Source organism: Escherichia sp. GZ89 (assembly GCF_019366485.1).
Taxonomy (GTDB): domain Bacteria; phylum Pseudomonadota; class Gammaproteobacteria; order Enterobacterales; family Enterobacteriaceae; genus Escherichia; species Escherichia fergusonii.
Genome location: NZ_JAEOHX010000007.1, coordinates 115,344 through 230,686, shown reverse-complemented (window position 1 = coordinate 230,686; position 115,343 = coordinate 115,344). Strand labels below are relative to the sequence as shown.

Sequence of the window (115,343 nt, the reverse complement as noted above, 5' to 3'; positions counted from 1 at the left end):
TTCCGGGTCACGACCAGCGCGACTACGAGTTTGCCTCTAAATACGGCCTGAACATTAAGCCGGTTATCCTGGCAGCTGACGGCTCTGAGCCAGATCTTTCTCAGCAAGCCCTGACCGAAAAAGGCGTGCTGTTCAACTCTGGCGAGTTCAACGGCCTTGATCATGAAGCAGCCTTCAACGCCATCGCCGATAAACTGACTGCGATGGGTGTTGGCGAGCGTAAAGTGAACTACCGCCTGCGCGACTGGGGTGTTTCCCGTCAACGTTACTGGGGCGCGCCAATTCCGATGGTGACGCTGGAAGACGGTACTGTAATGCCTACCCCGGACGACCAGCTGCCGGTGATCCTGCCAGAAGATGTGGTGATGGACGGCATTACCAGCCCAATCAAAGCTGATCCTGAGTGGGCGAAAACCACCGTTAACGGTATGCCTGCGCTGCGTGAAACCGATACTTTCGACACCTTTATGGAGTCCTCCTGGTACTATGCGCGCTACACTTGCCCTGAGTACAAAGAAGGTATGCTGGATTCCGAAGCGGCCAACTACTGGCTGCCGGTGGATATCTACATTGGTGGTATCGAACACGCCATTATGCACCTGCTCTACTTCCGCTTCTTCCATAAACTGATGCGTGATGCAGGCATGGTGAACTCTGACGAACCAGCAAAACAGTTGCTGTGTCAGGGTATGGTGCTGGCGGATGCCTTCTACTATGTTGGCGAAAACGGCGAGCGTAACTGGGTTTCCCCAGTTGATGCTATCGTTGAACGTGACGAGAAAGGCCGTATCGTGAAAGCGAAAGACGCGGCAGGCCATGAACTGGTTTATACCGGCATGAGCAAAATGTCCAAGTCGAAGAACAACGGTATCGACCCACAGGTGATGGTTGAACGTTACGGCGCGGACACCGTTCGTCTGTTTATGATGTTTGCTTCTCCGGCGGATATGACTCTCGAATGGCAGGAGTCTGGCGTGGAAGGGGCTAACCGCTTCCTGAAACGTGTCTGGAAACTGGTTTACGAGCACACTGCAAAAGGTGATGTTGCAGCACTGAACGTCGACGCGTTGACTGAAGATCAGAAAGCACTGCGTCGCGATGTTCATAAAACTATCGCTAAAGTGACCGATGATATCGGCCGTCGTCAGACCTTCAACACCGCGATTGCGGCAATTATGGAGCTGATGAACAAACTGGCGAAAGCACCGACCGATGGCGAGCAGGATCGCGCCCTGATGCAGGAAGCACTGCTGGCGGTAGTCCGTATGCTTAACCCGTTCACCCCGCACATCTGCTTCACGCTGTGGCAGGAGCTGAAAGGCGAAGGCGATATCGACAACGCGCCGTGGCCGGTTGCAGACGAGAAAGCGATGGTAGAAGATTCCACTCTGGTGGTGGTGCAGGTTAACGGTAAAGTCCGTGCCAAAATCACTGTTCCGGTGGACGCAACGGAAGAACAGGTTCGCGAACGTGCTGGCCAGGAACATCTGGTAGCAAAATATCTTGATGGCGTTACCGTGCGTAAAGTGATTTACGTACCGGGTAAACTCCTCAATCTGGTCGTTGGCTAAGCGCGGGAGGAAGCGTGCGATATCTGGCAACATTGTTGTTATCTCTGGCGGTGTTAATCACCGCCGGGTGTGGCTGGCATCTGCGTGATACTACGCAGGTTCCTTCCACTATGAAGGTCATGATCCTGGACTCTGGCGACCCGAACGGGCCGTTAAGTCGTGCGGTACGTAACCAGTTACGTCTGAACGGTGTCGAGTTGCTTAATAAAGAAACCACTCGTAAGGACGTTCCATCCCTGCGTTTGGGTAAAGTGAGCATCGCGAAAGATACCGCATCGGTATTCCGTAACGGTCAAACAGCAGAGTATCAGATGATCATGACGGTCAATGCGACCGTGTTGATCCCCGGCCGTGACATCTACCCGATTAGCGCCAAGGTCTTCCGTTCGTTCTTTGATAACCCGCAAATGGCGTTAGCGAAAGATAACGAACAAGACATGATCGTAAAAGAGATGTACGACCGTGCTGCCGAACAGCTGATTCGTAAGCTGCCAAGCATCCGTGCTGCGGATATTCGTTCCGATGAAGAACAGACGTCGACCACAACGGATACCCCGGCAACACCTGCACGCGTCTCCACCACGCTGGGTAACTGATGATTCGGTTGTACCCAGAACAACTCCGCGCGCAGCTCAATGAAGGGCTGCGCGCGGCGTATCTTTTACTTGGTAACGATCCTCTGTTATTGCAGGAAAGCCAGGACGCTATTCGTCAGGTCGCTGCGGCACAAGGATTCGAAGAACACCACACTTTTTCCATTGATCCCAACACTGACTGGAATGCGGTCTTTTCGTTATGCCAGGCCATGAGTCTGTTTGCCAGTCGACAAACGCTATTGCTGTTGTTACCAGAAAACGGACCGAATGCGGCGATCAATGAACAACTTCTCACACTCACCGGACTTCTGCATGACGACCTGCTGTTGATCGTCCGCGGTAATAAATTAAGCAAAGCGCAAGAAAATGCCGCCTGGTTTACTGCTCTTGCGAATCGCAGCGTGCAGGTGACCTGTCAGACGCCGGAGCAGGCTCAGCTTCCCCGCTGGGTTGCTGCGCGTGCAAAACAGCTCAACTTAGAACTGGATGACGCTGCAAATCAGGTGCTCTGCTACTGTTATGAAGGTAACCTGCTGGCGCTGGCCCAGGCTCTGGAGCGTTTATCGCTGCTCTGGCCGGACGGCAAACTGACCTTGCCGCGCGTTGAACAGGCGGTGAATGATGCCGCGCATTTCACCCCTTTTCATTGGGTTGATGCTTTGTTGATGGGCAAAAGTAAGCGCGCGCTGCATATTCTTCAGCAACTGCGTCTGGAAGGTAGCGAGCCGGTTATTTTGTTGCGCACATTACAACGAGAACTGTTGTTACTGGTTAACCTGAAACGCCAGTCTGCCCATACGCCACTGCGTGCGTTGTTTGATAAACATCGCGTTTGGCAGAACCGCCGGGGCATGATGGGCGAGGCGTTAAATCGCCTGAGTCAGGCACAGTTACGCCAGGCTGTTCAATTACTTACACGGACAGAAATTACTCTCAAACAAGATTATGGTCAGTCAGTATGGGCAGAGCTGGAAGGACTTTCTTTGCTGCTTTGTCATAAAGCGCTGGCTGATGTATTCATTGATGGTTAAAAAATGAAATCTTTACAGGCGTTGTTTGGTGGCACCTTCGATCCGGTGCATTATGGTCATCTTATTCCCGTAGAAACGCTGGCAAATTTGATTGCCCTATCACGGGTGATTATCATGCCCAACAATGTCCCCCCGCATCGCCCACAACCTGAAGCAACTTCTGTGCAGCGTAAAGAGATGCTCGCTCTGGCGATTTCTGACAAGCCTCTTTTTACCCTGGACGAGCGGGAATTGTTACGCAATACCCCTTCGTACACTGCTGAAACACTCAAAGCGTGGCGCGAAGAACAAGGTGCGGATGCTCCACTGGCGTTCATCATTGGTCAGGATTCTCTGCTAACACTTCCAACATGGCATGATTACGAGAGCATTCTCGACAACGCTCATTTAATTGTCTGCCGCCGTCCTGGGTACTCTATGGAAATGGCCTCACCAAAATACCAACAATGGCTGGAGCGGCATATGACCTATAACCCGGAAAATTTGCACTCATCACCGGCAGGCAAAATTTATCTTGCTGAAACTCCATGGCTTAATATCTCTGCATCACTTATTCGTGAGAGGCTGATGAAAGGAGAATCCTGCGAAGATTTAGTGCCAGAATCAGTGCTGGAGTACATTAATCAGCACGGCCTCTATCGGTAAATTTCTCTTTTTTACCAGGCGGAACATTTCCGCCATTGACACCCCCATGCAGCCTGATATTCTCCGCAGCCAGACTTTTTCCGCTATGCAGAGCGTTGTAGAAATTGTTTTACAAAAATGGCGATGCATTCTATGGCGCGGGGTGGGATGATAGCCCACTTTCGACAGCCGATTCGGCGACAATTGTCCCGAAATCGCCTCTGGTTCAGGTATACTGACAGACCATTTTAGCTATTGTTAATCACCCAGGGGGAAAACTTGCAGGGTAAAGCACTCCAGGATTTTGTTATCGACAAAATTGATGATCTTAAAGGTCAGGACATCATCACCTTAGACGTTCAGGGTAAATCCAGCATCACCGATTGCATGATTATCTGCACTGGCACCTCCAGTCGCCATGTGATGTCAATTGCTGACCACGTAGTACAAGAGTCTCGCGCCGCAGGTTTGCTGCCGCTTGGTGTTGAAGGTGAAAACAGCGCAGACTGGATTGTCGTTGACCTCGGTGATGTGATTGTCCATGTGATGCAGGAAGAGAGTCGCCGCCTGTATGAACTGGAAAAACTCTGGAGCTAATGCGTGAAGCTGCAACTTGTCGCTGTTGGTACAAAAATGCCCGCCTGGGTTGAGACGGGGTTTACCGAGTACCTGCGGCGTTTTCCTAAAGATATGCCTTTTGAGCTGGTAGAAATTCCAGCGGGCAAGCGCGGCAAGAACGCAGATATCAAGCGCATTCTCGAGAAAGAAGGTGAGCAGATGCTGGCTGCCGCAGGCAAAAATCGGATTGTTACATTGGATATCCCAGGGAAGCCCTGGGATACGCCGCAACTGGCAGCCGAACTGGAACGCTGGAAGTTGGACGGACGCGATGTCAGTCTGTTAATTGGCGGGCCAGAGGGATTATCTCCCGCTTGTAAAGCAGCTGCAGAACAAAGCTGGTCACTCTCTGCATTAACGCTCCCACATCCGTTGGTACGTGTGTTGGTTGCAGAGAGTCTGTATCGGGCGTGGAGCATCACCACTAATCACCCTTATCACCGAGAGTGATCATAGAGCCTTGAGTAGAAAACGCTGCGGATGAAACTACAGAACTCTTTTCGCGACTATACGGCAGAGTCCGCCCTCTTTGTACGTCGGGCGCTGGTCGCTTTTTTAGGCATATTGCTGCTGACTGGCGTGCTGATTGCCAACTTATATAATCTGCAAATCGTCCGTTTTACTGACTATCAAACTCGTTCCAACGAAAACCGTATAAAGCTGGTGCCCATTGCCCCCAGTCGCGGCATTATCTACGACCGCAATGGCATTCCTCTCGCACTCAACCGCACCATTTACCAGATTGAAATGATGCCGGAGAAAGTCGAGAACGTGCAGCAAACGCTGGATGCCTTGCGTAGTGTCGTTGATCTGACTGATGACGATATCGCCGCATTTAGAAAAGAGCGTGCTCGTTCCCACCGCTTTACATCAATTCCGGTTAAAACCAACCTGACCGAAGTTCAGGTGGCGAGATTTGCGGTGAATCAGTACCGTTTTCCTGGGGTGGAAGTTAAAGGCTATAAACGCCGCTACTATCCCTATGGTTCGGCGTTAACCCATGTCATCGGTTATGTGGCAAAAATTAACGATAAAGACGTCGAACGGTTAAATAATGACAACAAACTGGCTAATTATGCCGCGACACACGATATCGGCAAGCTCGGCATTGAACGTTATTACGAAGACGTATTACATGGTCAGACAGGTTATGAAGAGGTCGAAGTTAATAACCGAGGCCGGGTAATTCGTCAGCTTAAAGAAGTACCGCCACAGGCTGGTCATGATATTTACCTGACGCTTGATCTGAAACTGCAACAGTATATTGAGACGTTACTGGCAGGAAGCCGTGCTGCGGTGGTCGTTACGGATCCCCGCACCGGTGGGGTTCTGGCTCTGGTCTCAACACCGAGCTACGACCCTAACCTGTTTGTCGATGGTATCTCCAGCAAAGAGTATTCCGCTTTGTTGAACGATCCTAATACCCCGTTGGTTAACCGTGCCACGCAAGGCGTTTATCCACCAGCGTCTACGGTTAAACCGTATGTTGCTGTTTCTGCCTTAAGTGCAGGGGTAATCACCCGCAACACCAGTTTGTTCGACCCAGGCTGGTGGCAGCTACCAGGTTCTGAAAAACGCTACCGCGACTGGAAAAAATGGGGGCATGGTCATCTTAACGTCACCAAATCACTGGAAGAGTCAGCGGATACCTTCTTCTACCAGGTCGCCTACGACATGGGTATTGACCGCCTTTCCGAATGGATGACCAAATTTGGTTACGGTGAGTATACAGGTATCGACCTTGCAGAAGAGCGTTCCGGTAATATGCCGACGCGCGAATGGAAACAAAAACGCTTTAAAAAACCGTGGTATCAGGGCGATACCATTCCTGTAGGCATCGGTCAGGGTTACTGGACAGCAACACCTATTCAGATGAGTAAGGCGCTGATGATCCTGATTAATGATGGCATTGTGAAGGTTCCACACCTGTTAATGAGCACTGCTGAAAATGGTAAAAAAGTGCCCTGGGTGCAACCACATGAACCACCAGTGGGTGATATTCACTCTGGTTACTGGGAACTGGCGAAAGACGGTATGTATGGTGTGGCTAACCGTGCCAATGGCACAGCACATAAATACTTTGCCAGTGCGCCATATAAAATTGCCGCAAAATCCGGTACGGCCCAGGTCTTTGGCCTGAAAGCAAATGAAACCTATAACGCACATAAAATTGCTGAGCGACTACGCGACCATAAATTGATGACCGCATTCGCACCGTACAATAACCCACAAGTCGCGGTTGCCATGATTCTGGAAAACGGCGGTGCTGGTCCGGCGGTTGGTACACTAATGCGACAAATTCTTGATCACATTATGCTCGGTGATAACAACACCGTTCTGCCTGCGGAGAATCCGGCAGTGGCAGCGGCGGAGGATCAATGACCATGACGGATAATCCGAATAAAAAAACATTCTGGGATAAAGTCCATCTTGATCCCACAATGTTGCTCATTTTACTGGCCTTATTGGTATACAGCGCACTGGTTATCTGGAGCGCCAGCGGCCAGGATATCGGCATGATGGAACGTAAAATCGGCCAGATTGCGATCGGGCTGGTGATTATGGTCGTGATGGCACAAATTCCACCGCGCGTCTATGAAGGCTGGGCCCCCTATCTCTATATCATCTGTATTATTTTGCTGGTGGCAGTAGATGCCTTTGGCGCAATTTCTAAAGGTGCCCAGCGCTGGCTGGATCTTGGTATCGTTCGTTTTCAGCCATCGGAGATTGCTAAAATTGCTGTACCGTTGATGGTAGCGCGTTTTATTAACCGTGATGTCTGTCCTCCCTCCTTGAAAAATACAGCTATCGCGCTGGTACTTATTTTTATGCCAACGTTGCTGGTAGCTGCGCAACCGGACCTGGGAACGTCAATCCTCGTCGCCCTTTCTGGTCTGTTTGTGCTTTTCCTTTCCGGCCTGAGTTGGCGGTTGATTGGTGTTGCTATCGTGCTGGTCGCGGCATTTATTCCGATTTTGTGGTTCTTCCTGATGCATGATTATCAGCGACAGCGTGTAATGATGCTGCTCGACCCGGAATCCGATCCATTGGGTGCTGGTTATCACATTATTCAGTCTAAAATTGCTATTGGCTCAGGCGGATTACGCGGGAAGGGCTGGCTGCACGGCACTCAGTCACAGCTTGAATTTTTACCCGAACGCCACACTGACTTTATCTTCGCGGTACTGGCTGAAGAGTTAGGATTAGTGGGGATTTTAATTCTGCTTGCGCTCTATATTCTACTGATTATGCGCGGATTATGGATTGCTGCCAGAGCACAGACTACTTTTGGTCGTGTAATGGCAGGTGGTTTAATGTTGATATTGTTCGTTTATGTCTTCGTAAATATTGGTATGGTGAGCGGTATTCTGCCAGTTGTTGGCGTACCGCTACCGCTGGTCAGTTATGGAGGCTCAGCACTCATCGTGCTGATGGCCGGGTTCGGGATTGTTATGTCGATCCATACCCACCGAAAAATGTTGTCGAAAAGCGTATAAGGGGTGCGCAATGCGTAAGGAGTGGCTCGGGATATGCATCGCGGCAGGAATGCTCGCGGCGTGTACAAACGATGATGGTCAGCAACAGACGACAGTACCGCAACCAGCGGTATGTAATGGCCCGATCGTTGAAATCAGCGGAGCGGAACCTCGTTTCGAATCACCAATTGCGACGGCTAACCAGGATTATCAGCGCGACGGTAAGAGCTATAAAATCGTTCAGGACCCTTCACGCTTTAGTCAGGCCGGTCTGGCGGCAATATACGATACAGAATCAGGTAGCAATCTGACCGCTTCCGGCGAAATGTTTGATCCGACACAACTCACTGCCGCACATCCCACGTTGCCGATTCCCAGCTACGCGCGAATCACTAACCTGGCAAATGGTCGCATGATTGTAGTGCGAATTAATGATCGTGGGCCTTTTGGCAGTGATCGCGTCATTGCACTTTCGCGTGCAGCGGCAGATCGACTCAATACTTCGAACAACACTAAAGTCCGTGTTGATCCTATTATTGTGGCGCAGGATGGTTCAATGTCTGGCCCGGGTATGGCCTGTACCACTGTTGCAAAACAAACCTATGTCCTGCCTCCCCGCCCGGATTTAAGTGGGGGAATGAGCAGCACTACAACGCCTGACTCAGTACAACCGCAAGGTGATGTCCTGCCGATTAGCAACTCTACGTTGCAAAGTGATAATTCACTCGGAGCACCTGTTACCAGCAGTGGTTTTCTTGGTGCTCCCACAACGTTAGCACCGGGTGTACTGGAAGGCAGCGAACCAACACCAACTCCTGCACCACAACCCGTTAACACTACGCCAACGTCTACCCCGGCGATGATCACCCCGCAGGCCGCGACTCCCGCTGCCAGCAGTGGTTTTATGGTGCAGGTTGGTGCAGTCAGCGACCAGTCCCGTGCGCAACAATACCAGCAACAGTTAGCGCAGAAATTTGGCGTGCCGGGGCGAGTAACACAAAATGGCGCGGTATGGCGCATTCAGTTAGGACCATTTGCTAACAGAACAGAAGCCAGCGCACTGCAGCAGCGACTGCAATCCGAAGCTCAATTACAGTCCTTTATCACCGTTGCGCAATAGCGTAAATCTGGCATCTGAACTGTCAATTTCTGTAAACGACGTTAACAAAGTCACGCGGAAAGTCAGATGCCGGGCGGTATAGCGTTTGCTATAGTAGGGCACTTTTTATTAATTCCACCACGGATGTCGTAGTTCTGACCATGAAGACCACTTTCTCCGCTCGTTTTATGCAGCGCCTCGCGCTCACCACCGCGCTGTGTACAGCCGCTATTTCCGGCGCGCACGCTGATGACCTGAATATCAAAACAATGATCCCAGGCGCACCACAAATCGATGCCGAAGCCTGGATCCTGATCGACTATAACTCTGGCAAAGTTCTGGCAGAACAGAACGCCGATACACGCCGCGATCCCGCCAGTCTGACTAAAATGATGACCAGCTATGTCATCGGTCAGGCAATGAAAGCCGGTAAGTTTAAAGAAACTGACCTGGTGACTATCGGCAATGATGCCTGGGCAACGGGTAACCCGGTATTTAAAGGTTCTTCATTGATGTTCCTGAAGCCTGGAATGCAAGTGCCTGTGTCGCAATTAATCCGCGGTATTAACCTACAATCAGGTAACGATGCCTGTGTGGCAATGGCAGACTACGCGGCGGGCAGTCAGGATGCGTTCGTTGGCTTGATGAACAGTTATGTGAACGCTCTGGGGCTGAAAAATACCCACTTCGAAACCGTACACGGCCTCGATGCTGAAGGTCAGTACAGTTCAGCACGTGATATGGCGCTGATCGGTCAGGCATTAATTCGTGATGTTCCCAACGAATACGCAATTTATAAAGAAAAAGAGTTCACCTTTAACGGTATTCGCCAGTTGAACCGTAACGGCCTGCTGTGGGATAACAGCCTGAATGTGGATGGTATCAAGACAGGCCACACGAATCAGGCCGGATATAACCTTGTAGCATCCGCAACCGAAGGTCAGATGCGCTTAATCTCTGCGGTAATGGGCGGTCGTACATTTAAAGGCCGTGAGGCAGAAAGCAAAAAGTTGCTGACATGGGGCTTTCGTTTCTTTGAAACAGTTAACCCGCTCAAAGTCGGCAAAGAGTTTGCGTCTGAACCGGTATGGTTTGGCGATAATGATCGCGCATCATTAGGTGTTGATAAAGATGTGTATTTGACTATCCCTCGTGGCCGTCTGAAAGACCTGAAAGCCAGTTATGTGTTGAATACGCCAGAGTTGCACGCACCATTGCAGAAAAACCAGGTTGTCGGCACCATCAACTTCCAGCTTGACGGTAAAACAATCGAACAACGTCCGCTGGTTGTTCTGCAGGAAATCCCGGAAGGTAACTTTTTCGGCAAGATCATTGATTACATTAAGTTAATGTTCCATCACTGGTTTGGTTAAAAATCGAACACTTGAAAGTGTGATTTCCGCCCCCATATACTAAGCATCAGTAAAACTCCCGCTCAGGCGGGAGTTGCTATTTAATTACGTTACGCCGGAGCTGACATGAAAACCAAACTTAACGAACTGCTTGAATTCCCTACTCCTTTTACCTACAAAGTAATGGGGCAGGCGTTACCTGAGCTGGTTGATCAGGTGGTTGAAGTGGTACAGCGCCATGCGCCAGGTGACTATACCCCAACGGTAAAACCAAGCAGCAAAGGCAACTACCACTCGGTATCTATCACCATCAACGCCACTCATATCGAGCAGGTTGAAACACTGTATGAAGAGCTGGGCAAAATCGATATTGTCCGCATGGTTCTGTAATTCGCATCTCCGTTACCCGGCCCCTGGTCGGGTAACTCCCCTCTCCTCGCTGTGATATACTTTTTCCCCTCTTTTACTCATTCTCCACGGAGATGCCGTTTTGTATCAGGATAAAATTCTCGTCCGCCAGCTCGGCCTACAGCCCTATGAGCCGGTTTCCCAGGCAATGCATGAATTCACCGATACCCGCGATGAAAACACACCTGACGAAATTTGGCTGGTTGAGCATTACCCTGTTTTTACTCAGGGTCAGGCCGGAAAAGCAGAGCATGTGTTAATGCCGGGCGATATTCCAGTGATTCAAAGCGATCGGGGTGGCCAGGTAACCTACCATGGCCCTGGACAGCAGGTGATGTATGTGCTGCTTAACCTGAAACGTCGCAAACTGGGCGTGCGTGAACTGGTGACTTTACTTGAGCAAACTGTGGTTAATACTCTTGCAGAACTTGGAATTGACGCTCACCCACGTGCTGATGCTCCGGGCGTCTATGTAGGAGAAAAGAAAATTTGTTCGTTGGGATTACGGATTCGCCGCGGCTGCTCATTTCACGGGTTAGCATTAAACGTCAATATGGACCTCGAGCCTTTCCAGCGGATTAATCCATGTGGCTATGCCGGCATGGAGATGGCAAAAGTTGCGCAATGGCAAAGTGAGGCGACCACCGATACGATTTCCCCACGCTTGTTGGCAAACATTTTAGCGTTGCTGAATAATCCATCTTACGAGTACGTTACTTTTTCTCAACAGTAAGCACTGCTGAAATGGCACAAAACAACAACTATTTTACATTTTAGCGACCAGTCAGGCTGCTTTAAAGGCAGTTTCAATGATATACTGCCAGTCGTTAATTCAAAATTAGTTGATAATTACAACAATCGTTTGAATTAAAACGTTTTCCCTCGATATTCGCAACTGGAACACGCACGCTATGAGTAAACCCATTGTGATGGAACGCGGTGTTAAATACCGCGATGCCGATAAGATGGCCCTTATCCCGGTTAAAAACGTGGTAACAGAGCGCGAAGCCCTGCTACGTAAGCCGGAATGGATGAAAATCAAACTTCCAGCGGACTCCACCCGTATCCAGGGCATCAAAGCCGCAATGCGCAAAAATGGCCTGCATTCTGTCTGCGAGGAAGCTTCCTGCCCCAACCTGGCGGAATGTTTCAATCACGGAACAGCAACATTTATGATCCTCGGTGCGATTTGTACGCGCCGCTGCCCTTTCTGCGACGTAGCACATGGTCGCCCGGTTGCTCCTGATGCCAATGAACCTGTGAAACTGGCACAAACCATCGCAGATATGGCTCTACGCTATGTCGTGATTACTTCCGTGGATCGTGATGATCTGCGTGACGGCGGTGCGCAACACTTTGCCGATTGCATTACTGCTATCCGCGAAAAAAGCCCATCAATTAAAATTGAAACGCTGGTGCCTGACTTCCGTGGTCGCATGGATCGTGCGCTGGATATCCTCACCGCAACACCACCAGACGTATTCAACCATAACCTGGAGAACGTACCACGTATCTACCGCCAGGTTCGTCCAGGGGCTGACTATAACTGGTCACTGAAGCTGCTGGAGCGCTTTAAAGAAGCACATCCTGAGATCCCAACCAAGTCTGGCTTGATGGTAGGTCTGGGTGAAACGAATGAAGAAATCATTGAAGTGATGCGTGACCTGCGTCGGCATGGTGTAACCATGTTGACTCTGGGGCAATATTTACAGCCAAGCCGTCATCACTTGCCGGTTCAGCGTTACGTTAGCCCGGACGAATTTGAAGAGATGAAAGCTGAAGCACTGGCGATGGGCTTCACCCATGCTGCTTGTGGGCCTTTTGTGCGATCTTCTTACCATGCAGATTTGCAGGCTAAAGGTATTGAAGTGAAGTAATTCTGATCAGGTTACCGCCTAACAATTACTTACATTTAGTGATCAAAAAAACCCGCATTTCATCGCGGGTTTTTTATTTGCAGATTTATTAAGGGAGCTTCCTGCTCAACCTTTTACTCTTTATGAGTTAATTTTTCTGCCGGAAGATCGCCGTTTGCGTCTTTCTTCGCACCCGCGTCTTCATCATTCATCGCTTTCTTGAAACCTTTAATGGCAGCACCGAGGTCACCGCCCAGTGTGCGTAGCTTCTTCGTACCAAACAACAGGACGACCAGTGCTGCAACAACCAGCAACTTGGTAATACTAATCTCACCCATAGATACCTTCTTCACTTAAACCAGGCGACAAATCACGCCTATAAACCCTGAGAATATTAACGGTCATTCGACGCGCGCACACAATAGCAATCTGTAACAAGGTGAATCAAGCATTGTTTAAAAAAACATCACAACAATTGCGGTGGCGCAAATCGGCGGTTGGCTAAAACGGGCAATTGTGCCCTGACCTGGCGAACGCGCTCAGCGGATATATCAGCAATAATCAATGCAGGTATTTCTGCTGCGGCTGCAAGCGTAACGCCAAAAGGATCAATAATACGGCTTTGCCCAATATTGCGTGTTCCACACTCCCCCGCAGCGACCATGTAACAGGTAGTATCCAGCGCCCGTGCCGCCAGCAGTGTGGACCAGTGATGTTCTTTCAGCGCACCACGCACCCAGGCTGCCGGCAGGACCAATATTTCTGCTCCTTGCAACGCATGGGCCAACGCCAGTTCAGGAAAGCGTAAATCGTAGCACGTCATCAGCCCAACCTTCATCCCGTCAACATCCAGTAATGGTGGTAGTGATTTTCCTGCATCAACATTGCGTGATTCCTGGATGGCAAAAGCATCATAGAGATGCAACTTGGCATACCGGGCAATAATTTTTCCTCTTTGCAGCGCGACCAGCATATTGAACGCCCTGCCAGGAACTGAAGGCACATGTATCGCCAGCACAGTAGTCATCGTGTTACGTTTGCTCTCGCGTAGTAACCGTGCAAGAAAATCCCCTTCAACAGGTTGAGCGGACTTCACCGCCAAATCTGGATCAAGATCATCCCGAGCCAACAACGCCTCCGGCAAAACTAGCAGAGAGACATCGCTTTCGGCGGCCTGCTCCATCAACGATACACATGTTTCTGCGTTCCTTTCCCATACGGGTGAAACGGCAAACTGCCCTGCGGCAACCAGCATAATCCCTCCTGCCTGATTTATCAGACTCGCCAAAGATGAATAAACGGCGTTAAACTCATCAGTTATACAAATCAAATAGCAGGATTTTGCAGTGTTACAACTTCTTTTAGCAGTTTTTATTGGCGGTGGAACAGGTAGCGTGGCGAGATGGATGTTGAGTATGCGCTTTAACCCCCTGCATCAGGCAATTCCATTAGGAACACTGGCGGCAAATTTACTTGGCGCATTCATCATCGGAATGGGCTTTGCCTGGTTCAGTCGCATGACAAATATCGATCCAGTTTGGAAGGTGCTGATCACTACGGGTTTTTGCGGTGGCCTGACAACATTCTCTACATTTTCTGCAGAGGTCGTGTTTTTGTTGCAGGAAGGGCGCTTTGGTTGGGCGATGTTAAATGTGCTGGTCAATCTGCTGGGATCGTTTGCCATGACCGCCCTGGCATTCTGGATTTTTTCTGCATCGACCGCGAATTAAAGACAAAAAAAAACCCGCTTCAGAAGCGGGTTTTGAAATCTTGCTGACGTTCGCTTACAGCGCGATTACGTTTGCAGCGGAAGGGCCTTTGGCACCGTTAGTGATTTCGAACTCTACGCGCTGACCTTCAGCCAGAGTTTTAAAACCATTAGTCTGGATTGCAGAGAAGTGTACGAACACGTCTTTGCTGCCATCTTCCGGAGTAATGAAACCGAATCCTTTGGATTCATTAAACCACTTAACGTTACCTTTAATCTTAGACATCAAAATTACCTTTACATGAAAAATAGACACAAATGCTGTGTCGGTTACCAGTACACCAATTGTGGTACGGTTTGTCCAGTCTAACTTTACTAAAAAGTGATAAATGTCGCGTTATTTTTCAGTAAAATCAGTTTATTTATTGTTTTTTAAGACTTTTTTATCTTATTCATGTCGTATATCGGACTTCAGAACTGAAAACGCATCCACGCAAAGTACACATTACCGTTGTTGTAGGTTCCGGGAATATACGTCATCTGAAAAGTGGCAGGGCCATAGCCTATTGACGCCAAAGGTAACAACACAGGGAGTGGAATGTAGTTCCAGTTATCCCGCATCGTCACACCTGCGGTAAAGCCCAATCCAACATGGACATTGTCATCTGAAAACGGACGCCATGTGCTTTCCCAGCCATAACCGCCAATAGGTTCCCATTCATTCCATGAATCTTTAAAGACCATCATGTACAAGCCATGCCAGTTACCTTTTTCGTCCCAACGCGATTGTCCATAGCCACCACCCCAAGGACGTTCGTTATAACGATCCGTTTTTTCTTTATCGTAAGCAAAACGTGCATGCCAGGTGATCGCTGGAATGTATAAATCGTAATGTTCAGGTTGTTGCCAGGTTTCCGCTACGTTGTTACCTAACGTTTGCCACCAGCCAGAATGACTTCCGGCAATAACTTGATGAACAAGAGATAATTGTGTTGCAATTACAATTATCAGATAAGTCAGATATTTTTTTGCAATTATCAAGATCGTTATTACCATGAATAAGCTCAGGAATTAATTTGTAATAATCACCCTGAACAAAGTGTTCAAATAAAACAGCAAATACCAATAAGAATATTCAACTTTTATATTATGATGGATATAACAGGATATTTCTGCTGATACCACCTGGAAAAGCATATCTTTTTCCTGGTCACTTCTCCAGCTAAGAATACTCTCACCCGCCACTATTTACGTGCAATAAAACAAAAAACCATCATTTTCATATCAATTAAGCAACAAAGACGAAGAACATTAAATCCGCCATTAAGAATATTTAATTGACTTAGGCAGCACATAAAACCTCAAATGAAAACACATCTAATTTTCTGAAAATTGATTTTAATCAGCAAGCTCCTGTCGTTTATTAGGCATATTCCCCTTTCAATTAAGATTTTTTACTTTTCAAATTTTTGGTGACTTGAACACAGGGGAAACAATGTTAACTTTTATCGAACTCCTGATTGGGGTAATCGTTATAGTGGGTGTTGCCCGCTACATTATTAAGGGGTATTCCGCCACTGGCGTACTCTTTGTCGGCGGTCTGGCGTTATTGATTATTAGCGCTTTGATGGGCCACAAAGTACTGCCGTCCAGCGCCACCAGTACTGGTTACTCAGCGACTGATATCGTTGAATATATTAAGATATTACTGATGAGTCGTGGCGGCGACCTTGGCATGATGATTATGATGTTGTGCGGATTTGCTGCGTACATGACTCATATTGGTGCCAATGATATGGTTGTAAAGCTGGCTTCCAAACCATTGCAGTATATTAACTCGCCTTATTTGCTGATGATTGCAGCTTATTTTGTCGCTTGCCTGATGTCTCTTGCGGTTTCCTCTGCGACAGGGCTTGGTGTGTTGTTAATGGCGACCTTATTCCCGGTAATGGTTAACGTTGGTATCAGTCGTGGTGCGGCGGCCGCTATATGTGCCTCTCCTGCGGCAATCATTCTTTCTCCAACTTCTGGCGATGTGGTTCTGGCAGCAGAAGCCGCAGAAATGCCATTAATTGATTTTGCCTTTAAAACAACGCTGCCCATTTCTATAGCGGCAATCATTGGTATGGCGATTGCCCACTTTTTCTGGCAGCGCTATCTCGATAAGAAAGAACATATCTCCCATGAGATGCTGGACGTCAACGAAATCACCACTACGGCTCCGGCGTTTTACGCCATTCTGCCGTTTACCCCGATCATCGGTGTTCTGATTTTTGACGGCAAATGGGGGCCACAGCTGCACATCATTACCATTCTGGTTATTTGTATGTTGTTAGCTGCCGTACTGGAATTTGTTCGTGGTTTTGATACCCAGAAAGTCTTCTCCGGGCTGGAAGTGGCATATCGCGGCATGGCAGATGCGTTTGCCAGTGTAGTAATGTTGTTGGTTGCTGCCGGGGTTTTTGCTCAAGGGTTGAGCACAATCGGCTTTATCCAGAGCTTGATTTCCATTGCCACCTCATTTGGCTCGGCAAGCATTATTCTGATGCTGGTTCTGGTAATTTTAACCATGCTGGCAGCGATGACCACCGGATCGGGTAATGCGCCGTTCTATGCTTTTGTTGAGATGATCCCCAAACTGGCCCATTCATCAGGAATCAATCCGGCTTATTTATCGATTCCTATGCTACAGGCATCCAACCTGGGACGTACCATCTCACCGGTTTCTGGCGTGGTTGTTGCAGTGGCAGGGATGGCAAAAATCTCCCCCTTCGAAGTAGTAAAACGCACTTCTGTACCGGTACTGGTGGGGTTATTGATTGTGATAATCGCCACTGAGATCCTGGTTCCTGGAGCTGCAGCCTAAAAATGCGTCGCCGGAGGCCTCTCCGGCGCGCTCCTTCTTAACCATGGTAAATACGCTGCGGTCCATGAATGAAAAAATGATTAGCCATACTGGCTGGTCGATTCTGAGGATGTTGAACTGATTTTCTGACCACTGTTGAATAAAGTATCAGGCTCGCCGGGTAAACACGCCCGACGAGCTTTTTTATGGTTACAATAGATAATATTCAGCATTTGTATATGTTTCGGATTGATCATGAAATTACTCAGATATTCCTGCACATTATTGGCTATCTCACTGCTTCCCTTCACCTCTGCTCGTGCTGACGAACTACAGCCTAAGCAGTATGCTGATTTCGATCGCTATGTTCTGGCACTCTCCTGGCAAACAGGCTTTTGTCAAAGCCAGCATGACCGTGGGCGCAAAGAACCTGTCGAATGTCGTTTGCAAAAAGAAACCGAAGATAAATCCGCTTTCCTGACTGTTCACGGGCTTTGGCCTGGCTTGCCAAAATCAGTATCGGCACGCGGAGTTGATGAGCGACGCTGGATGCGCTATGGCTGTGCCACTCGCCCTATTCCAAATTTTCCTGAAGTACGTGCCAGCCGGAAGTGTTCCTCTCCTGAAACCGGATTATCTCTGGAAACAGCAGCCAGACTTAGCGAAGTGATGCCCGGAGCAGGCGGGCGTTCATGCCTGGAACGCTATGAATACGCCAAACATGGGGCCTGTTTTGGCTTCGATCCGGATGCTTACTTCGAGACTATGGTACGCCTGAATAAAGAATTCAAAAGCAGTGCTGTTGGCGAGTTCCTTGTTGAAAATTACGGTAAAACCGTTTCGCGCAGTGATTTTGACGCTGCTATTGCCAAAAGCTGGGGAAGTGAAAACGTCAAAGCGATAAAATTAAGCTGTCAGGGCAAACCGGCTTATCTGACAGAGATTCAAATCTCCCTGCGCGCCAACCAAATCAACGCCCCATTATCTGCCAGTTCCCTCCAACCGCAGCCACACCCGGGGAATTGCGGTAATCAATTTATCATTGATAAAGTGGGTTATTGACGTGTTGGCAGGGGATTCCAACAAAGCATTCACCTTATGGATGTATGGGATTTGCCTTAATGTGACCTGAATCACTTCAAAGAGTGTTAAACTCTCAGTATCATCATACGAGTTAAACCCTCGCCGCCTGACGGTGAGGGTTTTCTTTTGGGTGTATTTACCTGCGGCATTCGCAGCACTGATGACATGGAGTAACAAATGTCCAGACCAACAATTATCATTAACGACCTTGATGCAGAACGCATCGATATGCTGCTGGAACAACCTGCATACGCTGGCCTGCCCATTGCCGATGCGTTAAATGCGGAACTTGACCGCGCACAGATGTGCTCGCCTGAAACCATGCCAAATGATGTGGTGACCATGAATAGTCGGGTTAAATTCCGTAATCTGAGCGATGGCGAAGTCCGTGTGCGCACGCTGGTTTATCCGGCCAAAATGACTGACAGCAACACACAACTTTCCGTAATGGCTCCTGTGGGAGCAGCCCTCCTGGGACTCCGTGTTGGTGACACCATCCACTGGGAACTGCCGGGCGGCACCTCCACGCACCTTGAAGTGCTGGAACTGGAATACCAGCCAGAAGCTGCTGGCGACTACCTGCTTTAATTCCATTCTGTACAAGCGCCAGCGCGCTTTGCCCAGAGGATGCATCTGCATCCTCTTTGCGGTCAAATATCAACCATATTTATCATTCTTGTCTGCTTTACAGCGCACTACTCTGTACAAAGTCATTGATGAGCGGAAGCAGCCATGGGTGAAGTGCTGGGTATTACTGCTTTTTTTATTTTAGTTGCAGCGATCATCGTTGCGGCAGTGTTATACCTTGAGCAACACTGGTAGTAATGGGCTGAACACATCTCCTCCGTTTATACATCACAAAGATTAAAATCCATCATACAAATGATAGATTCAAAACCAATAATATGGTGTTATGTATTCATGCAATAACAAGGAGAGAATGCTTATGTACAAAACAATCATTATGCCAGTTGATGTTTTTGAAATGGAGTTAAGTGACAAAGCTGTACGTCACGCTGAATTTCTCGCCCAGGATGACGGCGTAATTCATTTACTTCATGTATTACCGGGCGCTGCAAGCCTTAGTCTGCACCGTTTTGCTGCTGATGTGCGACGTTTTGAAGAGCATCTGCAACATGAAGCTGAAGAACGTCTGCAAACGATGGTAAGCCACTTCACCATCGATCCTTCCCGCATTAAACAACATGTCCGTTTTGGTAGCGTGCGAGATGAAGTCAACGAGTTAGCGAAAGAACTCGATGCAGATGTAGTGGTTATCGGTTCGCGTAATCCATCAATTTCAACCCATCTGTTAGGTTCTAACGCCTCCAGTGTGATCCGTCACGCTAATCTGCCTGTACTGGTCGTTCGCTAATAGACAAAAATATTTATACCGCCCTGCCCGGAGCCATCCCGGCAGGGCTTTTTATTGCAATAAAAAAGCCGCCAGGTTTGACCCCGGCGGCTAAGCAATTGCAGGTGAATCTTACTTCTTCTTATGCAGTTTTGGTGCGAATCAGGTAGTCAAATGCACTCAGAGAGGCTTTGGCACCTTCGCCAGTGGCGATGATGATCTGCTTGTACGGAACCGTCGTACAGTCACCCGCTGCGAACACGCCTTTGACGTTGGTTTCGCATTTCGCATCAATGATTATCTCGCCCATGCGGTTACGTTCGACTGCGCCTTCCAGCCAGTTGGTGTTCGGCAGCAGACCAATCTGAACGAAAATACCGGCCAGTTCGATGCTGTGAATATCGCCGCTGACACGATCACGATATTCCAGACCTACGACTTTGCTACCGTCGCCTTTCACTTCCGTGGTTTGCGCATTCAGAATAATGTCGACATTTTTCAGGCTGCGCAGTTTGTCCTGCAGAACCTGGTCTGCTTTCATTTCTGGCGCAAATTCCAGCAGAGTTACGTGTTCAACGATACCCGCCAGGTCGATTGCCGCTTCGACACCAGAGTTACCACCGCCGATAACCGCTACGCGTTTGCCTTTAAACAGCGGGCCGTCGCAGTGCGGGCAGTAGGTCACGCCTTTGGTGCGATACTGATCTTCGCCCGGAACATTCATGTTGCGCCATTTTGCACCGGTCGCCACGATAATGCTGCGTGCTTTCAGTACCGCGCCAGAAGCTGTTTCAATCTGATGCAGGCCACCTTCAACCGCTGCCGGAATCAGTTTGCTGGCGCTCTGGCTGTCGATCACATCAACGTCGTATTCATCAACGTGAACTTTCAGCGCACCTGCCAGCTTCTGCCCTTCGGTCTTCGGTACAGAAATGTAGTTTTCGATATCAACGGTATCGAGGATCTGACCACCAAAACGTTCGCCCATCAGACCGGTACGGATGCCTTTACGTGCGGAGTAAATTGCTGCCGCTGCACCCGCCGGGCCGGAACCAACGATTAATACGTCATAAGCATCACGCTTGTTCAGCTCTTCTGCCGCACGTTTTTCCGCGCCAGTATCAATTTTGGCGACGATTTCGGAAATAGTCATGCGGCCCTGACCAAACTCTTTCCCATTTACGAACACTGCCGGAACGCCCATCACGTTGCGATCGGTGATTTCGTTCTGGAAGGTGCCGCCGTCAATTGCCGTATGCTTAATACGCGGATTCAGTACGCTCATCAGGTTCAGCGCCTGCACTACGTCCGGGCAGTTGTGGCAAGAGAGCGAGTAATAGGTTTCGAATTCAAAATCACCGTCAATATGGCGAATCTGCTCCAGCAGAGACTGCGCTTCTTTCGACGGATGACCACCGGTCCACAACAACGCCAGTACCAGCGAGGTGAACTCGTGGCCCAGCGGGGAACCTGCAAAACGTGGCCCCTGGTTGGAACCTGGGTTAGTGATCAGGAAAGACGGCTTACGCACCGGCAAGCTGTTATCTTCTTTAAAGGTGACTTTGTCTGACAGTTCTGCGATTTCAGCCAACAGTTCCTTGATTTCTGCCGATTTAGCGCTGTCATCCAGCGTGGCAATTAACTCAACAGGCTTGGTCAATTTCTCAAGGTAAGCCTTGAGTTGAGTTTTCATATTTGTGTCGAGCATGTTTATCTCCTGGGCTTTAAACATCATCATGCAAGCGGCCTCTGCGACAACCTGGATGCAGCTTGCATCATGGTGCGGGGAAGAAAATCGGGTGCCGCAGCACCCGATTAATTAGGTGAATTTCCGAAGTATTTCGCGCCGGAGTTGGTAGCGCGAAAGACAAAGGAAATTTAGATTTTACCAACCAGGTCCAGAGACGGAGCCAGAGTTGCTTCACCTTCTTTCCATTTAGCCGGGCAAACTTCACCTGGGTGAGAAGCCACGTACTGTGCTGCTTTGATTTTACGCAGCAGGTCAGACGCGTCACGGCCAATGCCTTCAGCGGTAACTTCGATAGCCTGGATGATACCCTGCGGGTCAACAACGAAGGTTGCGCGGTCAGCCAGACCTTCTTCTTCACGCATGTTTTCGAAGTTACGGGTCAGGGCGCCAGTCGGGTCGCCGATCATCGCATATTTGATTTTAGCGATAGTTTCAGAGCTGCTGTGCCATGCTTTGTGGGTGAAGTGAGTATCGGTAGATACTGCGTATACGTCTACGCCCAGTTTCTGCAGTTCTTCGTAGTGGTCAGCAACGTCACCCAGTTCGGTCGGGCATACGAAAGTAAAGTCAGCCGGGTAGAAGAAGAAGACGCTCCAGCGGCCTTCGGTATCTTTTTCGGTGATTTCGATGAATTCGCCGTTTTTGAATGCCTGGTTTTTAAAAGGTTTAATTTTGGTGTTAATCAAGGACATCTATACTTCCTCCGTGTTTTCGATGAGATGTAAGGTAACCAATTTTTGCCGATTCGGCTAATGCGTTTCCATTATCAAATCGATAAGTTTTACCTTACAACCGTCGTAAGACAACTTTGTGAACTTTGCACCGCCAGTGGCGATAAAAAGCAAAATGGGCCCCCTTTCCAGGTAACCGTGTAATCTGAACTACCCTTTGGTATCTTCAGCGCCTGCCTGCAGGCTGTGGTGTTGCCCTTGCAAATGCAACAACGACATGGATTACAACACCCTCATAAACAAAGGGCAATCACCTGATCTAAGCTCTTACCTATGACAGTGATAGGTTATGCCTTTTACTTCATTTTTGCACTGACTGAAAAGGATAAATTAATGTTAAAAAAGTCACTTTTAATGACAATGTTACCTGCCATCGCCTTCGCACAGGAGTTACCAGAAGCAGTTAAAGCAATTGAAAAACAAGGCATTACCATAATAAAACCTTTCGACGCCCCCGGCGGCATGAAAGGCTATCTGGGGAAATATCAGGATATGGGCGTCACCATCTATCTGACCCCCGATGGTAAGCATGCTATCTCCGGCTACATGTACAACGAAAAAGGTGAAAACCTGAGCAATACACTTATCGAAAAAGAAATTTATGCGCCAGCCGGACGCGAAATGTGGCAACGGATGGAACAATCGCACTGGCTCCTCGACGGTAAAAAAGACGCGCCAGTCATAGTCTACGTTTTCGCCGATCCGTTCTGTCCTTATTGCAAACAATTCTGGAAACAGACGCGCCCCTGGGTAGAGTCGGGTAAAGTACAACTAAGAACCTTACTGGTCGGCGTCATCAAACCAGAAAGTCCTGCTACAGCAGCAGCTATTCTCGCCAGTAAAGATCCCGCCAGCACCTGGAGTAAATACGAATCTTCAGAAGGTAAATTGCAACTGAATGTGACTGCTAATATTACGTCGGAGCAGATGAAAACTCTGAAAGATAATGAAAAGTTGATGGATGATCTAGGGGCCAATGTCACACCTGCAATCTATTACATGAGCAAAGACAACACTCTGCAACAAGCGGTAGGTTTGCCAGATAATAAAACGCTTAATACCATTATGGGCGAGGAATAAATATCACCGATGAGTAGCTGATTTTTTATTAACATATCAGTTACTCATACACGCATTATTTGTACATCAGTCATAGAGAACTGTGTTATTTTAGCGCCGCTGACGATATATGCTATCCATTATATAATTAACAGGAATGTATTTTTTTAATTCATAATAAATATAAATGGATGCAGGCAAATGGGAACAGGAGTTACATATGGCCAATTTGTACGATCTAAAAAAATTCGATTTAAATCTGCTGGTTATTTTTGAATGTATTTATGAAAATCTAAGTATCAGTAAAGCTGCGGAAACTCTTTATATCACGCCATCAGCAGTTAGCCAGTCACTTCAACGTTTACGACTGCAGTTTAATGATCCATTGTTTGTTCGTGCAGGCAAAGGTATATCGCCAACTATTGTCGGTATAAATTTGCATCACCACCTGGGAAAAAATTTGGATGGGCTTGAGCAAATCATCAATATTATGAATGCATCGGAGCTAAAAAATAAATTTGTTATTTACGGGCCGCAATTGATTTCAACGTTCAACGTCACCCGTTTAATTACCTGCCTGCGTGAGGAAGCATCAGTAGAGATCGAATATCATGATATTTTAACGTCAACCGAAACCGGAGAAGAGTTACTGGCTCATCGCAAAGCTGATCTGGTTGTGACAATGCTTCCTATGATCAATCGCTCCGTACTTTGCATGCCATTTCAGTCCATTAGCAATGTATTAGTTTGTCGTAATAATCATCCACGCATGAAAAATGAGTGCTCTCTTGATGATATTCTGAAAGAAGAATTTACTATGCTTATGTCTGAAGCACCTGGATTGGACGAATATCAGTCCCGCATGGATAAAATAATGGTAAATCGAAAGATTGCATTCCGCAGTCAGTCATTAACTTCTATTATTAATATTATTGCAGAAACTGATATTATTGGGATCATTCCACAAAAACTTTATGAAATATATCGTTCCATTCTGAATCTGAGAGAAATAAAGATAGATTATACTCTCCCTTTAATGCGTCTGTATATTTCGTACAATAAATCATCACTTTATAATAAAGCATTTTCAAATTTCATTACCAGGATTGCAGACGAGAAACAATCGAGCCAAAAAAGCATTCACTCGACAAATAATTAAATCACTTGAATTCATTATGTGTATATAAAAATAATAATAGAGCAATGATGAATCATCATCTCTTATAATTGACATTATTCAACCAGAATTTATGTGAGAGCATTGTGATGTCTATTCATAAAATTCCTCTTTTCATTAATGTCCTCGACGCTGCGAGGGAGCGCATTCATTGGACGCTAAAAAATTTAGATCGCGTTTGCGTATCCTTTTCCGGTGGTAAAGACTCTGGAGTGATGTTACACCTCACCGCCCAGCTTGCTCGTCAGTTGAACAAAAAAATATTCGTTTTATTTATTGATTGGGAAGCTCAATTCAATCACACCATTAATTATGTCCAGGCCATAAATGATCAATATGCTGACGTCATCGATACCATTTACTGGATCGCTTTACCGCTCACCACGCAAAATGCTCTATCACAGTACCAACCACAATGGCAGTGCTGGGAGCCCGACACAGAATGGGTTCGCCAGCCTCCTACGACAGCCATAACATCCCCTGATTACTTTCCTTTTTACCAGGAAGGTATGACTTTCGAGCACTTTGTTCGCGAATTTGCCGACTGGTTTTCACAGCAACGTCCGGCAGCAATGCTAATCGGTATACGGGCCGATGAATCCTATAACCGCTTTGTTGCAATCGCCACTGAGCACAAGAAACGTTTTGCCGACGACAAACCCTGGACGACATTAGCCCCCGGAGGTCACACCTGGTACATTTACCCGATTTATGACTGGAAAACAGCCGATATCTGGACATGGTATGCAAAAACCAAATCGCTCTGTAATCCTCTGTACAATGTAATGTACCAGGCGGGCGTTCCCTTACGCTATATGAGGATTTGTGAACCTTTTGGCCCGGAACAGAGACAAGGATTGTGGTTATGCCACGTCATTGAACCAGAGCAATGGGCAAAGATGTGCGCCCGAGTCAGTGGCGTAAAAAGCGGGGGAATTTACGCCGGACAGGACAACAAGTTTTATGGTCACCGAAAACTGCTTAAACCCGATCACCTTAGCTGGCAGGAGTATGCCCTGCTATTACTCAACAGTATGCCAGAACATACCGCAGAGCATTATCGTAATAAGATCGCCGTTTACCTGAAATGGTACAAGAAGAAAGGAATGGACGAAATTCCCCAGACCCAACAAGGTGATATCGGTGCAAAGGATATTCCATCCTGGAGGCGCATTTGTAAGGTGCTGCTTAATAACGATTACTGGTGCCGGGCACTGTCATTCAGCCCTACAAAAGCTCAACATTATCAACGCTATAGCGAACGAATTAAAGCCAAACGCAAACTCTGGGGAATATTATGAAACAGCATTTAAAACAGGAGTTAACCCATTTTCTTGCCAGTTTGCCAGAAGACGAAAGAGTAGAGGCAATCAACGAGTTTCGCCAGGCGATCCATAAAGTCAGCCCTTTCCGTGAGGAGCCGGTGGACTGCGTGCTCTGGGTAAAAAAAGAACAGCTCAAGCCAAACAATTACAACCCCAATAATGTTGCACCACCAGAGAAAAGACTGTTACAGGTCTCTATAGAGACTGACGGCTTTACCCAACCCATTGTCGTTTCGCCATCCAGCCAAAATGAGTATGAGATTGTCGATGGTTTCCACCGTCACCTGGTGGGTAAAGAGAACGGTACACTAGGTGTAAGGCTAAAAGGTTATCTGCCAGTGACCTGTCTGGATGGCAATCGCCACGAACGCATCGCCGCGACTATTCGTCATAACCGCGCTCGTGGCCGCCATCAAATCACTGCCATGTCGGAAATCGTTCGTGAACTCAGCCAATTGGGATGGGACGACAATAAAATCGGCAAAGAGCTGGGTATGGACAGCGATGAAGTGTTGCGCCTGAAACAAATTAACGGCCTGCAAGAGTTATTTGCTGACCGTCAATATTCCCGCGCCTGGACAGTAAAATAATTACAGCTGGCGCAGGCGTTCAGCTGCCGCCAGCAACGTCGATTCCTTCTTGGCAAAACAGAGACGAATGAGCTTATGGGGGAAGGGATCGGCGCAAAATACCGACAGCGGGATCGCCGCCACGCCATGCTCCCGCGTCAGCCACTGGCAAAACTCAACGTCATCCAGCGAAGAAACCGCGCTGTAATCCACCAGCAAAAAGTAAGTGCCTTCGCAGGGTAGTATCTCCAGCCGACTCTCACTTAAGGCGTTCACCAGAATATCGCGCTTCTGGCGATAAAAGTCCGGTAACGCAAGATAGTGTTCAGGTTCTGCTCGCAGCATATCGGCAAGGGCCAGCTGCGCTGGGGTATTCACCGAAAAAGTCAGATACTGATGCACTTTGCGGATCTCGGCGCTGATGGGCGCAGGCGCAACGCAATAGCCCACTTTCCAGCCGGTCATATGATAGGTCTTGCCAAACGATGACACCGCCACCGCCCGCTCACGCAGTTGCGGATGCGCCAGCACACTGGCATGGCCCTGCTGTGAAAAGTTGATATGCTCGTAAACTTCATCGCTAATGACAAAAATCTCGTGCCCGGCAATTGCCTGCCACAAAGCGGAAAAATCAGTCTGCTGCCAGACAGTAGCACTGGGGTTATGCGGGGTGTTAAGGATCACCAGTCGGGTGCGCTCGCTTAACAATGCGGCAAATTCCTGCCAGTCCACGCGAAAATGCGGTGGTTGCAGTGCAATACGTTTCACTATTCCACCCGCAAGCGTGATGGCGGGGGCGTAACTGTCATAGCTGGGATCAAAGCAAATCACTTCATCGCCATTGCGCACCAATGCAGTAATCGCTGCGTACAGCGCTTCCGTCGCCCCTGCTGTTACGGTGATATCGCTGTCGGCATCTGGTTGATAGCCATACAGACGTTCCGTTTTCTGAACAATCGCCTCGCGTAATGCCGGCACGCCGGTCATGGGTGCGTATTGGTTTGCTCCGTGGGCAACGTGGTACGCCAGCCGTTCCTGCAAATAGCGCGGACCATCAAAATCAGGAAAGCCTTGCGACAGGTTAATCGCCTGGTGTTGCTGCGCCAGTGCGCTCATCTGGGTGAAAATAGTGGTGCCAAGTTGTGGAAGTTTGCTTTGTGGAATCAGAGGGTTATTTGTCATTTTTATTGTGCCTGACAAAGTTGCGTGTTGAAGCCACTATAACACGATGCTAGTATTTGGCAATCAAGACGTTTAGATGTCTAAATAAAACAATAAGGACAACACAACATGCCTCACAATCCTATCCGCGTCGTCGTCGGCCCGGCTAACTACTTTTCACATCCCGGAAGTTTCAATCACCTGCAAGATTTTTTTACTGATGAACAGCTTTCTCGCGCAGCGTGGATCTACGGCGAACGCGCCATTGCTGCTGCGCAATGCAAACTTCCGCCAGCGTTTGAACTGCCAGGGGCAAAGCATATTTTGTTTCGCGGTCATTGCAGTGAAAGCGATGTGCAACAACTGGCGGCTGAGTCCGGTGACGATCGCAGCGTGGTGATTGGCGTCGGTGGCGGCGCACTGCTCGACACCGCGAAAGCCCTCGCCCGCCGTCTCGGTCTGCCGTTTGTTGCCGTTCCAACGATTGCCGCTACCTGCGCTGCCTGGACACCACTCTCTGTCTGGTACAACGATGCCGGACAGGCGCTACATTATGAGATTTTTGACGACTCCAATTTTATGGTGCTGGTGGAACCGGAGATAATCCTCAATGCGCCGCAAGAATATCTGCTGGCGGGAATCGGTGACACGCTGGCGAAATGGTATGAAGCGGTGGTGCTGGCCCCACAACCAGAAACGTTGCCGCTAACCGTACGGCTGGGGATTAATAATGCGCAGGCCATTCGTGACGTCTTGTTAAGCAGTAGCGAGCAGGCGCTTGCCGATCAGCAAAATCAGCAGTTAACGCAATCATTTTGCGATGTGGTCGATGCGATTATCGCCGGAGGCGGAATGGTCGGTGGTCTGGGCGATCGTTTTACGCGTGTGGCGGCGGCCCATGCCGTGCATAACGGTCTGACTGTACTGCCACAAACCGAGAAGTTTCTCCACGGCACCAAAGTCGCCTACGGAATTCTGGTGCAAAGCGCCTTGCTGGGTCAGGATGATGTGCTGGCGCAATTAACCGGGGCGTATCAGCGTTTTCATCTGCCGACTACGCTGGCGGAGCTGGAAGTGGATATCAATAATCAGGTGGAGATCGACAAAATAATTGCCCACACCCTACGTCCGGTGGAATCCATTCATTATCTGCCAGTCACGCTGACACCAGATACCTTGCGTGCAGCGTTCGAAAAAGTGGAATCGTTTAAAGTCTGACGTACAGATTTAGCAGCAGCGCGCGCCACCTTTTCCACCGTAGCGCGCGTCCTGCCGCTCCCGGAAAAACTCCTCGTAGGTCATCGGCGTCTGGTCGGGATGGTTTACTCGCATATGTTCGACATAGTTGTCGTAATCAGGCATACCAATCATTAGTTTCGCCGCCTGACCTAAATATTTTCCGGCTTTTGCCAGTGAATCAAACATCAATACCTCCGGTAATCAGGTTGCTGATAGAGTGCCGGATACGGCGTGAACGCCTTATCCGGCCTGGAATTGCTGAGAGTAAGGGGAACCCTCGGCACTATGCCAACATCCCCCCTCACTCTGACTTTAGTGCGCGCCTTTCGCCTGCGCCACGATCTCCTCGACATTTTCCGGCATTGGCTCATACGGCGTTTCTTTCGCCGTTGGCTTCGGCTCTTTCAATGCCGCCAGTGCCGTCTTAATCGAGAACAGTGCCAGAACCACCACGACCACCATAAAGAAGATGGTTAACCCGGCATCCAGACGGTTGTTGAACACCAGTTGCGCCAGTTGTGACTCAGTATACTGCGACGGAATATTGCCGCTGTCGATCATTGCCTGGAACTTGTTAGCAATCGCCAGGAAACCGACTTTCGCATCCGGGCTAAACGCTTTCTGCCAGCCTGCGGTCAGGGTACAAATCAGCAGCCAGGCCGTTGGTACCAGCGCCACCCAGGCGTAACGTTGACGTTTCATCTTGAACAACACCACGGCACAGAGCATCAGCGCCATCCCTGCCAGCATCTGGTTGGCAATGCCAAACAGCGGCCACAGAGTGTTAATACCGCCCAGCGGATCGACCACGCCCTGATGCAGAAAGTAACCCCACGCCAGCACGCACAGCGCCGTTGCCAGCAGGTTAGCAGGCAGTGAATCGGTCCGTTTCAGGCCCGGAGAAACCACGCCCAGCAGATCCTGCAACATAAAGCGCGCAGCACGCGTACCCGCATCCACCGCCGTCAGAATAAACAGTGCTTCAAACAGAATGGCGAAGTGATACCAGAACGCCACATCCATCATGCCACCCAGCGCGCCGTGCAGAATGTAGGCCATCCCCACCGCCAGGGTCGGCGCACCGCCCGCACGGGAAATGATCGACTGTTCGCCCACTTCGCTGGCAATCTGATTTAACGTATCTGGCGTAATGCTAAAGCCCCAGCTACTCACTACCTGCGCAGCAGATGCCACTACATCCGCCGTCCCCGCCGGAGCCAGCACCGCCATCGGGCTGTTCATCGCGAAGTACACACCTGGATCGATGATACAGGCGGAAACCAGCGCCATAATCGCTACGAAGGATTCCATCAACATCCCGCCGTAGCCGATAAAGCACGCCTGCCCTTCGTTCGCCAGCATCTTCGGCGTGGTGCCGGAAGAGATCAGCGCATGGAAGCCAGACACCGCGCCACAGGCGATGGTGATAAACAGGAACGGGAATAGGTTACCGGTCCATACCGGGCCAGTGCCATCGACAAATTTGGTCAGCGCAGGCATGGTCAGCGTCGGGCGCATAATCAAAATGCCTACCGCCAGACCGACGATAGTCCCGATTTTCAGGAAGGTAGAGAGGTAGTCACGCGGAGCCAGCAGCAACCACACCGGCAGAACCGCCGCCACAAAACCGTAACCCACCAGCATCCAGGTCAGCTGCACGCCGGTAAAGTCAAAGTACGGTGCCCAGGTCGGGCTTTCTGCCACCCAGCCGCCAGAGATAATGGCGAAAATAAGGAATACCAGGCCAATCACCGACACTTCCCCAATGCGGCCCGGACGCAGATAGCGCAGGTAAATCCCCATAAACAGCGCCAGCGGAATGGTGAAAGCAACGGTATACGTTCCCCACGGGCTATGAGTCAGGGCTTTCACCACGATCATCGCCAGTACTGCAAGGATAATGACCATGATCATAAAGCAGGCCACCAGCGCTATCACCCCGGCGGTTGGCCCCATCTCTTCTTTAACCAGCTCGCCCAGCGAGCGACCGTCACGGCGCGTGGAAACAAACAGCACCATGAAATCCTGCACCGCACCGGCGAGAACCACCCCGGCAAGTAGCCAGATCATCCCCGGTAGGTAGCCCATTTGCGCCGCCAGTACCGGCCCCACCAACGGGCCTGCTCCGGCAATAGCCGCAAAATGGTGACCGAACAGCACTTTCTTGTCCGTCGGCACATAGTCCAGCCCGTCGTTATGGCGCACCGCTGGCGTCATACGCGTCGGGTCAACCGCCAATACATTTTTGGCAATATAAAGACCATAAAAACGGTAAGCGATCAGATAGATACAGACCGACGCCACCACAATCCACAGCGCGTTGATCTGTTCCCCACGATTTAAAGCAATGTATCCCAGAGCAAATGCTCCCATTACAGAGACCACTGTCCAGACGAGGTATTTCCCTGATTTGTTCATAGTTGTTATCCGTGTGCGTGTCCATAGAGATGTTACATTTTGTTTCTATAACATCTTTGTGCAATTTAACAACACAGCAACTATGTAAATCGGAGTTGAAACCAATATTTAACTTAACAATGTTAACTTGATCACTTCGTTAACTGAGTTTTCCTGCAATCTCATTTAATTCTGTCGGGTTCATCCCAAAACTGCCGTACCCAGCCGGCAAGTGCAGCAACGCCGCCCCTGCTCATCGAAAACAACGATTTCCCAGCTCTGATTTTGCCGCCCAAGATGCAGCGGCTGGCAGATGCCGCGTACCTTTCCCTCAGACACCGGGCGATGATGTGTGGCGTTAAGCTCCGTGCCCACCACGCACTGTCCGTCGCGAGTCATCATAAATCCGGCCATCGATCCCAGGGTTTCCGCCAGCGCCGCCGACGCGCCGCCATGCAGCAGGCCAAACGGCTGATGAGTACGGGTATCAACCGGCATTTCGGCTTCCAGCACATCATCGCCCAGACGGGTATAAACAATTCCCAGATGCGCCACCATTGTGTTATCGCTGGTGGCGTTCAGTTCGTCGAGCGTTAAATGGCGTTTCCAGATCATGCTTATGCCCCCAGTGTTGAGCCGCCATCTACCACAATATCCTGTAGGGTGATATGGCTGGCGAGGTCAGAGGCGAGGAACAAAATCGTGTTGGCGATCTCTTGTGGACGGGCGATTTTCCCCAGTGGAATGCCGAGTTTAAACTGCTCGCCAAAGCCGCGAATACGCTGCTCTTCGGCGTCATCACTCACCCACAGCGTGCGTTGCATATCGGTGTCGGTGGACCCCGGGGAAACCACATTACAGCGTACACCGCTACCCGCCAGTTCCAGCCCGACGCTCAACGCCAGGCTTTTCAGCGCCGCTTTCGACGCACCGTAAGCACTCATACCAATACGCGGTGTGTGTGCGGCGTCGGACGCCACAGTAACAATCGCCCCGCCCCGCTGACGACGAAACTGGTTCATGGTCTGCTGGAACAGGTTAAACGCACCGCCGACGTTAACCGCAAAAGTCTGCTGCCAGTCCTCCTTGCTGAGCTGATCGGTCGCGCCCATGCGCAAAATTCCCGCCGCATTGACCAGCACGTCCAGTCGCTCCGTTTGTGCTAACAGTCGCTGACACACTTGCGCCACCTGCGCAGCGTCGGCTACATCCATTACTTCGGTCGCAAAAGGATATTGCTCCTGAGTGAACGCTTGATCAAAACCGGTAACTTTCGCCCCCGCCTCAACAAATGCCAGCGCCGTGGCGTAGCCGATACCTTTCCCCGCGCCGGTGACCCAGACATTTTTACCGCTGAAATCCATTATTTCACCTCGCGGGAGAGTAGCTTCCACCAGGCGTCGATGGTCGGGTTTTTCGCCAGCATGACAAAGTCGATATCGCCATGCACTTTGCGCCAGCGCGCCGCCAGCGCCATCATGCGCACCGAATCCAGACCGTAGTCGATCAGGTTGTCGTCATCGAACGGTTCATCGGACTCGTCCAGCAACGGCAGGATAACCTCACGCAGCGCCGCTTTGCTGGCGGGGACAGGTGCTGGCAGTAATTCTTCAGTCATCACCACCCGGCCAGACCGTCCGGCCACATATTTCAGCGACATCAAATGCTCGTCACGGCTGAAATCGGCCAGCGCATCTGCCACCATAAACGGTTTAATATCGCGCATAAATGCGTCGGTTGCGGTGGTCATACAGCCAATGTGGGCGTACACCCCGGTAATAATCAGCTGGTTACGTCCACTCTCTTTGAGCATTTGCTCCAGCGGAGAACGATGAAACGCACTGTAGCGCCACTTCACCAACACCGTGTCGTCAGCATCTGGCGTCAGGCGATCCACCACCTTTTGCTGTTCCGGTGAACGGGTCAGGCCCGGCCCCCACATATCATTCAACAGCGCCCGATCTTCATCGCTCTGCTCTTTCGGCTGGGCGGTGTAATAAACCGGGATATTGTGCTGTTTGCAGTAGTCGCGTAGTGCCGCAATATTAGCGATCACCTGCTCCATCATCGGACAGTTCTCGCCCCAGAAGCTAACAAAATAGTCCTGCATATCATGGATTAACAACGCGGCACGTTGCGGCTCAAAGGCCCAGTTGACTTTATTGTGCGGAATATCGTGAGACTCCGGCAGTGCGTAAGCCTGTAATTTTGGAATAGCCATCGTGTTCTCTCCTTCAGGCTGATGTGCGTGACGCCAGCCACTGACGTAATTGTTTTTTATCGACTTTCCCGACCGCCGTCAGCGGAAGTGAATCTACGCACTCCACGCGATCAGGTAATTTAAATTCGGCAATACCCTGTTCACGCAGGAAACGACGTACCTGTACCGCACGCTGTGGTTCTTTTACCACCAGATAAGCACAGCTTTTTTCGCCCATCAGCTCATCTTCCATACTCACCAGGGCGGCGTAGATCACCGCCGGATGGCGCAGTAACAGGTTTTCGATCTCTTCGGCAGCGATCTTCTCGCCGCCACGGTTGATCTGATCTTTCTCGCGCCCCTGCACGGTGATGTACCCCTCTGGATCAATAGAGATCAGATCGCCGGAACAGTAAAAACCGTTGGCATCAAAGGCGCTGGCATTGTGCTGTGGACTTTTGTAATAGCCGCGGAAGGTGTACGGCCCGCGCGTCATCAGGCGTCCAACTTCCCCTTGCGGCAGTGGATTTCCGTCAGTATCGGCAACCCACACTTCATCATCCGGACACATTGGATAGCCCTGGGTATGGATAATTTTCTCCGCGCTATCATCAAGACGGGTGTAGTTCACCAGCCCTTCCGCCATGCCGAATACCTGCTGTAACTGGCAGCCAATCTCTGCGGGAATACGCGCCGCAAGCGTGGCAGAAAGACGTGCGCCACCGACCTGTAACAGTTTCAGCGAGGCAAGCTGCGCCCGGCTTTCACCTTCGGTCAGCGCCTGTAACCACAGGCTGACTGCTGGTGGCACCAGCGCGGTGACGTTCACCTGATGTTTTTCAATCAATGGGAAGCAAAGCGTGGCGCTGGGGTCGGCAGCCAGAACGACAGTGCCGCCAGCGAGAAATACCCCCAACGATCCCGGTGAACTCATGGCGTAGTTATGAGCCGCCGGGATCGCGCACAGGTAGCGCGTCTGTTGTGTGAACTGACAAATCTCGACGCTACGACGCACGCTGTAGTAGTAGTCGTTATGAGTGCGCGGGATCAGTTTCGGAGTGCCGGTGGTGCCGCCGGAAAGCTGAAAATAGGCCACTTCATCGGCAGGTGACGGTGTGGCAGTAAAATCCTCTGCCGGATGGTTAATCGCATCCTGCAAGTTATGCTCACCGCTGTCGTTCAGCAGCTGCACCACGCGAATGGAGGAGTGCTCTGCAACAAATGTATTGAGGAAATCATCCCCGCTAAACAGCGCATGTTGGCGATCGGCAATCAGTAACACCGGTTTAATCTGGCTGGCGTATGCGTTCATTTCACTACGCTGATGACTGAACAGCGCCAGCACCGGTGCAACGCCCAGTTTTAACAGCGCAAAAAAGGTAATATACAATTCAGCGACGTTACCCAGTTGTACCAGTGCGGTTTCACCGGGTTTAATGCCCTGACGACGCAAGCTACAGGCGAGATTATCCGCCGCCTGATTCAGTTCCCGGTAACTCAACTGACGCTCGCCGTCGATGACCGCGATGCTGTCGCTTGTGGCATGACGGGTCAGAATGTCGGTCAGCGGCAAATCCTGCCAGTAGCCTTTTTCCCGATAGCGACGGGCAAACTCTTCCGGCCAGCGGGTGAATGGAATGCTCATCCTCGCTCCTTAATGCAATCCAAAAACGTTCAACATGGTAGAAAGTTTGACGCCCGTTTCGCGCCATTCACCCAACGGTGAGGACGCAGGCACAATCCCCGCTCCGGCAAACAGACGCACCTGATTTTCCCGCAGCTTCGCGCAGCGGATGGTCACCACCCACTCGCCGTTACCTTCGCTGTCACACCAACCCACAATGCCGCCAAACAGTTCGCGGTCGAACGGTTCCAGCTCAGCAATCACCTGGGTCGCGGCCTGATGCGGGAAACCGCTCAGCGCGGGGGTCGGATGCAGCAGACAGGCCAGAGTCAGTGCGTTTTCTTGCGAATTCGCTTTGCCTTCAAAGGGTGTTGCGAGATGCCACAGCGTCGGCGTGGTGATCAATTGTGGGGAGGATGGAACGTGTAACTCACTACTGCGTTCGCGCAGTACCTCTTTCATCGCCTGAGTCACCAGTTCATGTTCATGGCGATCTTTTTCTGACGCCAACAGACGATTACCCGCTTCGCGATCAAGCACGTCATCCGGCTGACGACGCGCGGAACCGGCTAACGGAATCGAGCTAAAACGCTCGCCGTCTTTACGTAGCAGCAGTTCCGGGCTGGCTCCCAGCAGGACGCCACCATCAGCTAACGGCACATGGAAGTTGTAACTAACCGGGTTTTGCGCAATCAACCGTTCCAGCAATACGCCACTATCAATGGCGGCGTCAGTGGTGATATCAATCAACCGTGACAACACCACTTTGTCGACTTGCGGCGTGGCGGTAAGTGCGGCGGCGCGGGCAACCATCTGTTCAAACGTAGCTTGTTCAGGAATTGCCTGACGTTCCACCACGTTCAGCGACTGGCTGCGGGTGAAACGGCGGGCTGAAGTCTGTTTTTCCAGCCGGGAGAACGACTGCCAGGATTCGGGAATATACAGCGACGAAGGCTGACGTGGATCGAAGGGAATCGCCCCCACCATCACCGGATTTTTAATGCCCTGCGCTTTGGCATCGGCAAACAGCGCGGCGAGTTTTTGCTGGAAGGGACTGTCTGGCGAATCCCCGTTCACAGCTGGTTCATCGAAGCGGGCGAAACATCCTGACGTCGTAAAACTGCGGTACGGCGACATAAAGAAAAAGCGATTGGGCGCAAGTGTTGCCATGGTCTGCTGTACTTCCTCAGCCAGTGACGTATCCATATCATCCTCCACAAAATGATAAAGGCTTTAATAATGATTATCATTTATATTTTCGGTCGCTAACCTAAAAGCAAACGAGCACTATGTCAACTCTTGAGGTAACGCAATCTGCAAGTCGGGGTTGCATCTGCTTGTGGTTACAATGAAAATGAGAAGCATTAACTTCATTAATAACAGGAAGCTGATTTGTGAGACTCGCCCCGCTCTACCGCAACGCCCTTCTTTTAGCAGGACTTTTGCTTTCAGGAATATCCGCAGTTCAGGCTGCCGACTGGCCGCGTCAGATTACTGACAGTCGTGGTACTCATACCCTGGAAAGCCAGCCGCAACGTATTGTTTCCACCAGCGTCACCCTGACCGGCTCGCTGCTGGCGATTGATGCACCAGTGATCGCCAGCGGCGCGACCACGCCGAATAACCGCGTAGCGGATGACCAGGGTTTTTTACGCCAGTGGAGCAAGGTAGCGAAAGAACGCAAACTGCAACGTCTCTATATCGGCGAACCGAACGCCGAAGCAGTAGCCGCACAAATGCCAGATCTGATTTTAATTAGCGCGACCGGCGGCGATTCAGCGCTGGCGCTATACGATCAGCTTTCCACTATCGCACCAACGTTAATCATCAATTACGACGATAAAAGCTGGCAGTCGCTGTTAACGCAACTTGGCGAAATTACCGGGCATGAGAAACAAGCGGCAGAGCGGATTGCGCAGTTTGATAAGCAACTGACGGCGGCGAAAGAGCAAATCAAATTACCGCCGCAGCCGGTCACTGCCATTGTCTATACCGCCGCCGCGCACAGTGCCAATCTCTGGACAGCTGAATCAGCACAAGGGCAGATGCTGGAACAACTCGGCTTTACGCTGGCCAGGTTGCCCGCAGGCTTAAACGCCAGCCAAAGCCAGGGCAAACGCCATGACATCATTCAGCTTGGTGGGGAAAATCTGGCGGCAGGGTTAAATGGCGAGTCGCTATTCCTGTTCGCCGGTGATCAGAAAGACGCCGATGCGATTTATGCCAATCCACTGCTCGCGCACCTGCCTGCAGTACAAAACAAGCAGGTTTATGCGCTGGGAACCGAGACGTTCCGACTGGATTACTACAGCGCCATGCAAGTGCTGGAACGGCTTAAGGCGCTGTTTTAAGCATTAACTGTCGGACGCTGTCACCTGCGGCGGCGTCTGGCGAAAACGCCGCAACTCCACCAGCACCAGCAATAACAACACGCCGATAATCAACAAACCAAAACCGTTCGCGCTTGCGGAGGCTACCGGCGTCATCATCGCCCCCAGACCGCCCAACAGCGCTGCGCCTATGGCATCACCCGTCACGTTTTGTGCCGTCCACAAACCGTTAATCCGCCCTAACATCGCTTCCGGGGTTTGCGTTTGCAGCATTGTGTATTGCAGCAATGAGCTAACCGCGCTCAGCCAGCCGAACAGCGCCAGGCAAACCACGCCTAAAATCCACATCGGCATCAGGCCAAACAAACCAATGGCGAGGAACGATCCCAGCGTGGAGAGCAGCATCAATAACCCTGGTCGCGCGCTATGTGCCAGCTTCCCGCTGGTTAACGCGCCAATAGCTGCACCGAGCGGGATCGCCGCATAGAGAAAACCAATCTGTGCCGCCGACATCTGCCAGTTGTCAGCCAGCGCCGGATACAGTACCCGTACCGCGCTCGCCATCGTCAATAATCCCCCCAGCAGTGCAATCCCTCCCACCAGCGGGCTGGCGAGCAGAAAACGAAATCCTGCCAGTAATGATTTCAACGGATGCTCACGCGGTTGCGGTGGCGGAGGTAGCGCCGGAAGGCTTAACAACGGTAGCAAGGTAATAAACGTGCCCGCCGCCGCCAGCCCGTAGTTCCAGGCTACGCCGCCAGTCGCCAGCAGTAAGCCGCCAATCATGGGCGAAATTACCGATCCCAGTCGCACGGTCAACATGGTGATTGCCCCGGCCTGCATTAAATTTTCACGCCCAACTAATGCCGGAGTCGCCGCCAGCAGCGCCGTAACGCCAAGTGACGCGAAAAAGCCATCCCATAATCCGAGTAAATAGATTGCCAGCAAAGACGGCTCCGGCAGTAACGCGTTCAGGCACAGACCAATGAAGCCAATGCCACAGGTGCCGCGCGCCAGCAAAATCACTTTTTTGCGCTCATAGCGATCCGCCAGCACACCGCCGACCATCAAACCGACAAACATCGCCCCGCCGGTCAGCGTCACCGAAAGCCCCACCTGCCAGGTAGAATGCGTCATCATCTGGATCTGCACCGGCACCGCGACGCCGAGCAAACCCAGAGAAACAATAGAGATAAAACGAGCGAGGAATACTGCGCGAAACGCCGGGTGCGTTTTCAACAGGCTGAGGTTAAGCAGCCAGGATTGTTTATTCATTACAATGCCTTGCCATCAAATATTTTAAATACCTATTCTTAGGCTGCACATGCTAACATATCCAAATAAGATCGATAACGATAATTAATTTCATTATCATGGAAGTTCGTATGTCTGGTTCTGTTGCCGTGACACGCGCCATTGCCGTGCCCGGATTGCTGTTATTACTGATTATCGCGACGGCATTAAGCCTGCTCATTGGGGCAAAATCACTCCCCGCTTCCGTAGTACTGGAGGCCCTCTCCGGCACCTGCCAGAGCGCCGACTGCACCATCGTGCTCGACGCGCGACTGCCGCGCACCCTTGCCGGTTTACTGGCAGGCGGCGCGCTTGGGCTTGCCGGGGCGTTAATGCAAACCCTCACCCGAAACCCACTTGCCGACCCCGGCTTGCTTGGCGTGAACGCCGGGGCCAGCTTTGCCATTGTGCTGGGCGCGGCGCTGTTTGGTTACTCATCCGCGCAGGAACAACTGGCGATGGCCTTCGCCGGGGCGCTGGTGGCCTCGTTGATTGTTGCCTTTACTGGCAGCCAGGGCGGTGGGCAGTTAAGTCCGGTGCGTTTAACTCTGGCGGGCGTGGCGCTGGCGGCAGTGCTGGAAGGGCTGACCAGCGGCATCGCCCTGCTTAATCCCGACGTCTACGATCAACTGCGTTTCTGGCAAGCCGGTTCGCTGGATATTCGTAATTTACACACCTTAAAAGTGGTGCTGATCCCGGTACTGATCGCCGGAGCAACTGCGCTATTACTGAGCCGCGCGCTGAACAGTTTAAGCCTTGGCAGTGACACCGCGACGGCGCTGGGCAGTCGCGTAGCACGCACGCAGTTGATTGGCCTACTGGCGATTACCGTGCTTTGTGGTAGTGCGACGGCGGTAGTTGGCCCGATTGCCTTTATTGGCCTGATGATGCCACATATGGCGCGCTGGCTGGTAGGTGCCGATCATCGCTGGTCGCTGCCCGTCACGCTGCTCGCCACACCTGCCCTGCTGCTGTTTGCCGATATTATCGGGCGGGTGATTGTTCCCGGCGAACTGCGCGTTTCTGTAGTCAGTGCCTTTATTGGCGCACCAGTGCTGATCTTCCTTGTACGACGTAAAACGCGAGGTGGCGCATGATTTACGTCTCTCGTCGATTAATTATCACCTGTCTGCTGTTGATAATAGCTTGTGTGATGGCAAGCGTGTGGGGATTACGTAGCGGTGCCGTCACGCTGGAAACCTCTCAGGTATTTGCCGCACTGATGGGTGACGCACCGCGCAGTATGACAATGGTTGTCACCGAATGGCGTTTACCGCGGGTACTAATGGCGCTGTTGATTGGTGCGGCACTGGGCGTCAGCGGTGCGATTTTTCAGTCGTTGATGCGTAACCCACTCGGCAGCCCTGACGTAATGGGCTTTAACACCGGAGCGTGGAGCGGCGTGCTGGTGGCGATGGTGCTGTTTGGTCAGGACCTGACGGCTATCGCGCTGGCAGCAATGGCGGGCGGCATTGTCACTTCACTGCTGGTCTGGCTGCTTGCCTGGCGTAACGGTATCGACACCTTTCGGTTGATTATTATCGGCATCGGTGTTCGCGCCATGCTGGTGGCCTTTAATACCTGGCTGTTGCTGAAAGCGTCATTAGAAACGGCGCTAACAGCGGGTTTGTGGAATGCCGGATCGCTCAATGGCCTGACGTGGGCAAAAACCTCGCCTTCCGCGCCCATCATTATATTGATGCTAATTGCCGCCGCCTTACTGGTAAGGCGGATGCGCTTGCTGGAGATGGGCGATGACACCGCGTGTGCGCTGGGCGTCAGTGTCGAACGTTCGCGTCTATTAATGATGCTGGTGGCGGTGGTGCTTACCGCTGCAGCAACGGCCCTTGCCGGACCGATTTCCTTTATTGCTTTAGTCGCGCCACACATTGCCCGCCGCATCAGCGGCACCGCTCGCTGGGGTCTAACCCAGGCAGCGCTGTGCGGTGCGCTGTTACTGCTGGCAGCCGATCTCTGTGCTCAACAACTGTTTATGCCGTATCAACTTCCGGTTGGCGTCGTTACCGTCAGCCTCGGCGGTATTTACCTTATCGTCTTGTTAATTCAGGAGTCTCGCAAAAAATGACCGAATCAGTAGCCCGTTTGCGCGGCGAACAGTTAACCCTCGGATATGGCAAATATACCGTTGCGGAAAATCTGACTGTAGAAATTCCTGATGGTCACTTCACAGCGATTATCGGGCCAAATGGCTGCGGTAAATCCACGTTACTGCGTACCTTAAGCCGCCTGATGACGCCTGCTCACGGGCATGTCTGGCTGGATGGCGAGCACATTCAACATTACGCCAGTAAAGAGGTCGCACGCCGGATTGGTTTACTGGCGCAAAACGCCACCACGCCGGGAGATATCACCGTGCAGGAGTTAGTAGCGCGCGGGCGTTACCCGCATCAACCGCTGTTTACCCGCTGGCGTAAAGAAGATGAAGAAGCGGTAACGAAAGCGATGCAGGCCACAGGAATAACTCATCTGGCAAATCAAAGCGTTGATACCCTCTCCGGTGGGCAACGTCAGCGAGCGTGGATCGCGATGGTGCTGGCCCAGGAAACGGCAATTATGCTGCTCGATGAACCAACGACCTGGCTGGATATCAGTCATCAGATTGATCTACTGGAACTGCTAAGCGAACTGAACCGCGAGAAAGGCTATACTCTGGCGGCGGTACTGCACGATCTTAATCAGGCCTGTCGTTACGCCAGCCATTTGATTGCATTACGTGAAGGGAAAATTGTCGCTCAGGGAGCACCGAAAGAGATTGTCACTGCTGAATTGATCGAGCGTATTTATGGTTTGCGTTGCATGATAATTGACGATCCGGTAGCCGGAACACCGCTCGTAGTGCCGCTCGGGAGAAATAAAAAATGAAAAAAGGGAGCGCATTACCGCTCCCCGGTTGTCATCACACTAACTGTTCATCTACCGTAATGGCTTTCTCCATCTTGCGAGAAAGCATGGCGTTACGCATCAGTACACTACCACAAGCAACCATTCCACCCACAAGCGCTGCCAGAATGGCAATAATCGCTCTCTCCGGACCATCTTTCTTCACCGGCAATGATGGTTTCATCTGATATTTAAACGGTGAAAATTTGACATCGCTAACATTCAGCTTTTTGAGTTGCTCTACGTAATACTGTCGATTACGCAAATCACCATTCAGTTCGGCTACGTCTGTAACGCCTTTTTCGATTTCCAGTTTACGCTGAATACCATCGGCACCGAGAGAAATTGAAAATTCTGGATCGTCTTTTACTGCCTGTCCGTTGCTATAAACTGGTTTTTTAATCCCGGCAGCGTTGGCAATGTCGAGCGAATAATTCAGTCGTTGAATATTTGCATCCAACTGATTGCGTATTTTCACACGATCCTGAGCCAGTTTTTCTTGCTCAAAACGAGTTTTAATTTCCAGTTTATTACGGATATTTTCCAGTGATTCTGTAACCACCAGATTGGAAATATACTGGATATAACCAGCCAGAACCTGCTGTGCCTCTTCTTTTGTTGGTGCAGTAAAGCTTAAACGCCAGGCAGTATAGAGCGCAGTTTCATCTTTCTTCTTGCTGGCATTCTCATCCACCGCTTTCATTTTCTCGCTGAGCGCAACAATAGCCCGGTGTAACTCCAGTTCATCAATTTCAGCCCCTTTCAGTTGATCCATAACATAAGGTGAGGAGCGGAGATAATCTTCCAGCAGTGTAGGAGATTGAAACTTCTTAATAAAAAGGTTAAATACGCTGCTACGATCAATACCAGCGTCGACATCCAGTACACGTAATTTGGTAAATGTTCTTTCCAGTTCCTGCCACTGCACGGCTTCTGCAGGAGTGACTACCGCTGCACTGGTCCATTTTTGTGGCAACAAAAAGGAAATTAATATTCCGGCACAAGCAAATGCAAAACTAATGGCAATAATTTGCTTCTTTGCCCGCCAAAGAACGTCAATAAGATGTAATAAATCTATTTCATTTCTGTCAGGCGAAGGTAATGCATAGCCGACGAAATCCGAGTCTTTTTCTCGATTTACATTTAATGATGGCATGTGTGAAACCTGAGGTTTGAGTCTATAAAAGCACAACGGTGAATATAATATTCTAACAGGATCTGAGAATTATCCGAAAGAACTCTTTCACTATTTTTACCCCAAAATGAGTAGCAAACTCAGCAACCCCAGCAATGGAGCAGGTCTCAGAGAAATTAATAACTCTTAAGAATAAAAAAACCATAATCATTTAGTCGGATTATGGTTTTCCGTGGGATTATTACAAATTCTTTATTAACGTACTGTTAGTTATTAATTGATGTCCTTATTAATGGTCCTATTTGTTTAAAATAACCAGGGGAAATAATATCCACATGCGCACAATCTAAACGATAAATATCCAGCTCGGCTATCCACGGCGACCAGGCCCGTTCGGGACTCATTCCTTCCTGAAGAGTACGTTCGGCAACAAACAGCGTCGCTTTGCCGTCAAACGGTACACTATGAGCAGTGGTCAACAAGCGCACTGCATCAGCGTAGTTGCCTTCAATGGTGGTAAACAGCTCCGTTGAAGTACTCCCCTGCTGTGCCGCCAGGAAGGCTTCACGTTCGCGGTTAATCTCCGCCAACACTTCCGGGTCCAGACCATTAGCTTCTTTTTCCTGCCAGTTCTGCGTTTCTGGCGGCCAGGTATCCAGCAAGCCAAGAAATGCTACCTGTTCGCCACAGGCACGCAGCCTTGCCGCTATTCCCTGCGCCAGCGTACCGCCCAGCGAATACCCCAGCAGGTAATAAGGACCGTGCGGTTGTTGTTCAAGTAACGTTGCCAGATGCGCTTCGCAGACTTCATCCAGGTTTGCCGCCGTCTGCATGGGGCCATGAGGGCGCGGAGACTGGATGCCAATAATCGACCATTGTGGATCGAGATAACGCGAGAGCACGCTAAACTGCCAGGCAAAACCAGATGCTGGATGGAAACAAAACAGCGTCGGGCCATTACCTTCACGCAACGGCAGGATGGTTTCAAATCCCATGCGCCGGGAGCTGTCTTCTTCACCATCAATAACCGTTGCCAGTTTGGCGACGGTTGACGCGACCATCACCTGCCCCGGCGTCATCTGACGGGCAAACTGTCGACTTAACTGCGCAGCCAGTTTCATTGCCAGTAGTGAATGACCGCCAAGCGCAAAGAAATCAGCATCGGCATCCTGCACGTCACAACCCAGCAATGACGAGAACGCCGCGGCGATAATCTTTTCACTGCCCGCTTTCGGCGCACGCCCCGGCGCTTGTGCCTTCAGTTCCGGCAACGGTAAGGCTTTGCGATCCAGCTTACCGTTGGCGCTAAGTGGTAACTGTGGCAGTTGCAGCAGAACCACGGGCACCATATGCGGTGGCAATTTTTCGCGAAGCTGCGCCTGCAATGTGCTGGTATCCAGTGGCAGGCCCGATTGCGACACCAGATAGCCCACCAGTTGACGCGCATCCCCTCCGGTGGCTGCCGCCTGATTAATCACACAAGCGTGGGTAACTGCTTGCTCGACATCCGGCAGCGCCTGCATCACACGATCGATTTCGCCCAGTTCAATCCGCTGACCACGAATTTTTAGCTGATCATCACTACGCCCGAGATACTCCACCGCGCCGTTATCCAGCCAGCGGGCAACATCTCCGGTACGGTACATCCGTTCACCTGGCGCGAAAGGATCGGCAATAAAGCGGCTGGCTGTCAGATCGGGTCGTCCAAGATACCCCTGCGCCAGTTGAATACCGGTGAGATAGAGATCTCCCGCCACACCCGGCGGCACCGGATGCATCATCGCATCGAGAATGCGCAGGCCCGTGTTCCACACCGGGTAGCCAATCGGCACACTGCTGCCGCGTACCGCTGCAAGTTCAGCACCAAAGGCTGGATACCAGCTCACATCCACCGCCGCTTCCGTCGGGCCATAAAGATTATGTAACGGCGCGCCAGTTAACTGCTGCCATTCGCGACATAAATCGGCTGGTAAGGCTTCTCCACTACAGAAAACCTGTTTCAACGTCGCGCAACTCTGGCGAGCGGTTTCCGGCGTCAACGAAGCAACAAACGCCGCCAGCATCGACGGTACAAAATGCGTGGTCGTTACGCCATATTCGGCAAAGAATTGTTGCATAGCGAGCGGATCGCGGTGCGCTTCCGGTTCAGCCATCACCAGTTTCGCCCCGGCAATAAACGGCCAGAAAAACTCCCACACCGAGACGTCAAAACTGCACGGCGTTTTTTGGGCAACGACATCTTCGCCTGTAAGCGGGTAGTGATTTTGCATCCATAACAGGCGGTTAACGATAGCCGTCTGCCCGACCATCACCCCTTTCGGCCTGCCGGTGGAACCGGAGGTAAAGATGATATAAGCCGTGTGGTGCGGTTGTGAAAGTTGCAGCGGCGCACTGCCCTGCGGTGTAAGCGGGGCGTTATAGCAAAGACTGGTTAAATTGGGGATATCACTAAAGCGCGGCAGTTGATCATCGGTGGTGATTAACAGCGACGGACACGCATCTTCCAGCATCATTTTCAGGCGATCGTCCGGATAGCCCGTATCCAGCGGTAGCCAGGCCGCACCTGCTTCAACTATCGCATGTAGCGCCATAGTCAAAAAGACCGAGCGCGGTAGTGCCACCGCTACGCTGTCGCCAGGTTTAACGCCGCGCTCACGCAGCAGATTCGCCAGCGCCACCACCTGCTCGCGCATTTCCCGATAGCTAAACTGGTAACGCGCATCTGCCAGCGCCGGAGCATCCGGTGTTTTTGCCGCTTGTTCTGCCACCAGCGCGCTCAGCGTAGTTTCTGGAATCTCAACCTGAGTGGCGTTGATCTGCGCCAGCTGTGCATACTCTTCTGGCAGCATAATATCGACATCGCCGCACAACCGCGCCGGATCCGCGGCAAACTGCGCCGTCAGCATTTTCAGCCGTTCAGCATGCTTGATTAGCGTTGGCTCATCGTAACGCTGTTTATTGGCGAGGATCTCAATACTCAAATCACCGTTTTCATCCGGGAAAAGGGCCAGTTCAAGGTCATTAACCGGACCGGTTGCCAGGGAATGGGTTTGCGCCTGTACCCCCGGAATATCTAACTGATAATCAAATACTTTAATATTGAGCACCGGACCGAACAGCGGTTCCTCTCCCGCCGCGCGCCCGCTGTCACGGACAATTTGTTCGGCATCGTAACGTTGATGACGACGCATTTTTTTCAGTTGTGCCGCTAGTCGGGCTGCCAGTTGAGGCAATGTTTCTTGTGCCTCAATGTGAATACCCAACGGCAACACGTTGAGCACAGGTCCGGTAGCCGTCAGCGCAGCTGAGCCCAGTCGACGCATAAAGATAAATCCGGCGGCATAGTCCATGTGGTTGCACAATCGCCCCAGCCACAAAGCCGCCAGCGCAAGGGCTATATCGGTACGTTGTACACCTGAAAGTTGCGTAGCCAACTGACGGAATTCCCCGCCGTTAAATTCCAGTTTCAGACGCAAAATATCTGCCGAGGCGCTGCGCCCCGGTAAAGGGGCTGGAGAAAGTGACGCGGGCGGTGGTAGTTGACGACGTTGCTCCGCCCAGAATGCCGCATCACGCTGCCAGGCTTCGCTTTCGCGATACTGCTGGTACTCTTCCACGACATCAGCGAAAGGCGTAAACGGCGAAGCCGGTGTTGGTTCGCCACGCATCCATGCACAGTAAATGTTGGCGATCTGGTGGGTAATGACCGGGAAACTGAAGCCATCGACCAGCAAATGGTGGTAACGCTGATACCAGTACCAGCGGTTATCTGCCACCTGTATCAGTTGATGAAAAACCAGAGGTTTACCGCTATCGACGCGCAGATCTTGTTGCAAATCCGCCTGCATTAATGCCTGCGCAGTACCGTGCGGATCAATGTTGGTTCGCAGGTCGATAATTTCTGGCAGTTCGAACGTCAGCGCATCATCGACCCATTGCCAGACTTCGCCGTTATCTTCCGTAAAACGCATCCGCAGCGTATCTGCTTGCGCTAATCCGGCAACCACCGCGCGAGCCAGTAATGGCGCATCAACCTCTCCGGTTAACTCAACGTAATGCGCCACGCTCCAGGCGGAGGGTAAATCCGACAGTTTTTCTGCCATCCAGATGCCGGGCTGTGCGGCAACTAAAGGTAAATGCTGGCTCATTGCGCCTCCTGCTGCTGGATGAAATTCGCCGGTGTCAGAGTACGCCAGTGGGCGTCCAGCCACTGCTGGCAGGACGCCTGTGACTGCGGCTGACACACAACATCCCAGCCTGCCGGTAAGGCGCACTGTTGCGGCCACAGACTGAATTGCCCCTGCGCATTGCGTAAAATGTAAAACACGCCCTGCGGATCATCGAAGGGATTACTGAATGCCATATTCAACTCCTGTCATGGAAAAGTGGTTGCCAGAGGTCGATTAGCCCCTGCATCAAGCCACCGCGCCAACAAAGCGCATCATGTCCGCCGTCAACCTGACGCCAGAAAATGGATTCTTTTAGGGGGGTTAATTGCGCATACAGCGCCTGATTGGCCCGCATGATCATCGGCTCGCGAATACCTGCTTCCAGCACAATGCGCAGACCTTCGGCGCTAACTTCACCAGCTTTGAGCTGTTCAAGTAACACGCCCTCTTGCTGCCCGCCCCGATGCGGCCACCAGTACGATCCCGACTGGCTTAATACACAGCCAAAGCGTTCAGGCCAGCGCAGTCCGGCATACAGCGCGGAAAGTCCACCAAAACTCTGCCCTGCGACCACGGTGCGATCGGCGCGATCGCTAAAGGGGGCGATAGTTTTCACCTGGGGTAATAACTCTTGCTGTACTGCCAGCCAGAAATCCGCATTACACGGCAGTTCGTGGGCACGTTGCGTGGTGTCGATAGCGTCGATCAACACGTACACGGCGGGAGGAAGTTGCTGACGATGGGTCAGAGAAGTCAGCGCAGGCCAGACGGGCATACTCTGCGCCCAAAATTCGCCATCAAGTAAAACTGCCAGCGGACGTTCTTCTGCTGTTGCATCGCCGGTGGTAAAAATCCATACACGGCGTGAATTTTTCAACCGTTCACTTTTCCAGATAATTTCTTTGGCAGGCGTTTCTGGCGCTTGCGGACAATCCCATCCCGGTTGCAGGGGCGCTTGCGGCATTTCGAGTGCAGAAACAGCGTGCCCTCGCCCGCCTTTCCAGCTTTGTGGATTTAGCGGATCGGCTATCGCCTGGGGTAATAGTTTTCGCCAGCCTTCGCGCAATTCGAGGCGATCAGGTGATGGTGCAGAAAAAATGTCATCACGTTCGGTAGGAATAAAACAGTAGCTGCCGCGCCAGTTGGCATTGAGTTGTGTCGTCCACTGCCAGACATCGGTCCCTGCAATTCGCTGCATCGACTGGGGCTGGCTGTTCTGATGGTGATCGGTCACGCCAGTGATATAGACCCATACGCGCTTTATCGTCGAGTGGTCTTCAGAACCTTGTGGATCACGCCACCAGAAAGTGACCTGATACATTTCGTCATTCAGACGCTGACATTCCGGGCCATGTTTCGACTGCCACCAGCTCTCACTTCCTACTTTTAACGCCGTCACACCATAACCCCATGTTTACTGTGCAATTTTTCATTGATTGCAGAAATATATTGATAATATTATTGATAACTATTTGCATTTGCAATAGCGTAATGGCGCGCCGTGGGAAGCGCGGACATTAATTAATCAACTGCACTGCGTGTCTTTCAGGATCAAAGGTTTTCGCGGTAGCGGGATACGTCGTATTGATGACGACTACGCCCGACAGTTGCAATTCGTGGCAAAAATGCAGGAATAAAACAATGAACAAGAAGATTCATTCCCTGGCCTTGTTGGTCAATCTGGGGATTTATGGGGTAGCGCAGGCACAAGAGCCAACCGATACTCCTGTTTCACATGACGATACTATTGTCGTTACCGCCGCCGAGCAGAACTTGCAGGCGCCTGGCGTTTCGACCATCACCGCAGATGAAATCCGCAAAAACCCGGTTGCCCGCGATGTGTCGGAGATCATTCGTACCATGCCTGGCGTTAACCTGACTGGTAACTCCACCAGTGGTCAGCGTGGTAATAACCGCCAGATTGATATTCGCGGCATGGGTCCGGAAAACACGCTGATTTTGATTGACGGTAAGCCTGTCAGCAGCCGTAACTCGGTGCGTCAGGGCTGGCGTGGCGAGCGTGATACCCGTGGTGATACCTCCTGGGTGCCGCCTGAAATGATTGAACGTATTGAAGTTCTGCGTGGTCCGGCAGCTGCGCGTTATGGCAACGGCGCGGCGGGCGGCGTGGTTAACATCATTACCAAAAAAGGCAGCGGCGAGTGGCACGGCTCCTGGGATGCTTATTTCAATGCGCCAGAACATAAAGAGGAAGGTGCCACCAAACGCACCAACTTTAGCTTGACCGGTCCGCTGGGCGACCAATTCAGCTTCCGTTTATATGGCAACCTCGACAAAACTCAGGCTGATGCGTGGGATATTAACCAGGGCCATCAGTCCGCGCGTGCCGGAACCTATGCCACGACGTTACCAGCCGGGCGCGAAGGGGTGATCAACAAAGATATCAATGGCGTGGTGCGTTGGGACTTCGCCCCTATGCAGTCACTCGAACTTGAAGCGGGCTACAGCCGCCAGGGTAACCTGTATGCGGGTGACACCCAGAACACCAACTCTGACGCTTACACTCGCTCTAAATATGGCGATGAAACCAACCGCCTGTATCGCCAGAACTACTCGCTGACCTGGAACGGTGGCTGGGATAACGGCGTGACCACCAGCAACTGGGTGCAGTACGAACACACCCGTAACTCGCGTATACCGGAAGGTTTGGCGGGCGGCACCGAAGGGAAATTTAACGAAAAAGCGACACAAGATTTCGTCGATATCGATCTTGATGACGTGATGTTGCACAGCGAAGTTAACCTGCCGATTGATTTCCTCGTTAACCAGACGCTGACGCTGGGGACTGAGTGGAATCAGCAGCGGATGAAGGACTTAAGTTCCAACACCCAGGCGCTGACCGGAACGAATACCGGCGGTGCTATTGATGGTGTAAGTGCCACTGACCGTAGCCCATATTCAAAGGCAGAAATTTTCTCGCTATTTGCCGAAAACAACATGGAGCTGACTGACAGCACCATCGTAACGCCGGGGCTGCGTTTCGATCATCACAGCATTGTCGGCAATAACTGGAGTCCAGCGCTGAATATATCGCAAGGTTTAGGCGATGACTTCACGCTGAAAATGGGCATCGCCCGTGCTTATAAAGCGCCGAGCCTGTACCAGACTAACCCGAACTACATTCTCTACAGTAAAGGTCAGGGCTGCTATGCCAGCGCGGGCGGCTGCTATTTGCAAGGTAATGATGACCTGAAAGCGGAAACCAGCATCAACAAAGAGATTGGTCTGGAGTTCAAACGCGACGGCTGGCTGGCGGGCGTCACCTGGTTCCGTAACGATTATCGCAATAAGATTGAAGCGGGCTATGTGGCTGTAGGGCAAAACGCAGTCGGCACCGATCTCTATCAGTGGGATAACGTGCCGAAAGCGGTGGTTGAAGGTCTGGAAGGATCGTTAAATGTGCCGGTTAGCGAAACGGTGATGTGGACCAATAACATCACTTATATGCTGAAGAGTGAAAACAAAACTACGGGCGACCGTTTATCGATCATCCCGGAATATACGTTGAACTCAACGCTGAGCTGGCAGGCACGGGAAGATTTGTCGATGCAAACGACCTTCACCTGGTACGGCAAGCAGCAGCCGAAGAAGTACAACTATAAAGGTCAGCCAGCGGTTGGACCGGAAACCAAAGAAATCAGTCCGTACAGCATTGTAGGCCTGAGCGCGACCTGGGATGTGACGAAGAATGTCAGTCTGACCGGCGGCGTGGACAACCTGTTCGACAAACGTTTGTGGCGTGCGGGTAATGCCCAGACCACGGGCGATCTGGCAGGAGCCAACTATATCGCGGGGGCCGGGGCGTATACCTATAACGAGCCGGGACGTACATGGTATATGAGCATTAATACGCACTTCTGATGCTAATGCTTCCTCCCCCGATATTTGGGGGAGGAATAATATAGTCGACATGAAAACTACGCATACCTCCCTCCCCTTTGCCGGACATACGCTGCATTTTGTTGAGTTTGATCCGGTGAGTTTTCGCGAGCAGGATTTACTCTGGCTGCCACACTACGCACAACTGCAACACGCTGGACGTAAACGTAAAACAGAGCATTTAGCCGGACGGATCGCTGCTGTTTACGCCTTGCGGGAATATGGCTATAAATGTGTGCCCGCAATCGGCGAGCTACGCCAACCTGTGTGGCCTGCGGAGGTATACGGCAGTATTAGCCACTGCGGGACTACGGCATTGGCCGTGGTATCCCGTCAACCCATTGGTATTGATATCGAAGAGATTTTCTCTGCACAAACCGCAAGAGAATTGACAGACAACATTATTACACCAGCAGAACACGAGCGACTCGCAGACTGCGGTTTAGCCTTTTCTCTGGCGCTGACACTGGCATTTTCCGCCAAAGAAAGCGCATTTAAAGCAAGTGAGAGGCAACCTGATGCAGGTTTTCTGAATTATCAAATAATTAACTGGAATAAACAGCGGATCATCCTTCGTCGAAAGGATGAAAAGTTTGTTGTGCACTGGCGGATAAAAGGAAAGCGAGTCATCACGCTGTGCCAACACGATTAATTGACAGGCGTCTGATACGAAATCGCCCGCAGCCATCACTGACCGCGGGCGAAAGTGTAAAGCAGGTGCCTTACCATCCTGACCTGACAACCGGATATGCGGGGATTACTCCCCGCACAACGGCTACTTCTTCGGTTCGTAAGCGAGAACAGCCCTGAACTCAATATTACGTTCCTTTACGGTGAACTCACACAGTGAGTCGCCGACCAGAAGCGTAAATCCCAGCACTGTCAAACACAGCACTATGACCGCCACAAGGGCATATTTCGTCAGCATGTTTATATTGCCTCCATGCGAAGAAGGGACTACCATCCAAATTGTCTGGTTTGGAGTGGCAGCCCCAGGGTTGATAGAAATATCTCCTGGGGCTTCATCTTTCCAGACCTCAGAGTTAACCTGAAACCAGAAAGCTTCAGGCACCCGCCGTTATCTTACCCTTCCTTAGCAAAATAGCTGTTTATTTATACAGCTGGTCTTATTTCGGACTTCTCACTATGCATTAGATCAACCGAAACTAAGCCAGTTTTTCCTTCGCCCCTCAATCGTCAAAATTCTCCGCCGCCAGCCAGCTCTGCCGTAACTTGGCACATTGCAAAAGTAGCCAAATTGCTTCAGTAGCAATCAGTTCACCATCACCAAAAAAAAGAAACATTCCAGAACTTCCGCATCTCCCCCGGCCGCTCCCACTTCTATACTGAAATGGAAACGCCAACATAAGAGAAACCTATGCCAATACCCGATTTTCAAGTCTCTGAACCTTTTACCCTCGGTATTGAACTGGAAATGCAGGTGGTTAATCCGCCGGGCTATGACTTAAGCCAGGACTCTTCAACGCTGATTGACGCGGTTAAAAATCAGATCACTGCCGGGGAAGTAAAGCACGATATCACCGAAAGCATGCTGGAGCTGGCGACGGATGTTTGCCGTGATATCAACCAAGCTGCCGGGCAATTTTCAGCGATGCAGAAAGTCGTATTGCAGGCAGCCGCAGACCATCATCTGGAAATTTGCGGCGGTGGCACGCACCCGTTTCAGAAATGGCAGCGTCAGGAGGTATGCGATAACGAACGCTATCAACGAACGCTGGAAAACTTTGGTTATCTCATTCAGCAGGCGACCGTTTTTGGTCAGCATGTCCATGTTGGCTGCGCCAGTGGCGATGACGCCATTTATTTGCTGCACGGCTTGTCGCGATTTGTGCCGCACTTTATCGCCCTTTCTGCCGCATCGCCGTATATGCAGGGAACGGATACACGCTTTGCTTCCTCAAGACCGAATATTTTTTCCGCCTTTCCCGACAATGGCCCGATGCCGTGGGTCAGTAACTGGCAACAATTTGAAGCCCTGTTTCGTTGTCTGAGTTACACCACGATGATCGACAGCATTAAAGATCTGCACTGGGATATTCGCCCCAGCCCCCATTTTGGCACGGTGGAAGTTCGGGTGATGGATACCCCATTAACCCTTAGCCACGCGGTAAATATGGCGGGATTAATTCAGGCCACCGCCCACTGGTTACTGACGGAACGCCCGTTCAAACATCAGGAGAAAGATTACCTGCTGTATAAATTCAACCGCTTCCAGGCCTGCCGTTATGGGCTGGAAGGTGCCATTACCAATCCGCACACTGGCGATCGTCGGCCACTAACGGAAGACACCTTACGTTTACTGGAAACAATCGCCCCTTCGGCAGATAAAATTGGCGCATCGAGCGCGATTGAGGCCCTGCATCGCCAGGTCGTCAGCGGTCTGAATGAAGCGCAGCTGATGCGTGATTTCGTCGCCGATGGCGGCTCTCTGATTGGACTGGTGAAAAAGCATTGTGAGATTTGGGCCGGAGAATAAGTCGGGAATTGCCTTACAGAAGAATATCCCTGACAATGGTGTTTTAACTTACATTTAACAATGTTATGAAACACCCTTTAGAAACCTTAACCACCGCAGCAGGCATTTTGCTGATGGCTTTCCTCTCTTGCCTGCTGCTGCCCGCCCCCGCACTGGGGCTGACGCTGGCACAAAAACTGGTGAGCACGTTCCATCTGATGGATCTTAGCCAGCTTTACACTTTATTGTTTTGCCTGTGGTTTTTAGTGCTGGGCGCAATTGAGTATTTTGTTCTGCGCTTTATCTGGCGACGCTGGTTCTCGCTGGCGGATTAAACGTCGATTATCGCCGTACTTCACGGCATACTTTGCTTATTCTCCTTCGCCTAAAGGAACGTTTATGGATAAGCAATCACTGCACGAAACGGCGAAACGCCTGGCCCTTGAGTTACCCTTTGTCGAGCTTTGCTGGCCTTTTGGCCCGGAGTTCGATGTTTTTAAAATTGGCGGCAAGATTTTTATGCTGTCGTCGGAGCTGCGCGGCGTCCCCTTTATCAATTTGAAGTCCGATCCACAAAAATCCCTGTTAAATCAGCAGATATACCCGAGCATTAAGCCTGGATATCACATGAATAAAAAGCACTGGATTTCGGTTTATCCCGGCGAGGAAATCTCCGAAGCGTTACTTAGCGATCTGATCAATGACTCCTGGAACTTAGTGGTTGATGGCTTAACAAAGCGCGATCAAAAAAGAGTGCGTCCGGGATAAAGTGGAAATCTATAGCGCATTTTTCTCGCTTACCATTTCTCGTTGAACCTTGTAATCTGCTGGCACGCAAAATTACTTACACATGGAGTCTTTATGGATATCATTTCTGTCGCCTTAAAGCGTCATTCCACTAAGGCATTTGATGCCAGCAAAAAACTTACCCCGGAACAGGCCAAGCAGATCAAAACTCTTCTGCAATACAGCCCATCCAGCACCAACTCCCAGCCGTGGCATTTTATTGTTGCCAGCACGGAAGAAGGCAAAGCGCGTGTTGCCAAATCCGCCGCCGATAATTACGTGTTCAACGAGCGCAAAATGCTTGATGCCTCGCACGTCGTGGTGTTCTGCGCGAAAACCGCGATGGACGATGCCTGGCTGAAACAGGTTGTTGACCAGGAAGATGCCGATGGCCGCTTTGCCACGCCGGAAGCGAAAGCCGCGAACGATAAAGGCCGCAAATTCTTCGCCGATATGCACCGTAAAGATCTGCATGATGATGCTGAGTGGATGGCAAAACAGGTTTACCTCAATGTCGGTAACTTCCTGCTGGGCGTTGCGGCGCTGGGTCTGGACGCGGTGCCCATCGAAGGTTTTGACGCAGCAATCCTCGATGAAGAATTCGGTTTGAAAGAGAAAGGCTACACCAGCCTGGTGGTTGTTCCGGTAGGTCATCACAGCGTCGAAGATTTCAACGCTACACTGCCGAAATCCCGTCTGCCGCAAAACATCACCATAACTGAAGTGTAATTCTCCTTTGCCGGGCATCCGCCCGGCTATTTCTCCTCAGATTTTCCTTATTTGCATAACCCTGCTTCAACCGTCATCATAGGCCGCTGTTGTATAAAGGAGACGTTATGCAGGATTTAATATCCCAGGTTGAAGATTTAGCGGGTATTGAGTTTGATCACACCACCTCGATGGTGATGATTTTCGGTATTATTTTTCTGACTGCCGTTGTAGTGCATATTATTTTGCACTGGGTAGTACTACGGACCTTCGAAAAACGTGCCATCGCCAGTTCACGGCTATGGTTGCAAATCATTACCCAGAATAAACTCTTCCACCGTTTAGCTTTCACCTTGCAGGGGATTATCGTCAATATTCAGGCGGTATTCTGGCTGCAAAAAGGCACCGAAGCGGCTGATATTCTGACCACCTGCGCGCAGTTGTGGATCATGATGTATGCACTGCTTTCAGTCTTCTCGTTGCTGGATGTTATTTTGAATCTGACGCAGAAATTCCCGGCGGCGTCTCAGTTACCGCTGAAAGGGATATTTCAGGGGATTAAACTGATCGGCGCGATTCTGGTCGGCATTTTGATGATTTCGCTGCTGATTGGTCAATCGCCAGCGATTCTGATCAGCGGTCTTGGTGCAATGGCTGCCGTGCTGATGTTGGTATTTAAAGATCCGATTCTTGGTCTGGTGGCAGGTATTCAGCTTTCCGCGAACGATATGCTGAAACTGGGCGACTGGCTGGAGATGCCGAAATACGGCGCGGATGGCGCGGTGATCGATATTGGGTTAACCACCGTCAAAGTGCGTAACTGGGACAATACCATTACCACTATTCCTACCTGGTCTCTGGTTTCTGACTCCTTTAAAAACTGGAGCGGGATGTCAGCATCCGGCGGGCGACGTATTAAACGCAGTATCAGCATTGATGTCACCAGTATTCATTTTCTTGATGAAGACGAAATGCAACGTCTGAATAAAGCGCATTTGTTAAAACCTTATTTAACCAGCCGCCATCAGGAAATTAATGAGTGGAATCGCCAGCAAGGTTCTACAGAGTCGGTATTAAACCTGCGTCGAATGACCAATATTGGAACCTTTCGCGCCTATCTGAACGAATATCTACGTAACCATCCGCGGATTCGTAAAGATATGACCTTAATGGTACGCCAACTAGCTCCTGGTGATAACGGTTTACCGCTCGAGATCTATGCGTTTACCAACACCGTGGTGTGGCTGGAATATGAAAGTATTCAGGCTGATATATTCGACCACATATTTGCGATTGTCGAAGAGTTTGGTCTGCGGCTTCATCAGTCACCAACCGGCAATGATATTCGCTCTCTGGCGGGTGCATTTAAGCAGTAATTAAAAAATCCGCTCTCATCGAATGGATAAGAGCGGATTCAGATGGTTGACTTCGTTTTGTCGGATGCGGCGTGAACGCCTTACTTCCGACGCAGCGTTTTAAACGCCACAAACAGGAACACAATCCACACTGGCAGCAAAATCGCTGACAAGCGCATATCATCCATCGTGCACATCAGCAGCAAAATCATGCCGAGGAAGGCAATGCAGAGATAATTGCCGAATGGATAAAGCAGCGCTTTAAACTGTGTTTCACGCCCCTGACGTCGCATCGCCGCGCGAAAACGCAGATGCGCCAGACAGATCATAATCCAGTTCAACAGCAACGTTGCCACCACCAGCGCCATCAGCAGACCAAACGCTTTTTGCGGCAGCAGATAGTTAATCAGCACCACCAGAGAAGTGATCGCCCCGGAAAGCATCAGCGAGTTGATCGGCACACCGCGATGGCTAACGCGGGTAAGAAACTTCGGCGCATTACCCTGCACAGAAAGGCCAAACAGCATGCGGCTGTTGGAGTAAACCCCACTGTTATAGACCGACAACGATGCCACCAGAATGACGAAATTCAGCGCAGAAGCCACCACATTGCTGTCGAGATTATGGAAAATCATCACAAACGGGCTACTGTTAGATTTCACTTCCACCCACGGATAGAGCGCCAGTAAAACCACCAGTGAACCGATATAAAACAGCAGGATGCGATAAACCACCTGATTTACCGCTTTTGGAATACTTTTTTCCGGATCGCGCGCTTCAGCAGCAGTAATCCCAATCAGCTCCAGACCGCCAAAGGAAAACATGATCACCGCCAGGGACAAAATCAGCCCATTCCAGCCCGTGGCAAAGAAACCACCATAGCGCCAAAGGTTGTCGATACTGGCTTTCTCACCGCCGTGACCAGAAAACAGCAGCCACAGGCCAAAGCCGATCATACCGATGATCGCCAGCACTTTAATCAGCGCAAACCAGAACTCAGTTTCGCCATATAAGCGCACGTTCACCAGGTTAACGGCGTTGATGATAATAAAGAAGGCGGCAGCCCAAATCCACGTTGGAACATCCGGGAACCAGTACTGCATATAGATGCCCGCAGCGGTCAGCTCAGCCATCCCCACCAGTACGAACATCACCCAGTAGTTCCAGCCTGAGAGAAAGCCCGCAAACGGTCCCCAGTATTTATAGGCAAAGTGGGCAAACGAACCGGATACCGGCTCCTCAACCACCATCTCGCCAAGCTGGCGCATGATCAGGAAAGCAATGATCCCGGCGACGCCGTAGCCCAACAATACAGCCGGACCTGCCATCTGAATCGCCGGGCCAATGCCAAGAAACAGACCAGTACCAATAGCGCCACCCAGCGCAATCAGTTGAATATGACGGTTATGTAATCCGCGATGAAGCGTCGGCTCTTTATTCGACGCAGTATCTTCCGATACGGTTGACGCGTTTTTCACGCCTTTCCCCTGTGTGACTTTTTTGTTGAGGGGCACCTTTTAACATTTAGTGCCCATCGTCGCAAGACACAATCCACGCGGTTAAACCGGGTATCCTGCTTTTATTTCCGTACCCGATGTCGGTGCAGCCACATCAGCTTATACGCCGCCGGGATAATAAACAGCGACAGCAAAGGTGCGGTGATCATGCCGCCAATCATCGGCGCGGCAATCCGGCTCATCACCTCTGAACCTGCCCCCGTTCCCCACAAAATCGGCAGCAGACCCGCGATAATCACCGCCACCGTCATCGCTTTCGGGCGCACACGCAGCACTGCGCCGTGATACAACGCCTCATCCAGCTTCTGCTCGCTGAATGTTTGCGGGTTATCCAGGGATGGCTCTGCCTCTATGGCGTGACGTAAATACATCAGCATCACCACGCCAAATTCGGCGGCGACTCCCGCGAGGGCGATAAAGCCAGTGCCCGTTGCCACGGAAAGATGAAAGTCCATCCACCACAGCAACCAGATGCCGCCCACCAGCGCAAACGGTACGCTGCTGATAATCAGCAACGCTTCGCCCACCCGACGGAACGCCAGATACAACAGCACGAAGATGATCATCAACGTCATCGGCACCATGAGTTTCAGCTTGTGGTTGGCACGCTCCAGCAACTCGAACTGCCCGGAGAATGCCACGCTGGTGCCCGGTTTTAACTGCACTTTCTCGGCAATCGCTTTTTGCAAATCGTGAACCACCGACACCATGTCACGATCGCGGGCATCGATATAAATCCAGTTTGTCGGGCGCGCATTCTCGGTTTTCAGCATCGACGGTCCGGTAGAGACTTTAACGTCGGCCACGTCTGCCAGGGTGATTTGCTGCTTCATCGGCGTCAGGATCGGTAGCTGGCGCAGCGCCTGTGGGCTATCGCGCCAGCTTTGCGAATAACGCAGATTAATTGGATAACGGGCAATCCCTTCGACCGTTTCGCCAACCATCGCCCCGCCCACCGCAGAAGTCACAAACAACTGCACATCCGCCACCGTCATACCGTAACGCGCGGCTTTTTCACGGTTAATCTCAACGTTGATATAGCGCCCACCTTCCAGACGCTCAGCAAGAGCAGAAGCCACGCCTGGCACCGTTCGCGCCACTTCTTCAATTTGCTCCGCCATCGCGTCGATATCCGCCAGCACAGTGCCGGAAACTTTAATGCCGATGGGGCTTTTAATGCCGGTTGAGAGCATATCGATACGGTTACGAATTGGCGGCACCCACAGATTTGCCAGCCCCGGCAGACGCACGGTGTTATCCAATTCCTCAATGATTTTGTCCATCGTCATGCCTGGCCGCCACTGATCCTGTGGCTTAAGCTGGATGGTCGTTTCTACCATCTCCAGCGGTGCGGAGTCGGTGGCGGTTTCCGCTTTCCCGGTTTTGCCAAATACCCGCGCCACTTCAGGTACGCTCATAATCAGCTTGTCGGTTTTTTGCAGCATACTCGCCGCCTCCGCTGCGGAAATCCCCGGCAGTGTCGATGGCATATACAACAAGTCGCCTTCATTGATCTGCGGTAAAAATTCTCCGCCAACTTTATTGAGCGGCCAGAGAACCGTCAGCACCGAAAGCGCTGCCACCAACAGCGTGGTTTTCGGCCAGTGCAGTACTTTCAGCAATAGCGGATGATAAACACGAATCAAAAAGCGATTGAGCGGGTTACTGCTTTCCGGTGGAATTTTGCCACGGATCCAGTAGCCCATCAGGATGGGGATCACTACGATCGCCAGCAGCGCCGCGCCCGCCATCGCATACGTTTTGGTGAACGCCAGCGGGCCAAACAGACGCCCTTCCTGCCCTTCCAGGGTGAAGATCGGGATAAACGACAGCGTGATAATCAGCAGACTGATAAACAGCGCTGGCCCCACTTCAACAGATGCATCGGTGATCACCTGCCAGCGCGTTTTATTATCCAGCGTGGCGTCAGGATGCTGGTGCTGCCACTCTTCCAGCCGTTTATGCGCATTCTCGATCATGACGATAGCGGCATCGACCATCGCCCCGACGGCAATCGCAATACCGCCCAGCGACATAATATTGGCATTCAGCCCCTGGAAGTGCATGATAATAAAAGCAATACACAACCCCAGCGGCAACGAAATAATCGCCACCAGTGCCGAGCGCACATGCCAGAGAAACAGCGCGCAGACCATCGCCACTACAATAAACTCTTCCAGCAACTTGCCGCTGAGGTTGTCGATGGCGCGGTCAATGAGCTGGCTGCGATCGTATGTTGTAACTATCTCCACGCCTTCCGGCAGACTGCTTTTCAGCGTTTCCAGTTTGTCCTTCACGGCGGCGATCACTTCACGGGCGTTTTTGCCGGAGCGCAGGATCACCACCCCGCCCGCCACTTCGCCTTCACCATTGAGTTCGGCAATGCCCCGGCGCATCTCCGGGCCAATCTGGACCTTCGCAACATCACGCAGATAAACGGGCACGCCATTTTCGCTGGCTTTTAAAACGATGTGATTAAAGTCGTCGAGCGTTTGCAGATAGCCGCTGGCGCGTACCATATATTCCGCTTCCGCCAGTTCGATCGACGAACCGCCCGCTTCCTGGTTTGAAGCATCCAGCGCGCTTTTTACTTCGGCGAGACTGATGCCATATTGCGCCAGGCGCTGGGGATCGATAACCACCTGATACTCTTTCACCACACCACCTACCGACGCCACTTCCGCAACGTCAGGGATGGTTTTTAGCTCATATTTGAGAAACCAGTCCTGCAATGAGCGTAAATCGGCCAGATCGTGCTTACCGCTGCGATCCACCAGCGCGTATTCATAGATCCAGCCAACACCCGTGGCATCTGGCCCCAACTCGGCGCTGACTCCCGCAGGCAGCTTACCCTGTACCTGGTTGAGGTACTCCAGCACCCGCGAGCGCGCCCAGTACGGATCGGTGCCATCTTCGAAAATGACATATACATAAGAGTCGCCAAACTGCGAGAAACCGCGCACAGTCTTCGCGCCAGGTACCGACAACATGGTGGTGGTTAGCGGATAAGTCACCTGATTTTCAACGATTTGCGGTGCCTGACCGGGATAGCTGGTTTTAATAATCACCTGCACATCGGAGAGATCCGGCAGCGCATCCACTGGCGTGTTAATGATAGTCCAGGTGCCCCAGATACTCAGAAACAACGCGCCCATCAGCACCAGAAAACGGTTCGCCACCGAGCGACGAATAATCCATTCAATCATTGGTTATTCCCTCAATGCGCATGGGTAGCACTTTCAGAGCGCATTCGCTCCAGTGCGCCAGAAATATTGGCTTCGGAATCGATCAGGAACAGGCCGCTGGAAACCACCTTTTCACCTTCCGCCAGACCAGAACGTAGCGCGGTGACGCCTTGCGACGCCTGGAAAACAGCAACGCGTTTCGGTACAAAGTGCCCGTCAGCATCAACGGTAATCACCCGCTGTTCGTTACCAGTATCAATCAGTGCCTGTGACGGAATGAGCAGCATCGGTTCGCTGGCGGTGTTGAGTTGCAACCAGGCGTTCATTCCCGGTTTTAGCGCCTCGTCGGCGTTGTCGACTTCCAGACGCAGCTGCAGCGTGCGGGTCGCGGCATCCACGCCGGGTAGAAGGGTCCATTTGCGGATGCTGAGCGTTTTATCCGGTCGCGCCGGAACGGTGAGCGTAAACTGCGAGGCATCTTTCACCAGCCAGGCGATGGACTCCGGGATCGCTGCAGTGACCCACACCGGGTCCATACCCTGAATTTTCGCTACCACGTTATCTTTGGCGATATTCATTCCCGCGCGCAGATCAAACGCGGTGATCACGCCATCAATGGGCGCTTTGAGCGTAAAGCGAGTCTGGATTTTTTGCGTGGCGATCAGGCGGCGAATATCCGCCTCCGGCATTCCCGCCAGTCTCAGCCGCTCAAGAATGCCTTCAGTCTGGGTCGCCGTCCCGCCGGTTTCGCGCAGCAGTAAATACTCACTCTGCGCTTCCACCCAGTCGGGAATGGTCAGGTCGAGAAGCGGTGTGCCCTTTTGCACTTTATCGCCCACGGTAAGCGGATACACCTTGTCGATAAACCCAGCTGCGCGGGCCTGCACAATGGCAAACTGATACTCGTTGTAACTCACATTCGCTGGGAAACTCTGGGCAAAAGTCAGCGGCCCGCGCGTGACGGTCGCCGTTTTCACCCCCAGATTTTGCGTCTGGGTCGGGTCAATGCGCACACCAGACGCAGAACTCTCTTCATCGGCATATTTCGGCACCAGATCCATATCCATAAACGGCGATTTACCTGGTTTATCGAACCGCGTATTGGGATACATCGGGTCGTACCAGAATAATATTTTACGTTCTGCGGTCGGCGTTTTTTCTGCGGGCGGTTCAGCCTTTGCAAACCAGGTAAAACCTGCCGCAGAAATAATACCGCCCGCGATCATGCTGCCGATAATAAGCGCGATTTTTTTCATCTCATTAAACCTGGGTTACTGGCTGACTTTAATATCCTGTAATAAAGAAAGGTTGCCCTGCTGGACAAAATTAAACGCTACTTTGTCGCCAGTTTTAATTTCACTCATTTTCGTCTGCGGGGTGATGGTAAAGCGCATGGTCATCTCCGGCCAGTTCACTGCGGCAATCGGATCGTGGTGGATGGTGATTTTTTTGCTTTCCAGATCAATAGTTTTTACCACACCGGTGGCGCTAATGACCTGTGGTTGTGCCTCGCTCATGGTTTCATGATGATGTTCGTTAGCCTGGGCATTAAAGCCAATAACAGTAAACAGACTGAACATTACGACTTGCAGTGCTTTTTTCATTATTCTCTCCTGGAGTTAAAATTTATTGCTGCCAACCGCCACCCAGGGCGGTATATAAGGAAACTTCGTTAACCTGACGGCCATAATTCAGGTCGAGTAAAGTTTGTCGGGTTGCAAATAAGGAACGCTCGGCATCCAGCACTTCCAGATAACTTACCGCGCCGTGCTGATATAATGCCCGCGCCCGTTGCAAAGTAATTTGCAGCGACGCCAGATAACGCTGCTGGGCGCTAATTTGATCGTTCAGGCTTTGACGTAATGCAAGCGCATCTGCCACTTCTTTAAAGGCGTTCTGAATTTTCTGTTCATAATTCACCACCGACTGCTGCTGGCGAATTTCGGCGATATCCAGATTGGCCTGGTTGCGTCCGGCATTAAAAATGGGGATCTCAATTTTAGGAATAAAATTCCACATCCCGCTGCTGGCGTTAAATAATGATGACAGATCGCTGCTGGCGGTCGATATTCCGCTGGTCAGGCTTATAGACGGGAAAAATGCCGCACGCGCAGCACCAATATTGGCATTAGCCGCCATTAACGCGTGTTCAGCTTCCATAATATCAGGGCGCTGCAATAAGATTTGCGACGACAAGCCCGCCGGCAATTTAACGCTTTGCAGGCTGTCGCTGTTTACTGTCTGCGCTTGCGGCAGCTTGCCGTAGCTTCCCAATAACAGTTGCAATGCATTATTCGCCTGCGCCAGTTCCCCCTGACGTTTAGCGATATCACTGCGGGTACTTTCTATCACCCCGCGAGCCTGTTCCAGCGCCAAAACATTGCTGCTACCGGTCAACAGTTGTTTTTCAACAAACGCATATGACTGCTGATAATTACGCAGCGTTTCTTCGGCTATTTGCAATTGCGCATACGCCAGCTGCTGATTGAAATAGCTTTGCGCGACATTAGAAACCAGCAGAATATGCACCGCGCGCTGAGCTTCCTCAGTGGCTAAATAATTTTGTCGCTCGGCTTCGCTCATGTTCTTTAAGCGACCGAAAAAATCGAGTTCAAAGCGGGCGTTAAGGCCAGTCGAGAACTTCCGCGTCGTAGCTGAATCGCCTTTAAGATTGCCGCTCCAGCTACCGCTGCCCTCGCCATTGAGTTGTGGGTAGCGGTCGGCATCGGTCAGAAGATATTGCGCTCGCGCTTCCTGAACTTTCAGCGTCGCCATGCGCAAATCCCGGTTATTCACCAGCGCCTCGCTAATCAGCGTCTTCAGATGATTATCAACAAAAAAGGTGCGCCAGCCCGCGTTCTGGTAGTTATCTACCGCGTTAACCAGGCCGTTCTGGCTGAGTGAGAACTGCTGCGGCACGGGCATTGCCGGACGCTGATATTCCGGTGCCAGTGAACAACCGGTTAGCGCAAGGGCCACACAAAATGGCAGAAGTTTACAAGGAGACATAGGCACATTATTTCTGGTGATTTTATGCCGCCAACTTTACACGCCAGGCTCTGATTTTCCGGTGACAGGAAAATGACAAAATTGTCATTTTGCCAATAAGCGATTGCCATCTGATCCCGCTACTCTAGAATTGCCCGGGCAACATGCGGAGGAAATATGAAACTGTTGATTGTCGAAGATGAAAAGAAAACCGGCGAATACTTAACCAAAGGGTTAACCGAGGCCGGTTTTGTGGTTGATTTGGCCGATAACGGGCTGAATGGATACCATCTGGCGATGACAGGTGATTATGACCTGATAATCCTCGATATTATGCTGCCGGACGTGAACGGCTGGGATATTGTGCGCATGTTGCGTTCCGCCAATAAAGGGATGCCGATTCTGTTGCTTACCGCGCTTGGCACCATTGAACATCGCGTCAAGGGGCTGGAGCTGGGAGCGGATGACTATCTGGTGAAGCCGTTCGCTTTTGCTGAACTGCTGGCGCGGGTGCGGACTCTACTGCGGCGCGGAGCGGCGGTAATTATCGAAAGTCAGTTTCAGGTTGCCGATTTAATGGTTGATCTGGTCAGCCGCAAAGTCACCCGCAGCGGCACGCGCATCACTTTGACCAGTAAAGAATTTACCCTGCTGGAGTTTTTCCTTCGCCATCAGGGCGAAGTGCTGCCCCGCTCGCTTATCGCCTCGCAGGTGTGGGACATGAATTTCGACAGCGACACTAACGCCATTGATGTGGCGGTGAAGCGGCTGCGCGGCAAAATCGACAACGACTTTGAGCCAAAGCTAATTCAGACCGTGCGCGGCGTAGGCTATATGCTTGAGGTGCCGGATGGCCAGTAAGCCGTTTCAGCGCCCGTTTTCGCTGGCAACCCGCCTGACCTTTTTTATCAGCCTTGCCACCATTGCAGCGTTTTTCGTCTTTGCCTGGATCATGATCCACTCGGTAAAAGTGCATTTTGCCGAGCAGGATATTAATGATTTAAAAGAGATTAGCGCCACATTCAGGCGTGTTCTTAATCATCCCGAAGAGACACAAGCCCGACGCTTAATGACGCTGGAAGATATCGTCAGTGGTTATTCCAACATGTTGATTTCTCTGGCAGATAGCCACGGTAAAACGGTGTATCTCTCCCCCGGTGCGCCGGATATCCGCGAGTTTGCACGTGATGCCATACCCGATAAAGACGCTCGGAGCGGCGAGGTGTATCTCCTTTCCGGCCCGACAATGATGATACCAGGCCACGGTCACGGTCACGGGCATATGGAACACAGCAACTGGCGGATGATTAACTTGCCGGTTGGCCCGTTGGTGGACGGCAAACCGATTTATACGCTCTACATCGCGCTGTCTATCGATTTTCATCTTCATTACATTAATGATTTGATGAATAAACTTATTATGACCGCATCGATCATCAGCATCCTGATCGTCTTTATCGTGCTGCTGGCGGTACATAAAGGCCACGCGCCAATTCGCAGCGTCAGCCGTCAAATCCAGAACATTACCTCGAAAGATCTCGACGTTCGCCTCGATCCACAGACCGTGCCCATTGAACTCGAACAACTGGTGCTGTCGTTCAACCATATGATCGAGCGTATCGAGGATGTCTTTACCCGCCAGTCTAATTTCTCAGCGGATATCGCCCACGAAATTCGCACGCCGATTACGAATCTCATAACGCAAACGGAAATCGCCCTCAGCCAGTCGCGCAGCCAGAAGGAGCTGGAAGATGTGCTCTACTCTAATCTCGAAGAGCTGACGCGAATGGCGAAAATGGTCAGCGATATGCTGTTTCTCGCTCAGGCCGATAACAACCAGTTAATCCCCGAAAAGAAAATGCTCAACCTGGCGGATGAAGTTGGCAAAGTGTTCGATTTTTTCGAGGCGTTAGCGGAAGATCGCGGCGTAGCACTACGGTTTGTTGGCGACAAATGTCAGGTTGCGGGCGATCCGCTGATGCTGCGTCGGGCGTTAAGCAACCTGCTTTCTAATGCCCTGCGTTATACGCCACCCGGAGAGGCAATTGTAGTACGCTGTCAGACGGTCGATCACCAGGTGCAAGTTACCGTCGAAAACCCCGGTACGCCCATTGCGCCCGAACACTTACCGCGTTTGTTTGACCGTTTCTACCGCGTTGATCCTTCCCGCCAGCGAAAAGGCGAAGGTAGCGGCATTGGGCTGGCGATAGTGAAATCAATTGTTGTCGCGCATAAAGGCACGGTTGCAGTAACGTCAGATGCGCGGGGAACAAGGTTTGTTATCGGGCTACCGGAGAAGGAGTGATTGGTCAGATAATGCAGTGGATGTTAATTGAATTGAGAATTAGCTATTTCGTCACGAGAAAAAGCGTAAAATCCGTTTCGTGCAGATGGTGAGTTTTATCAGGGTATGGCGGTAGCGCAACTGCCTTCGGAAAATATATATGGTGTGAATATATGCACCAGATAGCTTCACCAGCCAAATATATTTTTTAGATTAAATTACCATATATTAATCGTATGGGTGAAAATCCTGTTAATATTTTAACGAATCATGAGTACTATAAAGTGGAAAAAATCATAGAACAGATAAAACCATTTTGGACAAAATATGATTCTTTGTCAGAAAAAGATATGATGTTGTTAGAGTCCAATTTCACGCATCGTTTTCCAGAAGATATGAGAGAGTTTTTTCTGTGGTCTAACGGTGGAGCAGGTAAATTTCACAATATTTACATTTCCTTGTGGCCATTAGACGAAATCAAGGAATTAAATGATGGTTATTTAATCAATCATTATCTAGGTGAACAGTTCATGGCTTTTGGTTCTGATGGTGGGCCGATATGTTTTTTACTGGATTATCGTAATCCAGAACACACCAGAATATCTTCCGTAAATTTTGGTGACCTGGATATAGATGAAGTAAAACAAATAGCAATTTCATTCGATGTTTTTTTAGAGTTGGCAGAAAATGGAAAAATTATAAGTAATAATTTGTAGTCAAGCAATCATCTCTCATACTGGAAATTGTCGAGGAAAGCAGAGAAAATATTTTCAGGAGTAAGACACATCATCATGAATTTTTTCGTGGTGGAGTGGGTGGTCATGTTTCTATCTCACGGAATACACATAACCGTGATGCTACAGGGCTGGAAAAATTTGAAAATGTGAGTTCACCGGAACGTTACCTTCAATGGAACAAGTTAATAAATTTACCGATATGATTGCTTCCTTTATCCTTACATTCAGATCCACGGATGATTTTGATAATGAATTAATTAGCACATTATATAAAACTCTGGAAGACATTCAGATATTATATTGTGATACAAACGTTATTGATAAAGAAATTGCGTATGGCCTTTTTGTTCTACATGATAATCTGCAAGGGGCAATACTCTCCTGGCCAAATGAAGATAAAACCCTTATTTCTAAAATTAGCTCAAGAATTGATAGATATATTGAAAAGATATTTTTATCTTAACGCGATATACCATAGACATATTAAGTGTCATGAAAATTCATAGTCATTACCACCATGACAAAAACACAAGCAAAGTTTCTTATTTATAAAGCAAACAAATTTATACAGCATCTTGATGGAATTAATTTTTTTAATTTATATCTATTACACAAAATTTCCCCACAAGTGAAAAAAGAGATCGAAAAATCATATGTAATAGACTCTACTAACAATAGAATCTATTTACCTCATCCGGTGGATATAAACCTTTTAATGCGTTATTTAATAACATTATCAGGTACAGATAAAATTTTTAGTTGCTGGCTTATCTTTGAAGGAAGATTACAAATAGTTATGGAGGTGGATAATTTTCCATTCTTTATAGAGAGTATTTTCAGAGAGCAGGGATCTTATGATTTAACACTATTTTTTGATATACCTCCCAAGGTAATAGTAGTCAATGACAATGAATATCACCTTGATATATATAGTAATTATTTTTGACGTAGAATATTTTTACAATAGTCAAAAAATTGCGCCGCCCAGGGGCGACGCAACATTCTAATTTATCGCCAGTATCAGGAAACCAGCAGCTGGTTCATACGACGAATAAACAGGTTCGGATCTTCCAGCGTGCCGCGTTCTGCCAGCAGCGCCTGATCTAGCAGCAGTTCTACCCACTCGCTGAACTTCGCTTCATCTTCAGTATCTGCCGCACGTTTCACCAGTACGTGATCCGGGTTCAGTTCGAAAATGTATTTCACTTCTGGCACTTTCTGGCCCGCCGCAGCGAACAGTTTCGCCATCTGAGTGCTCATTTCGTCCGCGTCGGTAGAGACAATCGCTGGCGTATCGGTCAGACGGTGGGTCAGACGGACATCTTTCACACGCTCGCCGAGCAGGGCTTTCACACGGTCGATGAACGGAGTCAGTGCTTTCTCCGCTTCTTTCGCGCTCTCATCAACTTCGTCAGCCAGTTTTTCCAGCGACTCGTCAACTTTAGACACAGACTGGAACGGTTTACCGTCGAACTCAGTCAGATAGTTCATCATCCACTCGTCGATGCGGTCGGAAAGCAGCAGAACTTCGATGCCTTTCTTACGCAGCAGTTCCAGGTGCGGGCTGCTCTTCGCTGCCGCGTAGCTGTCTGCGGTGATGTAGTAGATTTTCTCCTGCCCTTCTTTCATGCGGGAAACGTAGTCTTCCAGAGACACGGTCTGCGCAGAAGAGTCGGTATGGGTAGAAGCAAACCGCAGCAGTTTGGCGATCGCTTCCTGGTTAGCGAAATCTTCCGCCGGACCTTCTTTCAGTACCAGGCCAAACTGTTGCCAGAAGGTCTGGTATTTTTCCGCATCGTCTTTCGCCAGTTTTTCCAGCATTTGCAGCACACGCTTGGTCAGCGCATTGCGCAGGTTGCGGGTTACGGTGCTGTCCTGGAGGATTTCACGGGAAACGTTCAGCGGCAGATCGCTGGAGTCAATCAGACCACGCACGAAGCGCAGATAGTTCGGCATGAACTGTTCTGCGTCGTCCATGATGAACACACGCTGAACATACAGTTTCAGGCCGTGTTTATGATCGCGGTTCCACATATCCCAGGGTGCCTGCGACGGAATGTACAGCAGGCTGGTGTACTCCTGCTTACCTTCAACGCGGTTGTGGCTCCAGGTCAGCGGATCGTTAAAGTCGTGAGCGATGTGTTTGTAGAACTCTTTGTACTCTTCGTCGGTGATTTCCGACTTGTTACGGGTCCAAAGCGCCTGCGCTTTGTTGATTTTCTCCCAGGAGATAACGGTTTCGCCGTCTTTCTCTTCGCGTTTTTCGATCTCTACCGGCAGCGCGATATGGTCGGAGTATTTGCTGATGATAGAGCGCACGCGCCAGTCATCGAGGAACTCGTCTTCGCCTTCACGCAGATGCAGGGTGATTTCAGTACCACGATCTTCTTTGGTGATGTCGGCAACGGTATATTCACCTTCGCCAGCCGATTCCCAGAAGACGCCGTTTTCTGGTTTTTCGCCTGCCGCGCGAGTACGCACGGTCACTTTGTCGGCCACGATAAACGCAGAGTAGAAACCAACACCGAACTGACCGATCAGCTGGCTGTCTTTCGCCTGGTCAGAACCCAGGGATTCGAGGAATGATTTGGTGCCGGATTTAGCGATAGTCCCCAGATGGTCAATCACTTCGTCGCGGGTCATCCCCACGCCGTTATCGGAGATGGTCAGCGTACGCTTGTCTTTATCGAAAGAGACACGAACGCGCAGTTCGCCATCACCTTCGTACAGGTCCGGGTTAGAGAGCGCGCGGAAACGCAGCTTGTCCGCCGCATCGGAGGCGTTAGAGATAAGCTCACGCAGGAAGATTTCTTTATTGGAATAGAGAGAATGGATCATCAGGTGCAGAAGCTGCTTCACTTCTGACTGAAAACCACGAGTTTCTTGTCCTTTCATGTAGGTCTACCTCAATAATGCCATTTTAAGGTTAAAAACAGGATGAGGGAGAGATGGGGACAAGGGGGAATAATTTCAAGCGAGAGCAGGTGATCCTGCTCTCGTTTGCTTAAAAACGAATCTTATGACGCCCGGCAAGGGAGTGTGACAGCGTGGTGCCATCGACCATTTCCAGTTCGCCGCCAACCGGTACGCCATGAGCGATTCGGCTGGCTTCCACGTCATATTGCGCGCAAAGCTCGGCAATGTAGTTAGCGGTAGCTTCACCTTCAACCGTGGGGTTGGTGGCGAGGATCACTTCAGTGATTTTTTCCTCTGCCAGACGCTGTTCCAGACGATCAAGCCCGATATCATCCGGACCGATGCCGTCCAGCGGTGACAGGTGCCCCATCAACACAAAATAACGGCCTGAAAACTGACCGGTCTGCTCAATGGCGTAGATGTCCGCCGGACTCTCCACCACGCAGATTTGGCCGTTTTCCTGACGACGCGGATTCGAACAAATGTTACAGACTTCCTGTTCGGTGAAGGTGCGGCAATCGGCGCAGTGGCCGATTTCCGACATCGCCCGGGTGAGCGCCTGCGCCAGACGCATCCCGCCGCTACGATCGCGCTGAAGCAGCGTGAACGCCATACGCTGCGCCGACTTCGGGCCCACGCCCGGCAGACAGCGCAGTGCTTCCATAAGCTGTGTTAACAGCGGGCTGGTTTGCATCAGAACGGCATCTTAAAGCCAGGCGGCAGCTGCATTCCGGAGGATACAGAGGCCATTTTTTCTTTCTGCGTTTCTTCAATACGACGTGCTGCGTCGTTGAATGCTGCAGCCACCAGGTCTTCCAGCATCTCTTTGTCGTCTTCCAGCAGGCTCGGGTCGATCTCTACGCGACGGCAGTTGTGTGCACCGTTGATGGTCACTTTTACCAGACCTGCGCCAGATTCGCCGGTCACTTCCAGCTGCGCGATCTCTTCCTGCATTTTCTGCATTTTTTCTTGCATCTGCTGGGCTTGCTTCATCAGGTTACCCAGACCGCCTTTACCAAACATAGGTTTCTCTCTCAATCACGTTAAGGATGACGAACGTAAGCTGTGCTTACGATCAAATGGGGCGGATACTTTCTTCATCCAGCTCCGCATCGAAGAACCGACGCAGGGTCTGAATATTATTATCCGCAATAATGGACTCGCGCGCCTGCGCAAGTTTTTCTTCGTATATCGCCTGACGCCATTCCAGCGGCGTGCGCACCGCGGGATTATCATCTTCAACGATAGTCAGTTCAACCGTTGAACCTTTTAACGTGCTCAACGCTTCAGCCAGTTTTTGCTGTGCACCGCGGTTGTTCAAATGCCGCTGAGAGGAGCGCAAATGCAGGCATATTGCGTTGTCGCTCTCCTCTTTCCAGGCATTTAACGCCACCTGTTCGACCAGTTTTGGTAGCGAAAGTTGGCTCACCTGTGCCGCCCACGGATCGCGCTCAATGGCTTCTGCCGCCAGCTTCGCCGCCAGTTCCGGCGTTTTTTCATGTTCCAGCGCTTTTTTCAGCGCCTTCGGCGTGGCGACCACTTCTTTTTGCTGCATCACTGGAGTGGTCGCCTTCCAGCGATACGCTTCTTTTTTGGCTGGTGCTTTTTCCAGCGCCGATGGCCCCGGACGCGCCTGAACGCGATCGGTGACCGAAGCCAGTCTTTCCAGCGCAGCGTTATTCACCGGCCGCGCGCGGGTAGCGGCTGCCGGTTCACTCTTTTTTGCTTTGGTTGCTCCCTGTGCGCGCTGCAGTTGTTGGCGCGCCGCCAGCACCTGGCTGGTGGTTTCTGAGAGCGGTACAGTCGGTGCCTGCTGCGGAGCTGATTGCGGTTGCGGCGGCACCTGGGTTGGCGTCATTACTGCCGTTGGCGCGACGGGCGCAAAAGACTGGCGTGGCACTTCTGGCTCAGGCAGCGGCATACGCGGATGAAACGCCAGTGCGCGCAACAGCGTCATCTCAACGCCCATGCGGCGGTCCGGCGCATACGGTAATTCTTTGCGACCAATCAACAGCGTTTGATAGTAAAGCTGAATATCCGTCGGCGGTATGGTGCGCGCCAGTTCACGCATCCGCAGCTCGATGGCGGCCATGTCGTTGCCCAGCGCAGCAGGGGAAAGTTGCACCATTGCAATGCGGTGCAACAGGCCGAGCATTTCCACCAGCAAGGCCTCCCACTCAATACCACGAGCGGCGGCTTCATTAATCAGCGACATTACACGCTCGCCGTTGGCTTCAACCATCGCTTCAACCAGCGACAGCGCCTGATCGTCGTCAAGCGTACCCAGCATCGCACTGACCGCTTGTGTTGAAACCTGTCCGTCACCGCTGGCAATTGCCTGGTCGGTTAAACTTAAGGCATCTCGCAAGCTGCCTTCAGCGGCGCGCGCCAGCAGTTGCAGCGCCCGTGGCTCGTGAGCGATATGTTCTTCGTTGAGGATGTGCTCAAGCTGATGGCGAATTTGCTCGACATCCAGCGCTTTGAGATGAAATTGCAGACAGCGTGACAAAATCGTCACCGGCAATTTCTGCGGATCGGTCGTCGCCAGCAGAAACTTGACGTGCTCCGGCGGTTCTTCAAGGGTTTTTAACAGTGCGTTAAAGCTGTGGCGCGACAGCATATGCACTTCGTCGATCAGATAAACTTTAAAACGACCACGCGCTGGCGCGTACTGGACGTTATCCAGCAGGTCACGAGTGTCTTCAACTTTGGTGCGCGAGGCGGCGTCGATTTCAATCAGATCGACAAAGCGCCCCTGCTCGATTTCACGACAGTTATCGCACACGCCGCACGGCGTCGCGGTAATGCCAGTTTCGCAGTTTAGCCCCTTCGCCAGCAGTCGGGCGATAGAGGTTTTTCCGACGCCCCGGGTGCCGGAAAAAAGATAAGCATGATGAATACGCCCTAACGACAAGCCGTTCGCCAGTGCGGTCAGCACATGTTCCTGGCCGACGACGTCAGCAAAGGTTTGTGGGCGCCATTTTCGGGCTAAGACCTGATAACTCATTGGCAGGCTCTGAAACGCTGGAAGGTGGATTCACGAAGGGGTAATGCTAACACAGCCCCGTCAGAACGGCGAGGCTGAATGCACATCTTGTGCTGTCTGTAGCGTGGGCAGCACAAGACTGGCGATAATTAATGGCCCGGGAACGGGACAAGGCTATAGCTGGTAATGCCCTGTTTTTCCAGACGCTGTTCACCGCCGAGATCGAACAGGTTGATAATGAACGCAGCGTCAGTCACTTCACCACCTAAACGGCGGATCAGTTTAACCGTCGCTTCAATAGTGCCGCCGGTTGCCAGCAGATCGTCCACCACCAGTACTTTGTCGCCTGGTTTAATGGCATCGACATGGATTTCCAGCTTATCGGTGCCGTATTCCAGCTCGTAAGTTTCGCTGATAGTTTCGCGCGGTAGTTTGCCAGGTTTACGTACCGGCACAAAACCAACGCCCAGACCCAATGCTACCGGAGCGCCGAACAAGAAGCCACGCGCTTCAGTGCCGACAACTTTGGTAATGCCCGCATTTTTGTAACGCTCAACCAGTAAATCGATGCTGAGAGCGTAAGCTTTCGGGTCTTCCAGTAAGCTGGTGACATCGCGGAACAGAATGCCGGGTTTTGGGTAGTCCTGAATGCTTTTGATGCTATTTTTGAGATACTCAAGCTGCTGTGCAGTCGCGGTCATAAGTGTATGCCTGCTTGTTACGGTGGTACTCACGGCGCGTTTTAAACGAGTCAAAAGTAACAGTTGTTTAACCTTTGACCGCCTGCGCCTGTGCTCGAAAACGCCAGAATGTACTGGCTGTGGGCGATAATTGCAACAGCGATTGTTGTGCTTTGCCGTTTTTATTGCTTTTCATCAATCACCGGGATTCGCCACATAAAAATCAGCAAACAACCGAGGATCACCAACAACAGAATACGCACCCACGTCATATGCACGAACCAAAGTGAAATCGAAAAAGTCAGTAAAATAATGAATATCGCCCGAGGCTTTGCACCGCGTGGCATCGCATGATATTTCTGCCAGAAACGTAGATAGCTGCCAAACCATGAGCGGTACAGCAACCAGGCGTGAAAGCGCGGGGAAGAACGGGCAAAGCACCAGGCCGCCAGCAGGATAAACGGCGTCGTTGGTAATACCGGTAATACCACGCCCAGCGTACCCAGTACTACCGCCAGCCAGCCAATGATGATTAAAATGATTCGTTGCATATTATGTGTAGTCAGCTTACAGAGTGGCTACTTTAGCATAACAATTATCATTTTCATTGAGGTCTTATCGTGAAAACCGCCCTGCTGCTGGAAAAACTGGAAGGTCAGCTCGCCACGCTGCGCCAGCGTTGTGCCCCGGTGGCGCAGTTCGCCACGCTAAGCGCCCGTTTCGACAGGCACCTTTTTCAAACCCGTGCGACAACTCTACAGGCGTGCCTGGAGGAAGCGGGAGATAATTTGTCCGCGCTTCGCCATGCAGTTGAGCAACAGCAACTGCCGCAAGTGGCCTGGTTGGCGGAACATCTGGCAGCACAACTGGAAGCCATAGCGCGTGAAGCCGCCGCCTGGTCATTGCGCGAGTGGGACAGTGCGCCACCGAAAATTGCCCGCTGGCAGCGTAAACGTATTCAGCATCAGGATTTTGAGCGGCGACTTCGTGAGATGGTTGCCGAACGTAGAGCCCGTCTGGCGCAAGCGGCCGAACTCGTGGAACAACAAACGCTGCATCGTGAAGTGGAAGCCTATGAAGCGCGCCTTGCGCGGTGTCGCCATGCGCTGGAAAAAATCGAAAACAGGTTAGCGCGTTTAACCCGCTAACAATGGAGAGAATATGTCACTGGAAAATGCCCCTGACGATGTCAAACTGGCCGTCGATTTAATTGTCCTGCTGGAAGAAAATCAGATCCCTGCCAGTACCGTGCTGCGCGCGCTGGATATTGTTAAGCGTGATTATGAAAAGAAGTTACAGAGCGATGAGGCTTCGCAAAGCGAGTAAAAAATAAAGGGCGGCATCACTGTCGCCCTTTATTGTCCTTACCCTACCGCAGGCGTTGGATCGTCGCCCTTGTAGTCACGTTTCACTTCCGTTACTTCATCGCCCTTCTCGTTGTGCAAATGCACTTCAAGCTGGTTAAAGGCAATGTTGATGTCGTTTTCACGGCACAGCTGATCAATAGTACGGTTCAGCTCATCGACAGTACGGCTACGGTCACGCAGTTCACGCACATACAGACGCAGCTCATGATCCAACGTGCTGGCACCAAATGCCGTAAAGAAGACTTCCGGCATGGGTTCGTGCATCACCCTTGGGTGCTCAGTCGCCGCCTTCAGCAATACTTTACGCACTTTTTCCAGATCGGAGCCATAGGCCACGCCCAGACGAATCACCAGACGAGTGGTGGTGTCGGTTAACGACCAGTTGATGAGACGCTCAGTAACAAACGCTTTGTTCGGGATGATCACTTCTTTGCGATCGAAATCGGTAATCGTTGTCGCACGAATACGGATCTTGCTGACCGTACCCGAGAAGCTACCAATGGTTACCGTATCGCCAATGCGCACCGGACGTTCGAACAGGATAATCAAACCGGAGACGAAGTTACCGAAGATCTCCTGTAAACCAAAACCAAGACCTACGGATAATGCTGCCGCCAGCCACTGGAGTTTATCCCACGAGACGCCCAGCGATCCGAACACCGTCATCGCACCAACGGCAATAATGATGTAGTTAAGGATGGTAGTAATGGCATACGACGCGCCCTGGCGCATATTCAGTCGCGAGAGCACCAGCACTTCCAGCAAACCAGGCAGGTTGCGAATTAACGCCCAGGCTACCATTGAGGCGATAATTGCAAACAGCAGGCTGCCCATGGTGACGTTTTTCACCACCGCAGCACCGGCTTCAGTGCCGTTGTAATGCCAGAGCGTGATGCTGTCAAGATAGCTGAATACGGTGATCAAATCGGACCAAATCGCCCAGAACATGACACCGAACAGCGCAAACATCAGCAACATGGTAATACGCAGCGTCTGCTGGTTAACCTGCTCCAGTGCAATGGTGGGTTCTTCCGGCGGTTCAGCACCTTCCGCGCCCTCTTTCACCAGATTCTGTCGACGCGCCAGCGCACGACGCCAGGCGATACGCCGCGCCGCTACGCTTAAGCCACGCAGTACTGTCTGGTAGAGCAGGTTCCAGATGATCACCAGATAAACGGTTTCAATCCAGCGTCCTGCCAGACGCAGCGTAGTGTAGAAGTAGCCTGTAGCAGTCAGCACCATCAACGCAATCGGGATTATCGACAGTACGGTAATGGTGACCAGTCGCATGGTGTGCGACTCTTTATCACGCCAGCTTTCGCGGCACATCGGCCACACCAGGAAGGCAATCAGCAGCAGGTTGAAGAAAATCATCGCCTGCCCCAGCACATCATCCATCAGATGCAGTGGGGATAGTTCTGCCACCACTGACCAGAAATGGATTGGCAGCAACGCGAGACTGATGCGGACAATTTGTCGACGCCAGTGGCTGGTCTGCTGTTCCGGCATACCGAAGTGACGTACGGCAACACCGTTTTTCTCCAGTACCTTCCAGCACAGGCCAAACACCAGCCAGAAAATCGCCAGTTTTTTGCTGAACGACCATAGCAGTTCGCTGATGTTGAGCTGCATGGTCAACAGAATCAGGCCAACCGCGAGAATAATCAGGCACACCGGCAACGCACGGATCAGGTCGATAAGGATCGCTTTTGGTGTGTTGAGCTGGCTGTCGTTACGCAGGGAACCCACAGCGGAAGCCAGTTTTTGTTGATATGCTTTCAGCCACCCCAGACGCCAGTGGATCAGCCCGGCAATTAATAGCAGTGGCAAACCAGCGAGGAAAGCGATAAAGACGGCTGGCCAGGCTTTTTCCCAGTTTACCGTGATCTTCATCGACTTAAATTCATCTTTCAGCGTTTGCGGGAACGCTTTGATCCAGTCCCAGTCCATCGGACGGTTACTGTTCACCCAAAAGATTTGCTGAGTCAGGATGGATTTCAGGTTTTTCGATACGCTCATTAACTGCTGCTGGTTGATTTGCAGGTTAATGGCCATCATCAACTGGTTACCCAACTGTTTATTAAGCTGATCCAGCAGTTCGCGACGCATATCCACAACCTGGAGTAATGCGTCATGAACTTCACTGTTAACTTCGTTGGCGTGACCTTCTTCCAGTTTGTTAACGAACGCATCGCTCTGGAAGAGCGCATCACGCTGCTGGTTGACTTCAAACTGTTCGAGACGCAAATCCGCGATGCGGTTGGTCATGTTTTCCAGTTCATCCGCCGAGGGCAGCGTTTGTTGTTGCTGATAAAGGATACGAGACAACAACAGGCTGCCTTTCAGGACAGAAATCTGCTCTTTGATATTACGTTCCGATTGCAGCGCCCGCTCAAGCCAGTTTTTGACTTTGATGTTTTGCTGCATCAGCTGATTACCGTTTTCGGTCGCGGTAATCAAACGCTGACTCAACTGCTGGTTTATTTCCAGCTCCTGCTTCACCAGCGGGTTAGCCTGAATACGCGCAGTTTCATCCGGCGAGACCGCTTCCTGCGCCGTCTTCTCAGTTAAGGTGAGACGTTTATTGTTAACGGCCTCCTGCAATAACTGAAGTTCATGTTCAAGGCGCGTGCTATTCGCGGTCACATAATCACGTTGCTTTTGCAGCATATCCTGCAAAATAGTATTGCCTTCCAGACTTTTACGCTGCTGATCAATCTGTGCATTTAGCAGAGCCTGCTGAACCTGGAGTAACGTTTTTTGCGTCGCACGCAACTCGGTTTCACCAACTTCTGTGCCATCCAGACGGTTACGAATTTGCTGCAGCTGTTGAGAAGCGTTGTACATGGAGTTTTGTACGCGCTCTGGCTGGGTTTGCAGCGATACAAGCTGGCTGTTATAAGCGGCCAAATCGTTTTGCGCATTCTGCAACTCATCCAGTACCTGAGCCACGCGGGATTCAAGCTGGCGCAAAGAAAGCGTACGAAGAACTGTGCGCGTTTCCTGGTCGTTATCCACGTCATTCAGGGTGGTTAACGCATCTGTAGCCTGACGCATTTTTTCCGGGGCCTGGGCAACTTTTTGTTTCAGTTGCACCGTTTCTTCTTTTACCCGGTCGATTTTATCGAGCGTCGCTAAGGTGTCGGTCAGATCCTGCTGAACTAATTTATCCTGGGCAGAGAGATCTTTTTGTTTATTAAGCGCATCCAACTGGGCCTGCACGTCTGCTTTGGTTGGCAAGTCGCCACCAGCCGCGCGCGCAAAAGCCGGAGCCTGGCTACACAAAATAAATGCAAGCGCAAAAAGCGAAATAAAAACAAATTGTTGTGAACGTTTATAGAACTGCAACATAGTCATGATGAATAGGCGTTTTGCTACCGGCGGGGCGCCGGAAATAGTCAGGGCGCAAGAATATCACGCCTCAGACAGACGGAATAGCAACAGCGAGATCCTCCAGGATAAATCCTGGAATTAGCGTGTCATTATTCCTTTGCAGAGGTTGCCCGCAGTGATGGACAAAAGAGATACATTTCTAATAAGACGGCGACGTAATCTCGCGCCTCTTTTTTCAGGTCAAAAGCCTGCGGAGCAAATAACCAGCTTTCCATTAAACCTGAAATATAGCCGCGCATAATAATAGCTGCCCGGCGAGTAAGCAGGTCTTCTGGCAACATTTTCGCAGTAATACAATGTCTTAGTGTTTGTTCGATACGGTCATAGCTTTCCACGCAGAGATTGCGCTGAGCCTGCTGAACTACCGCCATTTCACCAACGAACTCACATTTATGGAATATAATTTCCATCAATAAACGTCGGCGTTCTTCCGTCACAGTAGCTTCAAGAATATAGACTAAAATCTCTCGCAAAACGGAAAGTGGATCGTCGGGGAATTTTGCCTGATACTCAAGCTCAAGTTCTCCGATACTGGACTCGGACAACTCCCAGATCTCACTGAACAAATCCGACTTGTTTTTAAAATGCCAGTAGATTGCACCACGCGTAACGCCTGCGGCTTTTGCAATCTCTGCCAGCGAGGTAGATGATACTCCTTGCTGAGAAAACAAACGCAAAGCTACATCGAGGATGTGCTGTCGTGTTTCCAGCGCTTGTTGTTTGGTTTTTCGTGCCATATGTCAGTGAATTTTCAGGCGTTAGATTTACATACATTTATGAATGTATGTACCATATCACGACGATAATATAAACGCAGCAATGGGTTTAGGGGCTTTTTTGCCCATTGATCAATTTGAAATCGGACACTCGAGGTTTACATATGAACAAAAACAGAGGATTTACGCCTCTGGCGGCCGTTCTGTTGCTTTCAGGCAGCTTAGCGCTAACAGGATGCGACGACAAACAGGCCCAACAAGGGGGCCAGCAGATGCCAGAAGTTGGGGTTGTGACGCTCAAAACTGAACCTCTACAAATCACTACTGAGCTTCCGGGGCGTACCAGCGCTTTCCGTATTGCGGAAGTCCGTCCTCAGGTTAGCGGTATTATCCTGAAGCGCAATTTTAAAGAAGGCAGTGATATCGAAGCTGGCGTCTCTCTGTATCAGATTGATCCTGCAACTTATCAGGCTGCCTATGACAGCGCGAAAGGCGATTTAGCGAAAGCCCAGGCTGCAGCCAATATCGCGCAATTGACGGTGAATCGTTATCAGAAACTGCTGGGTACGCAGTACATCAGTAAGCAAGAGTACGATCAGGCTCTGGCTGATGCGCAACAGGCTAACGCAGCGGTGACCGCGGCGAAAGCGGCTGTTGAAACCGCACGAATTAACCTGGCATACACCAAAGTCACCTCTCCAATTAATGGTCGCATTGGTAAGTCGAATGTGACTGAAGGTGCCCTGGTGCAAAACGGTCAGGCGACTGCGCTGGCAACCGTACAGCAACTTGATCCGATCTATGTTGATGTGACTCAGTCCAGCAACGACTTTCTGCGCCTGAAACAGGAACTGGCAAATGGCACGCTGAAACAAGAGAACGGCAAAGCCAAAGTGTCGCTGATCACCAGTGACGGCATTAAGTTCCCACAGGACGGTACGCTGGAGTTCTCTGACGTTACTGTCGATCAGACCACCGGGTCTATCACCCTACGCGCTATCTTCCCGAACCCGGATCATACTCTGCTGCCGGGTATGTTCGTGCGTGCACGTCTGGAAGAAGGGCTTAATCCAAACGCCATTTTAGTCCCGCAACAGGGTGTAACCCGTACACCGCGTGGCGATGCTACCGTACTGGTGGTTGGCGCAGATGACAAAGTGGAAACCCGTCCGATCGTTGCAAGCCAGGCTATTGGCGATAAGTGGCTGGTGACAGAAGGTCTGAAAGCAGGCGATCGCGTAGTAATAAGTGGGCTGCAGAAAGTGCGTCCTGGTGTCCAGGTAAAAGCACAAGAAGTTACCGCTGATAATAACCAGCAAGCCGCAAGCGGTACTCAGCCTGAACAGTCCAAGTCTTAACTTAAACAGGAGCCGTTAAGACATGCCTAATTTCTTTATCGATCGCCCGATTTTTGCGTGGGTGATCGCCATCATTATCATGTTGGCAGGGGGGCTGGCGATCCTCAAACTGCCGGTGGCGCAATATCCTACGATTGCACCGCCGGCAGTAACGATCTCCGCCTCCTACCCCGGCGCTGATGCGAAAACAGTGCAGGACACTGTGACACAGGTTATCGAACAGAATATGAATGGTATCGATAACCTGATGTACATGTCCTCTAACAGTGACTCCACGGGTACCGTGCAGATCACCCTGACCTTTGAGTCTGGTACTGATGCGGATATCGCGCAGGTTCAGGTGCAGAACAAACTGCAGCTGGCAATGCCGTTGCTGCCGCAAGAAGTACAGCAGCAAGGGGTGAGCGTTGAGAAATCGTCCAGTAGCTTCCTGATGGTTGTCGGCGTTATCAACACCGATGGCACCATGACGCAGGAGGATATCTCCGACTACGTGGCGGCGAATATGAAAGACGCCATCAGCCGAACGTCGGGCGTGGGTGACGTTCAGCTTTTCGGTTCTCAGTACGCGATGCGTATCTGGATGAACCCGAATGAACTGAACAAATACCAGCTAACGCCGGTTGATGTCATTACCGCCATCAAAGCGCAGAACGCCCAGGTTGCCGCCGGTCAGCTCGGTGGTACACCACCGGTGAAAGGCCAACAGCTTAACGCCTCTATTATCGCTCAGACGCGTCTGACCTCTACTGAAGAGTTCGGCAAAATCTTGCTGAAAGTAAATCAGGATGGTTCCCGCGTTCTGCTGCGTGACGTCGCGAAAATTGAGCTGGGTGGTGAAAACTACGACATCATCGCAGAGTTTAACGGCCAACCGGCTTCCGGTCTGGGGATCAAGCTGGCGACTGGCGCGAACGCGCTGGATACCGCTGCGGCAATCCGTGCTGAACTGGCGAAGATGGAACCGTTCTTCCCGTCGGGTCTGAAAATTGTTTACCCGTACGACACCACACCGTTCGTGAAAATCTCTATTCACGAAGTGGTAAAAACTCTGGTCGAAGCGATCATCCTCGTATTCCTGGTTATGTATCTGTTCCTGCAGAACTTCCGCGCGACGTTGATCCCGACCATTGCCGTACCGGTAGTATTGCTTGGGACCTTTGCCGTCCTTGCCGCCTTTGGTTTCTCGATAAACACGCTAACAATGTTCGGGATGGTGCTCGCCATCGGCTTGTTGGTGGATGACGCCATCGTTGTAGTAGAAAACGTTGAGCGTGTGATGGCGGAAGAAGGTTTGCCGCCAAAAGAAGCCACCCGTAAGTCGATGGGGCAGATTCAGGGCGCTCTGGTCGGTATCGCGATGGTGCTGTCGGCGGTGTTCGTACCGATGGCCTTCTTTGGCGGTTCTACCGGGGCAATCTATCGTCAGTTCTCCATTACCATTGTTTCAGCAATGGCGCTGTCGGTACTGGTGGCGTTGATCCTGACTCCGGCTCTTTGTGCCACCATGCTGAAACCAATTGCCAAAGGCGATCATGGGGAAGGCAAAAAAGGCTTCTTCGGCTGGTTTAACCGCATGTTCGAGAAGAGCACGCACCACTACACCGACAGCGTAGGCGGTATTCTGCGCAGTACGGGGCGTTACCTGGTGCTGTATCTAATCATCGTGGTCGGCATGGCCTATCTGTTTGTGCGTCTGCCAAGCTCCTTCTTGCCAGATGAGGACCAGGGCGTATTTATGACCATGGTTCAGCTGCCAGCAGGTGCAACGCAGGAACGTACGCAGAAAGTGCTCAATGAGGTAACGAATTACTATCTGACCAAAGAGAAGAACAACGTTGAGTCGGTGTTCGCCGTTAACGGCTTCGGCTTTGCGGGACGTGGTCAGAATACCGGTATTGCGTTCGTTTCCTTGAAGGATTGGGCCGATCGCCCGGGCGAAGAAAACAAAGTTGAAGCGATTACCATGCGTGCAACTCGTGCATTCTCGCAAATCAAAGATGCGATGGTCTTCGCCTTTAACCTGCCTGCGATTGTGGAACTGGGTACGGCAACCGGCTTCGACTTTGAGCTGATTGACCAGGCGGGCCTTGGTCACGAAAAACTGACTCAGGCACGTAACCAACTGCTTGCAGAAGCAGCGAAGCATCCTGATCTGCTGACCAGCGTGCGTCCAAACGGTCTGGAAGATACACCGCAGTTCAAGATTGATATCGACCAGGAGAAAGCTCAGGCACTGGGTGTTTCTATTAACGATATTAACACTACCCTGGGCGCTGCATGGGGCGGCAGCTACGTGAACGACTTTATCGACCGTGGTCGTGTGAAGAAAGTTTACGTCATGTCAGAAGCAAAATACCGTATGCTGCCGGATGATATCGGCGACTGGTATGTTCGTGCTGCTGATGGTCAGATGGTACCGTTCTCGGCGTTCTCCTCTTCTCGTTGGGAGTACGGCTCGCCGCGTCTGGAACGTTACAACGGCCTGCCATCCATGGAAATCTTAGGCCAGGCAGCACCGGGTAAAAGTACCGGTGAAGCAATGGAACTGATGGAACAACTGGCGAGCAAACTGCCTACCGGTGTTGGCTACGACTGGACGGGGATGTCCTATCAGGAACGTCTCTCCGGTAACCAGGCCCCTTCACTGTACGCGATTTCGTTGATTGTCGTGTTCCTGTGTCTGGCGGCGCTGTACGAGAGCTGGTCGATTCCGTTCTCCGTTATGCTGGTCGTTCCGCTGGGGGTTATCGGTGCCTTGCTGGCAGCCACCTTCCGTGGCCTGACCAATGACGTGTACTTCCAGGTAGGCCTGCTCACAACCATTGGGTTGTCGGCGAAGAACGCGATACTTATCGTCGAATTCGCCAAAGACTTGATGGATAAAGAAGGTAAAGGTCTGATTGAAGCGACGCTTGATGCGGTGCGGATGCGTTTACGTCCGATCCTGATGACCTCGCTGGCGTTTATCCTCGGCGTTATGCCGCTGGTTATCAGTACTGGTGCTGGTTCTGGCGCGCAGAACGCCGTAGGTACTGGCGTAATGGGCGGGATGGTGACCGCAACGGTACTGGCAATCTTCTTTGTACCGGTGTTCTTCGTCGTGGTTCGTCGTCGCTTTAGCCGTAAAAGCGAAGACTTAGAACATAGCCACAAGGTTGAGCATCACTAAGATCCTCGCCAGAAGGTATTGTTAAGGCCGCGAAAGCGGCCTTTTTAGCGCCAAAAATCATAAAAAAGGCTTATTGTTGGCCTGCATATTTTATCTTTCAAAAATTAACGATATAATCCCCTGCCTGTTTGAAGGCTATTCTCAAGAACATCGGTAAATTCTTATTTTCCCTGTTAAATAAGAATGTTTTTATGAATGCAAGCTATTTTGGCATTATCTTTTTGTATTGATATGTCTGGAGAATGCCTCTTCTGGCAGCACTGGCATGTTAAAAACAACCAGATGATCGCCAATCTTCTTTCGGTAATTACGTGCTAAAATGCAATAAGGTAACGTCATCATGCATTTCAGCTATTTGTAATTTTTCGTAATATGCCGATGAAATCTTTATTAGAGTAGATTATAGTTAAATCATCAGACGAGAGGGCAAGCCCGCGGTTAGTTAGTTGTCTCTACCCCGAAAGGTGTTCGATTAGTACAGCCACTAAGAAGGGGATGTGTTATGGACGAATACTCACCAAAACGACATGATATCGCACAGCTTAAATTTCTTTGCGAAACCCTGTATCATGACTGTCTTGCAAATCTTGAAGAGAGCAACCATGGCTGGGTTAACGACCCAACCTCGGCTATCAATCTGCAGCTCAACGAACTGATTGAGCATATTGCAACCTTCGCACTTAATTACAAAATTAAGTATAATGAGGACAATAAGCTCATAGAGCAGATCGATGAATATCTGGATGACACTTTTATGTTGTTCAGTAGTTATGGCATTAATACACAGGATTTACAGAAATGGCGAAAATCTGGAAACAGGCTCTTCCGCTGTTTTGTTAACGCCACCAGGGCGAACCCTGTTAGTTTGTCGTGTTAAAACTATTAAAATGATAGGTACAATTTATGTCCGATAAGCCTTTAACCAAAACTGATTATTTGATGCGTTTACGTCGTTGCCAGACAATTGACACGCTGGAACGTGTCATCGAAAAAAATAAATACGAACTCTCTGACAATGAACTGGCGGTATTTTATTCAGCAGCTGATCACCGTCTCGCTGAATTGACCATGAATAAACTTTACGACAAGATCCCCTCCTCCGTATGGAAATTCATTCGCTAATATGCCATCTGATAAATAAACGAGTATCAACCATCAGTTAGGTTAATGAATTACACTTACTGTTTTTGGTGATTATGCTTCGCTAATTTTTATTATGTTGTTTCCCCGGTATTGTTCCCTTACCAGCTTTACTTCATTTGAGGTTGAAGTTTGCAGGGGAATTATTCGAAAAAACAGAGCGAAAGTGAAAAATAGAAGATGCTGTTGGGGTTTTATTGCCAGGTAACTGTGAGTTAAGCGCCTTGTTACCAATAACAGCAGCGTCGTTTTAAGATAACTCTTCCCCAGTTGGCATAATGCTACCTGTACGGTGTTCACTTCCAGTGATACCCGCCAGGTGTTCTTCTCCTATAGCAGTTGCATCAGGATGGCTGTTCCTGCGTAAAAAACATGTAACTGTTATGCTAAATTGTGGTTAATCTGTTACTTTTTTCATACAATCACCTTGTTATAATAGGGTGTTCCCCAGAAGTTGCAGAACTCACAAAGGCAAATGATGACCGAAATACAGCGCCTGCTCACAGAAACCATTGACGATCTTAACAAGCGTGAAAAGCGTGACAACAAGCCACGTTTTAGCATCAGCTTTATCCGTAAACATCCAGGGCTGTTTATTGGCATGTATGTTGCCTGGTTTGCCACCCTGGCAGTCATGTTGCAGTCGGAAACGCTGGTAGGTTCAGTCTGGCTGCTGGTTGTTTTGTTTATTCTATTAAATGGCTTTTTCTTTTTTGATGTTTACCCGCGTTATCGCTATGAAGACATTGATGTGCTGGATTTCCGGGTCTGTTACAACGGTGAATGGTACAACACGCGTTTCGTCCCCCCCACTTTAATAGAAGCGATTCTCCATTCCCCACGGGTAAATGGCGTACAAAAAGAACAACTGCAAAAAATGATCGCCCGCAAAGGCGACCTTTCGTTCTACGACATTTTCACTCTGGCTCGTAGCGACGCAGCTGCGTAACGATGAAAATACAGCGTACTGTACTTGCTCCAGTACGCTTTACCCTCAGCTGTCTTATGCATTAACTCAATAACATTCGCGAAGCTTATCTATTGATGAGATATACTTTCTCTACTCTGCGTAAATAAGGATATCTTCGTGAGAACTCGTCATCTGATTAGCCTTGTTACAGGCGTGCTCATTTTGTCCGTGATTGTTCCAGTCGGCTTAATCCTTTGGCTTGCTCATCGTCAGGTTGAAAGTACATTTATTGACGAGCTAAATATTTACGCCTCACGCGTCAATCTACGGGCTGAAAAAGTTGCTTCCCAGGGCAAAAGAGCACTGGAACAACTGGAAGCATTTCAGGGCCCCCCTTGTAGCCCTGAGCAATTGATGGAAATGCGCCGGGTTTCTTACAGTTTTCGCTATATTCAGGAAGTCCTTTATATCAACAATAACGTTCCGCTCTGCTCTTCACTGGAACAAAATAGCGCCCCGATTGCTTTCCCGGCACCGGGGAAAATCACCCGTGAAGGTTATCGGGTCTGGTTAACGGAAGAAAATGACCTTGGCTTAAAACGTTATATGGTTGCCATCGGCACCCAACACTATGTGGTGATGATCGATCCTGCTTCCTTTATCGATGTTATTCCCTTCAGCAGCTGGCGTATCAATGCAGCGATCATCGGTGAAGCTCATCATGTGGTGATTTCAGGTAGTGAACAACTGCCTCCTGATGTAGTTGCACTGTTAAAAAACACGGGTAACCAACATCTGGAAATAGACAACACCATCTATAATATTCAGTCTTTTCCTGAAATGAATATTTCTATCATCACCTGGTCTTCTACACTCCCTTTGCAAAAAAGCTGGCATCACGAAACGCTTATTTGGCTACCTTTAGGACTGTTGATTGGCGTACTCTCTGCACTGTTTATTTTGCGCATTGTCCGACGATTACAGTCTCCCCATCATCGATTGCAGGACGCGATCAATAATGGCGATATAAAAGTGCATTATCAGCCAATCGTCTCTTTGACAACCGGTAAAATTGTGGGTGCTGAAGCACTGGCCCGCTGGCCACAAACCGACGGTACTTACCTTTCCCCGGAAGTCTTTATTCCTCTCGCCCAACAAACCGGTCTTTTGGAATCGATGACTCATCTGGTCATTAAAACAGTATTTGAAGATATGGGAGTGTGGCTGAATCAACACCCGGAGCAACATATCTCTATCAATCTGGAATCTTCCGTTCTGGCCTCGGAAAAAATTCCACAGCTATTAGGAAGAATGCTTAATCATTACAAAGTTAACCCTAATCAAATCGCCCTTGAACTGACAGAGCGCGAGTTTGCCGATCCCAAAACCAGTGCTCCGCTAATTGCCGGATACCGCAAAGCGGGGCATGAAATTTATATTGATGATTTCGGCACCGGTTACTCCAGTCTGAGTTACTTGCAAAATCTTGATGTCGATATTCTTAAGATCGATAAATCTTTCGTGGATGCCCTGGAATATAAAAATGTCACCACGCATATTGTTGAGATGGCCAAAACGTTAAAGCTAAAAATGGTCGCGGAAGGTATTGAAACCCCTCATCAGGAGAGCTGGTTACGCCAGCATGGCGTGCACTACGGCCAGGGCTGGCTCTACAGCAAGGCATTACCGAAAGAGGATTTCTTACGCTGGGCCGAGCAACATTTGTGAATTTTTGGGCTGACGGCACGCCGCACAGCCCGTCACGCTACCTATTCGTCGATGATTGACTCGAATCCGCCATAGATCATTCGCTTGCCATCAAACGGCATGGACTCGCCGAACTCCTTCATCCGTGGGTCCGACATCATCTTTTGATTAGCAGCGTCGCGGACCTCTTTTGAAGGGTATTCAATCCAGCTAAAGACAACCTCTTCATTCTCTTCCGCTTTCACCGCCATACGAAAATCGGTCACTTTGCCATCCGGTACATCGCTGGCCCAGCATTCGACAATACGAAGCGCGCCAAACTCTTTAAACAATGGCGCGGCCTTAGCGGCCATTTCCCGATAGGCATCCTTTTTATCGGCAGGAACGGCAACCACAAAACCATCAACATACTTCATCAGACATACCTCCGAAGCGTACTGCGCAGCCAGACAATTCTTGCGACGTCAGTTGTGGTTAAAGTTTAGCCATGTTGGGATTTTTTGACGAAACGGTGGGAGGCAGAAATGGGTGGGGGCCCTGCCAGCTACATCCCGGCACACGCGTCATCTGCCTTGGCTGCTTCCTTCCGGACCTGACCTGGTAAACAGACTAGCGTTGCGGGAGAACCAACAGAGCCCCCATTGAGAGCGTTGAGAACCAACGCGCAGGCGCATTATCACTGCTGCCCCGGCTAATTGCAACCCATTGCGTGCCAGATGCTGGTTTCTTGCGCAATGCGGCTTCACTCGGGCGTTTTTCCAGATTATGCTGAAAAATTACCTCAGGAAGAAAAGATGGAAAAAGAAGATTCATTTCCCCAACGCGTCTGGCAAATCGTAGCCGCTATTCCCGAAGGCTATGTCACCACTTACGGTGATGTCGCGAAACTGGCGGGATCGCCCCGCGCCGCGCGCCAGGTAGGTGGTGTGTTAAAGCGTCTCCCGGAAGGCAGCACCTTGCCCTGGCACCGGGTGGTTAATCGCCACGGCACAATTTCGCTAACCGGACCGGATTTACAGCGTCAGCGACAAGCATTACTGGCAGAAGGCGTGATGGTATCGGGAAGCGGACAAATCGACTTACAGCGTTATCGCTGGAACTACTAACCCTCTCCGGGCGGAGAGGGTTAACTTCGTTTAATATTGCGTAGGAGCCGGAACTGCAGAAGACGGATTCACCTGGGTTGGTGAGGTCGAAGGTACGGTAGTCGTTGCGCCACCGCTGGCCTGAACCGGCACGGCGGTTTGCTGCACCGGCACCAATGTCAGGTCAGCTTTAGTTCCGCCCTGGTTGATCACCGGCTGAACGGTATCGGTGATAAATACCAGTTTGTCATTCACGGTAATCGCCGCACTCAACAGAATACGCGCGTTCGGCTGAACGTCTGCCGGGTTAAATGGCAGAACAAAACTGAATGGTGACTGTTTACCTTCAGTACGCACCGCTTTTTGAGCCAGCACTTTTGACGGTGCATCGGCTAACGATGCGTCAGAAAGTGTCACGGTCAGCACGGCATCAGGCGGCAGTGCGACTTTCTGACGGATCCAGACGGTACCGGAAACATTCGGTTGCTGGATAGCAGGTTGCTGTGTTGCTGAAATAGACGTATTTGCAGCCGGTGCTGGCGTCTGAATATCCGCGCTTTTATCTGCGCAAGCCGCCAACGCAATCGCAACCGCTAAACCACTGGCCATGTGCACGAGTTTCATTCACTTCTCCTTATTATCAATGCACCAGCGGGCTAACTTTCCTCGCCGGAAGAGTGGTTAACAAAATAGTAACGTCAACAAGTGTGGCACACATCACGCATTTCTGCCTGTAATTAGCCCGTAATTCAGACCATTGCACCCATCGGACCAGTGGCAAATTTGCGTTATACTCAACTCACTTTGGCTTGCTGCGGCAGCTTTGTTACTGGAGAGTTATATGAGTCAGGCGCTAAAAAATTTACTGACATTGTTAAATCTGGAAAAAATTGAGGAAGGACTCTTTCGCGGCCAGAGTGAAGATTTAGGTTTACGCCAGGTGTTTGGCGGCCAGGTCGTGGGTCAGGCCTTGTATGCTGCAAAAGAGACCGTCCCTGAAGAGCGGCTGGTACATTCGTTTCACAGCTACTTTCTTCGCCCTGGCGATAGTAAGAAGCCGATTATTTATGATGTCGAAACGCTGCGTGACGGTAACAGCTTCAGCGCCCGCCGGGTTGCTGCTATTCAAAACGGCAAACCGATTTTTTATATGACTGCCTCTTTCCAGGCACCAGAAGCGGGTTTCGAACATCAAAAAACAATGCCGTCCGCGCCAGCGCCTGATGGCCTGCCTTCGGAAACTCAAATCGCCCAATCGCTGGCGCACCTGCTGCCGCCAGTGCTGAAAGATAAATTCATCTGCGATCGTCCGCTGGAAGTCCGTCCGGTGGAGTTTCATAACCCACTGAAAGGGCATGTCGCAGAACCGCATCGTCAGGTATGGATCCGCGCAAATGGTAGCGTACCGGATGATCTGCGCGTTCATCAGTATCTGCTCGGTTACGCTTCTGACCTTAATTTCCTGCCGGTAGCTCTACAGCCGCACGGCATCGGTTTTCTCGAACCGGGGATTCAGATTGCCACCATTGACCATTCCATGTGGTTCCATCGCCCGTTTAATTTGAATGAATGGCTGCTGTATAGCGTGGAGAGCACCTCGGCGTCCAGCGCACGCGGCTTTGTGCGCGGTGAGTTTTATACCCAGGACGGCGTGCTGATTGCCTCGACCGTTCAGGAAGGGGTAATGCGTAATCACAATTAAAAAAATAGCCGGAGGTGAAAACCGTCCGGCTGTTTTTTGCAGTGCTTATTACGCGTTATAGGCATTTTCGCCGTGGCTGTTGACGTCCAGCCCTTCTCGCTCCTGTTCTTCCGGTACACGCAGACCAACCGTCAGATCCGCCAGTTTGTAGCCAATAAACGCCACCACACCGGACCAGACAATCGTAATGGCAATGCTTTCCAGCTGTACCAGCAACTGATGGCCCATCGTCACACCTTCAGCGAAGCCCACGCCGCCCAGCGAGCTGGCTGCAAAAATCCCGGTCATGATACAGCCGACAATGCCACAAACGCCGTGCACACCGAAGACATCGCAGGGATCATCCACCCGCAGCAAGCGTTTGAGCATGGTAACGCCCCACAAACCCGCCAGACCAGCGACTACGCCGATAATCAACGCGCCGCCAACACCAATGTAGCCACAGGCTGGCGTCACGCCGACCAGACCGGCAATCGCGCCAGAACACGCCCCCAGCAGTGAAGGCTTACCGCGCAGCGCCCATTCACCGAAGATCCAGCCAAGAATTGCCGCCGCCGTTGCGACCACAGTGTTCACAAATGCCAGTGCTGCAATTTCATTCGCCGTGCCCGCTGACCCGGCGTTAAAGCCAAACCAACCGATATAGAGAATGGCAGTACCGGTAAAGACCATCGGCAGGTTGTGCGGTTTAAACGCCTCTTTGCCGAAGCCCACGCGTTTGCCAATCAGATATGCGCCCACCAGACCAGCAATTGCGGCGTTAATGTGCACCACCGTGCCACCCGCAAAATCCAGCGCACCGTGAGAAGCCAGCAAACCGCCGCCCCAGACCATATGCGCAATCGGAATGTAAGAGAGCGTCAGCCATACCACCACGAAAATCAGCACAGCTGAGAAGCGGATCCGTTCCGCCAGCGCCCCGACGATCAAGCCGACGGTAATGCAGGCAAACGATCCCTGAAACGCCACGTGGATATACTGATAAATGCTGCCCATCACCGCCGTCAGTTCGATGTTTTTCAGCATCAACCAGTTAATGTTGCCAAAGAAGTTGTTGCCCTCACCAAACGCCAGCGAGTAACCGTAAACCACCCAGAGAATACAGACCAGTGCAAACGTCACCGTCACCTGCGTCAGCATCGACAGCACATTTTTGCCGCGAATTAACCCACCGTAAAACAGGGCAATCCCCGGAATAGTCATAAACAGCACCAGCGCAGTACAAATCATCATAAACGCATTGTCAGCTTTATCGGCCACCGCAGGTGCAGCCATTACCAGTCCCGGCAGCATCGCCAGTGAAGCAAGCCCAGTTTTTATCGTCGCTATCTTCATTTTTCGTTCCTGTTGCTGTGTGCCAGAGATTACAGCGCCGCTTCGTCGGCTTCGCCGGTACGAATACGAATGACGCGTTGCAATTCAGCGACGAAGATTTTGCCGTCGCCAATTTTTCCGGTGTAAGCCGCTTTGCTGACGATATCGATCACTTCATCGAGTTGGTCATCAGCAATCGCCACATCAATTTTTACTTTTGGCAGAAAGTTGACGCTGTATTCCGCCCCCCGGTACAGCTCGGCATGCCCTTTCTGACGCCCGAAACCTTTCACTTCGGTGACGGTCAGGCCCTGAATACCAATGGAAGATAACGCTTCACGAACGTCTTCCAGCTTGAATGGTTTGATTATCACGGTCACCAGCTTCATAGATCCCCTCCGGTCAGAATTCGGTAATGGTTCTGCTACACGAATAAGGTATTGCAAGCGGTGTGCCAGAAATGAAAAACGAGAAAGAGAGCAGGAAGTTAAGAAGATTGAAAACAAAAACGCACTATGACAGTGCACAGTGCGTTACATTTTTGCACCAACGATGAAATATTGCGCTATTCAGGCGCTCAATGATTCATCTTCACGCACGCTGGCTGCCAGCTCTTCGCCCGCAAGTTGCAGTTGATACATCTGCCAGTAGCGCCCCTGGGCGGCCAGCAGTTGCTGGTGAGTCCCCTGTTCCACAGCCTGACCACGATGAAGAACCAGAATGGTGTCGGCATCGACAATGGTCGATAAGCGGTGAGCAATCACCACAAGCGTAGTGTGTTCACGCACCGCCGCCAGTGCGTGTTGAATCGCCTGTTCAGTACCGGAGTCAATGCTGGCGGTTGCCTCATCAAGGATCAGGATTTGCGGCGTCTCCACCAGCACGCGCGCCAGTGCCAGCAGTTGCTTTTGCCCAACCGAGAGATTATTCCCCTGCTCGCCTAGCGGCGTATAAATACCATCGCTCATGCTGCGCGCCAACTCCGCCAGTTGCACAGTTTCCAGCGCCTGCCAGACGCGTTCTTCGGCGATATCACGTCCCAGCGTCACGTTGGCGAGGAATGTATCCGCCAGCACTACCGGATCTTGCTGCACCATTGCCACGCCCTGGCGCAGCGCGCTGTGACTTAGCGAACTTAATGGACGACCATCAAGGCGAATATCACCTTCCGTTAGCGGGTAATAGCCCATCAATAAACTGGCGAGGGTACTTTTACCACTGCCGGTATGCCCCACCAGCGCCACAAAGTTGCGCGAAGGCACCGAGAGATTAATGTTCTTCAGTACCAGATTGTCATCGCGATAAGCAAATGACACGTTATCGACTTCAATGTTGCCGCTCTGTAAGGGGCGATCATCATTGCCATATTGCTGGCGCGGTCCGTCCATCAGCTCAAACACGCGCTCACCAGCAACAACAGCCTGTTGAAGCATCGCTTGTTGCGTGGTCAGTTCGATTAAGGGTTCGTTAAGTCGCCCAAGATAGCTGATAAACGCATACAGCACGCCCACTTCAATGGTGCCACTGGCGGAGAAGCCAAACAGCATCAACAAGCCACAAAGAATGAGCGAAGAAAAGAGACTCAGCAGGGGTCGCAGTAAAAAACCATCGAGGCGCAGGGTTTGCATCCTCGCCATATAGTGTGAACGACTGGCCTCCCCCATACGTTCGCCAAATCGCGCCTGCTGACGGAACTGCTGGATGACGCTCATGCCGTTGATGATTTCGTTAAAGCCGTCGTTGATATCCGCCAGATAAGCGCGCACACGGCGGACAATTGGCGTGCTGTAACGCTGGTATATCACCATCACCACCAGCACCACCGGGAAAATCATTATCGCCACCAGCGCCATTCGCCAGTCGAGGCTGAACATTGCCACCAGCATCGCACCCACCAGGGCGGCGCTACGCAGGACCGTTGCCACTACGGTAACGTAGAGATCACGGATCACTTCAGTGTCATTGGTAACACGGGAAATCACCTGCCCGACAGGCTGGGTATCAAACTCGCTTAATGGCTGGCGCAACGCGGCATCCATCACATCCGTGCGCAACTGTTGTACCACGCCAACCGCCGCCCGATTAAACAGCAGCGACTGCGTGTAATGTAGCCCGGCGGCAAACAGTTGTAGCCCAACATACGCCGCAGCCAGCCCGGCAACCACTTTCAACGGCAGGTTATTTTTCGCCACCATATTGTCGATAAAATAGCTGATAAGCAGCGGCCCACTGACTTCCGCCGCCGCCGCAACCCACATCATCAGGACCGCAATCCCCAACGGTTTACGCCACGGCGAACCGTACGCTAACAGGCGCTTGAGAGTCGGCCAGAGTTGGCTAAAACTACGCATCGATGGCCTCCTCGCGAATTTCCGGAGCGTCGTCGAGCGCCGCCTCCAGTTGTTGATAGCGATACATATCGCGATACCAGCCGCTTTGTTGCGCCAGTGCGTCATGATTGCCACGCTGGGCGATATGTCCGTGCTGCATCACAATAATTTCACTGGCTTCCGTCAGTGCAGAAAGGCGATGGGCACTGATGATTACCGTTCTTCCCTGCCCCCACTGGCGCAGGTTATGCAGGATCTGGTGCTCTGTGCGTCCGTCCACCGCCGAAAGCGCATCATCCAGAATAAGGATTTCCGCATTCACCAGTAACGCACGAGCAATGGAAATACGCTGTTTTTGCCCGCCAGAAAGCATCACACCGCGCTCGCCCACCTCTGTATCGTAACCTTGCGGTAGACGCAAAATATCGTCATGTACGCTGGCTAACCGCGCGACATGCTCAATCTCTTGTTGGGTGGCATTCGGGCAACCCAACGCGATGTTATTCGCCACGGTGTCGGAAAAAAGGAATGGCGTCTGGCTGACCACCGCCAGGCGGCTACGCCAGCTATCGAGTTGCAGCTGCGGCAAGGGAATATCATGAAAGCGGATATCTCCCTCACTGACGTCGAAATGACGCTGAATGAGCGACAACAGGGTACTTTTGCCGGAACCAGTCGGCCCGCAAATACCCAGCATCTGACCGGGTTTCAGTGCGAAATTAATGTTTTCCAGCGCAGGATGGTCAGTATGCGGATACGCAAACTGGCGAATATTTACATCCAGTTCGCCACGTCCTTCCGGCACGGGTTCGCTACCATCGATCACCACCGGTGCTTCAGCCAGCATAGCGCGAATACGGCTGTACGCAGCACTACCACGTTCCACAATGTTAAACATCCATGCCAGAGCCAGCATCGGCCAAATCATCAGACCTAAATACATCATAAAACTGGTGAGCTGGCCCAGCGTTAAACTGCCCTGCACCACCATCCAACTACCGCCGCCAATCGCCAGCAAGTTCGCCATACCAATCGCGATATAGATGGTCGGGTCGAAACGAGCATCAATACGCGCCACCCGCATGTTTTTTTTGCCGGTATCTTCGGCATCCGCGGCAAATAACGCCGACTGGCGATCTTCCAGACCAAAGGCTTTGATCATGCGGATACTGGTGAGGCTTTCCTGGGTGCGGTCATTAAGACTGGAAAACGCCGCCTGTGCCAGCTTAAAGCGTTCATGCAAGGCATCGCCGTTGCGCTTAATCATGATCGCCATCACTGGCATAGGTAACAGGGCAAATAAGGTCAACTGCCAGCTAATTTGCGTAGACATCATAATCAACACAGCGCAGCCCATCACCAGTGAATCCACCAGCGTCAGCACCCCTTCTCCGGCGGCAAACACGACCCGATCGACGTCATTGGTCGCACGAGCCATGAGGTCCCCCGTGCGATGACGCAGGTAAAACTCAGGATGCTGCCGGCTTAGCTGACGGTAATAATCTTCACGCAGTTCAACAGCCAGTTGATAAGACGCGCCAAACAGCAATACGCGCCAGACGTAACGCAGGAGATAAACCACAACAGCAATCAGCACCATGGTGGCGATCCACATCAGGATCTGCCCGGTAGTAAAGTGTTGTTCTGTCACGCCATCGACAACAATACCAACCACTTTCGGCGGAACCAGTTGCAGCATCGCGATAATGACAAGCAAGGCAACAGCCCCGAGATAGCGACGCCATTCCCGACGGAAATACCAGCTTAATTGAGCAAATAATCGCACGCGTAGTGTCCTGACCTGATTCTGGATATTTATTCGATGGGTAAAGAAGTGGTGTATTTAATCTGTTCCATCGCGAAGCTGGAAGTGACGTCCGACAGCCCCGGCACGCTGTTTACCAGACGCTTATAAAACTCGTCGTAGCGTTTCATGTCGGCAACCTGGACGCGCATCAGATAATCGTATTCACCGGCCATGCGCCAGAACCCCAGCACTTCTGGCATTTCAGTAACCACCGTCACAAAGCGGCAATACCATTCGCTGCTGTGATGTTGCGTTTTTATCAGTACAAAGGCGGTCAGACCGAGGCCAATTTTTTCCGGGTCCAACAGGGCGACTTTGCCGATAAGGATACCGTCATCCTCCAACCGTTTCAGTCGCTTCCAGCAAGGCGTGGTTGTCAGATTAACGGCTTCAGCCAATGCCTGCAAAGAGAGGGTGCAATCCTGCTGTAGTAAGGCCAGCAGCTTACGGTCAATTTTATCTAACATAACCCTTCCACAGAGAATTTTTTTCTCTTTTAATTCTATTTTAAAGGTGAAATCGCGACAATTTATTCTGTGCGGTTTAAACATCACGGCACAAAATGACAAATTCAACGCAAAAAAAACCGGGCAATTGCCCGGTGCTGGAAGGGATCTCGTTATTCGGGGGAATAAGGTAGATGTGGATTGTCCAGCCAGTGTGTCAAATAGTGAGAGACAGCCTGATTTCGGCAGTGTCCTATCACCGGTAAATGCGGGAGTTCCGCGCGCAGTTGCGGCATCGCATTGCCCATAATAAAGCCGCTACCGACGCTGCCTAACATTTCGCGATCGTTCATCGCATCACCAAAGGCCATGCAATCGCGCAACGATAAACCTAAATGTTGGGTCAGCACCGTCAATGCAGCGCCTTTATTGCAGCCCACCGGCAGCACTTCGAGGCAATCCGTGGCGGAAAAACATAAATGTGCACGCTCGCCTAATGCTTCGTGTAGCTGGATCTGCAAGCGTGTAAGATCGTCATGATCGCCACAGAAGCAGATCTTGGTGACGCGATCGAGTGGCATTTTTTTGACATCGATTATCTGATAACGAAAACCGCTATAGACAAATGCCTGCAACAACGCAGGGATCTCTTTCCCGGTAAACCAACCATCGTCATTGAAGATATGCATGCTTGCTCGGGTATCCCATTGCTGATACAGCACCAGCTCCGCGACATCCGCAGGTAAATCATCACGATGTAAAAGTTCACCTTCCAGAGAATGCACGCGCGTTCCGTTGCCGGTAATCAAATATGCATCCAGCGATAGCGCCCCGAGAATATGCTGCATCTCCAGCGCATGACGCCCCGTGGCAAAAGTGAGGGTAATGTCGCGTTCACGCAGTCGCGCCAAAGTGGAGAGGGTTTTCTCACCTAAATGATGGTCAGGCATCAATAAAGTGCCATCCATATCAAATGCTGCCAGACGAGCCATTTCTTTCTCCACTCTGTGACACGGTTAATAGTGATTGAGTATCACCTGATATATACGGAAGTAATAGTGAATAGTTAAATAATATTGTTCCGGGTTTATATGCGACTGCTTAACCGTCTTAACCAGTATCAACGACTATGGCAACCTTCCGCCGGAAAGCCGCAATCTGTCACTATTGGCGAACTGGCTGAACGCTGTTTTTGCAGCGAACGCCATGTTCGTACGCTGTTACGTCAGGCACAGGAGGTGGGATGGCTGGAGTGGCAGGCGCAGTCAGGACGCGGAAAGCGCGGGCAACTACGCTTTCTGGTCACGCCGGAATCGCTACGCTATGCGATGATGGAACAAGCACTGGAAACCGGAAAGCAGCAAGATGTGCTGGAACTGGCGCAACTGGCCCCAGGTGAGCTGCGCACTCTGTTACAGCCGTTTATGGGCGGGCAATGGCAAAACGATACGCCTACGTTGCGTATTCCCTACTATCGCCCGCTCGAACCGTTACAACCGGGCTTTTTGCCCGGCCGTGCCGAGCAGCATCTCGCCGGGCAAATATTTTCCGGCCTGACCCGCTTCGATAATAATACCCAGAGCCCGATTGGCGATTTAGCGCATCACTGGGAAACCTCTGCTGACGGGTTACGCTGGGACTTTTATCTTCGCTCAACCCTACACTGGCATAACGGCGATGTAGTAAAAGCCACACACTTACACCAGCGGTTATTGATGCTGTTACAGCTGCCGGCACTGCATCAATTATTTATTAGCGTGAAGCGTATTGAAGTCACCCATCCGCAGTGTCTGACCTTCTTTTTACATCGCCCCGATTACTGGCTTGCACACCGACTGGCGAGCTATTGCAGCCATCTTGCGCATCCACAATTCCAACAGATCGGCACAGGCCCTTTTCGCTTAACACAATTCACAGCGGAACTGGTGCGACTCGAAAGCCATGATTATTACCATTTATGTCATCCGCTGCTTAAAGCGGTTGAGTACTGGATAGCTCCGCCGCTTTTTGAAAATGATTTGGGAACCAGTTGCCAGCATCCCGTGCAAATAACCATCGGCAAGCCTGAGGAGTTAACACAGGTTAGCCAGGTCAGTAGCGGCATCAGTTTAGGTTTTTGCTATTTAACGTTGCGCAAAAGCCCCCGACTGTCCCTCTGGCAGGCGCGAAAAGTGATCTCCATTATTCATCAATCCGGTTTATTACAAACGTTAGAAGTCGGAGAAAACCTGATCACCGCCAGTCATGCATTACTGCCAGGCTGGACGATTCCGCAATGGCAAGTACCGGATGACGTCAAACTACCAGAAACCTTGACGCTGGTTTATCACCTACCGATAGAACTTCATACCATGGCAGAACGCCTACAGGCGACACTGGCCGCGGAAGGCTGTGAACTTACAATTATTTTTCATAACGCAAAAAACTGGGACGACACGACCCTACTGGCACACGCAGACCTCATGATGGGCGACAGGTTAATTGGCGAAGCACCGGAATATACCCTGGAGCAATGGCTGCGTTGCGATCCACTGTGGCCACATGTTTTCGACGCTCCAGCATATGCACATTTGCAATCGACACTGGACGCTGTGCAAGTAATGCCTGATGAGGAAAACCGATTTAATGCCCTGAAAACGGTCTTTAGCCAGTTAATGGCAGACGCGACGCTGACGCCGCTGTTCAACTATCACTATCGCATTAGCGCCCCTCCCGGCGTGAACGGTGTGCGACTGACTCCGCGCGGTTGGTTTGAATTTACCGAAGCCTGGCTTCCCGCACCATCACAATAAAGAATGGTCGGTACAAACCGCAGGCGTTACCATAACGCTTTTATTGTTCAAGCAGGATTATCTATGAAACGTGCTGTCGTTGTGTTCAGTGGAGGCCAGGATTCCACCACCTGTCTGGTGCAGGCATTACAACAATATGATGAAGTCCATTGCGTGACGTTCGATTACGGTCAGCGACATCGCGCAGAAATCGACGTGGCACGCGAACTGGCGCTGAAACTGGGCGCTCGTGCACATAAAGTGCTGGATGTAACGCTGCTCAACGAACTGGCGGTCAGCAGCCTGACACGTGACAGCATTCCAGTGCCAGATTATGAACCTGAAGCCGATGGCATCCCGAATACGTTTGTCCCAGGACGTAATATTTTATTCCTGACGCTGGCGGCAATATATGCGTATCAGGTAAAAGCAGAAGCCGTAATTACCGGCGTCTGCGAAACGGATTTCTCCGGTTACCCGGATTGCCGCGATGAGTTTGTGAAAGCACTAAACCATGCCGTCAGTTTAGGCATGGCGAAAGATATTCGTTTTGAAACGCCGCTGATGTGGATTGATAAAGCGGAAACCTGGGCGCTGGCGGATTATTACGGCAAGCTGGATTTAGTCCGTAACGAAACGTTGACCTGCTATAACGGCATTAAAGGCGACGGTTGCGGTCATTGTGCGGCGTGTAATTTGCGCGCCAACGGTTTGCATCATTATCTGGCCGACAAACCAACAGTGATGGCGGCAATGAAGCAGAAAACCGGATTGAAGTAATTATTCCGGGTGTCGCCGGATGCGGCTTGAGCATCCGGCACAACAAAACGTTTATCTCACCATCTGCTCAAGCTTTTCACGTAGTTCCCCTTCCAGCGCTAATGCTTTCTGCGTTTTAAGATCAACACAAACAAACGTGATAAGCGCATCCACCACCACCTGTCCTTCTGGCTCAAGAGTAATAACCTGACTTAAAATACCGCTTTTACCGTTTAATTGCTGCAACTGACTGGTAATGGTTAACAGGTCGCTTAATACCGCCGGGCGACGATAGTTAATATTGATATTGACCACGACGAAGGCGATGTTATGGGCCGTCATCCACTGAAAACTGTCGCTATTTTCTAACCCATCCCAGCGGGCTTCTTCGAGAAACTCAAGGTAGCGGGCGTTGTTTACGTGCTGGTAAACGTCGAGATGATATCCACGAACTTTGATTTGTGTTTGCATAGCGCAATAACCTTACGTTGTTGTTATAAGAACTGTTATAAGTGCAGAGGTCATAACTGGTATGACCTCTTCAGTCTGGCAAAAATTTGCCACTATGCAAATTAATTACAGGGTTAATACCGCCAGATTACGTTCCACCAGCGAATTGCCCATCCCCGGCACCTGCTTGAGATCCTCCACCGTTTTAAACGGACCGTACTCTTCGCGATAACTGACAATCGCCTGCGCCTTCTTCAGGCCAACGCCATTCATCGCGCGGGCTAACTCTTCCGCGCTGGCATTATTAATGCTGACCCGGGTACCTTCTTCGTCACTGGCTTTAGTCGGTACTGCTGCTTTACTTTGTGCTGCAGGAGCTTCCGCTTTGGTTTCTACCGTTGTCGGTTTCGCCGCAGGAGCTGCCGCCAGCGCGCTATGAGACATTCCGGCACAGGCCAAGGACAGGGTAATGAGCAGTGCTTTAATTCCGTGTTTCATACTGTTTTCTCCTTGTTTGTTAACAGTGGAATCACCTTAACGGCAGTGAAAACAGGAAACAAATGGCAATGTTCAGAAATGGAAAAGGCCGCGAAAGCGACCTTTTCTTGTTACAGCTGCAAAGCATTTTTTTGCGAGGCGGCTTCAGGATTATTGCTGTTCCAGCGCATCGCCAATTTTGATTTTTGCTTCTTTACGCAGGTTGCTCATCAGCGCTTCAAAAACAATCTGAGCATTATTCTGGGTGATCCCCTGAACCAATGCTTGTTTTTGTGCTTCTGGCATCGTACCGGCTTTCACTTCATCCAGTGCCAGCAATACCACATTACCCTGCGTATTGGTTGCCATACCGTAGCTCGGCTTGTCTTTCTCCGGCAAACCTAAGGCAAACGCAGCCAGGCTAACCGGGTCCTGACCAGAACGGCTTAAGGTTTTCTGTTCGCCAAATTGCAGCCCAGCAGCCCGCATAGCATCTACACCTTTACCTGCTTTCAACTCAACCAGTAGTTTTTCGGCTTCCAGTTTCGCTTGCTGTTCAGCTTTATCGTGCTGTACCAGCGCCTTAACCTGATCTTTCACCTCAGAAAGCGGTTTAATCGCTTCTGCTTTATGTTCGCTAACGCGAAGCACAAAGGCACGATCGCCATCAACAGTGATGATATCTGAGTTGCTACCAGGAGTGCCGTTTTCTCCGACCAGGCTACCGCTAAAGATAGCGTCTGCAACAGGTTTGAAATTCAGTTCTTCCGGCAGATTCTGTTGGCTAAACCAGCCAGTTTCTTTTGCCTTCACTCCAGCCGCCTGCTCAGCACCCGCCAGGGATTCAGTATCGTTGCTGGCGGCATCGCTAACTTTCTGTTGCAATGCGTAATAAGCATCCAGCGCTTTTTCGTGCTTCACTTTCGCTGCGATGTCATCACGAACTTCGGCTAACGTTTTTACTTTGGCCGGTTGAACGTCATCCAGACGTACCACCAGGAAGCCTACGGAAGATTTAATCACCCCAGATAACTGGCCTTTATCTTTCAGCCCGGCGTCTTTCAGCTCTTGCGGCGTGGTGCTATCTTCCAGCCACCCCAGATCACCGCCATTACGTGCGGAGATGATATCGGCTGATTTCTCTTTCGCCAGCTCAGCAAAATCACCACCATTATTGAGCGCATCTAACACGGCTTTAGCTTCATTTTCAGTTTTGGTCTGGATGATGCTATAGCGAACACGCTGTGGCTGAGTGAATTGATCCTGATGCTGGTCGTAATAAGCCTGGATATCTGCATCGCTAACCGGTTGCTGTATGTTTGCCGCATCCAGCATGATGTAGCTAACGCGGAATTGCTCCGGTGTCACGAAGTTGTTTTTATGCTGATCATAGTAGCTGGTGATTTCTGCATCACTCACCTGCTGTTTTTCAGCTTTCGCATTAACGTCTATGGTTGCTTCACGAACCACGCGTTGCTGAGACACCAGAGCTGCCAGTTCGTCAGTTTCGCCTTTCAGCATGAAATCTGTTCCAGCAATCCCGTTAATCAACTGTTGTGTGGTCAGCTGGTTACGTAGCGCCTGTGCGTATTGATCAGCACTCATTCCCATCTGATTAAGAATGGCATTGTAGCGACTGTTATCAAACTTACCGTCAACCTGGAAGGCTGGGGTGGCAAAGATCGCCTGTTTGACTTGCTCGTCACTGATTCCCAGTTTCAGGTCGCGGGAGTATTGATCTAACAGAGCCTCATCAATCAGACGATTCAGCACCTGCTGGCGCAACGTCTTCATGTAGCCTTCGTTAGCTGCCAGCTCCGAGTATTGATCGCCCAGTTGCTGCTGCATTCGATTACGTTCGCTGTTGAACGCGTTTTCGAATTGCCCACGGCTGATTTCCTGGCCATTCACTTTTGCGGCGTAGTTGTTGCCTCCGCCAATCAGGTAACCACTCACGCCGGTCAAAATGAACGACACGATAATGATACCGAAAATAATCTTGAGCACGAGACTGTTTGCAGCCGTGCGTAAGCTGTCCATCATGGTGTAACAACACTCCGCTGTAGGTGACTTGTATACCTCACGCAACGTATCGCTGCGCGCAAAGGCCTATTGTGACAAGAAACAGGGGTAATTGTCAGCCCACAAGCGGTATAAAGTCCCGAATCACAAATAAAAAAGGCACATCAGTTGATGCGCCCTTGTACTAAATCACATCCCCGTGGGGATCACTCTTAGTTTACCGCGTCTTTCAGTGCTTTACCCGCACGGAAGCTCGGTACTTTAGCAGCAGCGATGGTGATCTCTTTACCGGTTTGCGGGTTGCGACCAGTACGGGCAGCACGCTCTTTAACAGCAAAAGTACCAAAACCTACCAGCGCTACGTCATCCCCTTCTTTCAGAGATTCAGTAACGGAAGCAATAATCGCGTCTAAAGCACGTCCAGCAGCTGCTTTAGAGATATCAGCCCCTGCAGCAATCTTGTCGATCAGTTGAGATTTATTCACTCTTCTCTTCCTCTTATATAATGAAAAACGTACCAGAATCCTTCAAAGTGCAACCGCGCAGCAGTTATATCAGGCCTGACATGCCCTTACAACACCTGTTAATAGCGACAGGTCTGAATAAGCGTTTAAATTAGCGGTACAAAAAAAGGCTGGCAAGTGCCAATTGGCATGCCAGCCCTGTTTTTATTAGTGCATTTTGCGCGAGGTCACTATTTTGCGCTTACAACCTGCATTCCGGACGGTTCATTTTGCAGCGCAAGACTCAGAACTTCCTCAATGCGCTTCACAGGATGAATATCCAGATCAGCAATCACGTTGTCAGGAATCTCTTCCAGATCACGTTTATTTTCGTAAGGAATTAACACCGTTTTAATGCCACCACGATGCGCCGCCAGCAGTTTTTCTTTCAAACCACCGATAGGCAGTACCTGACCACGCAGAGTGATCTCGCCGGTCATTGCCACATCGGCACGAACCGGGTTACCGGTCAGGCAAGAAACCAGCGCGGTGCACATAGCAATACCGGCACTCGGACCATCTTTTGGCGTCGCACCTTCCGGTACGTGGACGTGGATGTCGCGTTTTTCGTAAAAATCAGGGTTGATCCCCAGTTTTTCCGCACGCGCACGAACCACCGTTAACGCCGCCTGAATGGACTCTTGCATTACTTCGCCGAGCGAACCGGTATAGGTCAGTTTGCCTTTACCCGGAACGCACGCGGTTTCAATGGTCAGCAAGTCACCGCCCACTTCCGTCCACGCCAGACCAGTTACCTGACCGACACGGTTTTCGTTATCCGCGCGACCATAGTCGAAACGCTGAACACCGAGATAGTCGTGCAGGTTATCGCCGTTAATTTCGATATGTTTTAAAGACTTATCGAGCAACAACTGCTTAACCGCTTTACGGCACAGTTTGGAGATTTCACGCTCCAGACCACGCACGCCCGCCTCACGGGTGTAGTAACGAATAATGCCGATAATGGCGCTATCGTCGACGGTCAGTTCACCTTTTTTCAGCGCATTACGTTCAATCTGCTTCGGCAGCAGGTGACGTTTGGCGATGTTCAGTTTTTCATCTTCGGTATAACCGGAGAGGCGAATCACTTCCATACGATCCAGCAGTGGTGCCGGAATGTTCATGGAGTTCGACGTCGCGACAAACATCACGTCGCTAAGGTCGTAATCCACTTCCAGGTAGTGGTCGCTGAACGCTACGTTCTGCTCTGGATCCAGCACTTCAAGCAGTGCGGAGGCCGGATCGCCTCGCATGTCAGAAGACATTTTGTCGATCTCATCGAGCAGGAACAGCGGGTTTTTCACGCCCACTTTCGCCATTTTCTGGATCAATTTACCCGGCATAGAACCGATGTAAGTACGGCGGTGACCACGGATTTCCGCTTCATCACGCACGCCACCCAGCGCCATACGGACATATTTACGCCCGGTGGCTTTGGCGATGGACTGACCCAGGGAGGTTTTACCTACCCCCGGCGGCCCTACCAGGCAGAGGATCGGTCCCTTGATTTTGTTGACGCGGCTTTGAACCGCAAGATACTCAAGGATGCGATCTTTCACGCGCTCCAGACCATAATGGTCGGTATCAAGGATTTCCTGCGCCTGACGCAGGTCTTTTTTGACCTTGCTACGCGCATTCCACGGCACCTGTACCATCCAGTCGATATAACCACGCACTACGGTCGCTTCTGCCGACATCGGAGACATCATTTTCAGCTTCTGCAGCTCTGCTTCCGCTTTCTCTTTTGCCTCTTTCGGCATTTTCGCCGCGTCGATTTTGCGCTTCAGGGCTTCGTTTTCGTCCGGCGCGTCGTCCATTTCGCCGAGTTCTTTCTGAATAGCTTTCATTTGCTCGTTCAGATAGTACTCACGCTGGGATTTCTCCATCTGCTTTTTAACCCGGTTGCGAATGCGTTTCTCAACCTGCAGCAGATCGATTTCCGATTCCATCATTGCCATCAGATATTCCAGACGTTCGTTAACGTCGGACATCTCAAGCACGGACTGTTTGTCAGCCAGTTTCAGCGGCATATGCGCAGCAATGGTATCCGCCAGACGCGCCGGATCGTCGATGCTATTTAGCGACGTCAGTACTTCTGGTGGGATTTTTTTGTTCAGCTTGATGTAGCCTTCGAACTGGCTGATTGCAGTACGCACCAGCACTTCCTGTTCGCGCTCATCAATCGTTGGTGAATCGAGATATTCAGCTTTTGCAGAAAAATGCTCGCCGTTATCAGAAAGCGCAGAAATACGCGCACGCTGTAACCCCTCGACCAGCACTTTGACGGTGCCGTCTGGCAGTTTCAGCATCTGCAATATCGAGGCCACGGTACCGACAGTGAACATATCGTTAACACCCGGCTCATCCGTTGATGCTTCTTTCTGGGCGACCAGCATAATTTTCTTATCATGGTCCATAGCCGCTTCCAGACAACGGATAGATTTTTCCCGCCCTACAAATAAGGGTATGACCATGTGCGGATAAACCACCACATCGCGCAGCGGCAATACGGGGATTTCAATGCGTTCAGAACGCTCAGGATTCATAGAGCTCTCTCTTAGTTTAGTGTCCGCCAGGTAAACAGATGGCACGACTGTGCTTCATGTCATCTTTTAACATGTGTGTCAGTATATGGGGATGTTTCCCCCACATTCAACGCCGGGAATAGCGGAAAAATAAAAGGGGAGATGTATTCCCCCCTTTTTGATAAACCAACGTTATGGATTGGTGAATTATTCGCCAGATGCCTGCTGTGCTTCTGGTTTACCATAAATCAGCAGAGGCTTACTTTGGCCTTCAATGACTGACTCATCGATAACCACTTTTTCCACATCTTCCATCGACGGCAGATCGTACATGGTATCCAGCAATGCAGCTTCTACGATTGAACGCAGACCGCGGGCACCGGTTTTACGCGCCATCGCTTTCTTAGCGATAGCATCCAGTGCCTCGTCACGGAATTCCAGATCCACGCCTTCCAGATTAAACAGCGCCTGATACTGCTTGGTCAGGGCGTTTTTCGGTTCTTTGAGGATCTGAATCAGAGCTTCTTCGCTCAGCTCATTCAGCGTTGCTACAACCGGCAGACGACCGATAAACTCAGGGATCAAACCAAATTTGATCAGATCTTCCGGCTCAACCTGCGCCAGCAGTTCACCTTCACTTGCTTTGTCAGACTTCGCTTTTACCGTTGCGCCAAAACCAATACCGGAGCCAGTTTCAACACGATGAGAAATCACTTTATCCAGACCGGCAAACGCACCGCCACAGATAAACAGGATCTTGGAGGTATCAACCTGCAAGAATTCCTGCTGCGGATGTTTACGCCCACCTTGCGGAGGAACGGCAGCAACAGTACCTTCGATCAGTTTCAACAGTGCCTGCTGTACGCCTTCACCGGAAACGTCTCGGGTAATGGACGGGTTGTCAGACTTACGAGAAATCTTGTCGATTTCATCGATGTAGACAATACCGCGCTGTGCTTTCTGTACGTCGTAATCGCATTTCTGCAACAGCTTCTGAATGATGTTTTCAACGTCTTCGCCCACATAACCGGCTTCGGTCAGCGTGGTTGCGTCGGCCATGGTGAACGGGACATCCAGCAGACGTGCCAGCGTTTCTGCCAACAGCGTTTTACCGGAACCGGTCGGACCGATCAGCAGAATGTTACTTTTGCCCAACTCGACGCCATTGCTGGTATCGCCGTTGCGCAGACGTTTGTAGTGGTTGTATACCGCGACCGCCAGCACTTTTTTCGCCTGTTCCTGACCGATAACGTAATCGTCCAGGTGCTGGCGAATTTCATGCGGCGTCGGTAGCGCACTGCGTTCACGATGCGGTGCAACTTCTTTAATCTCTTCGCGAATGATGTCATTACATAAATCGACACATTCGTCGCAGATATACACGGATGGACCGGCAATCAGCTTGCGCACTTCATGCTGGCTTTTGCCGCAAAAAGAGCAGTACAACAGTTTGCCTGAGCCATCTTTGCGTTTATCTGTCATGGGTCAAAACCTCTTCTTTGTTCTTTGTGCCGCACACGACGACGCAAATGCCATTCTCAGGCGCAAGCCGCTTACAGCGTTGTGCCGCCCAGGATAAGTATAGCGGTACAGTTGCGCCTGTGGCATCAATTACGATGGGTCAGAATCGAGTCGACAAGGCCGTATTCCACTGCCTCAGGAGCAGAGAGGAAACGATCGCGCTCAGTATCACGTTCAATCTGTTCTAATGATTGACCCGTATGAAGCGCCATAAGTTCATTCATACGCCCTTTAACTTTCAGAATTTCACGGGCATGAATTTCGATATCGGTCGCCTGGCCCTGGTAGCCGCCCAGCGGTTGGTGAATCATCACGCGCGAATTCGGCAAGCAGAAACGTTTACCTTTTGCCCCTGCAGTCAGCAGGAACGCGCCCATAGAGGCCGCCTGGCCCATACAGATAGTGCTGACGTCCGGTTTAATGAACTGCATGGTGTCATAAATAGACATCCCGGCAGTGATTACGCCGCCAGGGGAGTTAATGTACAGATAGATATCTTTTTCCGGATTTTCCGCTTCCAGGAACAGCATCTGCGCCACAATCAGGTTTGCCATGTGGTCTTCAACCTGGCCGGTCAGAAAAATGACGCGTTCCTTAAGTAGACGAGAGTAGATATCAAAAGAGCGCTCGCCGCGTGAGGTCTGTTCAATGACCATCGGCACCAGCGCCATATGGGGTGCAAAGTTATCTCGTTCGCCGCTGTATGACATTTCCGTCTCCTGGATAAAATTGAAAAAACCTGCTGTACCGATTGTAACCTTATGGACGGATTATCAGCTAGTCCCTCTGTTATGGGTACGGCATCGCCATAATTCAAGCATAACAATCTTTTGTTGTTACGCTAACCCCGAAAAGCGGTTTTCGCGCACATCCATGCAAAATTCATGACAAAAAAAAGCCCACCACCTGGAGGTGACGGGCCTTCGTGCGTAGTGCGCCTAACGGCTGCGCAGATTACGCCTGCTGGTTCATCAGCTCGTTGAAAGTGGTTTCTTTTTCAGTCACTTTCGCTTTAGCCAGAACAGCTTCAACAGCTTGTTCTTCCAGTGCGACGTTACGCATGTTGTCCATCAGCTCTTTGTTTTTGCTGTAGAACTCGATGACTTCTTTCGGATCTTCATACGCAGAAGCCATTTCTTCGATCAGGCCTTTCACACGCTCTTCGTCAGCTTTCAGCTCGTTGGTGCGGATTACTTCGCCCAGCAGCAGGCCAACAACTACGCGGCGTTTAGCTTGTTCTTCGAACAGTTCACGCGGCAGTTCCAGAGCTTGTTTCTCGTTGCCGCCGAAACGCTGTGCAGCCTGGCGACGCAGAACGTCGATTTCGCTGTCGATCAGCGCAGCTGGTACGTCGATGTCGTTAGCTTTCACCAGGCCTTCGATCGCCTGAGATTTAACACGGTTACGTACGGCGCCTTTCAGCTCGCGTTCCATGTTTTTACGTACTTCAGCACGCAGACCTTCAACAGAACCATCTTCAACGCCGAAACGTTTGATGAATTCTTCGGTCAGTTCCGGCAGTTCACGCTCTTCAACTTTTTTCAGGTTGATAGCGAATTTCGCCGCTTTACCTTTCAGGTTTTCAGCGTGGTAGTCTTCCGGGAAGGTCACGTCGATGGTGAACTCTTCGCCAGCTTTGTGACCTTTGATACCGTCTTCAAAGCCTGGGATCATGCGACCCTGACCCATCGCCAGTACGAAATCAGACGCTTTACCGCCTTCGAATTCTTCGCCGTCTACAGAACCGGTGAAATCGATGGTAACGCGGTCTTCTGCATCAGCAGCGCCATCTTTCTCTTTCCAGGTAGCCTGCTGTTTACGCAGAGTATCCAGCATCATGTCTACATCAGCGTCAGTCACTTCAACAATCGGTTTTTCAACTTCGATCGTTTCCAGGTCTTTCAGCTCAATTTCCGGATAAACTTCAAACTCTACAGCGTAGGTGAAGTCTTCACCTGGTTTGTATTCGCCCGGAACGTAGTTCGGTGCGCCAGCCGGATTGATTTTTTCTTTGATGATCGCATCGACGAAGTGACGGCTCATCAGATCGCCCAGAACGTCCTGGCGTACAGACGCACCATAACGCTGAGCAACAATATTCATCGGTACTTTGCCTTTGCGGAAGCCGTCAATACGCACTTTCTTCGCTACGTTGACCAGCTCGCTTTTAACAGCGGTCTCGATGCTGTCAGCAGCGATTGTAATCGTTACACGGCGGCCAAGGCCTTGAGTGGTTTCAACTGAAACTTGCATCTTGTTACCTCAAAAAATCACAGTGCTCGGTCAACTCTACCCCGCAAGCACAGGTAGTTGGCTTCGCGGAACCGGGATGTTCTCGTAAACAATCACATTCCCTGTCGCCAGAATCATCCCGAAACATTCAAATAAGACGCGGCATTATAGCGGCATCACTTATATGAGTCGAGAACGGTTATTGCCCGATGCTGCGGCTTTTTTCACATTTCCCGGCTTCTTTTTGCCTGAACTCTCGACAACAAGTATAAAATTCCGACAAAAAAAACGGCCCGCAGGCCGTTTCGTCAAACTCGGTAGCAACATACTGGAAATACAGCGGATGTTGCAAATACGTTTTCTACGCTATGCTACCTGCTCCACGGCAGGGTGGTGATGCGAAGACGGTATCCTGCAAGCTTTCCCACTCCTTTATGGTGTAGGTATGCAGAGCCAGCGCATGTACGGTTGTGGAGAGTTCCTCCGCCAGGGTGCTGTAAATCATTCGGTGACGATTCAAAAAGCGCTCACCTGTAAAGCGATCACTAACCAGCACAACTTTAAAATGGCTTTCAGAGCCCGCCGGGACATTGTGACGATAGCTTTCATCCACTACTTCGAGGAAAACAGGTTGGAACGCTGCCCTTAACTTATCTTCTATCCGCTCACGTATCATCATGAAATATCTCCTCCGACAACGCTGAGATGTCCCCATCCCTTTAAATATTAGCCGCTTTTACCGTTTCCATTACACATTGACAACAAATATTTAGCTTTCATCTGATTTTTTCTCTCAAACGTTTGAAGTTTACTGATTTATAAACGGTGAGGAATGTAAAACGACGGTCATCGTTTTTCGAAGGGTCATTAAACGGACAACACCGTGAATTTAGATTCTTTACCCACTTCCCCTCGCCGTTAGCGATGTTATGATGGCGGGAATTTTTTCTACTACGCCAAAGAGTCACTGAGAGCACCAACATGTTAAAAAAAATCCTCTTTCCCTTAATCACAATGGTTATGCTGGCAGGATGCGCAACACCACCAACTACGATTGAAGTCTCCCCGACGATGACACTGCCGCAACAAGATCCAAGCCTGATGGGCGTGACCGTAAGCATTAACGGTGCAGATCAACGTCCGGACCAGGCTCTGGCAAAAGTCACCCGTGATAACCAAATCGTTACCCTGACCGCATCCCGCGATTTGCGCTTCCTGCTGCAAGAAGTGCTGGAAAAACAAATGACCGCGCGCGGTTATATGGTTGGTCCTAACGGCGCAGTAAACCTGCAGATCATTGTTAACCAGTTGTATGCCGATGTTTCTCAGGGCAACGTGCGTTACAACATCGCAACCAAAGCCGATATCGCCATCATTGCCACTGCCGCAAACGGCAACAAGATGACCAAAAACTACCGTGCTAATTACTCCGTAGAAGGCGCTTTCCAGGCTACCAACAAAAATATCGCCAATGCGGTTAATACCGTGCTGACCGATACCATTGCTGATATGTCTCAGGACACCAGCGTCCACGAGTTTATCAAGCAGAACGCCCGTTAATTTCTGCCCTCTGGCCCGGTGAATGCCGGGCCTGTAGAAGCCCATGTCCAGTCATTATTTACGCATTTTTCAGCAACCGCGCTCAGCAATCTTACTGATTCTGGGGTTTGCCTCTGGTTTACCGCTTGCCCTGACGTCCGGTACGTTACAGGCGTGGATGACCGTCGAAAATATCGATCTGAAAACTATCGGTTTCTTCTCCCTTGTTGGTCAGGCCTATGTTTTCAAATTTTTATGGTCTCCGGTAATGGATCGCTACACGCCGCCATTTTTAGGGCGACGTCGTGGTTGGCTACTTACAACTCAAGTCCTTTTACTTATTGCCATCGCTGCAATGGGCTTTCTCGATCCGGCGACTAATCTCCGCTGGATGGCTGCTCTGGCAGTGGTGATCGCCTTTTGTTCAGCGTCTCAGGATATTGTCTTTGATGCCTGGAAAACCGATGTTTTGCCCGCTGAAGAACGTGGTGCGGGCGCGGCAATCAGCGTACTCGGTTACCGTTTGGGGATGCTGGTTTCAGGTGGTTTAGCTTTATGGCTGGCAGATAAATGGCTGGGTTGGCAAGGCATGTACTGGCTGATGGCGGCTCTGTTGATCCCCTGTATTATCGCGACGGTGCTCGCTCCAGAACCAACCGACACTATTCCAGTACCAAAAACGTTGGAACAAGCGGTTGTTGCGCCCCTGCGTGATTTCTTTGGTCGCAACAACGCGTGGCTAATTTTGTTGCTTATTGTGCTGTATAAACTGGGCGATGCCTTTGCCATGACTCTGACCACCACATTTTTAATTCGCGGTGTTGGGTTTGATGCTGGTGAAGTCGGTGTGGTCAACAAAACACTGGGATTGCTGGCAACCATAGTCGGTGCCTTGTACGGTGGCGTACTCATGCAGCGGTTATCACTGTTTCGTGCCTTGCTCATCTTCGGTATTTTGCAGGGGGCTTCCAACGCCGGTTATTGGTTGCTTTCAATTACCGATAAACATCTTTACAGCATGGGTGCCGCCGTGTTTTTCGAAAACCTGTGCGGTGGAATGGGCACATCGGCGTTTGTCGCCCTGTTAATGACATTATGTAATAAATCGTTTTCTGCGACCCAATTTGCCCTCCTTTCAGCACTATCGGCAGTGGGCCGCGTCTATGTCGGACCACTGGCTGGATGGTTTGTCGAAGCGCACGGCTGGCCAACTTTCTATTTGTTTACCGTTTTCGCGGCTATTCCTGGATTGCTTCTGTTACTGATTTGCCGGAAAACGCTGGAATTTTCATGGGAAAGAGAAAGTTTTATCCCTCGCACCGAATTTCAGGGAGCTTATCGTCTGGCGTTGAGAGTACTAATGGCAGGTTGTGGCGTTCTGGTGGGATGGCTACTTATGCTGGCCCTGGATGCTCTTGGGATAATTCACATCTCTTTCCTGACGGAGCTGCTGGAGATCGGTATTGTGGTCGCATTATGCGGCGTGTTTTTTGGCAGCTTGCTTGACTACCTGGCATTACGCAGAACCCATCTGACGTAATTTTCACCCAATGAGATCGTGTTAAAGCGTCAGAAACTGCAGCATGACGATATTATGCTCTGGATAATTCGAGTTGCAGGACAAAACACCAGTGGCGTTTTGAACAGCGCTTGTGCTGACCCCGTAAGGCGTGAGGCTCATGGATGGGCCGAATAACCCGCAACGCAATACATGCAACTTGCAGTATGACGATTATATTTATCCACTGTAATAACCATCCGTAATTATAACGGTTAAATATCCTTCACCCCTTACCAAATATTTGTTCATTCGTGCGCTTAATTCACTGCAAATTATTTACCGGATGAATGAATTATATTTCCCTTACTCGATTCAGCATTTAACTATTTATTTTTAACCCTCAACGTTTGTCACCATATTGATAATTATTTGTTAATCAATTGTTTTATTTCGCATTGGTTATACCAATTGCCCGCCCAAAAGCCTTCTGCACTCCCCTTTCGTTATAACACCCTTTTGCAACAGCTTCTTAAAATCAACTTGATATGTTTTGCAACATATGTGACCTGACAGCCAAATCCAAGTAACAGGAATTTAATCATGTTTACAGTAATGTAACCTTCCCGTAAAATGCCCACACACTTTAAACGCCACCAGATCCCGTGGAATTGAGGTCGTTAAATGAGACTCAGGAAATACAATAAAAGTTTGGGATGGTTGTCATTATTTGCAGGCACTGTATTGCTCAGTGGCTGTAATTCTGCGCTGTTAGATCCCAAAGGACAGATTGGTCTGGAGCAACGTTCACTGATACTGACGGCATTTGGCCTGATGTTGATTGTCGTTATTCCCGCAATCTTGATGGCTGTTGGTTTCGCCTGGAAGTACCGTGCGAGCAATAAAGATGCTAAGTACAGCCCGAACTGGTCACACTCCAATAAAGTGGAAGCTGTGGTCTGGACGGTACCTATCTTAATCATCATCTTCCTTGCGGTACTGACCTGGAAAACCACTCACGCTCTTGAGCCTAGCAAGCCGCTGGCACACGACGAGAAGCCCATTACCATCGAAGTGGTTTCCATGGACTGGAAATGGTTCTTCATCTACCCGGAACAGGGCATTGCTACCGTGAATGAAATCGCTTTCCCGGCGAACACTCCGGTTTACTTCAAAGTGACCTCCAACTCCGTGATGAACTCCTTCTTCATTCCGCGTCTGGGTAGCCAGATTTATGCCATGGCCGGTATGCAGACTCGCCTGCATCTGATCGCCAACGAACCCGGTACTTATGATGGTATCTCCGCCAGCTACAGCGGCCCGGGCTTCTCAGGCATGAAGTTCAAAGCTATTGCAACACCGGATCGCGCCGAATTCGACCAGTGGGTCGCAAAAGCGAAACAGTCGCCGAACACCATGTCTGATATGGCAGCGTTCGAAAAACTGGCCGCGCCTAGCGAATACAACCAGGTGGAATATTTCTCCAACGTGAAACCAGATTTGTTTGCCGACGTGATTAACAAGTTTATGGCTCACGGTAAGAGCATGGACATGACCCAGCCAGAAGGTGAGCACAGTGCACACGAAGGTATGGAAGGCATGGACATGAGCCACGCGGAATCCGCCCATTAAAGGGGTTGAGGAAGAATAAAGATGTTCGGAAAATTATCACTTGATGCAGTCCCGTTCCATGAACCTATCGTCATGGTTACGATCGCTGGCATTATTTTGGGAGGTCTGGCGCTCGTTGGCCTGATCACTTACTTCGGTAAGTGGACCTACCTGTGGAAAGAGTGGCTGACCTCCGTCGACCATAAACGCCTAGGTATCATGTATATCATCGTGGCGATTGTGATGTTGCTGCGTGGTTTTGCTGACGCCATTATGATGCGTAGCCAGCAGGCCCTTGCCTCGGCGGGCGAAGCAGGCTTCCTGCCTCCTCACCACTACGATCAGATCTTCACCGCGCACGGCGTGATTATGATCTTCTTCGTGGCAATGCCTTTCGTTATCGGTCTGATGAACCTGGTGGTTCCGCTGCAGATCGGCGCGCGTGACGTTGCGTTCCCGTTCCTCAACAACTTAAGCTTCTGGTTTACCGTTGTTGGTGTGATTCTGGTTAACGTTTCTCTCGGCGTAGGCGAATTTGCGCAGACCGGCTGGCTGGCCTATCCACCGCTATCGGGAATAGAGTACAGTCCGGGAGTCGGTGTCGATTACTGGATATGGAGTCTCCAGCTATCCGGTATAGGTACGACGCTTACCGGTATCAACTTCTTCGTTACCATTCTGAAGATGCGCGCACCAGGCATGACCATGTTCAAGATGCCAGTATTTACCTGGGCATCATTGTGCGCGAACGTACTGATTATCGCCTCCTTCCCAATTCTGACGGTTACCGTCGCGTTGCTGACCCTGGATCGCTATCTGGGCACCCATTTCTTTACCAACGATATGGGTGGCAACATGATGATGTACATCAACCTGATTTGGGCCTGGGGCCACCCGGAAGTTTACATCCTGATCCTGCCTGTTTTCGGTGTGTTCTCCGAAATTGCAGCAACCTTCTCGCGTAAACGTCTGTTTGGTTATACCTCGCTGGTATGGGCAACCGTCTGTATCACCGTGCTGTCGTTCATCGTCTGGCTGCACCACTTCTTTACGATGGGTGCGGGCGCGAACGTAAACGCCTTCTTTGGTATCACCACCATGATTATCGCCATCCCGACCGGGGTGAAGATCTTCAACTGGCTGTTCACCATGTATCAGGGCCGCATCGTGTTCCATTCTGCGATGCTGTGGACCATCGGTTTTATCGTCACCTTCTCGGTGGGCGGTATGACAGGCGTGCTGCTGGCAGTACCTGGCGCAGACTTCGTTCTGCATAACAGCCTGTTCCTGATTGCGCACTTCCATAACGTGATCATCGGTGGCGTGGTCTTCGGCTGCTTCGCAGGGATGACCTACTGGTGGCCTAAAGCGTTCGGTTTCAAACTGAACGAAACCTGGGGTAAACGCGCGTTCTGGTTCTGGATCATCGGCTTCTTCGTTGCCTTTATGCCGCTGTATGCGCTGGGCTTCATGGGCATGACCCGTCGTTTGAGCCAGCAGATTGACCCGCAGTTCCACACCATGCTGATGATTGCAGCCAGCGGTGCAGTACTGATTGCGCTGGGTATTCTCTGCCTCGTTATTCAGATGTACGTTTCTATTCGCGACCGCGACCAGAACCGTGACCTGACTGGCGACCCGTGGGGTGGCCGTACGCTGGAGTGGGCAACCTCTTCCCCGCCTCCGTTCTATAACTTTGCCGTTGTGCCGCACGTTCACGAGCGTGATGCATTCTGGGAAATGAAAGAGAAAGGCGAAGCGTACAAAAAGCCTGACCACTATGAAGAAA

Annotated in this window: 106 protein-coding genes, 1 other RNA gene, 1 pseudogene and 1 other annotated feature (2 of these 109 cut by a window edge); of the genes and pseudogenes, 57 read left to right on the top strand and 51 right to left on the bottom strand. The window is 50.8% G+C overall.

Annotated features, from left to right (window positions below):
- The 13 genes from leuS to lipA all read left to right on the top strand — a co-directional run.
- Positions 1–1,571 carry the 3' portion of a leucine--tRNA ligase gene (gene leuS, locus K0335_RS13635; protein ID WP_001157890.1) on the top strand. Its footprint begins 1,012 nt before the window's first position, so the window shows 1,571 of its 2,583 coding nt (coding positions 1,013–2,583); its start codon lies off the left edge, out of view; it ends in the stop codon at positions 1,569–1,571.
- 14 nt (positions 1,572–1,585) lie between these two features.
- Positions 1,586–2,167 carry an LPS assembly lipoprotein LptE gene (lptE, locus tag K0335_RS13630; protein WP_001269681.1) on the top strand — a complete coding sequence of 194 codons (582 nt, stop codon included), beginning with the start codon at positions 1,586–1,588 and terminating at the stop codon, positions 2,165–2,167.
- The gene (holA, locus tag K0335_RS13625) at positions 2,167–3,198 is read left to right on the top strand and encodes a DNA polymerase III subunit delta (RefSeq protein ID WP_104919350.1); all 1,032 of its coding nucleotides are present in this window, start codon (positions 2,167–2,169) and stop codon (positions 3,196–3,198) included. Before lptE ends, holA begins: the two co-directional genes overlap by 1 nt.
- A gap of 3 nt (positions 3,199–3,201) precedes the next feature.
- A complete protein-coding gene (gene nadD, locus K0335_RS13620; protein WP_000838875.1) occupies positions 3,202–3,843 on the top strand; it encodes a nicotinate-nucleotide adenylyltransferase in 642 nt (213 codons plus the stop codon).
- 258 nt (positions 3,844–4,101) lie between these two features.
- Complete coding sequence (gene rsfS, locus K0335_RS13615; protein ID WP_001161671.1) at positions 4,102–4,419, top strand: ribosome silencing factor; 318 nt, start codon at positions 4,102–4,104, stop codon at positions 4,417–4,419.
- 3 nt (positions 4,420–4,422) lie between these two features.
- On the top strand, positions 4,423–4,890 hold the full coding sequence (gene rlmH, locus K0335_RS13610; RefSeq protein WP_000776098.1) for a 23S rRNA (pseudouridine(1915)-N(3))-methyltransferase RlmH: 468 nt from the start codon (positions 4,423–4,425) through the stop codon (positions 4,888–4,890).
- A 30-nt stretch (positions 4,891–4,920) separates the two neighbouring features.
- Positions 4,921–6,822, top strand: coding sequence for a peptidoglycan DD-transpeptidase MrdA (gene mrdA / locus K0335_RS13605; protein ID WP_000776205.1), 1,902 nt, complete (start codon positions 4,921–4,923; stop codon positions 6,820–6,822).
- Positions 6,823–6,824: 2 nt separating this feature from the next.
- On the top strand, positions 6,825–7,937 hold the full coding sequence (mrdB, locus tag K0335_RS13600; protein ID WP_024256918.1) for a peptidoglycan glycosyltransferase MrdB: 1,113 nt from the start codon (positions 6,825–6,827) through the stop codon (positions 7,935–7,937).
- 10 nt (positions 7,938–7,947) lie between these two features.
- A complete protein-coding gene (gene rlpA, locus K0335_RS13595; protein ID WP_104919349.1) occupies positions 7,948–9,036 on the top strand; it encodes an endolytic peptidoglycan transglycosylase RlpA in 1,089 nt (362 codons plus the stop codon).
- A 140-nt stretch (positions 9,037–9,176) separates the two neighbouring features.
- Positions 9,177–10,388, top strand: coding sequence for a D-alanyl-D-alanine carboxypeptidase DacA (gene dacA / locus K0335_RS13590; protein WP_000858708.1), 1,212 nt, complete (start codon positions 9,177–9,179; stop codon positions 10,386–10,388).
- A gap of 105 nt (positions 10,389–10,493) precedes the next feature.
- Positions 10,494–10,757: a DUF493 family protein YbeD gene (gene ybeD / locus K0335_RS13585; protein ID WP_000850550.1), complete on the top strand. Its 264-nt coding sequence runs from the start codon at positions 10,494–10,496 to the stop codon at positions 10,755–10,757.
- A 100-nt stretch (positions 10,758–10,857) separates the two neighbouring features.
- Complete coding sequence (gene lipB, locus K0335_RS13580) at positions 10,858–11,508, top strand: lipoyl(octanoyl) transferase LipB (protein WP_104919348.1); 651 nt, start codon at positions 10,858–10,860, stop codon at positions 11,506–11,508.
- A gap of 178 nt (positions 11,509–11,686) precedes the next feature.
- Positions 11,687–12,652 carry a lipoyl synthase gene (lipA, locus tag K0335_RS13575; RefSeq protein ID WP_000042647.1) on the top strand — a complete coding sequence of 322 codons (966 nt, stop codon included), beginning with the start codon at positions 11,687–11,689 and terminating at the stop codon, positions 12,650–12,652.
- 113 nt (positions 12,653–12,765) lie between these two features.
- Here the strand turns inward: lipA and tatE are convergent, their stop codons facing one another.
- Positions 12,766–12,969 carry a twin-arginine translocase subunit TatE gene (gene tatE / locus K0335_RS13570; RefSeq protein ID WP_000503935.1) on the bottom strand — a complete coding sequence of 68 codons (204 nt, stop codon included), beginning with the start codon at positions 12,967–12,969 and terminating at the stop codon, positions 12,766–12,768.
- A gap of 128 nt (positions 12,970–13,097) precedes the next feature.
- Entirely contained in the window at positions 13,098–13,886 is a 789-nt protein-coding gene (locus tag K0335_RS13565) for a deaminated glutathione amidase (RefSeq protein ID WP_000959103.1), read from the bottom strand.
- Positions 13,887–13,977: 91 nt separating this feature from the next.
- Between K0335_RS13565 and crcB the strand changes: the two genes are divergently transcribed.
- Positions 13,978–14,361, top strand: a complete 384-nt coding sequence (crcB, locus tag K0335_RS13560; protein ID WP_000939755.1) for a fluoride efflux transporter CrcB — start codon at positions 13,978–13,980, stop codon at positions 14,359–14,361.
- 54 nt (positions 14,362–14,415) lie between these two features.
- On the opposite strand, the gene cspE is transcribed toward crcB, so the two are convergent.
- Positions 14,416–14,625, bottom strand: coding sequence for a transcription antiterminator/RNA stability regulator CspE (gene cspE, locus K0335_RS13555; RefSeq protein ID WP_000034825.1), 210 nt, complete (start codon positions 14,623–14,625; stop codon positions 14,416–14,418).
- A 185-nt stretch (positions 14,626–14,810) separates the two neighbouring features.
- Positions 14,811–15,395 carry a lipid IV(A) palmitoyltransferase PagP gene (gene pagP, locus K0335_RS13550; RefSeq protein WP_104919346.1) on the bottom strand — a complete coding sequence of 195 codons (585 nt, stop codon included), beginning with the start codon at positions 15,393–15,395 and terminating at the stop codon, positions 14,811–14,813.
- 439 nt (positions 15,396–15,834) lie between these two features.
- Between pagP and dcuC the strand changes: the two genes are divergently transcribed.
- The 5 genes from dcuC (at position 15,835) to uspG (ending at position 19,642) form a co-directional block, all read left to right on the top strand.
- On the top strand, positions 15,835–17,205 hold the full coding sequence (gene dcuC, locus K0335_RS13545; protein WP_000955044.1) for an anaerobic C4-dicarboxylate transporter DcuC: 1,371 nt from the start codon (positions 15,835–15,837) through the stop codon (positions 17,203–17,205).
- A gap of 234 nt (positions 17,206–17,439) precedes the next feature.
- On the top strand, positions 17,440–18,246 hold the full coding sequence (rna, locus tag K0335_RS13540; protein WP_046083560.1) for a ribonuclease I: 807 nt from the start codon (positions 17,440–17,442) through the stop codon (positions 18,244–18,246).
- 198 nt (positions 18,247–18,444) lie between these two features.
- Positions 18,445–18,855, top strand: coding sequence for a nucleoside diphosphate kinase regulator (gene rnk / locus K0335_RS13535; protein ID WP_000089743.1), 411 nt, complete (start codon positions 18,445–18,447; stop codon positions 18,853–18,855).
- A gap of 144 nt (positions 18,856–18,999) precedes the next feature.
- Positions 19,000–19,089, top strand: coding sequence for a small membrane protein YldA (gene yldA, locus K0335_RS22630; protein ID WP_000504924.1), 90 nt, complete (start codon positions 19,000–19,002; stop codon positions 19,087–19,089).
- Positions 19,090–19,213: 124 nt separating this feature from the next.
- A complete protein-coding gene (uspG, locus tag K0335_RS13530) occupies positions 19,214–19,642 on the top strand; it encodes a universal stress protein UspG (protein ID WP_002431415.1) in 429 nt (142 codons plus the stop codon).
- A 121-nt stretch (positions 19,643–19,763) separates the two neighbouring features.
- Here uspG and ahpF read toward each other — a convergent pair whose 3' ends face one another.
- Both ahpF and ahpC read right to left on the bottom strand, forming a co-directional pair.
- Positions 19,764–21,329 (bottom strand): alkyl hydroperoxide reductase subunit F, encoded by a 1,566-nt coding sequence (gene ahpF, locus K0335_RS13525; RefSeq protein ID WP_002431414.1) that lies wholly within the window; start codon positions 21,327–21,329, stop codon positions 19,764–19,766.
- Positions 21,330–21,499: 170 nt separating this feature from the next.
- Positions 21,500–22,063 (bottom strand): alkyl hydroperoxide reductase subunit C, encoded by a 564-nt coding sequence (gene ahpC / locus K0335_RS13520; protein ID WP_000052799.1) that lies wholly within the window; start codon positions 22,061–22,063, stop codon positions 21,500–21,502.
- Positions 22,064–22,435: 372 nt separating this feature from the next.
- Between ahpC and dsbG the strand changes: the two genes are divergently transcribed.
- From dsbG to K0335_RS13500, 4 genes are all read left to right on the top strand, one after another.
- On the top strand, positions 22,436–23,182 hold the full coding sequence (gene dsbG / locus K0335_RS13515; protein ID WP_024256501.1) for a thiol:disulfide interchange protein DsbG: 747 nt from the start codon (positions 22,436–22,438) through the stop codon (positions 23,180–23,182).
- Positions 23,183–23,381: 199 nt separating this feature from the next.
- The gene (locus K0335_RS13510) at positions 23,382–24,320 is read left to right on the top strand and encodes a LysR family transcriptional regulator (protein WP_002431412.1); all 939 of its coding nucleotides are present in this window, start codon (positions 23,382–23,384) and stop codon (positions 24,318–24,320) included.
- A gap of 107 nt (positions 24,321–24,427) precedes the next feature.
- Complete coding sequence (locus K0335_RS13505) at positions 24,428–25,639, top strand: phosphoadenosine phosphosulfate reductase (protein WP_219393865.1); 1,212 nt, start codon at positions 24,428–24,430, stop codon at positions 25,637–25,639.
- Entirely contained in the window at positions 25,624–26,253 is a 630-nt protein-coding gene (locus K0335_RS13500; RefSeq protein ID WP_077626270.1) for a ParB/RepB/Spo0J family partition protein, read from the top strand. The genes K0335_RS13505 and K0335_RS13500 overlap by 16 nt, the downstream gene beginning before the upstream one ends.
- Here K0335_RS13500 and ybdL read toward each other — a convergent pair whose 3' ends face one another.
- Positions 26,254–27,414 carry a methionine-oxo-acid transaminase gene (gene ybdL / locus K0335_RS13495; RefSeq protein ID WP_046076550.1) on the bottom strand — a complete coding sequence of 387 codons (1,161 nt, stop codon included), beginning with the start codon at positions 27,412–27,414 and terminating at the stop codon, positions 26,254–26,256. It abuts the gene before it with no gap.
- 108 nt (positions 27,415–27,522) lie between these two features.
- On the opposite strand from ybdL, the gene hcxA reads away from it, so the two are divergent.
- Positions 27,523–28,611 carry a hydroxycarboxylate dehydrogenase HcxA gene (gene hcxA / locus K0335_RS13490; protein WP_104919343.1) on the top strand — a complete coding sequence of 363 codons (1,089 nt, stop codon included), beginning with the start codon at positions 27,523–27,525 and terminating at the stop codon, positions 28,609–28,611.
- A gap of 9 nt (positions 28,612–28,620) precedes the next feature.
- On the opposite strand, the gene K0335_RS13485 is transcribed toward hcxA, so the two are convergent.
- The 7 genes from K0335_RS13485 to entC all read right to left on the bottom strand — a co-directional run bounded on the left by K0335_RS13485 (position 28,621) and on the right by entC (position 36,059).
- The gene (locus K0335_RS13485; protein ID WP_000460431.1) at positions 28,621–28,818 is read right to left on the bottom strand and encodes a YbdD/YjiX family protein; all 198 of its coding nucleotides are present in this window, start codon (positions 28,816–28,818) and stop codon (positions 28,621–28,623) included.
- A gap of 126 nt (positions 28,819–28,944) precedes the next feature.
- The gene (gene cstA / locus K0335_RS13480; RefSeq protein WP_104919342.1) at positions 28,945–31,050 is read right to left on the bottom strand and encodes a pyruvate/proton symporter CstA; all 2,106 of its coding nucleotides are present in this window, start codon (positions 31,048–31,050) and stop codon (positions 28,945–28,947) included.
- A gap of 180 nt (positions 31,051–31,230) precedes the next feature.
- Complete coding sequence (gene entH / locus K0335_RS13475; protein ID WP_000637946.1) at positions 31,231–31,644, bottom strand: proofreading thioesterase EntH; 414 nt, start codon at positions 31,642–31,644, stop codon at positions 31,231–31,233.
- Between the two features lie 2 nt (positions 31,645–31,646).
- Positions 31,647–32,393 carry a 2,3-dihydro-2,3-dihydroxybenzoate dehydrogenase EntA gene (gene entA / locus K0335_RS13470; protein ID WP_000347659.1) on the bottom strand — a complete coding sequence of 249 codons (747 nt, stop codon included), beginning with the start codon at positions 32,391–32,393 and terminating at the stop codon, positions 31,647–31,649.
- Positions 32,393–33,250 (bottom strand): enterobactin biosynthesis bifunctional isochorismatase/aryl carrier protein EntB, encoded by an 858-nt coding sequence (gene entB / locus K0335_RS13465; RefSeq protein ID WP_104919341.1) that lies wholly within the window; start codon positions 33,248–33,250, stop codon positions 32,393–32,395. The genes entA and entB overlap by 1 nt, the downstream gene beginning before the upstream one ends.
- A 13-nt stretch (positions 33,251–33,263) precedes the next feature.
- Positions 33,264–34,874, bottom strand: coding sequence for a (2,3-dihydroxybenzoyl)adenylate synthase EntE (gene entE, locus K0335_RS13460; protein WP_104919340.1), 1,611 nt, complete (start codon positions 34,872–34,874; stop codon positions 33,264–33,266).
- Positions 34,875–34,883: 9 nt separating this feature from the next.
- Complete coding sequence (gene entC / locus K0335_RS13455) at positions 34,884–36,059, bottom strand: isochorismate synthase EntC (protein WP_046076554.1); 1,176 nt, start codon at positions 36,057–36,059, stop codon at positions 34,884–34,886.
- Between the two features lie 188 nt (positions 36,060–36,247).
- Between entC and fepB the strand changes: the two genes are divergently transcribed.
- A complete protein-coding gene (gene fepB / locus K0335_RS13450) occupies positions 36,248–37,204 on the top strand; it encodes a Fe2+-enterobactin ABC transporter substrate-binding protein (RefSeq protein WP_104919339.1) in 957 nt (318 codons plus the stop codon).
- A 3-nt stretch (positions 37,205–37,207) separates the two neighbouring features.
- On the opposite strand, the gene entS is transcribed toward fepB, so the two are convergent.
- Positions 37,208–38,458, bottom strand: a complete 1,251-nt coding sequence (entS, locus tag K0335_RS13445; protein WP_175214770.1) for an enterobactin transporter EntS — start codon at positions 38,456–38,458, stop codon at positions 37,208–37,210.
- Positions 38,459–38,568: 110 nt separating this feature from the next.
- Between entS and fepD the strand changes: the two genes are divergently transcribed.
- The 3 genes from fepD to fepC are packed head-to-tail and all read left to right on the top strand — an operon-like array spanning position 38,569 to position 41,359.
- On the top strand, positions 38,569–39,573 hold the full coding sequence (gene fepD / locus K0335_RS13440; RefSeq protein ID WP_001295314.1) for a Fe(3+)-siderophore ABC transporter permease: 1,005 nt from the start codon (positions 38,569–38,571) through the stop codon (positions 39,571–39,573).
- Complete coding sequence (gene fepG, locus K0335_RS13435; RefSeq protein ID WP_000640921.1) at positions 39,570–40,562, top strand: iron-enterobactin ABC transporter permease; 993 nt, start codon at positions 39,570–39,572, stop codon at positions 40,560–40,562. The genes fepD and fepG overlap by 4 nt, the downstream gene beginning before the upstream one ends.
- Entirely contained in the window at positions 40,559–41,359 is an 801-nt protein-coding gene (gene fepC / locus K0335_RS13430; protein WP_000140651.1) for an iron-enterobactin ABC transporter ATP-binding protein, read from the top strand. Before fepG ends, fepC begins: the two co-directional genes overlap by 4 nt.
- Positions 41,360–41,393: 34 nt before the next feature.
- On the opposite strand, the gene wzz(fepE) is transcribed toward fepC, so the two are convergent.
- The 4 genes from wzz(fepE) to fes form a co-directional block, all read right to left on the bottom strand.
- Positions 41,394–42,533, bottom strand: a complete 1,140-nt coding sequence (wzz(fepE), locus tag K0335_RS13425) for an LPS O-antigen length regulator Wzz(fepE) (protein WP_219393864.1) — start codon at positions 42,531–42,533, stop codon at positions 41,394–41,396.
- Positions 42,534–42,778: 245 nt separating this feature from the next.
- The gene (entF, locus tag K0335_RS13420; RefSeq protein ID WP_104919337.1) at positions 42,779–46,660 is read right to left on the bottom strand and encodes an enterobactin non-ribosomal peptide synthetase EntF; all 3,882 of its coding nucleotides are present in this window, start codon (positions 46,658–46,660) and stop codon (positions 42,779–42,781) included.
- Complete coding sequence (locus tag K0335_RS13415) at positions 46,657–46,875, bottom strand: MbtH family protein (RefSeq protein WP_000885808.1); 219 nt, start codon at positions 46,873–46,875, stop codon at positions 46,657–46,659. Before K0335_RS13415 ends, entF begins: the two co-directional genes overlap by 4 nt.
- Before the next feature lie 2 nt (positions 46,876–46,877).
- On the bottom strand, positions 46,878–48,080 hold the full coding sequence (gene fes / locus K0335_RS13410; RefSeq protein ID WP_104919336.1) for an enterochelin esterase: 1,203 nt from the start codon (positions 48,078–48,080) through the stop codon (positions 46,878–46,880).
- Positions 48,081–48,322: 242 nt separating this feature from the next.
- On the opposite strand from fes, the gene fepA reads away from it, so the two are divergent.
- Both fepA and entD read left to right on the top strand, forming a co-directional pair.
- Positions 48,323–50,563: a siderophore enterobactin receptor FepA gene (fepA, locus tag K0335_RS13405; protein ID WP_001034938.1), complete on the top strand. Its 2,241-nt coding sequence runs from the start codon at positions 48,323–48,325 to the stop codon at positions 50,561–50,563.
- A gap of 49 nt (positions 50,564–50,612) precedes the next feature.
- Positions 50,613–51,233: an enterobactin synthase subunit EntD gene (gene entD, locus K0335_RS13400; protein ID WP_160194174.1), complete on the top strand. Its 621-nt coding sequence runs from the start codon at positions 50,613–50,615 to the stop codon at positions 51,231–51,233.
- 123 nt (positions 51,234–51,356) lie between these two features.
- Here entD and hokE read toward each other — a convergent pair whose 3' ends face one another.
- On the bottom strand, positions 51,357–51,509 hold the full coding sequence (gene hokE, locus K0335_RS13395) for a type I toxin-antitoxin system toxin HokE (RefSeq protein ID WP_000956467.1): 153 nt from the start codon (positions 51,507–51,509) through the stop codon (positions 51,357–51,359).
- Between hokE and K0335_RS22625 the strand changes: the two are divergent.
- The 6 genes and pseudogenes from K0335_RS22625 (at position 51,478) to ybdG (ending at position 55,927) form a co-directional block, all read left to right on the top strand.
- Positions 51,478–51,736, top strand: a pseudogene (locus tag K0335_RS22625) (hypothetical protein). The gene hokE and the pseudogene K0335_RS22625 sit on opposite strands and share 32 nt — an antisense overlap.
- 223 nt (positions 51,737–51,959) lie before the next feature.
- Complete coding sequence (locus tag K0335_RS13390; RefSeq protein WP_160194176.1) at positions 51,960–53,078, top strand: YbdK family carboxylate-amine ligase; 1,119 nt, start codon at positions 51,960–51,962, stop codon at positions 53,076–53,078.
- A gap of 65 nt (positions 53,079–53,143) precedes the next feature.
- Complete coding sequence (locus tag K0335_RS13385) at positions 53,144–53,392, top strand: DUF1158 domain-containing protein (RefSeq protein ID WP_000682514.1); 249 nt, start codon at positions 53,144–53,146, stop codon at positions 53,390–53,392.
- A gap of 64 nt (positions 53,393–53,456) precedes the next feature.
- Positions 53,457–53,825, top strand: coding sequence for an MmcQ/YjbR family DNA-binding protein (locus tag K0335_RS13380; RefSeq protein ID WP_104917840.1), 369 nt, complete (start codon positions 53,457–53,459; stop codon positions 53,823–53,825).
- 93 nt (positions 53,826–53,918) lie between these two features.
- Positions 53,919–54,572: an oxygen-insensitive NAD(P)H nitroreductase gene (gene nfsB, locus K0335_RS13375; RefSeq protein ID WP_000351492.1), complete on the top strand. Its 654-nt coding sequence runs from the start codon at positions 53,919–53,921 to the stop codon at positions 54,570–54,572.
- 107 nt (positions 54,573–54,679) lie between these two features.
- Entirely contained in the window at positions 54,680–55,927 is a 1,248-nt protein-coding gene (gene ybdG, locus K0335_RS13370) for a mechanosensitive ion channel YbdG (RefSeq protein ID WP_104917841.1), read from the top strand.
- A gap of 80 nt (positions 55,928–56,007) precedes the next feature.
- On the opposite strand, the gene pheP is transcribed toward ybdG, so the two are convergent.
- From pheP to cusC, 5 genes are all read right to left on the bottom strand, one after another.
- On the bottom strand, positions 56,008–57,384 hold the full coding sequence (gene pheP, locus K0335_RS13365; RefSeq protein WP_000786298.1) for a phenylalanine transporter: 1,377 nt from the start codon (positions 57,382–57,384) through the stop codon (positions 56,008–56,010).
- A 101-nt stretch (positions 57,385–57,485) separates the two neighbouring features.
- A complete protein-coding gene (gene cusA, locus K0335_RS13360) occupies positions 57,486–60,629 on the bottom strand; it encodes a Cu(+)/Ag(+) efflux RND transporter permease subunit CusA (protein ID WP_219393863.1) in 3,144 nt (1,047 codons plus the stop codon).
- 11 nt (positions 60,630–60,640) lie between these two features.
- On the bottom strand, positions 60,641–61,864 hold the full coding sequence (cusB, locus tag K0335_RS13355; protein ID WP_000717099.1) for a Cu(+)/Ag(+) efflux RND transporter periplasmic adaptor subunit CusB: 1,224 nt from the start codon (positions 61,862–61,864) through the stop codon (positions 60,641–60,643).
- 15 nt (positions 61,865–61,879) lie between these two features.
- Positions 61,880–62,212, bottom strand: coding sequence for a Cu(+)/Ag(+) efflux RND transporter periplasmic metallochaperone CusF (cusF, locus tag K0335_RS13350; RefSeq protein WP_000709886.1), 333 nt, complete (start codon positions 62,210–62,212; stop codon positions 61,880–61,882).
- Positions 62,213–62,234: 22 nt separating this feature from the next.
- Positions 62,235–63,617 (bottom strand): Cu(+)/Ag(+) efflux RND transporter outer membrane channel CusC, encoded by a 1,383-nt coding sequence (gene cusC / locus K0335_RS13345; protein ID WP_219393862.1) that lies wholly within the window; start codon positions 63,615–63,617, stop codon positions 62,235–62,237.
- A gap of 156 nt (positions 63,618–63,773) precedes the next feature.
- Here cusC and cusR point away from each other — a divergent pair, with 156 nt between their 5' ends.
- The 5 genes from cusR to K0335_RS13320 all read left to right on the top strand — a co-directional run bounded on the left by cusR (position 63,774) and on the right by K0335_RS13320 (position 67,563).
- Entirely contained in the window at positions 63,774–64,457 is a 684-nt protein-coding gene (cusR, locus tag K0335_RS13340; protein ID WP_000770953.1) for a copper response regulator transcription factor CusR, read from the top strand.
- Positions 64,447–65,901: a Cu(+)/Ag(+) sensor histidine kinase CusS gene (gene cusS / locus K0335_RS13335; RefSeq protein WP_000157205.1), complete on the top strand. Its 1,455-nt coding sequence runs from the start codon at positions 64,447–64,449 to the stop codon at positions 65,899–65,901. Before cusR ends, cusS begins: the two co-directional genes overlap by 11 nt.
- Positions 65,902–66,164: 263 nt before the next feature.
- A complete protein-coding gene (locus tag K0335_RS13330) occupies positions 66,165–66,596 on the top strand; it encodes an SMI1/KNR4 family protein (RefSeq protein ID WP_223685600.1) in 432 nt (143 codons plus the stop codon).
- Positions 66,597–66,789: 193 nt separating this feature from the next.
- The gene (locus K0335_RS13325) at positions 66,790–67,080 is read left to right on the top strand and encodes a hypothetical protein (protein WP_000438672.1); all 291 of its coding nucleotides are present in this window, start codon (positions 66,790–66,792) and stop codon (positions 67,078–67,080) included.
- A gap of 54 nt (positions 67,081–67,134) precedes the next feature.
- On the top strand, positions 67,135–67,563 hold the full coding sequence (locus K0335_RS13320) for a hypothetical protein (RefSeq protein WP_000169378.1): 429 nt from the start codon (positions 67,135–67,137) through the stop codon (positions 67,561–67,563).
- A 74-nt stretch (positions 67,564–67,637) separates the two neighbouring features.
- On the opposite strand, the gene htpG is transcribed toward K0335_RS13320, so the two are convergent.
- The 6 genes from htpG to K0335_RS13290 all read right to left on the bottom strand — a co-directional run bounded on the left by htpG (position 67,638) and on the right by K0335_RS13290 (position 73,750).
- Entirely contained in the window at positions 67,638–69,512 is a 1,875-nt protein-coding gene (htpG, locus tag K0335_RS13315) for a molecular chaperone HtpG (RefSeq protein WP_000678201.1), read from the bottom strand.
- A gap of 109 nt (positions 69,513–69,621) precedes the next feature.
- Entirely contained in the window at positions 69,622–70,227 is a 606-nt protein-coding gene (recR, locus tag K0335_RS13310; RefSeq protein ID WP_001195025.1) for a recombination mediator RecR, read from the bottom strand.
- On the bottom strand, positions 70,227–70,556 hold the full coding sequence (locus K0335_RS13305) for a YbaB/EbfC family nucleoid-associated protein (RefSeq protein ID WP_000467098.1): 330 nt from the start codon (positions 70,554–70,556) through the stop codon (positions 70,227–70,229). Before K0335_RS13305 ends, recR begins: the two co-directional genes overlap by 1 nt.
- A gap of 52 nt (positions 70,557–70,608) precedes the next feature.
- Complete coding sequence (dnaX, locus tag K0335_RS13300) at positions 70,609–72,540, bottom strand: DNA polymerase III subunit gamma/tau (RefSeq protein WP_000122034.1); 1,932 nt, start codon at positions 72,538–72,540, stop codon at positions 70,609–70,611.
- Positions 71,212–71,276 (bottom strand) — a sequence feature (DnaX frameshifting element). Its footprint overlaps the gene before it by 65 nt.
- Positions 72,541–72,668: 128 nt before the next feature.
- Positions 72,669–73,220, bottom strand: coding sequence for an adenine phosphoribosyltransferase (apt, locus tag K0335_RS13295; RefSeq protein WP_046076571.1), 552 nt, complete (start codon positions 73,218–73,220; stop codon positions 72,669–72,671).
- 161 nt (positions 73,221–73,381) lie between these two features.
- Entirely contained in the window at positions 73,382–73,750 is a 369-nt protein-coding gene (locus K0335_RS13290; protein WP_001188907.1) for a DUF454 family protein, read from the bottom strand.
- Positions 73,751–73,819: 69 nt separating this feature from the next.
- Between K0335_RS13290 and priC the strand changes: the two genes are divergently transcribed.
- Positions 73,820–74,347, top strand: a complete 528-nt coding sequence (gene priC, locus K0335_RS13285; protein WP_104919332.1) for a primosomal replication protein N'' — start codon at positions 73,820–73,822, stop codon at positions 74,345–74,347.
- 13 nt (positions 74,348–74,360) lie between these two features.
- Complete coding sequence (rsmS, locus tag K0335_RS13280; protein ID WP_000051151.1) at positions 74,361–74,525, top strand: pleiotropic regulatory protein RsmS; 165 nt, start codon at positions 74,361–74,363, stop codon at positions 74,523–74,525.
- Positions 74,526–74,563: 38 nt separating this feature from the next.
- Here rsmS and mscK read toward each other — a convergent pair whose 3' ends face one another.
- Positions 74,564–77,923, bottom strand: a complete 3,360-nt coding sequence (gene mscK, locus K0335_RS13275) for a mechanosensitive channel MscK (protein ID WP_046080586.1) — start codon at positions 77,921–77,923, stop codon at positions 74,564–74,566.
- 125 nt (positions 77,924–78,048) lie between these two features.
- Positions 78,049–78,696, bottom strand: a complete 648-nt coding sequence (acrR, locus tag K0335_RS13270; RefSeq protein WP_000101765.1) for a multidrug efflux transporter transcriptional repressor AcrR — start codon at positions 78,694–78,696, stop codon at positions 78,049–78,051.
- A gap of 143 nt (positions 78,697–78,839) precedes the next feature.
- On the opposite strand from acrR, the gene acrA reads away from it, so the two are divergent.
- The 6 genes from acrA (at position 78,840) to K0335_RS13240 (ending at position 86,983) form a co-directional block, all read left to right on the top strand.
- On the top strand, positions 78,840–80,033 hold the full coding sequence (gene acrA, locus K0335_RS13265; protein WP_002431407.1) for a multidrug efflux RND transporter periplasmic adaptor subunit AcrA: 1,194 nt from the start codon (positions 78,840–78,842) through the stop codon (positions 80,031–80,033).
- Positions 80,034–80,055: 22 nt separating this feature from the next.
- Positions 80,056–83,205 (top strand): efflux RND transporter permease AcrB, encoded by a 3,150-nt coding sequence (acrB, locus tag K0335_RS13260; RefSeq protein WP_001132493.1) that lies wholly within the window; start codon positions 80,056–80,058, stop codon positions 83,203–83,205.
- A 502-nt stretch (positions 83,206–83,707) separates the two neighbouring features.
- Positions 83,708–84,082 (top strand): Hha toxicity modulator TomB, encoded by a 375-nt coding sequence (gene tomB / locus K0335_RS13255; RefSeq protein ID WP_000344803.1) that lies wholly within the window; start codon positions 83,708–83,710, stop codon positions 84,080–84,082.
- A gap of 26 nt (positions 84,083–84,108) precedes the next feature.
- On the top strand, positions 84,109–84,327 hold the full coding sequence (locus K0335_RS13250; RefSeq protein ID WP_001280991.1) for an HHA domain-containing protein: 219 nt from the start codon (positions 84,109–84,111) through the stop codon (positions 84,325–84,327).
- 496 nt (positions 84,328–84,823) lie between these two features.
- Entirely contained in the window at positions 84,824–85,294 is a 471-nt protein-coding gene (locus tag K0335_RS13245) for a YlaC family protein (RefSeq protein ID WP_002431406.1), read from the top strand.
- A 138-nt stretch (positions 85,295–85,432) separates the two neighbouring features.
- Positions 85,433–86,983 carry an EAL domain-containing protein gene (locus K0335_RS13240; RefSeq protein ID WP_001260376.1) on the top strand — a complete coding sequence of 517 codons (1,551 nt, stop codon included), beginning with the start codon at positions 85,433–85,435 and terminating at the stop codon, positions 86,981–86,983.
- A gap of 41 nt (positions 86,984–87,024) precedes the next feature.
- Here the strand turns inward: K0335_RS13240 and K0335_RS13235 are convergent, their stop codons facing one another.
- On the bottom strand, positions 87,025–87,378 hold the full coding sequence (locus K0335_RS13235) for a DUF1428 domain-containing protein (RefSeq protein ID WP_000878140.1): 354 nt from the start codon (positions 87,376–87,378) through the stop codon (positions 87,025–87,027).
- A gap of 119 nt (positions 87,379–87,497) precedes the next feature.
- An RNA gene (ffs, locus tag K0335_RS13230) (signal recognition particle sRNA small type) lies at positions 87,498–87,594 on the bottom strand.
- Between the two features lie 162 nt (positions 87,595–87,756).
- On the opposite strand from ffs, the gene K0335_RS13225 reads away from it, so the two are divergent.
- Entirely contained in the window at positions 87,757–88,068 is a 312-nt protein-coding gene (locus K0335_RS13225) for an MGMT family protein (RefSeq protein ID WP_000409911.1), read from the top strand.
- A gap of 30 nt (positions 88,069–88,098) precedes the next feature.
- Here K0335_RS13225 and K0335_RS13220 read toward each other — a convergent pair whose 3' ends face one another.
- Entirely contained in the window at positions 88,099–88,671 is a 573-nt protein-coding gene (locus tag K0335_RS13220) for a YbaY family lipoprotein (RefSeq protein WP_000779831.1), read from the bottom strand.
- Positions 88,672–88,888: 217 nt separating this feature from the next.
- Here K0335_RS13220 and tesB point away from each other — a divergent pair, with 217 nt between their 5' ends.
- On the top strand, positions 88,889–89,749 hold the full coding sequence (tesB, locus tag K0335_RS13215) for an acyl-CoA thioesterase II (protein WP_002431405.1): 861 nt from the start codon (positions 88,889–88,891) through the stop codon (positions 89,747–89,749).
- A gap of 48 nt (positions 89,750–89,797) precedes the next feature.
- On the opposite strand, the gene amtB is transcribed toward tesB, so the two are convergent.
- The 6 genes from amtB to cof all read right to left on the bottom strand — a co-directional run bounded on the left by amtB (position 89,798) and on the right by cof (position 96,638).
- Complete coding sequence (gene amtB / locus K0335_RS13210; protein WP_000685029.1) at positions 89,798–91,084, bottom strand: ammonium transporter AmtB; 1,287 nt, start codon at positions 91,082–91,084, stop codon at positions 89,798–89,800.
- A 29-nt stretch (positions 91,085–91,113) separates the two neighbouring features.
- Entirely contained in the window at positions 91,114–91,452 is a 339-nt protein-coding gene (gene glnK, locus K0335_RS13205) for a P-II family nitrogen regulator (RefSeq protein WP_000780338.1), read from the bottom strand.
- Between the two features lie 180 nt (positions 91,453–91,632).
- A complete protein-coding gene (locus K0335_RS13200) occupies positions 91,633–93,414 on the bottom strand; it encodes a SmdB family multidrug efflux ABC transporter permease/ATP-binding protein (RefSeq protein ID WP_104919330.1) in 1,782 nt (593 codons plus the stop codon).
- A complete protein-coding gene (locus K0335_RS13195; protein ID WP_104919329.1) occupies positions 93,407–95,179 on the bottom strand; it encodes a SmdA family multidrug ABC transporter permease/ATP-binding protein in 1,773 nt (590 codons plus the stop codon). Before K0335_RS13195 ends, K0335_RS13200 begins: the two co-directional genes overlap by 8 nt.
- Positions 95,180–95,208: 29 nt before the next feature.
- Positions 95,209–95,667 carry a DNA-binding transcriptional regulator DecR gene (decR, locus tag K0335_RS13190; protein WP_000884589.1) on the bottom strand — a complete coding sequence of 153 codons (459 nt, stop codon included), beginning with the start codon at positions 95,665–95,667 and terminating at the stop codon, positions 95,209–95,211.
- Between the two features lie 152 nt (positions 95,668–95,819).
- Positions 95,820–96,638 carry an HMP-PP phosphatase gene (gene cof, locus K0335_RS13185; protein WP_002431404.1) on the bottom strand — a complete coding sequence of 273 codons (819 nt, stop codon included), beginning with the start codon at positions 96,636–96,638 and terminating at the stop codon, positions 95,820–95,822.
- Positions 96,639–96,737: 99 nt separating this feature from the next.
- Between cof and K0335_RS13180 the strand changes: the two genes are divergently transcribed.
- The gene (locus tag K0335_RS13180; protein ID WP_104919328.1) at positions 96,738–98,438 is read left to right on the top strand and encodes an SgrR family transcriptional regulator; all 1,701 of its coding nucleotides are present in this window, start codon (positions 96,738–96,740) and stop codon (positions 98,436–98,438) included.
- Between the two features lie 63 nt (positions 98,439–98,501).
- Positions 98,502–99,197 (top strand): 7-cyano-7-deazaguanine synthase QueC, encoded by a 696-nt coding sequence (queC, locus tag K0335_RS13175; RefSeq protein WP_000817222.1) that lies wholly within the window; start codon positions 98,502–98,504, stop codon positions 99,195–99,197.
- 51 nt (positions 99,198–99,248) lie between these two features.
- On the opposite strand, the gene fadM is transcribed toward queC, so the two are convergent.
- The 9 genes from fadM to bolA all read right to left on the bottom strand — a co-directional run bounded on the left by fadM (position 99,249) and on the right by bolA (position 109,585).
- Positions 99,249–99,647 (bottom strand): long-chain acyl-CoA thioesterase FadM, encoded by a 399-nt coding sequence (gene fadM, locus K0335_RS13170; RefSeq protein WP_104919326.1) that lies wholly within the window; start codon positions 99,645–99,647, stop codon positions 99,249–99,251.
- 105 nt (positions 99,648–99,752) lie between these two features.
- Positions 99,753–100,124, bottom strand: coding sequence for a helix-hairpin-helix domain-containing protein (locus tag K0335_RS13165; RefSeq protein WP_000680297.1), 372 nt, complete (start codon positions 100,122–100,124; stop codon positions 99,753–99,755).
- Between the two features lie 150 nt (positions 100,125–100,274).
- Positions 100,275–102,146, bottom strand: coding sequence for a peptidylprolyl isomerase (gene ppiD / locus K0335_RS13160; protein ID WP_000969415.1), 1,872 nt, complete (start codon positions 102,144–102,146; stop codon positions 100,275–100,277).
- A 191-nt stretch (positions 102,147–102,337) separates the two neighbouring features.
- Positions 102,338–102,610, bottom strand: coding sequence for a nucleoid-associated protein HU-beta (gene hupB, locus K0335_RS13155; RefSeq protein WP_001043542.1), 273 nt, complete (start codon positions 102,608–102,610; stop codon positions 102,338–102,340).
- 209 nt (positions 102,611–102,819) lie between these two features.
- A complete protein-coding gene (gene lon / locus K0335_RS13150) occupies positions 102,820–105,174 on the bottom strand; it encodes an endopeptidase La (protein WP_001067736.1) in 2,355 nt (784 codons plus the stop codon).
- A gap of 186 nt (positions 105,175–105,360) precedes the next feature.
- Complete coding sequence (gene clpX, locus K0335_RS13145) at positions 105,361–106,635, bottom strand: ATP-dependent protease ATP-binding subunit ClpX (protein WP_104919325.1); 1,275 nt, start codon at positions 106,633–106,635, stop codon at positions 105,361–105,363.
- A 125-nt stretch (positions 106,636–106,760) separates the two neighbouring features.
- Positions 106,761–107,384, bottom strand: a complete 624-nt coding sequence (clpP, locus tag K0335_RS13140) for an ATP-dependent Clp endopeptidase proteolytic subunit ClpP (RefSeq protein WP_000122253.1) — start codon at positions 107,382–107,384, stop codon at positions 106,761–106,763.
- 244 nt (positions 107,385–107,628) lie between these two features.
- Positions 107,629–108,927 (bottom strand): trigger factor, encoded by a 1,299-nt coding sequence (gene tig / locus K0335_RS13135; RefSeq protein WP_104919324.1) that lies wholly within the window; start codon positions 108,925–108,927, stop codon positions 107,629–107,631.
- Positions 108,928–109,267: 340 nt separating this feature from the next.
- A complete protein-coding gene (bolA, locus tag K0335_RS13130) occupies positions 109,268–109,585 on the bottom strand; it encodes a transcriptional regulator BolA (protein WP_000973435.1) in 318 nt (105 codons plus the stop codon).
- A gap of 302 nt (positions 109,586–109,887) precedes the next feature.
- Between bolA and K0335_RS13125 the strand changes: the two genes are divergently transcribed.
- The 4 genes from K0335_RS13125 to cyoB all read left to right on the top strand — a co-directional run.
- Positions 109,888–110,466 (top strand): lipoprotein, encoded by a 579-nt coding sequence (locus K0335_RS13125; protein ID WP_000913823.1) that lies wholly within the window; start codon positions 109,888–109,890, stop codon positions 110,464–110,466.
- A 43-nt stretch (positions 110,467–110,509) separates the two neighbouring features.
- Positions 110,510–111,985: a muropeptide MFS transporter AmpG gene (ampG, locus tag K0335_RS13120; RefSeq protein WP_046080593.1), complete on the top strand. Its 1,476-nt coding sequence runs from the start codon at positions 110,510–110,512 to the stop codon at positions 111,983–111,985.
- Positions 111,986–112,627: 642 nt separating this feature from the next.
- The gene (gene cyoA, locus K0335_RS13115; protein ID WP_001239441.1) at positions 112,628–113,575 is read left to right on the top strand and encodes a cytochrome o ubiquinol oxidase subunit II; all 948 of its coding nucleotides are present in this window, start codon (positions 112,628–112,630) and stop codon (positions 113,573–113,575) included.
- A 21-nt stretch (positions 113,576–113,596) separates the two neighbouring features.
- Positions 113,597–115,343, top strand: the 5' portion of a protein-coding gene (gene cyoB / locus K0335_RS13110; protein ID WP_000467180.1) for a cytochrome o ubiquinol oxidase subunit I. The gene runs 245 nt beyond the window's last position; 1,747 of the gene's 1,992 nt are visible here — the first part of the coding sequence; it begins with the start codon at positions 113,597–113,599; the stop codon falls past the right edge of the window.

Coding starts and splice junctions, on each gene's coding strand:
- holA (WP_104919350.1), top strand. CDS start 2,167: ATGATTCGGTTGTACCCAGAACAACTCCGCGCGCAGCTCAATGAAGGG.
- nadD (WP_000838875.1), top strand. CDS start 3,202: ATGAAATCTTTACAGGCGTTGTTTGGTGGCACCTTCGATCCGGTGCAT.
- mrdA (WP_000776205.1), top strand. CDS start 4,921: ATGAAACTACAGAACTCTTTTCGCGACTATACGGCAGAGTCCGCCCTC.
- mrdB (WP_024256918.1), top strand. CDS start 6,825: ATGACGGATAATCCGAATAAAAAAACATTCTGGGATAAAGTCCATCTT.
- rlpA (WP_104919349.1), top strand. CDS start 7,948: ATGCGTAAGGAGTGGCTCGGGATATGCATCGCGGCAGGAATGCTCGCG.
- dacA (WP_000858708.1), top strand. CDS start 9,177: ATGAAGACCACTTTCTCCGCTCGTTTTATGCAGCGCCTCGCGCTCACC.
- ybeD (WP_000850550.1), top strand. CDS start 10,494: ATGAAAACCAAACTTAACGAACTGCTTGAATTCCCTACTCCTTTTACC.
- lipA (WP_000042647.1), top strand. CDS start 11,687: ATGAGTAAACCCATTGTGATGGAACGCGGTGTTAAATACCGCGATGCC.
- tatE (WP_000503935.1), bottom strand. CDS start 12,969: ATGGGTGAGATTAGTATTACCAAGTTGCTGGTTGTTGCAGCACTGGTC.
- K0335_RS13565 (WP_000959103.1), bottom strand. CDS start 13,886: ATGCTGGTTGCCGCAGGGCAGTTTGCCGTTTCACCCGTATGGGAAAGG.
- cspE (WP_000034825.1), bottom strand. CDS start 14,625: ATGTCTAAGATTAAAGGTAACGTTAAGTGGTTTAATGAATCCAAAGGA.
- pagP (WP_104919346.1), bottom strand. CDS start 15,395: ATGGTAATAACGATCTTGATAATTGCAAAAAAATATCTGACTTATCTG.
- dcuC (WP_000955044.1), top strand. CDS start 15,835: ATGTTAACTTTTATCGAACTCCTGATTGGGGTAATCGTTATAGTGGGT.
- rna (WP_046083560.1), top strand. CDS start 17,440: ATGAAATTACTCAGATATTCCTGCACATTATTGGCTATCTCACTGCTT.
- rnk (WP_000089743.1), top strand. CDS start 18,445: ATGTCCAGACCAACAATTATCATTAACGACCTTGATGCAGAACGCATC.
- yldA (WP_000504924.1), top strand. CDS start 19,000: ATGGGTGAAGTGCTGGGTATTACTGCTTTTTTTATTTTAGTTGCAGCG.
- uspG (WP_002431415.1), top strand. CDS start 19,214: ATGTACAAAACAATCATTATGCCAGTTGATGTTTTTGAAATGGAGTTA.
- ahpF (WP_002431414.1), bottom strand. CDS start 21,329: ATGCTCGACACAAATATGAAAACTCAACTCAAGGCTTACCTTGAGAAA.
- ahpC (WP_000052799.1), bottom strand. CDS start 22,063: ATGTCCTTGATTAACACCAAAATTAAACCTTTTAAAAACCAGGCATTC.
- dsbG (WP_024256501.1), top strand. CDS start 22,436: ATGTTAAAAAAGTCACTTTTAATGACAATGTTACCTGCCATCGCCTTC.
- K0335_RS13510 (WP_002431412.1), top strand. CDS start 23,382: ATGGCCAATTTGTACGATCTAAAAAAATTCGATTTAAATCTGCTGGTT.
- K0335_RS13505 (WP_219393865.1), top strand. CDS start 24,428: ATGTCTATTCATAAAATTCCTCTTTTCATTAATGTCCTCGACGCTGCG.
- ybdL (WP_046076550.1), bottom strand. CDS start 27,414: ATGACAAATAACCCTCTGATTCCACAAAGCAAACTTCCACAACTTGGC.
- hcxA (WP_104919343.1), top strand. CDS start 27,523: ATGCCTCACAATCCTATCCGCGTCGTCGTCGGCCCGGCTAACTACTTT.
- K0335_RS13485 (WP_000460431.1), bottom strand. CDS start 28,818: ATGTTTGATTCACTGGCAAAAGCCGGAAAATATTTAGGTCAGGCGGCG.
- cstA (WP_104919342.1), bottom strand. CDS start 31,050: ATGAACAAATCAGGGAAATACCTCGTCTGGACAGTGGTCTCTGTAATG.
- entH (WP_000637946.1), bottom strand. CDS start 31,644: ATGATCTGGAAACGCCATTTAACGCTCGACGAACTGAACGCCACCAGC.
- entA (WP_000347659.1), bottom strand. CDS start 32,393: ATGGATTTCAGCGGTAAAAATGTCTGGGTCACCGGCGCGGGGAAAGGT.
- entB (WP_104919341.1), bottom strand. CDS start 33,250: ATGGCTATTCCAAAATTACAGGCTTACGCACTGCCGGAGTCTCACGAT.
- entE (WP_104919340.1), bottom strand. CDS start 34,874: ATGAGCATTCCATTCACCCGCTGGCCGGAAGAGTTTGCCCGTCGCTAT.
- entC (WP_046076554.1), bottom strand. CDS start 36,059: ATGGATACGTCACTGGCTGAGGAAGTACAGCAGACCATGGCAACACTT.
- entS (WP_175214770.1), bottom strand. CDS start 38,458: ATGAATAAACAATCCTGGCTGCTTAACCTCAGCCTGTTGAAAACGCAC.
- fepD (WP_001295314.1), top strand. CDS start 38,569: ATGTCTGGTTCTGTTGCCGTGACACGCGCCATTGCCGTGCCCGGATTG.
- fepG (WP_000640921.1), top strand. CDS start 39,570: ATGATTTACGTCTCTCGTCGATTAATTATCACCTGTCTGCTGTTGATA.
- fepC (WP_000140651.1), top strand. CDS start 40,559: ATGACCGAATCAGTAGCCCGTTTGCGCGGCGAACAGTTAACCCTCGGA.
- entF (WP_104919337.1), bottom strand. CDS start 46,660: ATGAGCCAGCATTTACCTTTAGTTGCCGCACAGCCCGGCATCTGGATG.
- K0335_RS13415 (WP_000885808.1), bottom strand. CDS start 46,875: ATGGCATTCAGTAATCCCTTCGATGATCCGCAGGGCGTGTTTTACATT.
- fepA (WP_001034938.1), top strand. CDS start 48,323: ATGAACAAGAAGATTCATTCCCTGGCCTTGTTGGTCAATCTGGGGATT.
- entD (WP_160194174.1), top strand. CDS start 50,613: ATGAAAACTACGCATACCTCCCTCCCCTTTGCCGGACATACGCTGCAT.
- hokE (WP_000956467.1), bottom strand. CDS start 51,509: ATGCTGACGAAATATGCCCTTGTGGCGGTCATAGTGCTGTGTTTGACA.
- K0335_RS13390 (WP_160194176.1), top strand. CDS start 51,960: ATGCCAATACCCGATTTTCAAGTCTCTGAACCTTTTACCCTCGGTATT.
- K0335_RS13385 (WP_000682514.1), top strand. CDS start 53,144: ATGAAACACCCTTTAGAAACCTTAACCACCGCAGCAGGCATTTTGCTG.
- K0335_RS13380 (WP_104917840.1), top strand. CDS start 53,457: ATGGATAAGCAATCACTGCACGAAACGGCGAAACGCCTGGCCCTTGAG.
- nfsB (WP_000351492.1), top strand. CDS start 53,919: ATGGATATCATTTCTGTCGCCTTAAAGCGTCATTCCACTAAGGCATTT.
- ybdG (WP_104917841.1), top strand. CDS start 54,680: ATGCAGGATTTAATATCCCAGGTTGAAGATTTAGCGGGTATTGAGTTT.
- cusA (WP_219393863.1), bottom strand. CDS start 60,629: ATGATTGAATGGATTATTCGTCGCTCGGTGGCGAACCGTTTTCTGGTG.
- cusB (WP_000717099.1), bottom strand. CDS start 61,864: ATGAAAAAAATCGCGCTTATTATCGGCAGCATGATCGCGGGCGGTATT.
- cusF (WP_000709886.1), bottom strand. CDS start 62,212: ATGAAAAAAGCACTGCAAGTCGTAATGTTCAGTCTGTTTACTGTTATT.
- cusC (WP_219393862.1), bottom strand. CDS start 63,617: ATGTCTCCTTGTAAACTTCTGCCATTTTGTGTGGCCCTTGCGCTAACC.
- cusR (WP_000770953.1), top strand. CDS start 63,774: ATGAAACTGTTGATTGTCGAAGATGAAAAGAAAACCGGCGAATACTTA.
- cusS (WP_000157205.1), top strand. CDS start 64,447: ATGGCCAGTAAGCCGTTTCAGCGCCCGTTTTCGCTGGCAACCCGCCTG.
- K0335_RS13325 (WP_000438672.1), top strand. CDS start 66,790: ATGGAACAAGTTAATAAATTTACCGATATGATTGCTTCCTTTATCCTT.
- K0335_RS13320 (WP_000169378.1), top strand. CDS start 67,135: ATGACAAAAACACAAGCAAAGTTTCTTATTTATAAAGCAAACAAATTT.
- htpG (WP_000678201.1), bottom strand. CDS start 69,512: ATGAAAGGACAAGAAACTCGTGGTTTTCAGTCAGAAGTGAAGCAGCTT.
- recR (WP_001195025.1), bottom strand. CDS start 70,227: ATGCAAACCAGCCCGCTGTTAACACAGCTTATGGAAGCACTGCGCTGT.
- K0335_RS13305 (WP_000467098.1), bottom strand. CDS start 70,556: ATGTTTGGTAAAGGCGGTCTGGGTAACCTGATGAAGCAAGCCCAGCAG.
- dnaX (WP_000122034.1), bottom strand. CDS start 72,540: ATGAGTTATCAGGTCTTAGCCCGAAAATGGCGCCCACAAACCTTTGCT.
- apt (WP_046076571.1), bottom strand. CDS start 73,220: ATGACCGCGACTGCACAGCAGCTTGAGTATCTCAAAAATAGCATCAAA.
- K0335_RS13290 (WP_001188907.1), bottom strand. CDS start 73,750: ATGCAACGAATCATTTTAATCATCATTGGCTGGCTGGCGGTAGTACTG.
- rsmS (WP_000051151.1), top strand. CDS start 74,361: ATGTCACTGGAAAATGCCCCTGACGATGTCAAACTGGCCGTCGATTTA.
- mscK (WP_046080586.1), bottom strand. CDS start 77,923: ATGACTATGTTGCAGTTCTATAAACGTTCACAACAATTTGTTTTTATT.
- acrR (WP_000101765.1), bottom strand. CDS start 78,696: ATGGCACGAAAAACCAAACAACAAGCGCTGGAAACACGACAGCACATC.
- acrA (WP_002431407.1), top strand. CDS start 78,840: ATGAACAAAAACAGAGGATTTACGCCTCTGGCGGCCGTTCTGTTGCTT.
- acrB (WP_001132493.1), top strand. CDS start 80,056: ATGCCTAATTTCTTTATCGATCGCCCGATTTTTGCGTGGGTGATCGCC.
- tomB (WP_000344803.1), top strand. CDS start 83,708: ATGGACGAATACTCACCAAAACGACATGATATCGCACAGCTTAAATTT.
- K0335_RS13250 (WP_001280991.1), top strand. CDS start 84,109: ATGTCCGATAAGCCTTTAACCAAAACTGATTATTTGATGCGTTTACGT.
- K0335_RS13245 (WP_002431406.1), top strand. CDS start 84,824: ATGACCGAAATACAGCGCCTGCTCACAGAAACCATTGACGATCTTAAC.
- K0335_RS13235 (WP_000878140.1), bottom strand. CDS start 87,378: ATGAAGTATGTTGATGGTTTTGTGGTTGCCGTTCCTGCCGATAAAAAG.
- K0335_RS13225 (WP_000409911.1), top strand. CDS start 87,757: ATGGAAAAAGAAGATTCATTTCCCCAACGCGTCTGGCAAATCGTAGCC.
- K0335_RS13220 (WP_000779831.1), bottom strand. CDS start 88,671: ATGAAACTCGTGCACATGGCCAGTGGTTTAGCGGTTGCGATTGCGTTG.
- tesB (WP_002431405.1), top strand. CDS start 88,889: ATGAGTCAGGCGCTAAAAAATTTACTGACATTGTTAAATCTGGAAAAA.
- amtB (WP_000685029.1), bottom strand. CDS start 91,084: ATGAAGATAGCGACGATAAAAACTGGGCTTGCTTCACTGGCGATGCTG.
- glnK (WP_000780338.1), bottom strand. CDS start 91,452: ATGAAGCTGGTGACCGTGATAATCAAACCATTCAAGCTGGAAGACGTT.
- K0335_RS13200 (WP_104919330.1), bottom strand. CDS start 93,414: ATGCGTAGTTTTAGCCAACTCTGGCCGACTCTCAAGCGCCTGTTAGCG.
- decR (WP_000884589.1), bottom strand. CDS start 95,667: ATGTTAGATAAAATTGACCGTAAGCTGCTGGCCTTACTACAGCAGGAT.
- cof (WP_002431404.1), bottom strand. CDS start 96,638: ATGGCTCGTCTGGCAGCATTTGATATGGATGGCACTTTATTGATGCCT.
- K0335_RS13180 (WP_104919328.1), top strand. CDS start 96,738: ATGCGACTGCTTAACCGTCTTAACCAGTATCAACGACTATGGCAACCT.
- queC (WP_000817222.1), top strand. CDS start 98,502: ATGAAACGTGCTGTCGTTGTGTTCAGTGGAGGCCAGGATTCCACCACC.
- fadM (WP_104919326.1), bottom strand. CDS start 99,647: ATGCAAACACAAATCAAAGTTCGTGGATATCATCTCGACGTTTACCAG.
- K0335_RS13165 (WP_000680297.1), bottom strand. CDS start 100,124: ATGAAACACGGAATTAAAGCACTGCTCATTACCCTGTCCTTGGCCTGT.
- ppiD (WP_000969415.1), bottom strand. CDS start 102,146: ATGATGGACAGCTTACGCACGGCTGCAAACAGTCTCGTGCTCAAGATT.
- lon (WP_001067736.1), bottom strand. CDS start 105,174: ATGAATCCTGAGCGTTCTGAACGCATTGAAATCCCCGTATTGCCGCTG.
- clpX (WP_104919325.1), bottom strand. CDS start 106,635: ATGACAGATAAACGCAAAGATGGCTCAGGCAAACTGTTGTACTGCTCT.
- clpP (WP_000122253.1), bottom strand. CDS start 107,384: ATGTCATACAGCGGCGAACGAGATAACTTTGCACCCCATATGGCGCTG.
- tig (WP_104919324.1), bottom strand. CDS start 108,927: ATGCAAGTTTCAGTTGAAACCACTCAAGGCCTTGGCCGCCGTGTAACG.
- bolA (WP_000973435.1), bottom strand. CDS start 109,585: ATGATGATACGTGAGCGGATAGAAGATAAGTTAAGGGCAGCGTTCCAA.
- K0335_RS13125 (WP_000913823.1), top strand. CDS start 109,888: ATGTTAAAAAAAATCCTCTTTCCCTTAATCACAATGGTTATGCTGGCA.
- ampG (WP_046080593.1), top strand. CDS start 110,510: ATGTCCAGTCATTATTTACGCATTTTTCAGCAACCGCGCTCAGCAATC.
- cyoA (WP_001239441.1), top strand. CDS start 112,628: ATGAGACTCAGGAAATACAATAAAAGTTTGGGATGGTTGTCATTATTT.